The organism is Prochlorococcus marinus subsp. marinus str. CCMP1375 (genome assembly GCF_000007925.1).
In the GTDB taxonomy this organism is placed as follows: Bacteria; Cyanobacteriota; Cyanobacteriia; order PCC-6307; family Cyanobiaceae; genus Prochlorococcus_E; species Prochlorococcus_E marinus.
Window position 1 is genome coordinate 1,133,928 of record NC_005042.1, and the last position, 115,343, is coordinate 1,249,270.

At 35.1% G+C, this 115,343-nt stretch carries 112 protein-coding genes and 3 tRNA genes (1 of these 115 only partly in view); 70 read left to right on the plus strand and 45 right to left on the minus strand.

All coding sequences use genetic code 11. The annotated features are described in order from the left end of the window. On the plus strand, nt 1-34 hold the 3' portion of the coding sequence (locus tag PRO_RS06045) for a hypothetical protein (protein ID WP_011125383.1). 584 nt of this gene lie to the left of the window's left edge; the window shows 34 of its 618 coding nt (coding positions 585-618); its start codon lies beyond the left edge, outside the window; the stop codon is at nt 32-34. Nucleotides 35-84: 50 nt separating this feature from the next. Here PRO_RS06045 and ychF read toward each other — a convergent pair whose 3' ends face one another. Further along, nucleotides 85-1,176 (minus strand): redox-regulated ATPase YchF, encoded by a 1,092-nt coding sequence (gene ychF, locus PRO_RS06050; protein WP_011125384.1) that lies wholly within the window; start codon nt 1,174-1,176, stop codon nt 85-87. A gap of 122 nt (nt 1,177-1,298) precedes the next feature. Here ychF and PRO_RS06055 point away from each other — a divergent pair, with 122 nt between their 5' ends. The 5 genes from PRO_RS06055 (at nt 1,299) to PRO_RS06075 (ending at nt 8,588) form a co-directional block, all read left to right on the plus strand. Beyond that, a complete protein-coding gene (locus PRO_RS06055; RefSeq protein WP_011125385.1) occupies nt 1,299-2,360 on the plus strand; it encodes an efflux RND transporter periplasmic adaptor subunit in 1,062 nt (353 codons plus the stop codon). A 32-nt stretch (nt 2,361-2,392) separates the two neighbouring features. Continuing rightward, complete coding sequence (gene polA, locus PRO_RS06060) at nt 2,393-5,350, plus strand: DNA polymerase I (protein WP_011125386.1); 2,958 nt, start codon at nt 2,393-2,395, stop codon at nt 5,348-5,350. Between the two features lie 43 nt (nt 5,351-5,393). Continuing rightward, nucleotides 5,394-6,893 (plus strand): cysteine--tRNA ligase, encoded by a 1,500-nt coding sequence (gene cysS / locus PRO_RS06065; protein ID WP_011125387.1) that lies wholly within the window; start codon nt 5,394-5,396, stop codon nt 6,891-6,893. 103 nt (nt 6,894-6,996) lie between these two features. Then, nucleotides 6,997-8,235: a 1-deoxy-D-xylulose-5-phosphate reductoisomerase gene (locus PRO_RS06070; protein WP_011125388.1), complete on the plus strand. Its 1,239-nt coding sequence runs from the start codon at nt 6,997-6,999 to the stop codon at nt 8,233-8,235. Next, on the plus strand, nt 8,232-8,588 hold the full coding sequence (locus tag PRO_RS06075; protein ID WP_011125389.1) for a (2Fe-2S) ferredoxin domain-containing protein: 357 nt from the start codon (nt 8,232-8,234) through the stop codon (nt 8,586-8,588). Before PRO_RS06070 ends, PRO_RS06075 begins: the two co-directional genes overlap by 4 nt. Here PRO_RS06075 and PRO_RS06080 read toward each other — a convergent pair. From PRO_RS06080 to PRO_RS06095, 4 genes are read right to left on the minus strand one after another with little or no spacing between them, the layout of a single operon-like run. Next, entirely contained in the window at nt 8,568-9,680 is a 1,113-nt protein-coding gene (locus PRO_RS06080) for an alpha/beta fold hydrolase (protein ID WP_011125390.1), read from the minus strand. The genes PRO_RS06075 and PRO_RS06080 overlap by 21 nt on opposite strands. Then, the gene (locus PRO_RS06085; RefSeq protein WP_011125391.1) at nt 9,667-11,106 is read right to left on the minus strand and encodes an NAD(P)(+) transhydrogenase (Re/Si-specific) subunit beta; all 1,440 of its coding nucleotides are present in this window, start codon (nt 11,104-11,106) and stop codon (nt 9,667-9,669) included. The genes PRO_RS06080 and PRO_RS06085 overlap by 14 nt, the downstream gene beginning before the upstream one ends. A 12-nt stretch (nt 11,107-11,118) precedes the next feature. Beyond that, nucleotides 11,119-11,412, minus strand: a complete 294-nt coding sequence (locus PRO_RS06090) for an NAD(P) transhydrogenase subunit alpha (RefSeq protein WP_011125392.1) — start codon at nt 11,410-11,412, stop codon at nt 11,119-11,121. Then, nucleotides 11,412-12,554, minus strand: coding sequence for a Re/Si-specific NAD(P)(+) transhydrogenase subunit alpha (locus tag PRO_RS06095; RefSeq protein WP_011125393.1), 1,143 nt, complete (start codon nt 12,552-12,554; stop codon nt 11,412-11,414). The genes PRO_RS06090 and PRO_RS06095 overlap by 1 nt, the downstream gene beginning before the upstream one ends. Before the next feature lie 133 nt (nt 12,555-12,687). On the opposite strand from PRO_RS06095, the gene PRO_RS06100 reads away from it, so the two are divergent. The 3 genes from PRO_RS06100 (at nt 12,688) to trxB (ending at nt 15,177) form a co-directional block, all read left to right on the plus strand. After that, on the plus strand, nt 12,688-13,269 hold the full coding sequence (locus tag PRO_RS06100; RefSeq protein WP_011125395.1) for a hypothetical protein: 582 nt from the start codon (nt 12,688-12,690) through the stop codon (nt 13,267-13,269). A 201-nt stretch (nt 13,270-13,470) separates the two neighbouring features. Beyond that, nucleotides 13,471-13,713 carry a hypothetical protein gene (locus PRO_RS06105; RefSeq protein WP_011125396.1) on the plus strand — a complete coding sequence of 81 codons (243 nt, stop codon included), beginning with the start codon at nt 13,471-13,473 and terminating at the stop codon, nt 13,711-13,713. A 105-nt stretch (nt 13,714-13,818) separates the two neighbouring features. Further along, the gene (gene trxB, locus PRO_RS06110) at nt 13,819-15,177 is read left to right on the plus strand and encodes a thioredoxin-disulfide reductase (protein WP_011125397.1); all 1,359 of its coding nucleotides are present in this window, start codon (nt 13,819-13,821) and stop codon (nt 15,175-15,177) included. 13 nt (nt 15,178-15,190) lie between these two features. Here trxB and infA read toward each other — a convergent pair whose 3' ends face one another. From infA to petM, 4 genes are all read right to left on the minus strand, one after another. Further along, nucleotides 15,191-15,472: a translation initiation factor IF-1 gene (infA, locus tag PRO_RS06115; RefSeq protein ID WP_011125398.1), complete on the minus strand. Its 282-nt coding sequence runs from the start codon at nt 15,470-15,472 to the stop codon at nt 15,191-15,193. A gap of 71 nt (nt 15,473-15,543) precedes the next feature. Beyond that, the gene (locus PRO_RS06120) at nt 15,544-15,759 is read right to left on the minus strand and encodes a hypothetical protein (protein ID WP_011125399.1); all 216 of its coding nucleotides are present in this window, start codon (nt 15,757-15,759) and stop codon (nt 15,544-15,546) included. A gap of 60 nt (nt 15,760-15,819) precedes the next feature. After that, a complete protein-coding gene (locus tag PRO_RS06125; RefSeq protein ID WP_011125400.1) occupies nt 15,820-16,782 on the minus strand; it encodes an NmrA family NAD(P)-binding protein in 963 nt (320 codons plus the stop codon). A gap of 59 nt (nt 16,783-16,841) precedes the next feature. Beyond that, nucleotides 16,842-16,940 (minus strand): cytochrome b6-f complex subunit PetM, encoded by a 99-nt coding sequence (gene petM / locus PRO_RS06130; RefSeq protein ID WP_011125401.1) that lies wholly within the window; start codon nt 16,938-16,940, stop codon nt 16,842-16,844. Between the two features lie 248 nt (nt 16,941-17,188). On the opposite strand from petM, the gene PRO_RS06135 reads away from it, so the two are divergent. After that, nucleotides 17,189-18,163, plus strand: a complete 975-nt coding sequence (locus PRO_RS06135; protein ID WP_011125402.1) for an alpha/beta fold hydrolase — start codon at nt 17,189-17,191, stop codon at nt 18,161-18,163. After that, entirely contained in the window at nt 18,160-18,666 is a 507-nt protein-coding gene (gene ilvN / locus PRO_RS06140) for an acetolactate synthase small subunit (protein ID WP_011125403.1), read from the plus strand. Before PRO_RS06135 ends, ilvN begins: the two co-directional genes overlap by 4 nt. A 54-nt stretch (nt 18,667-18,720) precedes the next feature. Here ilvN and PRO_RS06145 read toward each other — a convergent pair whose 3' ends face one another. Both PRO_RS06145 and PRO_RS06150 read right to left on the minus strand, forming a co-directional pair. Beyond that, nucleotides 18,721-19,422 carry a peptidylprolyl isomerase gene (locus tag PRO_RS06145; RefSeq protein ID WP_011125404.1) on the minus strand — a complete coding sequence of 234 codons (702 nt, stop codon included), beginning with the start codon at nt 19,420-19,422 and terminating at the stop codon, nt 18,721-18,723. Next, complete coding sequence (locus PRO_RS06150; protein ID WP_011125405.1) at nt 19,422-20,003, minus strand: photosystem I assembly protein Ycf4; 582 nt, start codon at nt 20,001-20,003, stop codon at nt 19,422-19,424. The genes PRO_RS06145 and PRO_RS06150 overlap by 1 nt, the downstream gene beginning before the upstream one ends. A 177-nt stretch (nt 20,004-20,180) precedes the next feature. On the opposite strand from PRO_RS06150, the gene psbD reads away from it, so the two are divergent. Then, complete coding sequence (psbD, locus tag PRO_RS06155; RefSeq protein ID WP_011125406.1) at nt 20,181-21,257, plus strand: photosystem II D2 protein (photosystem q(a) protein); 1,077 nt, start codon at nt 20,181-20,183, stop codon at nt 21,255-21,257. Beyond that, nucleotides 21,241-22,623 (plus strand): photosystem II reaction center protein CP43, encoded by a 1,383-nt coding sequence (gene psbC / locus PRO_RS06160; RefSeq protein WP_011125407.1) that lies wholly within the window; start codon nt 21,241-21,243, stop codon nt 22,621-22,623. Before psbD ends, psbC begins: the two co-directional genes overlap by 17 nt. Nucleotides 22,624-22,718: 95 nt before the next feature. Here the strand turns inward: psbC and PRO_RS06165 are convergent, their stop codons facing one another. Continuing rightward, a complete protein-coding gene (locus PRO_RS06165) occupies nt 22,719-23,345 on the minus strand; it encodes a nucleoside triphosphate pyrophosphatase (RefSeq protein WP_011125408.1) in 627 nt (208 codons plus the stop codon). An 8-nt stretch (nt 23,346-23,353) separates the two neighbouring features. Between PRO_RS06165 and PRO_RS06170 the strand changes: the two genes are divergently transcribed. The 3 genes from PRO_RS06170 to PRO_RS06180 are packed head-to-tail and all read left to right on the plus strand — an operon-like array spanning nt 23,354 to nt 25,490. Next, nucleotides 23,354-23,728, plus strand: coding sequence for an Npun_F0494 family protein (locus PRO_RS06170; RefSeq protein WP_036891865.1), 375 nt, complete (start codon nt 23,354-23,356; stop codon nt 23,726-23,728). Further along, nucleotides 23,725-25,248, plus strand: a complete 1,524-nt coding sequence (locus tag PRO_RS06175) for a cobyric acid synthase (protein WP_011125410.1) — start codon at nt 23,725-23,727, stop codon at nt 25,246-25,248. The genes PRO_RS06170 and PRO_RS06175 overlap by 4 nt, the downstream gene beginning before the upstream one ends. Then, a complete protein-coding gene (locus PRO_RS06180; RefSeq protein WP_011125411.1) occupies nt 25,245-25,490 on the plus strand; it encodes a 2Fe-2S iron-sulfur cluster-binding protein in 246 nt (81 codons plus the stop codon). The genes PRO_RS06175 and PRO_RS06180 overlap by 4 nt, the downstream gene beginning before the upstream one ends. Before the next feature lie 89 nt (nt 25,491-25,579). Here the strand turns inward: PRO_RS06180 and PRO_RS06185 are convergent, their stop codons facing one another. The 3 genes from PRO_RS06185 to PRO_RS06195 all read right to left on the minus strand — a co-directional run bounded on the left by PRO_RS06185 (nt 25,580) and on the right by PRO_RS06195 (nt 29,793). After that, the gene (locus tag PRO_RS06185; protein ID WP_011125412.1) at nt 25,580-26,998 is read right to left on the minus strand and encodes an MBL fold metallo-hydrolase; all 1,419 of its coding nucleotides are present in this window, start codon (nt 26,996-26,998) and stop codon (nt 25,580-25,582) included. 37 nt (nt 26,999-27,035) lie between these two features. Then, on the minus strand, nt 27,036-29,126 hold the full coding sequence (locus PRO_RS06190; protein WP_011125413.1) for an acyltransferase family protein: 2,091 nt from the start codon (nt 29,124-29,126) through the stop codon (nt 27,036-27,038). Nucleotides 29,127-29,430: 304 nt separating this feature from the next. Then, entirely contained in the window at nt 29,431-29,793 is a 363-nt protein-coding gene (locus PRO_RS06195) for a DUF7326 family protein (RefSeq protein ID WP_011125414.1), read from the minus strand. 151 nt (nt 29,794-29,944) lie between these two features. Here PRO_RS06195 and PRO_RS06200 point away from each other — a divergent pair, with 151 nt between their 5' ends. The 6 genes from PRO_RS06200 (at nt 29,945) to PRO_RS06225 (ending at nt 37,525) form a co-directional block, all read left to right on the plus strand. Further along, nucleotides 29,945-30,646, plus strand: a complete 702-nt coding sequence (locus PRO_RS06200) for a DUF4956 domain-containing protein (protein WP_011125415.1) — start codon at nt 29,945-29,947, stop codon at nt 30,644-30,646. 12 nt (nt 30,647-30,658) lie between these two features. Beyond that, complete coding sequence (locus PRO_RS06205) at nt 30,659-33,271, plus strand: CotH kinase family protein (RefSeq protein ID WP_036891868.1); 2,613 nt, start codon at nt 30,659-30,661, stop codon at nt 33,269-33,271. Beyond that, on the plus strand, nt 33,272-33,958 hold the full coding sequence (locus PRO_RS06210; protein WP_011125417.1) for a polyphosphate polymerase domain-containing protein: 687 nt from the start codon (nt 33,272-33,274) through the stop codon (nt 33,956-33,958). Nucleotides 33,959-34,197: 239 nt separating this feature from the next. Next, on the plus strand, nt 34,198-34,929 hold the full coding sequence (locus tag PRO_RS06215; protein WP_036891870.1) for a metallophosphoesterase family protein: 732 nt from the start codon (nt 34,198-34,200) through the stop codon (nt 34,927-34,929). Nucleotides 34,930-34,969: 40 nt separating this feature from the next. Then, the gene (glyQ, locus tag PRO_RS06220; RefSeq protein WP_011125419.1) at nt 34,970-35,860 is read left to right on the plus strand and encodes a glycine--tRNA ligase subunit alpha; all 891 of its coding nucleotides are present in this window, start codon (nt 34,970-34,972) and stop codon (nt 35,858-35,860) included. Nucleotides 35,861-35,971: 111 nt separating this feature from the next. After that, nucleotides 35,972-37,525: an iron uptake porin gene (locus PRO_RS06225; protein ID WP_011125420.1), complete on the plus strand. Its 1,554-nt coding sequence runs from the start codon at nt 35,972-35,974 to the stop codon at nt 37,523-37,525. 167 nt (nt 37,526-37,692) lie between these two features. On the opposite strand, the gene PRO_RS06230 is transcribed toward PRO_RS06225, so the two are convergent. Together PRO_RS06230 and PRO_RS06235 are read right to left on the minus strand one after the other, a co-directional pair. Beyond that, nucleotides 37,693-37,935 carry a hypothetical protein gene (locus PRO_RS06230; RefSeq protein WP_011125421.1) on the minus strand — a complete coding sequence of 81 codons (243 nt, stop codon included), beginning with the start codon at nt 37,933-37,935 and terminating at the stop codon, nt 37,693-37,695. Nucleotides 37,936-38,030: 95 nt separating this feature from the next. Then, nucleotides 38,031-38,696, minus strand: coding sequence for a Fe2+-dependent dioxygenase (locus PRO_RS06235; protein WP_011125422.1), 666 nt, complete (start codon nt 38,694-38,696; stop codon nt 38,031-38,033). A 146-nt stretch (nt 38,697-38,842) separates the two neighbouring features. Between PRO_RS06235 and PRO_RS06240 the strand changes: the two genes are divergently transcribed. Together PRO_RS06240 and PRO_RS06245 are read left to right on the plus strand one after the other, a co-directional pair. Beyond that, nucleotides 38,843-39,871 (plus strand): extracellular solute-binding protein, encoded by a 1,029-nt coding sequence (locus PRO_RS06240; RefSeq protein WP_011125423.1) that lies wholly within the window; start codon nt 38,843-38,845, stop codon nt 39,869-39,871. A 100-nt stretch (nt 39,872-39,971) separates the two neighbouring features. Then, nucleotides 39,972-40,058, plus strand: a tRNA-Ser gene (locus PRO_RS06245). Between the two features lie 282 nt (nt 40,059-40,340). On the opposite strand, the gene PRO_RS06250 is transcribed toward PRO_RS06245, so the two are convergent. After that, nucleotides 40,341-40,901 (minus strand): hypothetical protein, encoded by a 561-nt coding sequence (locus PRO_RS06250; protein ID WP_011125424.1) that lies wholly within the window; start codon nt 40,899-40,901, stop codon nt 40,341-40,343. A gap of 52 nt (nt 40,902-40,953) precedes the next feature. Between PRO_RS06250 and PRO_RS06255 the strand changes: the two genes are divergently transcribed. Continuing rightward, a complete protein-coding gene (locus PRO_RS06255; RefSeq protein ID WP_052039693.1) occupies nt 40,954-42,873 on the plus strand; it encodes a Z1 domain-containing protein in 1,920 nt (639 codons plus the stop codon). Between the two features lie 264 nt (nt 42,874-43,137). Here the strand turns inward: PRO_RS06255 and PRO_RS06260 are convergent, their stop codons facing one another. Beyond that, nucleotides 43,138-43,311: a hypothetical protein gene (locus PRO_RS06260; RefSeq protein ID WP_011125426.1), complete on the minus strand. Its 174-nt coding sequence runs from the start codon at nt 43,309-43,311 to the stop codon at nt 43,138-43,140. A 436-nt stretch (nt 43,312-43,747) separates the two neighbouring features. On the opposite strand from PRO_RS06260, the gene PRO_RS06265 reads away from it, so the two are divergent. The 13 genes from PRO_RS06265 to PRO_RS06325 all read left to right on the plus strand — a co-directional run bounded on the left by PRO_RS06265 (nt 43,748) and on the right by PRO_RS06325 (nt 55,699). After that, complete coding sequence (locus PRO_RS06265) at nt 43,748-44,299, plus strand: hypothetical protein (RefSeq protein ID WP_011125427.1); 552 nt, start codon at nt 43,748-43,750, stop codon at nt 44,297-44,299. A gap of 215 nt (nt 44,300-44,514) precedes the next feature. After that, a complete protein-coding gene (locus PRO_RS06270) occupies nt 44,515-45,396 on the plus strand; it encodes an FkbM family methyltransferase (protein WP_011125428.1) in 882 nt (293 codons plus the stop codon). Between the two features lie 329 nt (nt 45,397-45,725). Beyond that, on the plus strand, nt 45,726-46,385 hold the full coding sequence (locus PRO_RS06275) for an HAD family hydrolase (RefSeq protein ID WP_011125429.1): 660 nt from the start codon (nt 45,726-45,728) through the stop codon (nt 46,383-46,385). After that, nucleotides 46,372-47,319 carry a phosphotransferase family protein gene (locus tag PRO_RS06280; RefSeq protein ID WP_036891873.1) on the plus strand — a complete coding sequence of 316 codons (948 nt, stop codon included), beginning with the start codon at nt 46,372-46,374 and terminating at the stop codon, nt 47,317-47,319. The genes PRO_RS06275 and PRO_RS06280 overlap by 14 nt, the downstream gene beginning before the upstream one ends. Then, nucleotides 47,258-48,064: a transketolase gene (locus tag PRO_RS06285; RefSeq protein WP_011125431.1), complete on the plus strand. Its 807-nt coding sequence runs from the start codon at nt 47,258-47,260 to the stop codon at nt 48,062-48,064. Before PRO_RS06280 ends, PRO_RS06285 begins: the two co-directional genes overlap by 62 nt. Nucleotides 48,065-48,073: 9 nt before the next feature. Further along, entirely contained in the window at nt 48,074-49,000 is a 927-nt protein-coding gene (locus PRO_RS06290; RefSeq protein ID WP_011125432.1) for a transketolase family protein, read from the plus strand. After that, nucleotides 48,997-49,863 carry an NAD-dependent epimerase/dehydratase family protein gene (locus PRO_RS06295; protein WP_011125433.1) on the plus strand — a complete coding sequence of 289 codons (867 nt, stop codon included), beginning with the start codon at nt 48,997-48,999 and terminating at the stop codon, nt 49,861-49,863. The genes PRO_RS06290 and PRO_RS06295 overlap by 4 nt, the downstream gene beginning before the upstream one ends. 111 nt (nt 49,864-49,974) lie before the next feature. Continuing rightward, complete coding sequence (locus PRO_RS06300; RefSeq protein ID WP_011125434.1) at nt 49,975-50,751, plus strand: sporadic carbohydrate cluster 2OG-Fe(II) oxygenase; 777 nt, start codon at nt 49,975-49,977, stop codon at nt 50,749-50,751. Continuing rightward, nucleotides 50,748-51,164, plus strand: coding sequence for an LIC12192 family sporadic carbohydrate cluster protein (locus PRO_RS06305; protein ID WP_011125435.1), 417 nt, complete (start codon nt 50,748-50,750; stop codon nt 51,162-51,164). Before PRO_RS06300 ends, PRO_RS06305 begins: the two co-directional genes overlap by 4 nt. 21 nt (nt 51,165-51,185) lie before the next feature. After that, on the plus strand, nt 51,186-51,827 hold the full coding sequence (locus PRO_RS06310; protein WP_036891957.1) for a class I SAM-dependent methyltransferase: 642 nt from the start codon (nt 51,186-51,188) through the stop codon (nt 51,825-51,827). Between the two features lie 51 nt (nt 51,828-51,878). Continuing rightward, nucleotides 51,879-52,991, plus strand: coding sequence for a UDP-galactopyranose mutase (locus PRO_RS06315; protein ID WP_011125437.1), 1,113 nt, complete (start codon nt 51,879-51,881; stop codon nt 52,989-52,991). Between the two features lie 39 nt (nt 52,992-53,030). Beyond that, the gene (locus PRO_RS06320) at nt 53,031-54,332 is read left to right on the plus strand and encodes a TIGR04372 family glycosyltransferase (protein ID WP_011125438.1); all 1,302 of its coding nucleotides are present in this window, start codon (nt 53,031-53,033) and stop codon (nt 54,330-54,332) included. A 302-nt stretch (nt 54,333-54,634) separates the two neighbouring features. Further along, on the plus strand, nt 54,635-55,699 hold the full coding sequence (locus PRO_RS06325) for a chlorophyll a/b binding light-harvesting protein (RefSeq protein ID WP_011125439.1): 1,065 nt from the start codon (nt 54,635-54,637) through the stop codon (nt 55,697-55,699). A 325-nt stretch (nt 55,700-56,024) separates the two neighbouring features. Here the strand turns inward: PRO_RS06325 and PRO_RS06330 are convergent, their stop codons facing one another. From PRO_RS06330 to PRO_RS06360, 7 genes are all read right to left on the minus strand, one after another. Continuing rightward, the gene (locus PRO_RS06330) at nt 56,025-56,876 is read right to left on the minus strand and encodes a hypothetical protein (RefSeq protein ID WP_011125440.1); all 852 of its coding nucleotides are present in this window, start codon (nt 56,874-56,876) and stop codon (nt 56,025-56,027) included. A 57-nt stretch (nt 56,877-56,933) separates the two neighbouring features. Further along, nucleotides 56,934-57,740 (minus strand): hypothetical protein, encoded by an 807-nt coding sequence (locus PRO_RS06335; protein WP_164923235.1) that lies wholly within the window; start codon nt 57,738-57,740, stop codon nt 56,934-56,936. A gap of 97 nt (nt 57,741-57,837) precedes the next feature. Further along, complete coding sequence (locus PRO_RS06340) at nt 57,838-59,070, minus strand: inverse autotransporter beta domain-containing protein (RefSeq protein WP_011125442.1); 1,233 nt, start codon at nt 59,068-59,070, stop codon at nt 57,838-57,840. A gap of 102 nt (nt 59,071-59,172) precedes the next feature. Continuing rightward, nucleotides 59,173-59,352 carry a Nif11 family protein gene (locus PRO_RS06345; RefSeq protein WP_011125443.1) on the minus strand — a complete coding sequence of 60 codons (180 nt, stop codon included), beginning with the start codon at nt 59,350-59,352 and terminating at the stop codon, nt 59,173-59,175. A gap of 427 nt (nt 59,353-59,779) precedes the next feature. Further along, on the minus strand, nt 59,780-61,600 hold the full coding sequence (locus tag PRO_RS06350) for an ArnT family glycosyltransferase (protein ID WP_011125444.1): 1,821 nt from the start codon (nt 61,598-61,600) through the stop codon (nt 59,780-59,782). Nucleotides 61,601-61,635: 35 nt separating this feature from the next. Then, nucleotides 61,636-62,724: a glycosyltransferase family 4 protein gene (locus PRO_RS06355; protein ID WP_011125445.1), complete on the minus strand. Its 1,089-nt coding sequence runs from the start codon at nt 62,722-62,724 to the stop codon at nt 61,636-61,638. Continuing rightward, a complete protein-coding gene (locus PRO_RS06360) occupies nt 62,721-63,683 on the minus strand; it encodes a DMT family transporter (protein ID WP_011125446.1) in 963 nt (320 codons plus the stop codon). The genes PRO_RS06355 and PRO_RS06360 overlap by 4 nt, the downstream gene beginning before the upstream one ends. A 53-nt stretch (nt 63,684-63,736) precedes the next feature. Here PRO_RS06360 and sppA point away from each other — a divergent pair, with 53 nt between their 5' ends. The 12 genes from sppA to PRO_RS06420 all read left to right on the plus strand — a co-directional run bounded on the left by sppA (nt 63,737) and on the right by PRO_RS06420 (nt 74,528). Beyond that, nucleotides 63,737-64,546, plus strand: a complete 810-nt coding sequence (sppA, locus tag PRO_RS06365) for a signal peptide peptidase SppA (protein WP_011125447.1) — start codon at nt 63,737-63,739, stop codon at nt 64,544-64,546. A gap of 24 nt (nt 64,547-64,570) precedes the next feature. Further along, the gene (gene aroH / locus PRO_RS06370; protein ID WP_011125448.1) at nt 64,571-64,933 is read left to right on the plus strand and encodes a chorismate mutase; all 363 of its coding nucleotides are present in this window, start codon (nt 64,571-64,573) and stop codon (nt 64,931-64,933) included. Between the two features lie 81 nt (nt 64,934-65,014). Then, nucleotides 65,015-65,599: a DUF2808 domain-containing protein gene (locus PRO_RS06375; protein ID WP_011125449.1), complete on the plus strand. Its 585-nt coding sequence runs from the start codon at nt 65,015-65,017 to the stop codon at nt 65,597-65,599. 56 nt (nt 65,600-65,655) lie between these two features. Further along, on the plus strand, nt 65,656-65,793 hold the full coding sequence (gene rpmH, locus PRO_RS06380) for a 50S ribosomal protein L34 (RefSeq protein ID WP_011125450.1): 138 nt from the start codon (nt 65,656-65,658) through the stop codon (nt 65,791-65,793). 58 nt (nt 65,794-65,851) lie between these two features. Further along, entirely contained in the window at nt 65,852-66,235 is a 384-nt protein-coding gene (locus PRO_RS06385; protein ID WP_011125451.1) for a ribonuclease P protein component, read from the plus strand. Further along, nucleotides 66,235-66,636 (plus strand): PH domain-containing protein, encoded by a 402-nt coding sequence (locus PRO_RS06390; RefSeq protein WP_011125452.1) that lies wholly within the window; start codon nt 66,235-66,237, stop codon nt 66,634-66,636. Before PRO_RS06385 ends, PRO_RS06390 begins: the two co-directional genes overlap by 1 nt. A 90-nt stretch (nt 66,637-66,726) precedes the next feature. After that, the gene (gene yidC, locus PRO_RS06395; protein ID WP_011125453.1) at nt 66,727-67,875 is read left to right on the plus strand and encodes a membrane protein insertase YidC; all 1,149 of its coding nucleotides are present in this window, start codon (nt 66,727-66,729) and stop codon (nt 67,873-67,875) included. Between the two features lie 82 nt (nt 67,876-67,957). Then, the gene (locus tag PRO_RS06400) at nt 67,958-69,436 is read left to right on the plus strand and encodes an AAA family ATPase (RefSeq protein ID WP_011125454.1); all 1,479 of its coding nucleotides are present in this window, start codon (nt 67,958-67,960) and stop codon (nt 69,434-69,436) included. An 8-nt stretch (nt 69,437-69,444) separates the two neighbouring features. After that, entirely contained in the window at nt 69,445-70,722 is a 1,278-nt protein-coding gene (gene serS / locus PRO_RS06405) for a serine--tRNA ligase (protein ID WP_011125455.1), read from the plus strand. A 4-nt stretch (nt 70,723-70,726) separates the two neighbouring features. Next, a complete protein-coding gene (locus PRO_RS06410) occupies nt 70,727-71,809 on the plus strand; it encodes a M50 family metallopeptidase (protein ID WP_011125456.1) in 1,083 nt (360 codons plus the stop codon). Between the two features lie 58 nt (nt 71,810-71,867). Further along, nucleotides 71,868-72,167, plus strand: coding sequence for a 30S ribosomal protein S14 (gene rpsN, locus PRO_RS06415; protein ID WP_011125457.1), 300 nt, complete (start codon nt 71,868-71,870; stop codon nt 72,165-72,167). 192 nt (nt 72,168-72,359) lie between these two features. After that, entirely contained in the window at nt 72,360-74,528 is a 2,169-nt protein-coding gene (locus PRO_RS06420) for a polyribonucleotide nucleotidyltransferase (RefSeq protein WP_011125458.1), read from the plus strand. Nucleotides 74,529-74,543: 15 nt separating this feature from the next. Here PRO_RS06420 and PRO_RS06425 read toward each other — a convergent pair whose 3' ends face one another. Beyond that, complete coding sequence (locus PRO_RS06425; RefSeq protein WP_413315685.1) at nt 74,544-75,461, minus strand: 3'(2'),5'-bisphosphate nucleotidase CysQ family protein; 918 nt, start codon at nt 75,459-75,461, stop codon at nt 74,544-74,546. On the opposite strand from PRO_RS06425, the gene rsmI reads away from it, so the two are divergent. Further along, nucleotides 75,460-76,377, plus strand: coding sequence for a 16S rRNA (cytidine(1402)-2'-O)-methyltransferase (rsmI, locus tag PRO_RS06430; protein ID WP_011125460.1), 918 nt, complete (start codon nt 75,460-75,462; stop codon nt 76,375-76,377). The genes PRO_RS06425 and rsmI overlap by 2 nt on opposite strands. Nucleotides 76,378-76,397: 20 nt before the next feature. Then, complete coding sequence (locus PRO_RS06435; RefSeq protein ID WP_011125461.1) at nt 76,398-76,634, plus strand: hypothetical protein; 237 nt, start codon at nt 76,398-76,400, stop codon at nt 76,632-76,634. 12 nt (nt 76,635-76,646) lie between these two features. On the opposite strand, the gene PRO_RS06440 is transcribed toward PRO_RS06435, so the two are convergent. Then, nucleotides 76,647-77,372 (minus strand): hypothetical protein, encoded by a 726-nt coding sequence (locus tag PRO_RS06440; RefSeq protein ID WP_011125462.1) that lies wholly within the window; start codon nt 77,370-77,372, stop codon nt 76,647-76,649. A 778-nt stretch (nt 77,373-78,150) separates the two neighbouring features. Here PRO_RS06440 and PRO_RS06445 point away from each other — a divergent pair. After that, a tRNA-Arg gene (locus PRO_RS06445) sits at nt 78,151-78,224 on the plus strand. Between the two features lie 15 nt (nt 78,225-78,239). Here the strand turns inward: PRO_RS06445 and PRO_RS06450 are convergent. The 4 genes from PRO_RS06450 to PRO_RS06465 all read right to left on the minus strand — a co-directional run bounded on the left by PRO_RS06450 (nt 78,240) and on the right by PRO_RS06465 (nt 82,964). Then, the gene (locus PRO_RS06450) at nt 78,240-79,655 is read right to left on the minus strand and encodes a nucleotide sugar dehydrogenase (RefSeq protein ID WP_011125463.1); all 1,416 of its coding nucleotides are present in this window, start codon (nt 79,653-79,655) and stop codon (nt 78,240-78,242) included. Nucleotides 79,656-79,658: 3 nt separating this feature from the next. Then, nucleotides 79,659-80,582, minus strand: coding sequence for a UDP-glucuronic acid decarboxylase family protein (locus tag PRO_RS06455; protein WP_011125464.1), 924 nt, complete (start codon nt 80,580-80,582; stop codon nt 79,659-79,661). Between the two features lie 121 nt (nt 80,583-80,703). Continuing rightward, the gene (gene galE, locus PRO_RS06460; protein WP_011125465.1) at nt 80,704-81,747 is read right to left on the minus strand and encodes a UDP-glucose 4-epimerase GalE; all 1,044 of its coding nucleotides are present in this window, start codon (nt 81,745-81,747) and stop codon (nt 80,704-80,706) included. 191 nt (nt 81,748-81,938) lie between these two features. Further along, complete coding sequence (locus tag PRO_RS06465; RefSeq protein WP_011125466.1) at nt 81,939-82,964, minus strand: NAD-dependent epimerase; 1,026 nt, start codon at nt 82,962-82,964, stop codon at nt 81,939-81,941. Between the two features lie 188 nt (nt 82,965-83,152). On the opposite strand from PRO_RS06465, the gene PRO_RS06470 reads away from it, so the two are divergent. Next, on the plus strand, nt 83,153-84,409 hold the full coding sequence (locus tag PRO_RS06470) for a polysaccharide biosynthesis/export family protein (RefSeq protein ID WP_036891884.1): 1,257 nt from the start codon (nt 83,153-83,155) through the stop codon (nt 84,407-84,409). A gap of 14 nt (nt 84,410-84,423) precedes the next feature. Here PRO_RS06470 and PRO_RS06475 read toward each other — a convergent pair whose 3' ends face one another. After that, nucleotides 84,424-84,996: a hypothetical protein gene (locus tag PRO_RS06475; RefSeq protein ID WP_225866377.1), complete on the minus strand. Its 573-nt coding sequence runs from the start codon at nt 84,994-84,996 to the stop codon at nt 84,424-84,426. A gap of 542 nt (nt 84,997-85,538) precedes the next feature. Here PRO_RS06475 and PRO_RS06480 point away from each other — a divergent pair. The 14 genes from PRO_RS06480 (at nt 85,539) to PRO_RS06545 (ending at nt 100,432) form a co-directional block, all read left to right on the plus strand. Continuing rightward, a complete protein-coding gene (locus PRO_RS06480) occupies nt 85,539-86,198 on the plus strand; it encodes an HAD family hydrolase (protein ID WP_011125469.1) in 660 nt (219 codons plus the stop codon). Then, entirely contained in the window at nt 86,191-87,426 is a 1,236-nt protein-coding gene (locus PRO_RS06485) for an NAD(P)/FAD-dependent oxidoreductase (protein ID WP_225866378.1), read from the plus strand. The genes PRO_RS06480 and PRO_RS06485 overlap by 8 nt, the downstream gene beginning before the upstream one ends. Before the next feature lie 4 nt (nt 87,427-87,430). Continuing rightward, nucleotides 87,431-88,159, plus strand: coding sequence for a nucleotidyltransferase family protein (locus tag PRO_RS06490; RefSeq protein ID WP_011125471.1), 729 nt, complete (start codon nt 87,431-87,433; stop codon nt 88,157-88,159). Between the two features lie 2 nt (nt 88,160-88,161). Next, nucleotides 88,162-88,752 carry an SIS domain-containing protein gene (locus PRO_RS06495; protein WP_011125472.1) on the plus strand — a complete coding sequence of 197 codons (591 nt, stop codon included), beginning with the start codon at nt 88,162-88,164 and terminating at the stop codon, nt 88,750-88,752. A gap of 13 nt (nt 88,753-88,765) precedes the next feature. Beyond that, complete coding sequence (locus PRO_RS06500) at nt 88,766-90,280, plus strand: PfkB family carbohydrate kinase (RefSeq protein WP_011125473.1); 1,515 nt, start codon at nt 88,766-88,768, stop codon at nt 90,278-90,280. An 88-nt stretch (nt 90,281-90,368) separates the two neighbouring features. Continuing rightward, nucleotides 90,369-91,316 (plus strand): NAD-dependent epimerase/dehydratase family protein, encoded by a 948-nt coding sequence (locus PRO_RS06505; protein ID WP_011125474.1) that lies wholly within the window; start codon nt 90,369-90,371, stop codon nt 91,314-91,316. A 58-nt stretch (nt 91,317-91,374) separates the two neighbouring features. After that, complete coding sequence (locus PRO_RS06510) at nt 91,375-92,091, plus strand: methyltransferase domain-containing protein (RefSeq protein WP_011125475.1); 717 nt, start codon at nt 91,375-91,377, stop codon at nt 92,089-92,091. Between the two features lie 21 nt (nt 92,092-92,112). After that, a complete protein-coding gene (locus tag PRO_RS06515; RefSeq protein WP_011125476.1) occupies nt 92,113-92,997 on the plus strand; it encodes a glycosyltransferase family 2 protein in 885 nt (294 codons plus the stop codon). 3 nt (nt 92,998-93,000) lie between these two features. Continuing rightward, entirely contained in the window at nt 93,001-93,960 is a 960-nt protein-coding gene (locus tag PRO_RS06520; RefSeq protein WP_011125477.1) for a glycosyltransferase family 2 protein, read from the plus strand. A gap of 90 nt (nt 93,961-94,050) precedes the next feature. Continuing rightward, nucleotides 94,051-95,100: a glycosyltransferase family 4 protein gene (locus tag PRO_RS06525; RefSeq protein WP_225866379.1), complete on the plus strand. Its 1,050-nt coding sequence runs from the start codon at nt 94,051-94,053 to the stop codon at nt 95,098-95,100. Between the two features lie 7 nt (nt 95,101-95,107). Next, nucleotides 95,108-96,091 carry a glycosyltransferase family 2 protein gene (locus PRO_RS06530; RefSeq protein ID WP_011125479.1) on the plus strand — a complete coding sequence of 328 codons (984 nt, stop codon included), beginning with the start codon at nt 95,108-95,110 and terminating at the stop codon, nt 96,089-96,091. A gap of 32 nt (nt 96,092-96,123) precedes the next feature. Next, entirely contained in the window at nt 96,124-97,290 is a 1,167-nt protein-coding gene (locus PRO_RS06535) for a glycosyltransferase family 4 protein (protein WP_011125480.1), read from the plus strand. A gap of 90 nt (nt 97,291-97,380) precedes the next feature. Next, nucleotides 97,381-99,138, plus strand: coding sequence for a Wzz/FepE/Etk N-terminal domain-containing protein (locus PRO_RS06540; RefSeq protein WP_011125481.1), 1,758 nt, complete (start codon nt 97,381-97,383; stop codon nt 99,136-99,138). Nucleotides 99,139-99,256: 118 nt separating this feature from the next. Continuing rightward, complete coding sequence (locus PRO_RS06545; protein ID WP_164923236.1) at nt 99,257-100,432, plus strand: hypothetical protein; 1,176 nt, start codon at nt 99,257-99,259, stop codon at nt 100,430-100,432. Between the two features lie 4 nt (nt 100,433-100,436). On the opposite strand, the gene PRO_RS06550 is transcribed toward PRO_RS06545, so the two are convergent. From PRO_RS06550 to PRO_RS06560, 3 genes are all read right to left on the minus strand, one after another. Continuing rightward, a complete protein-coding gene (locus PRO_RS06550; protein WP_052039695.1) occupies nt 100,437-102,212 on the minus strand; it encodes an ABC transporter ATP-binding protein in 1,776 nt (591 codons plus the stop codon). Nucleotides 102,213-102,371: 159 nt separating this feature from the next. Beyond that, nucleotides 102,372-103,172 carry an FkbM family methyltransferase gene (locus PRO_RS06555; protein ID WP_036891892.1) on the minus strand — a complete coding sequence of 267 codons (801 nt, stop codon included), beginning with the start codon at nt 103,170-103,172 and terminating at the stop codon, nt 102,372-102,374. Between the two features lie 113 nt (nt 103,173-103,285). Continuing rightward, nucleotides 103,286-103,358: transfer RNA gene (locus tag PRO_RS06560), tRNA-Ala, on the minus strand. A gap of 177 nt (nt 103,359-103,535) precedes the next feature. Here PRO_RS06560 and PRO_RS06565 point away from each other — a divergent pair. Then, nucleotides 103,536-104,495, plus strand: coding sequence for a beta-1,4-N-acetylglucosaminyltransferase (locus PRO_RS06565; protein ID WP_011125485.1), 960 nt, complete (start codon nt 103,536-103,538; stop codon nt 104,493-104,495). A gap of 25 nt (nt 104,496-104,520) precedes the next feature. Here the strand turns inward: PRO_RS06565 and PRO_RS06570 are convergent, their stop codons facing one another. The 7 genes from PRO_RS06570 to PRO_RS06600 all read right to left on the minus strand — a co-directional run bounded on the left by PRO_RS06570 (nt 104,521) and on the right by PRO_RS06600 (nt 111,946). Beyond that, nucleotides 104,521-106,404: a hypothetical protein gene (locus PRO_RS06570; RefSeq protein ID WP_036891894.1), complete on the minus strand. Its 1,884-nt coding sequence runs from the start codon at nt 106,402-106,404 to the stop codon at nt 104,521-104,523. A gap of 7 nt (nt 106,405-106,411) precedes the next feature. Next, nucleotides 106,412-107,020 (minus strand): transcriptional repressor LexA, encoded by a 609-nt coding sequence (gene lexA, locus PRO_RS06575; RefSeq protein WP_011125487.1) that lies wholly within the window; start codon nt 107,018-107,020, stop codon nt 106,412-106,414. 66 nt (nt 107,021-107,086) lie between these two features. Then, a complete protein-coding gene (gene argF, locus PRO_RS06580) occupies nt 107,087-108,043 on the minus strand; it encodes an ornithine carbamoyltransferase (RefSeq protein WP_011125488.1) in 957 nt (318 codons plus the stop codon). Nucleotides 108,044-108,102: 59 nt separating this feature from the next. Continuing rightward, nucleotides 108,103-109,968 carry an ATP-dependent zinc metalloprotease FtsH gene (gene ftsH, locus PRO_RS06585; RefSeq protein WP_011125489.1) on the minus strand — a complete coding sequence of 622 codons (1,866 nt, stop codon included), beginning with the start codon at nt 109,966-109,968 and terminating at the stop codon, nt 108,103-108,105. A gap of 95 nt (nt 109,969-110,063) precedes the next feature. Then, a complete protein-coding gene (ribD, locus tag PRO_RS06590; protein ID WP_011125490.1) occupies nt 110,064-111,167 on the minus strand; it encodes a bifunctional diaminohydroxyphosphoribosylaminopyrimidine deaminase/5-amino-6-(5-phosphoribosylamino)uracil reductase RibD in 1,104 nt (367 codons plus the stop codon). Then, the gene (locus tag PRO_RS06595) at nt 111,157-111,687 is read right to left on the minus strand and encodes a DUF3122 domain-containing protein (protein WP_011125491.1); all 531 of its coding nucleotides are present in this window, start codon (nt 111,685-111,687) and stop codon (nt 111,157-111,159) included. The genes ribD and PRO_RS06595 overlap by 11 nt, the downstream gene beginning before the upstream one ends. After that, entirely contained in the window at nt 111,680-111,946 is a 267-nt protein-coding gene (locus PRO_RS06600) for a hypothetical protein (RefSeq protein WP_011125492.1), read from the minus strand. The genes PRO_RS06595 and PRO_RS06600 overlap by 8 nt, the downstream gene beginning before the upstream one ends. A 60-nt stretch (nt 111,947-112,006) precedes the next feature. On the opposite strand from PRO_RS06600, the gene PRO_RS06605 reads away from it, so the two are divergent. Continuing rightward, nucleotides 112,007-113,311 carry a bifunctional cobalt-precorrin-7 (C(5))-methyltransferase/cobalt-precorrin-6B (C(15))-methyltransferase gene (locus PRO_RS06605; protein ID WP_011125493.1) on the plus strand — a complete coding sequence of 435 codons (1,305 nt, stop codon included), beginning with the start codon at nt 112,007-112,009 and terminating at the stop codon, nt 113,309-113,311. 17 nt (nt 113,312-113,328) lie between these two features. Here the strand turns inward: PRO_RS06605 and PRO_RS06610 are convergent, their stop codons facing one another. Both PRO_RS06610 and pheS read right to left on the minus strand, forming a co-directional pair. Next, a complete protein-coding gene (locus PRO_RS06610; protein WP_011125494.1) occupies nt 113,329-114,237 on the minus strand; it encodes an NAD(+) kinase in 909 nt (302 codons plus the stop codon). Nucleotides 114,238-114,275: 38 nt separating this feature from the next. Further along, nucleotides 114,276-115,283: a phenylalanine--tRNA ligase subunit alpha gene (gene pheS, locus PRO_RS06615; protein ID WP_011125495.1), complete on the minus strand. Its 1,008-nt coding sequence runs from the start codon at nt 115,281-115,283 to the stop codon at nt 114,276-114,278. Nucleotides 115,284-115,343: the final 60 nt, after the last annotated feature.

Below are 115,343 nucleotides of genomic sequence, written 5' to 3' on the forward strand. Positions count from 1 at the left end.
AATCGATTCTAAAGGTGAGAGTCAATCACATTAATCTAGTTTTATTTCAATATGGTCTAAGCAAATTCATTTCCAAATATTTAACTAAACATTAAATAAGAACTCCATAACATCTCCCTCCTGAACAATATATTCTTTGCCTTCGCTACGAATCCAACCTTTATTTTTAGCCTCAAGCAATGACCCAGCTGTAAGTAATTTTTCATAATTAATGGTTTGGGCACGAATAAAGCCTCTTTCAAAATCTGTATGTATTACTCCAGCTGCTTGTGGAGCAGTCATTCCTGAATTAATTGTCCAAGCTTTGGTTTCCTTTTCTCCGGTAGTGAAATAAGTTCTAAGGCCAAGTAAATTATATGAAGCCTTAATCAAACTCTGAAGGCCGCCTTCTTGAACGCCTAATCCAGCCAGATAATCCTGCCTTTCAAATTCTCCTAATTCAATTAATTCAGCCTCTACCTGAGCAGAGATTCTTACGTTCTCACTACTTTCATTCTCAGCAAGCTCTTTAACATTTTTTGAGAATACATTCCCTAAAGAAAGTTCATCTTCGGTTAAATTCGATGCATAAATTATGGGTTTAGCTGTTAGCAATCCCAATGGCTTTATCAATTGTCTTTCTTCATCAAGCAAGGTCACGCTTCTTGCAACTCCTCCTTGTTCAATTTCTAAATGTATCTTTTCTAAAATTTGATCTTCAACTTGGCTTTCCTTATTATTGCGAATTTGCTTTTTCAAACGTTCTCTTCGTTTTTCTATTTGACTGAGGTCAGAAAGCCCAAGTTCCAAATTTATAATTTCTATATCTCTTACTGGATCTACTGAACCAGACACATGAATTACATTTTCATCTTCAAAACAACGCACAACATGAACTATCGCATCAACTTCACGAATATTCGATAAAAACTTGTTCCCTAGACCTTCTCCTTGGCTAGCTCCTTTAACTAGGCCCGCAATATCAACAAATTCAATTCGAGTAGGGACCAATTCTTTGCTATCACTTAAGGCTCCAAGCAACTTAAGTCGATCATCAGGAACTGAAACTGTTCCCACATTTGGCTCAATCGTACAGAATGGGAAATTAGCTGCCTGAGCTTGTGCATTTGCAACCAGAGCATTAAACAAAGTGGATTTCCCAACGTTTGGGAGACCAACTATTCCAACTTTGAGCATCAGAAAAATTCTAAAAGCAACATTCGAGGGGTTATTCTGACCAAACTAATCGCTCTAGAGCTTTTAAACCAACTAAAAGAAAAAAAACTAAACCGGCTCAACAAAAAGTTCCATTAAAACCAATGATAGGCCTAAATCAAAAAAAACTTGTTAGCCTCGCTGCTTTTCTATTAATCATAATTGGTGGCAATGTTCTTTGGAAAACAAGCTCTGCTGATAAAAAAAGAGATATAATGAGCTATACGATCAAAGCTGAAGAAGGGAAATTACCATCTCTAATTAATGCGAGTGGAAAATTACAGGCCCAAAGGAGCCTAGATGTTAATCCTCATCGTCAAGGGATAATCGAAGAGGTTTATGTTAAAGAAGGAGATGAAGTGGTTAAGAATCAATTACTTGCAAAGATAGAAGGCCGTGATTTCAAATATCGTTTCAATGCACTGAGCGCCGAATTTGAAAACGCGAAAGCTGCTTTTGAACGACGTGAGCAATTGTTTTTAGAAGGGGGTATAAGCAAAGAAAAGTATGAAGAATTTCAAAAAAGCTTTTTAATAAAAAAAGCCAATCTTGAGCAAATTCAAGTTGAAGGAGAAGAGCTATTTATAAAATCTCCTTTAGAAGGAGTTATTACAGCAAGATATGCAGAACCTGGTATGTTTGTTTCTCCAAATTCACCTAAATCAAATAATGAAACCTCTATAAAAAGTTCTGTTGTCGAAATATCTCAAGGAATAGAAGTAATATCAAAAGTACCTGAAAGTGACATTGGTCGTATCCAAACGGGTCAAATGGGAAGCGTCCGTGTTGAAGCTTTCCCAGATGAACGTTTCAATTCGTTTGTCAGTGAAATAGCTCCTAGAGCAACTAGAAACAACAACGTCACTTCATTCGAGGTGAAACTATCCCTAGTCAAACCTCCTAAGAAATTGAGAATTGGGATGACAGCTGATATAGAGTTCCAGACTGGTGAGTCTGGAACTAGAACAATTGTTCCTACTGTTGCAATAGTGACTGAAGATGGAAATCCTGGATTGTTAATTGTTGGAAAAAAGGAAGAGCCCTTATTCCAAAAAGTGGAACTTGGTTCAAGTAGTGGTAACAAAACTGCAATCATTAAAGGAATAAATCCTGGAGAGAGAGTTTTTATTGACATTCCTCCATGGTCAAAAAGAAAACGCAATTAAATTAAGTCACCAAACATCACATCAATGAACTTATGCCTGAAGACAAAGGAAAACCTATTTTACTACTTGTTGATGGACATTCCCTTGCTTTCCGAAGCTTCTATGCTTTTAGCAAAGGAGGAGAAGGAGGTCTACAAACAAAAGAAGGTACACCTACCAGCGTGACATATGGCTTTCTAAAAAGTCTTCTTGATAACTGCAAGCTACTTAGCCCTGAAGGGGTAACAATTGCTTTTGATACTGCTGAGCCGACATTTAGGCATAAAGCAGACCCAAATTACAAAGCCAATAGAGATGTCGCCCCAGATATTTTCTTTCAAGATCTAGCACAGCTTCAAAAGATTCTTGAAGAAAGTCTCAATCTTCCTATCTTTACAGCACCGGGCTATGAAGCAGATGACGTCTTAGGAACATTAGCGAACAAAGCTTCCGACAATGGTTGGCAAGTGCGCATACTTACTGGTGATAGAGACCTGTTTCAACTTGTTGACGACGATAGGAATATAGCCGTTTTATATATGGGGGGGGGACCCTATGCAAAAAGCGGTAGTCCAGCATTTATTAATGAGGCTGGCGTAAAAACTAAGCTTGGTGTTATCCCCACAAAAGTCATTGATTTAAAAGCATTAACAGGGGACAGCTCTGACAATATACCTGGCATCAGAGGGGTCGGTCCTAAAACGGCTATTAACTTACTTAAAGAGAATGGTGATTTAGATGGCATATTTAAAATATTAGATTACCTGGAAACAAAAGGAGAAAAAGCAACTCAAGGAGTAATCAAAGGTGCGTTAAAAGAAAAATTAAAAACCGGGAAAGAGAATGCTTATCTTTCACGCCAATTAGCCGAAATTATGATTAACGTCCCAATTAAAGAACTCAGTAATTTAGAACTAACTAAAATAAATCAAGAATCTTTAAAAAATTCTCTTGAGGGGCTAGAACTTTTTAGCCTCATTAATCAGTTGCCAAATTTTACAGCTAGTTTCTCTAAAGGAGGATTCAATACAAATCAGAGAAGCATTTCTTCTACTGATAAAAAATCAAACAATAAAAAAAATACACCTGACGAAAAGATCGAGGACTCAGGTACTCAGCCTCCTGCTATTAAGCCACAAATCATTGAAACCGAATCTCAACTTAAATCTCTTGTAAATAAACTAAGCAGATGTAATGAACCACTACAGCCAGTTGCTATTGATACCGAAACAACTAGTTTAAATCCATTTAAAGCCGAACTAGTTGGGCTTGGCTTTTGCTGGGGTGAAAATCTTGATGATATAGCCTACATCCCTTTAGGCCATAATTCTCAAGGAGAGTTAAAGGATCAATCAATAAGACAACAGCTCCCTATACAGAATGTTATTCAATCACTTACTCCTTGGCTAAGCAGTTCATACCATCCTAAAGTACTCCAAAATGCTAAGTATGATCGTCTGATTTTTTTACACAATGGGATTCCATTGGAGGGTGTAGTAATGGACACACTCCTTGCCGACTATCTTTCTAATTCGACAAACAAACATAGCCTAGATGAAATAGCTAAAAGAGAGTATGGGTTTACACCAATTAACTTCAAGGAACTTGTAGGAAAAGGAGAAACTTTTAAAGATGTTGATATTGATACAGCAAGTATTTATTGTGGAATGGACGTATATCTCACCAGAAAACTTTCTTTTCGAATTAGATCTCAACTTCAAACTAAGGGATCAGAACTAATTCAACTTTTAGAGAAAGTAGAGCAACCACTTGAACCAATTCTAGCGGAAATGGAAGCAAGAGGTATATGCATAGACATTCCTTACTTAAAAGAATTGTCAAAAGAATTAAACCAAACGCTAAAAGGACTTGAAGAACAAGCCTATAAAAGTGCTGGGTTTGAATTTAATCTCAATTCTCCAAAACAACTTGGCGAAATACTTTTTGATAAATTAGCTCTTGATAAGAAGAAATCTCGCAAAACAAAAACTGGTTGGAGCACTGATGCTAATGTTCTTGAAAGACTTGAAGCAGACCACCCATTAGTTCCTTTATTAGTAGAGCACAGAACACTTAGCAAACTTGTAAGTACTTATGTGGATGCACTCCCTCAACTAGTTGAAGCAGAAACAGGCAGAGTCCATACCGACTTCAACCAAGCTGTAACAGCAACAGGCCGTTTAAGTAGTAGCAATCCAAACCTACAAAACATCCCTATTCGTACTGAATTTAGCCGACGTATAAGGAAGGCTTTCCTTCCCCAGGAAAACTGGAAGCTAATAAGCGCAGACTACTCTCAAATAGAGCTGCGTATTCTAGCTCACCTTTCAGGTGAAGAAATTCTACAAGAAGCCTATAAGAATGGTGATGATGTTCACACTCTAACTGCAAAAATTCTATTAGAAAAAGAGTCAATTAATTCTAATGAAAGGCGACTAGGCAAAACAATAAATTTCGGAGTCATTTATGGTATGGGAGCCCAACGTTTTGCAAGATCTACAGGCCTAAATCAATCAGAAGCAAAAGACTTCTTGAATCGTTTTAAAGAAAGATATCCTAAAGTTTTTTCATTCTTAGAACTACAAGAAAGACTTGCCTTAAGTAAAGGCTACGTTCAAACATTATTAGGGAGACGTCGCTACTTTAATTTTGACAAGAATGGATTAGGTCGACTTTTAGGTAGTGATCCTATGAATATAGACCTAAAGCGTGCTCGAAGAGCTGGTATGGAAGCCCAACAATTAAGAGCTGCTGCAAATGCACCCATACAAGGTTCTAGCGCAGATATTATTAAAATTGCCATGGTACAACTAGCTACGAAACTTAAAGTAAGTGGTGTAGCAGCAAATCTTTTATTACAAGTTCATGATGAATTGGTTTTAGAAGTAGAGCCATCAGTAATAGAAGAAGTTAAAAACATAGTTGTTAGTACAATGGAAAATGCTGTACACCTTGCTGTTCCTTTAGTTGTACACGCATCTATTGGAGACAATTGGATGGATGCCAAGTAAACAGCTAATTCAATGCTTCTTATTAAACTCTCTAAATAAAAAAGTGCCTTTAAAGCTAACAAACACACTAACCAGGAGAACAGAAACTTTTAGTTCGCTAAAGCCAGGAGAAGTAAGCATTTATTGTTGTGGTGTCACTGTTTATGATCTTTGCCACTTAGGCCATGCACGTAGTTACATAGTTTGGGATGTTTTAAGGAGATACTTCATTGCGCAAGGATATAAGGTTAAATTTGTTCAGAACTTTACTGATATTGACGACAAAATTTTAGCAAGAGCTTCTAAAGAAAACTGCACGATGAATGAAGTTAGCGAAAGAAATATTGAAGAATTTCATCGAGATATGGACGCTTTAGGCATCTTACGACCAGATCGAATGCCTCGAGCAACAAGGTGCCTCGAAGAGATTAAATCAATGATTGAAGAATTAGAAAAGAAAGGAGCTGCTTATTCAGCAGAAGGAGATGTCTATTTTGCTGTAATGAAGCATGCCAATTATGGGAAATTAAGTAAGCGTGATTTATCTGAACAACAACTTAATGCTGATGGGAGAGTTACAGATAAGGAAGAAGCCCGTAAACAAAACCCATTTGACTTTGCACTTTGGAAAGCAGCCAAGGAAGGAGAACAAAGTTTTCCTTCCCCATGGGGAGCAGGCAGACCTGGTTGGCATATTGAATGCTCAGCAATGGTTCTTCAGGAACTAGGTGAAACTATCGATATTCATCTAGGTGGTGCTGACTTGATATTTCCACATCACGAAAATGAGATTGCTCAATCTGAAGTAGCAAATGGCAAAAAACTTGCAAAATATTGGCTTCACAATGGAATGGTGAATGTTGGTGGCCAAAAAATGAGCAAATCGCTTGGCAACTTCACCACAATAAGGGCCCTTCTTAAGGAAGGAATTTCTGCAATGACACTAAGACTTTTCATACTACAAGCTCACTATCGAAAACCACTTGATTTCACAAAAGAATCTCTTGATGCTGCTTCAACAGGATGGAAAAGGTTAAATGTAATTCTTTGTTTAGGTCTAATGAAACATCAAACTCTTAATTGGCCTAAACCAAACATTCAAGAATCAAAGATCACTTCTCTAAGTAAGCACTCCTTAAATGAGACGTTAAACCTATCTCGCCAACAATTTATAGATGCATTAAATAACGATATAAATACGTCTGTAGCTATATCGATTCTATTTGAACTTGCTCGTCCATTAAGGTCATTAAGCAATCAAATTGAAAATGGCAGCTCCGAATTAATCTCTGAGTCTGACAAACACACTTCATACTCCAGATGGTTACTCCTTACTGAATTAGCAAATGTTCTAGGATTACAAGCCGAGCTACCAAAAACAAGAACTTCTAAACAAAGTCAAAATCTCGATGAAGTTCTGATAAGAGAAGCAATCCAAGAACGTAAGGATGCAAAATTATCGGGTGACTTTGCTAAAGCAGATAAAATCCGGGAAGAACTGAACCTCAAAGGGGTTCAGTTGATTGATAAAAAAGATGGAGTAACAGAATGGATTCAAAGTTAAAGTATTTCTCCATTCCTTCCCAGATCATTAACTTTTTGTACTTAATGCAGCCTTCAAATGAGAGACTAGTAATAACTGCTTGAACATTGTGAAAGCCATCAGCGTGCTGGGCTCCACTGGTTCGATTGGCACCCAAACTCTCGAAATAGCCAAAGAGTGTCCTGAGCAGTTCAAAGTAGTTGCTTTAACTGCCGGTAGGAACTTGGATTTGCTTATCAAGCAAATCCAAGAGCATCAACCAGAGGTTGTCGCGTTGGCTAGGAAAGATATTTTGCCAGAACTTCAGGAGCGTCTAAATAGTTTAACTGGAAAAGAAAGACCTAACGCCCTCCCACACTTAGTTGCTGGAAATGATGGCTTAAACATTGCAGCTTCATGGCACAGTGCAGATCTTGTTGTTACAGGGATTGTTGGTTGTGCAGGTCTGCTACCTACTCTGGCTGCAATAAAGGCTGGTAAAGATATTGCACTAGCAAACAAAGAAACTTTAATTGCAGCTGGCCCGGTTGTAATTCCAGAATTAAAACGCAGTGGCAGCAGATTGCTACCTGCAGATTCAGAACATTCAGCCATTTTTCAATGCTTACAAGGGACTCCTTGGCCAGAAAATGCTCGGCTTTCTACTGGAATCCCAACTCCAGGACTAAGGAACATTCAGCTAACAGCATCTGGGGGAGCCTTTCGTGACTGGGCCACAGAAGACTTGAAACATGCCTCTATTAAAGATGCAACTAGTCATCCGAATTGGAGTATGGGAAAAAAAATAACGGTTGATTCGGCAACTCTTATGAATAAGGGACTTGAAGTGATAGAAGCCCATTATTTATTTGGTCTTGATTACGACCATATAGAAATAGTTATTCACCCTCAAAGCATTATTCATTCAATGATTGAATTGAATGATTCTTCCGTTTTAGCTCAGATGGGTTGGCCTGATATGAAGCTTCCAATTCTATATGCTATGAGTTGGCCGAATAGGATTAACACTTCTTGGAGAAGACTTAATCTTTCAGAAATAGGTAAATTAACTTTTCATGAACCAGATACATCAAAATATCCATGCATGGAGCTTGCCTATGCGGCAGGGAAAGCAGCAGGCACTATGCCAGCTGTTCTTAATGCTGCAAATGAAGAAGCTGTGGCCCTTTTTCTAGAAGAAAAAATTCATTTCCTAAATATTCCAAAGGTTATTGAGGCGGCCTGTGAAAACCATAAGAAAGATCTAAAATTTGACCCTCAACTTCAAGATGTAATCGAAGTAGATTATTGGGCTCGTAGAGAAGTGAGATCTCAAGTTCAAAAAGATTCGAATCAAATAACCATGGCCACATACAAAAAATGAGTGCTCAAATAAGTCACCATTTATTGCTATGTGGAACTTCTAAGAAGTCATTATGTTGCGAAGCTGATGAAGGTCTCAAAAGCTGGAAAAAACTTAAACTTGTTTTACAAGAATTAAATCTTGAAGACCCTAACCGTCCAGAAGGAATTGTTTTGCGTAGCAAAGTAGACTGTTTGAGGATTTGCAGCGCAGGTCCAATACTTTTGATTTGGCCTGAAGGCATTTGGTATCACAACGTTTCTGCTGATCGCATAGAACCAATCGTCAAAGGCCATGTGGTAGAAGGAACCCCAATAAAAGAATGGGTCTTCAAAGAGACTCCTCTAAATAATTCAACTAACAAGCTTCATTAACCAACTTTTAACAACTTCATCGCCCCAGCAACCATTTAAACCATGAAAGCCATTGTGGCCTCCTTTTTTCGTTAATAAAATTTCTAATTTAGAAGACAAGTTTCTAATTTGAATATTTTCAAATAAATTTTTAGCAGATTCAGCAGGGACCCAAGGATCATCAAGAGAATGAATTAGAAGAGTCTTCGGCATCTTTTCAAGGGTATTGAAAAGCAATCTATTCAATGGTGATGCTGTCCTGTAATAGTCATCAACACTTTTAAAGCCCCATCTAGGAGCTGTAATAGCTGCATCAAACGCCTTAATAGAAGAAGCGACTGGAATATTCCAAAAATTTCTTTGAACTAAAAACTCTCTTTCTATTTCAGTAACTCCAAATGGATCTTCAAGAGTCTGCTGAACTAATCTATTAAGAAGCCACGTCTGATAAAGACTATTACGAGGTCGCTCAATAGATGCACTGCATTCAGACAAGTCTAATGGAGTACTAATACAAGCCAACGCATCTAAAGCCATACTTCCTGTTAGAGATGCAAAGTCCAAGCAAGCGTTCAATAAGATTGTCCCCCCAAGCGAAATACCTACTCCAAAGACTGGTAGGGCCTGATTTGTTGTATTGCCACTACTCCCAAGTAAGCAAGAAATTTCTCTAGCTTTCTCAATTGCCGGAAATATATCGCTATTACAATTAGCTGCATATGTTCCTGCTGCAAATTGTCTACCAGGGGAGGCACCTCGAAGGTTTAATCTCAAAACAGCAAAGCCTGAATCCAATAAAGCAGCAGTCATACGTCTAAGACCTCTTCTGCGACTTGAACCACCTAATCCATGAAGTAGCAAAATCAAGCCTTTTACTTTTAAAGTTTTCAATGGAAGATTAAGAAAGGCTATTAAATGTTCTTTCTTTGGATTTTTAGACCATTTAGAAGGAATCTCTATTTGCACAAGCTCATTATCATAAAGATATAAATTTTCATCAATGAAAGTATCTCTAAGAGTCTGAAGATCTCCACCAAACCAAGGGAAACGCTGCTTAAACGGTTCTATTTCAAGTTCATCAAGAAGCTTTTGATGAAATTCAGCCTTTACCACTAATACCTAATTCCTTTAATTCCAATAACAAATCACCTAAAACTTTCTTTGCATCACCAAAAACCATTGAAGTATTGGCTAAATCAAACAGATCGTTTTTTATTCCTGAATATCCAGCACTCATACCTCTTTTAATTACAAAAACTGTTCGAGCTTCTTGAACATCAAGAACTGGCATTCCATATAAAGGAGAGCTTGAATCATTTTTGGCTTGAGGGTTTACAACATCATTAGCTCCTAGCACTAAAACAACATCCGTTGCAGGGAATTCAGGGTTGATGACATCCATTTCTTTGAGTTGTTCATAAGGAACATCAGCTTCTGCAAGAAGAACATTCATATGACCAGGCATTCGACCAGCGACTGGATGTATTGCATAAGTAACTTGAATCCCACTCCCTTCTAGAGCCCTAGTAACTTCTCTAAGTGTATGTTGAGCTTGCGCTACAGCCAATCCATAGCCAGGAACAATCACAACTTTTTCTGCAGCCTCAAGAGTTAACGCACACTCCTCAACACTACAGCTAGTGATATTTACATATTCACCAGAACCACTAGATCCTGAAGAGGGAGTCCCTCCAATCGCTCCACCAAAGAGGACAGAAACTAAAGATCTATTCATACCATTGCACATGACTTGAGTAAGTATTAATCCAGCCGCTCCAACCATTGCTCCGGCAACTATTAATAATTGACTTCCTACAACAAATCCAGCAGCTGCAGCTGCTACACCTGAGTAGCTATTCAATAATGATATGACTACAGGCATATCAGCTCCACCAATAGGCATAGTGACACCTATCCCTAAAAGTCCGGAGCCAACAACTAATAACCAAAGGCCACTATTCCCTCCCATTAGCAAAGAAACCATTGATACCAATGCAAGAACTGCAAACCCAATGTTGACAGCATGTCGAATCTTACTTTGCATCCATCCAGGAGTAGAAAGCCAACCTTGCAACTTGGCCATAGCAACTATTGACCCAGTAAAAGTTATAGACCCTACAAAAACTGAAATAACTATTGAAATGATCTCCACAAACCCATTACTTAATTCACCAGTAGATTCCGTTGAAGGGAAAAGAGCTACAGCCAAAGCAACAAGTAATGAGGACATACCTCCACATCCATTAAATAAAGCAACTGTTTCGGGCATTGCCGTCATAGCAACTTTTTTAGCTGTGAAGATTCCCAATAAACCACCTACTGCTGATCCAAGAATTATCCAAATCCATGCGTCTATTGATATTCCTAAATTCCCATAAGAATCAACCAAGACTCCAATTGTCGCAAGGATCATTGCAACAGCAGCTAGCCTATTTGCCTCACGTGCGGAACGAACTTTAGAGAGCCCTTTAATACCTAAAGCTAAAAGCAGAACAGCTAAAAGATCAATAGAAAATTTCAATACATCTGAGAGATTCATTAAAGTAATTCCTTATTTACGTGAGGGTTTACGACTAAACATTGCAAGCATCCTGTCAGTTACAAGGAAGCCTCCAACCACATTGAACAATGCAAATCCTAGAGAAATAGAGCCCATTACCAATAGAGGAATATTGCTTCCTGCCTTAATTATCAAAGTAAGCGCAGCCAACATAGTGATACCTGATATTGCATTTGCTCCACTCATTAAAGGCGTATGCAAAGTGGGAGGAACTTTCCCAATCAGCTCGAGACCAAGGAGACTTCCTAATAAGAGAACCCAAAAAGCCTCACTCAAAAAAGACATTACTTAGATCCTCCTAAATTCATTAATTGAGCATGACGAATAACACCATCTTTGCTTATCAAAGATCCATCAATTAATTCGTCGTCAGTATTCAGTATAAGTTCCCCTTGCTTAATCAAGGGCGTAATAAGAGACAACAAATTTCTTGCATATAAAGCACTTGCATGATTAGGCACTGTACAAGGCAAATCAGACGCACCTATAAGCTTGACTCCATTCCTGAATATTATTTCTCCTGGTTTAGTTCCAGCACAATTCCCTCCCTGAGAAACAGCTAAATCAACAACTACTGAACCTGGTCTCATTCCATCAAGCATCTCTTCGTCAATTAAACGAGGGGCTTTTTTTCCAGGCACTTGCGCTGTACATATAGCCACATCTGCCTCAGACAATTGTTCTAAAAGTTGCTTCTTCTGAGCTTCGAGGAAAGCTTCTGAAACCTGTCTTGCATATCCACCCGCCTCTGTACGCTCCTCAGCAATTTCTGGTGGTTCAATAAATCTTGCCCCCAAAGATTCAACCTGTTCCTTTACCTCCTGACGAATATCACTTACATAAACCACAGCTCCTAATCTTTTGGCCGTTGCAATAGCTTGCAAACCTGCTACTCCTGCTCCTAATACAACCACTTTCGCTGGTTGAACAGTTCCAGCAGCTGTCATTAGCATAGGGAAATATCTATCTAAAGCGCTTGCGCCTAAGAGGACAGATTTGTAGCCAGCAATATTAGCTTGAGAAGAGAGTACATCTGCAGACTGGGCTCTGCTTATTCTTGGTAAAAGCTCAAGAGATAAAGCCGAAAGGCCAGCTGATTCCAAACAAGTCGCTAGAGAGTTGTTTCCATATGGTGCCAATAATCCAATGACCAATGCACTAGGCTTGAGTTTTTTTAGAAATTCAACCTCAGGACAATTTACACATAGAACAACATCAATCTCTTTAAGAGAATCTCCATCTTCTTCAGAAAAGATTCCTGCACCAACATTCAAATAACTTTCATCTAAAAAGCCTGCAGAACTTCCTGCGCCCTTTTCTATAGATACTACAAATCCAATGGATCGTAACTTTTTAACAGTTTCAGGTGTTGCTGCAACTCGAGTTTCACCTGAAGCAACTTCAATTGGGATTAAAATTCTAGGCAAGATAAGATAGCTTCTTCATTTAAAGATTAAAGCTGAAAAGGTTCGAAGACCATCATTTTTGTTGAAAAAAGCTTTTCCTTAAGAAGGATTTTGGCTATGAAGAAAAAGGAATCTAAATATTCACAGAAAGAATATGGGCCTAAAAGCAATCGAATGTCCAGACGGCGTTTGTCATAGCCATCACGGTGGGCATGCTGTGCCTCGTACTGCAATGCAACAAAACCTCCAAACTCACGGTAGAGAATGGTGCGAGCGTCTTGCGGAAAGAATCTATGAAATGTCAGTAGACACGTATTCTCAGACAGTAATGCCTAGTTTGCATGGATCAGGCTGGCAAAGACGTCATCTAGATTGGGAATTCAAGCTAGCTGACAATAACTCTGAACCAGACGAAACACTTGTAGAAGGGATTATTAATGCCACTGAGAGTTTTCTTAGAAGCAGCGAAGTTCATCGTTTATTTATTCAAGAATTAGTACAGGGAACTTTTGAAGAAGCTACTGAAGATCACCTAAGGTCAAAGGCAGTAAGGTCCCTAATAGAAGATGAAGTCATGGCAATGCTTGAAGAACGAAAAGAAGAACTACTTGATCGATTAGCAGAGAAGCTTTTAAATAACGGTTCAACTGGAGACTTTAATGTTGCAAGGAAAGCCTCTCAAGAAGGAATAACTGAGGTTAGAAAATTACTTTTAAATCACACAGAGTCAATCTAAATATGATCAAACTGCAAAAATAATGTTGGAAAACCTAAACATTATTTTTGCTTAAGATTCTTAGAACCCCAGTAAACAGGTTCTAGTTATAAAGAATTCATTAAGACAATAATTCTATTTGTAGAGAAAACAAGTTTTTGTACAAATAACACAGCTCAATGTGTGATCGCCATGCAAAGGTAGCGGCGTTGGAGAGGTCAAATGAACAAATCTCTTGAAAGACGAATAAGCATTGCCAAAAGCTGGGCGTCTAGCAGAGTAGCTCTTCTAGATAGTATTGAGCGTTATGAAGATAGCTATGCAATAACACAAGAATTTTGTGAATGGATAATTTGCAGAGAAAATAAATCCTCTCAACTCTTTTCCTCTGTCTTAAAAGTTCCAAGTTCATTAGTTTCATTAAACAAAGAGACTAGTGAAACAGATGAACTTCTTGAATTATAAAAAAACAATTTTGCCTTTTAAATTCAAATCTTAAAAAGTTGAATAAATAGGATAAAGACACTCAAGCATTTAATATATTCATGCATTAACTCAATAGAAAATATTTTGTCTATAGAAAACCTTGTAATAATTGGATCAGGTCCTGCAGGATACACGGCAGCAATTTATGCAGCTAGAGCAAATCTTCAACCTTTATTAATTACCGGTTTTGAACGAGGAGGAATTCCTGGTGGTCAATTAATGACTACAACTTTTGTAGAGAATTTCCCAGGATTTCCTGATGGAATTATGGGTCCAGATTTAATGGATCTACTGAAAGCACAAGCAATTAGATGGGGAACCAAGCTTTTAGAATTAGATGCTGAAGCAATCGATCTAAAACAAAATCCATTTCGAGTTAAAACAGCTAATCAATCTATTGCTGCACAAGCATTGATAATTGCAACAGGAGCACGAGCAAATAAATTAGGTATCCCTAATGAGAATAAATTTTGGACTCGTGGTATTAGCGCATGTGCAATATGTGATGGGGCAACTCCTCAATTTCGCAATGAAGAATTAGCTGTAGTAGGCGGAGGTGATTCAGCATGTGAAGAAGCTGTTTATTTAACGAAGTATGGAAGTCACGTTCACCTACTGATTCGCTCAAATCAACTTAAAGCGAGCAAAGCCATGTCAGATAGAGTTATGGCAAACTCTCAAATAACAGTTCATTGGGAAACTGAATTAATTGACGTAGAAGGGAAAGAATGGATAGAAACCCTTAAAGTCAAACGTAGAGGAACAAAGCAAGAAGAAACAATAAAAGCAAAAGGTCTGTTCTATGCAATTGGTCATACTCCAAATGCTGATCTATTAGAAGGACAGCTCTTGATAAACCAAAATGGCTATATAAGCACTAAATCAGGCAGGCCAGAAACTTCTATAGAAGGAGTTTTTGCAGCAGGAGATGTTGCCGATGCAGAATGGAGACAAGGCATAACTGCTGCAGGAAGTGGATGCAAGGCAGCATTAGCCGCTGAGAGATGGCTTAGCAGAAACAATCTTTCAACGTTGATAAAAAGAGACTCAATAGAACCTGCAAAAACAGACAAAGAGACTGAGATAGCAATATCTACAGAACAAAATTTTGATGCAACCAAAACATGGCAGAAGGGAAGTTATGCCTTAAGAAAGCTTTATCATGAAAGCTCTAAACCAATTCTAGTAGTTTATACATCACCAAATTGCGGTCCATGCCACGTACTTAAACCTCAACTAAAAAGAGTTATTCAAGAACTAAAAGGAACTGTCCAAGGAATTGAAATAGATATAGATATTGAACAGGAAATTGCCAAACAAGCTGGCGTAAATGGAACTCCTACAGTTCAATTATTTCATCAAAAAGAACTGAAGACTCAATGGAGAGGAGTTAAACAAAGAAGTGAATTCAAAGAAGCTATAACAAAAGTTTTAAGCAAATAAATTAAAAATCAATTTATCTTCTTCGAGGTCCCCCAGGCTTATTGCCTCCTGGCCTATTACCTGATCTCCCGCCTCCTGCTCCTGCATTCCTTTCTCTATAAGTTATCCTTCCTCTTGTAAGATCATATGGGCTAATCTCAACGAGGACCTTGTCTCCTGCTAGAAGTTTAATACGAAATTTAGTAAGTTTTCCTGCTGCTCTGCACAAGCATTGATGGCCCTCTGGCTGTTCAAGCGTGACTAAGTAGAAGCCATTACCTTGTTCTTTTTCAATAACTCCTGAGGTTTCGATCATTCGTGTAGTACTTCTATGAAAAACATAACCTTAATTCTATTCATAAAACTAACTTTAAGAATTCATCGTTACTAGCTCAAAACCTCTTGTAGCTCTCTAACAGTTTGCAATTGACCATAATAATAATTTGCTATTGCTCTCCTATCAATATCTTTCAACCCATCTAAAGCCTCAAACCCAAAGTTTTTCCAAAGTTGATTACCACATACTTTGTCCAATTCCTTAGTTGCTTCAGATGCCAGATTCTCCAACCTTCTATTTAAATTTTTTACTTGAGATACAGACATAAAAAGAAAGCAATATCACTAATAGTACAAACAAACTACCTTTTTTCAAGCGCCTGGACTTCAGAAGGGAAGTTTCTTCCTTTGCTCCCTATTAAGATCTGCCTCCATCTCTCGTAATCGCTTCAATATGACCTCGTAATACTCTTTTATGTATGAATCCAAAGATGTCGTCAAAGAAATATCTAAGCCGAAGTCTTTATAGGTTTTTTCCATTGGTGCATTTAACTCTATACCGCTTCCACTAACATCTGCGAATTCAAGTCGTTCAGCTACATTTGTCGTAGCCTGAAAAAAACTAACCAAAGTTTTGGCGATTCTTATAAGAGCTGGAGAAACTCTTAAAACCTTTGCTTTCTTATCACTAAAGCCTTCGCATATTTTTATAACTTCTTCACTCTTCCAAGATCTGGGTCCTACAACTAGATAAACACCTCTAATTGTTTGAGATCTACTTAAAGCCGCAATAGCGAAAGACGCCATATCTTCCGTATTCATATAAGCAATATTGCTTGAATTACCACTTATCCATACTGGCTGGCTATCAAGAATAGGAATAGCAAATTGACCGATAACGCCTTGCATAAAAGCCGCGCCTTGCAATATTGTGAAATCCAAAGAAGAATCTAAAAGATATCTCTCAGTACAAAACTTGATGTCCATCAAGGGTACATTCCTAAATTTCTCTGCAGCCAATAAAGAAAGAAAAACAACTCTCTTAACTCCAATAGATTCGCATGCTCTGTAGAGGTTTAATTTACCTTCCCAATCTGTTTCATAAACACTCCTAGGATCATCAGGCCTACTTGTAGCTGCATCTATCAGAGCATCAACTCCATTTAAAGAATATTCAAGATCTTTTTGGCGTAGCAAATCACCTTGAGTTAATTCGCACCCCCACTCTTGAAGATAAGAAGCTTTACGAGGTCTTCTGACCATGCATCTAACTTGAAAGCCAGCATCTATAGCCTTTTTGGCTATCTGCCTTCCAAGTGTGCCTGTTCCGCCGACAATTAAAACCTTCATCCCTGCTGTCATTTCCTGTCAAAAAACCGATGGTAAGAAGTCATTAATCTGAAAATAGTTTACTCCCCTTGAAGTTTAAGGAGTAGCGCCCCACCCAAAAGGCCGGCAGGAATAAGTACCCAGAAAATTGCAGCTGTGCCAAAAATCTCTGAAGCCATTTAAACATTTTAAATCATCTACTATTTAAACCCCTAATGATATAAATACCCAAGTAATTTGCTCCAATAGCAATAAATTCCACGAAAACTTAAAAATCTCTTAGCTTTTAATGATAAAGCGTAGAAATTATTTCAAATCAAAAATTTGATGCATAAATTCAGGAATAGTCTCAAAAACTTCAATTTTTCTTAGCCTAACTTCTAATGAAAAGTGATTTCCTTTCGCTTGTAATGTCATTCAGCCTGAAATGAATCCAAATGTATCTTCTAACAACAATCCAAACTGGGGCAAAGAATATCTTTGGAAATGGAAAAATTTTTCTTGCCATTGGAGAGTATTAGGCAAGCAAAATAAAAAACCTCTGATTTTGCTTCATGGCTTTGGCGCCAGTAGTGCTCATTGGAGAAATAACGCTCAACCTTTAGCGCAAAATGGTTTTAAAGTATATGGTTTAGATCTCATTGGATTTGGCAAATCCGAACAGCCCGGCCCTGAAAAAATAAAGAAATTAGATAATAGATTTTGGTCCAGGCAAGTGGCAGCATTCCTTCATGAAGTAGTTAATACCGAAAATAATGGCAAAGCAATTCTTATAGGGAATTCTCTTGGAGGTCTTGTAGCAGTAACAACTGCAGCATTTTATCCAGAGCTTGTTGAAGCAGTAATAGCAGCGCCTTTGCCAGATCCAGCTTTAATGAATCAGCAGAGCAAGTCATTAAATCCAAGATGGGTCCTAAAAGTCAAAAACTTTCTGGTGCAAGCTTTTTTTAAATTATTTCCTTTAGAACTATTAATTACTTTAATAATAAAAACACGCCTTATTAATATTGCTCTTCAAGCTGCATATGTTCGTTCAATAAAGAAAGATTCGGATTTAAAAAGAATTGTTATTGAACCGACTCAAAGGAAGTCTGCAGCAGTTGCTCTCCGTGCAATGTGCATTGGAATGGCAACAAGGGAAGAACTTATTACTGCACCATTTTTGTTAAACCGCATAAATTCAAATACCAATTATCCACCCGTTCTCTTGGCTTGGGGGAGACAAGACAAGTTCATCCCTCTTTTAGTTGGAAAAAGATTAGTCTATAAATATCCTTGGCTAGAATTAATTATTATTGAGAACACTGGTCACTGTCCTCATGACGAATCTCCCAGCGACTTTAACCAATACGTTTTAGATTGGTTGAGAAATAATTCAGGAGATCATATACAACAAACATGAAGCACACTCTTTCAGTACTAGTAGAGGATCAATCAGGTGCTCTTAGTCGAATATCAGGCCTATTTGCTCGCAGAGGATTCAACATCAACAGCCTTGCTGTTGGGCCTGCTGAGGCTGAAGGCATTTCTCGCTTAACAATGGTGGTTGAAGGAGATCATCAAACACTCCAACAGATGACAAAGCAGCTTGATAAATTAATCAATGTATTGAAAGTAGTTGATCTAACAACATTTCCTGCCGTAGAGAGAGAATTAATGCTTTTAAAGGTATCTGCAACGAATGAAAAAAGGACAAGCATTCTTGATTTAGTTCAAGTTTTTAGAGCAAAAGTTGTAGATGTATCAGACGATGCTCTTACATTAGAAGTTGTAGGAGATCCAGGGAAACTGGTAGCCCTAGAAAAGCTTTTGAAGCCTTATGGCATTCTTGAGATAGCAAGAACTGGAAAAGTTGCACTTGAAAGGGCCTCAGGTGTTAATACAGAGATGTTGAAATCTTCGTAGTAATTTATAAAACTCATCTTTTTTTAAAGCAAACTTTATAAAAATATCAATCAACTAATTACTAAGCTTGTTTAAGTTTAAAATAACATCACCTTCTTTTAAAGAATCAATCACTTCCATACCTTCTAAAACTTTTCCAAAAACAGAATATCTTCCATCAAGCTCAGGCAAATTCTTTAATGCTATATAAAATTGAATTTTTGCAGATTCTAACTCTTGAGTTCTTGCCATAGCCAATGAACCTCTTTGATGAATTAACTTAATTCGCTTAAAATCATCATTTTTCATTACAATCTGATTATACCTTGGTAATTCTTCGCCTTTGACTTTTATCTCAAGTGGAATTGATTTTATATTAATACTCTTAGTATTAATATAACTATCATTTTTTATCTTATTAGTTTCATTCAATTCATCAAAGTAAGGCTTATGTCCTAATTGAACGATAAAAGGATAAGGCTTTTTGATAACTCTATTAACAGATGTCCCATTATAAAATCCTTTACTTGCCAACGTAATAAAGTTGCCTGCTGTTAAAGGTGCCGATTTTCCATAAATCTCTAAAATAACCATCCCTCTATTAGTAAGCATTTTAATTTTAAAATTTTCCCTAATACACTTAACTTCTGATCTAGTACAAAAATCAAGGTTTTTTTTAACTTCTGGCTTATAGCAACCAAAAAGGCATAATAAAAACAGTGCCGACAAGGAATTTCTAAGAAAGAAAAACCTTATTTCTTTGAAATTAGCAATCACTAATTTGACAAACCTTCTAAGTTAACTTTAAGAAACCGAGCTATTTCAGCACCTTCTTGTTCTAAAGATAAAAGGGGCTGCGGTCCACCAACTTCACTAATAGGTAAATCCCTTCTCCCTTGAAGCCTCAAAGTAATTCTTCTTCTAGGATTAAAACCTTCACGAACTTCAAGTTTTACCGCCTGAATATCATCTATAGGGATTTCAACTAAAATCTCTTTTAGAAGTCCTTTTCTAGAAACTGACAAAACACCTTTGTTCTTATCAAATCGATTTAAGCCTGAACCATAATCAACTTTTATCAAAGCCCACAAATAAACAGATATAAAGGTTGCAGCTATGCCATAAAAACCCATAAACAATCCTTGAGGCACAAATATCAAGGTCGATGGGTTACCCAAAGGAAGTAGGTCAATACCAAAATAACTTGATAATGAAGCAAGAGAAAAGCCAATTCCTCCAACTGCCAACATTGAAGCAACTATGTAATTTGAGGTTTTTCTGGAACCTTTAACAATCTGTTCCAAAAGGGTTTCTGAAGAATCAGTAGGACTTGATGCTTCCTTAAAATCAGCTGACATAACAGTTCACAACTGAAATGTATTGTGTATTAAAGGGGGCAAAAAAACATGAAAAGGTATTTCTTTGTTTGATTAGCAATACAACAACGGATTTCATCTGATAAAAAATTTCCCCGACTTGGTTCTTGAATTGTTAAAGTCTCAGGCGTATCCCAAAAGCTCAGCAACGTTGCTCTCATGACGATAGCTGTTGGTAGCGCCCAAGATAGAGGATGGTTTGACGTCCTTGATGACTGGCTTAAGCGCGACCGATTCGTATTTGTTGGTTGGTCTGGTCTCCTTCTGTTCCCTACTGCCTATCTGGCTATCGGTGGATGGTTTTTAGGCACAACCTTCGTAACCTCCTGGTACACCCATGGTGTAGCCAGTTCTTACCTAGAAGGATGTAATTTCCTTACTGCCGCTGTTAGTACCCCTGGCGACGCTATGGGGCACAGTCTTTTATTCCTATGGGGACCAGAGGCACAAGGCAGTCTTGTTCGTTGGCTTCAACTAGGCGGACTATGGAATTTTGTAGTCCTTCATGGTGCTTTCAGCCTGATTGGCTTCATGCTGCGTCAGTTTGAAATCGCAAGACTTGTTGGTATCAGGCCTTACAACGCACTTGCTTTTTCTGCAGTTATAGCTGTTTTCACAGCATGTTTCCTTATCTATCCGTTAGGGCAACACAGCTGGTTTTTTGCTCCTTCTTTTGGGGTTGCAGCTATTTTCAGATTCATACTATTTATTCAAGGTTTCCACAACATCACATTGAATCCTTTTCACATGATGGGTGTTGCAGGAATTCTTGGTGGTGCTCTTCTATGTGCTATTCACGGTGCAACCGTCCAAAATACACTTTATGAAGACACCAGTGTTTATTCAGGTGGTAAAGCTCAAAGTACAACTTTCAGAGCTTTTGATCCTACCCAGGAAGAAGAGACGTACTCAATGATTACGGCTAATAGATTCTGGAGTCAGATCTTTGGAATAGCTTTTTCTAACAAGCGCTTCCTTCACTTCTTAATGCTCTTTGTACCTGTAATGGGTATGTGGTGCGCCGCAATTGGCATTGTTGGTCTTGCTCTTAATCTAAGAGCATATGACTTCGTTAGCCAAGAGATTAGAGCTGCTGAAGACCCAGAGTTTGAAACGTTCTATACAAAAAACATACTTTTGAATGAAGGTATGAGAGCCTGGATGTCTTCTGTGGATCAACCACACGAAAACTTTGTATTCCCAGAGGAGGTACTCCCACGTGGAAACGCCCTTTAATAATCTTTTAAAAGCTCCTAACCAAAGTATTGAAGAAACTGGTTATGCCTGGTATGTAGGCAATGCTCGTTTAATTAATCTTTCTGGAAAACTACTTGGAGCCCACATTGCACATACAGGACTAATGGTGTTCTGGGCTGGAGCAATGATGCTTTATGAAGTGAGTCATTTCACTTTTGATAAGCCAATGTGGGAGCAGGGCTTAATACTTCTTCCCCATGTAGCCATGTTTGGCTATGGCATAGGCCCAGGTGGAGAAGTTATTGACGTAATGCCATATTTTCAGGCTGGAGTTATTCACCTAATTGCTTCAGCAGTTCTTGGATTTGGAGGAATTTATCATTCTCTTGCAGGTCCAGAGAAATTAGAAGAAGAATTTCCTTTCTTCTCAACTGATTGGCGAGATAAGGACCAAATGACAACCATCCTTGGTCGTCATTTATGTGTTCTTGGGCTAGGTGCAGTAGCTTTTGCTGTCAACTGGCAATTCCTTGGCGGTCTTTATGACACATGGGCTCCAGGCGGTGGTGAAGTTCGCTTGATTACACCAACTACAGATCCAGGAATTATTTTTGGATACCTTTTCCAAACCCCATGGGGTGGAGGAGGAAATATGGTAGGTGTTAACTCAGTTGAAGACATTGTAGGCGGGCACTATTACCTAGGAATTATTGAACTCATAGGTGGACATTTCCATATGCAAACCAAGCCATTTGGCTGGGCTCGCAGGGCTTTTATTTGGAATGGAGAAGCTTTGCTCTCTTATGCCCTTGGTGGTTTATGTGTAGCAAGCTTTTACGCCTCAGTATTCGTTTGGTTCAATAACACTGCTTACCCATCAGAGTTCTACGGACCAACTAATGCAGAAGCATCTCAGGCACAAAGTTTTACTTTCCTTGTAAGAGACCAAAGAATAGGTGCAAATGTCGGGACTACCATGGGACCAACTGGTTTAGGTAAATACCTAATGAGATCACCAACAGGAGAAATCATCTTTGGTGGTGAAACAATGCGTTTCTGGGACTTCCGTGGACCTTGGCTAGAACCTCTAAGAGGAGAGAATGGATTAAGTCTGGATAAAATCCAAAACGATATTCAGCCTTGGCAAGTTCGCCGCGCTGCTGAATATATGACTCATGCTCCAAATGCTTCTATCAACTCTGTTGGTGGAATCATTACTGAGCCTAATGCTGTCAATTTCGTTAACCTTCGTCAGTGGCTTGCATCAGCTCATTTCTTCTTAGGATGGTTTACATTTGTAGGTCATCTTTGGCATGCTGGTCGTGCTAGAGCTGCAGCCGGTGGTTTTGAGAAAGGAATTGATCGCAGAACTGAGCCTGCTCTTTCCATGTCTGATCTAGACTAAGACTAAGTTAATATTTAGTTTTTTCTTAAAAGAAAAGCCCTCAATGAAAATTGAGGGCTTTTCTTTTTGATTTGTATTAATAAAATCAGCCTAATTTATTTCCATAAAGACATTCCAGCTTTGTTTAAAGCATATCTCAGCCAAGGGAGGCTAAGGCCTATTACATTGCTATAACAACCTTCTATACTCTTAATAAAAACAGCACCTTTTCCATCTATAGCAAATCCACCAGCACAATTAATAGGTTCACCTGTTTCCACATATTTAGTTATTTCGACATTACTCAATTCAGAAAAATTGATTCTAGTGCTTACAACATCGCAAATAATTCCATCAAAGCTTTTACCAATTACTTTATTATTTAAGTTCTGTCTATACATTAAACAGTGCCCAGTGTGAAGAATTCCGCTTTTAGAAGAAAACTTTTCTAAGCGGCAAATAGCCTCAGATTTATTTCTAGGCTTTCCCAATATTTCACCATCAAACTCAAACAAAGAATCACATCCCAATATTGCCAAAGCTTTATTTTCTTTTCTACAATTGAATATATATTCTGATACAACAGATTCAGTCTTAGCAAAAGAAAGAGCCTGAACCAACTCCTTTACATTTTGGGAATTATACTTTCCCTCATCAATATGGCTTACCATTACAGCATATTTAATGCTTAACTGTTCAAGTAAATTCCGACGAGCCTGTGAAGCTGAAGCAAGTATCAACAAAGCATCAAATGAACTTAATTGACAAGAATATTATCAAGCGAAGCGCTAGAGCAATAAAGTGCTTAACTTTTAATTCTAATTTCTATAATCAGATTCAATTATCGGGTTTATCTGCTGAAAAAGTTTTTGAAATGAGAGAACTATATTTGACTAATTCTTTAATTAATATACAAAATTCAAAAGTAATAGAAGATAACTTTCTATGGTTAATAAAAATTGGTGTTCTAAGAAGAGAAGTTGACGGTCAGGGACTAACTTCAAAAGTCAGACTTACTCCTCTTGGGAGAAAAGTACTTCAGGGAAATCCTAACTTGGCAAACCAAAGAGCTTCTTTCATTGAGTCATTTAACAATTGGTTTTTTAGAAAATTATTATTAATATGAAAAATATATCCGCCGGTCACAATGCCTTAATGGTACTTGGAACTTCTAGTGGAGCAGGGAAGTCAATAATCACCACTGCCATTTGCAGATCATTGCTTAGGAAAGGGGAGGTTCCTATACCTTTTAAAGGTCAAAACATGAGTAACAACGCGTGGGTTGATATTAATAATGGAGAAATGGCCTATTCACAAGCTGTACAAGCATGGGCAGCAGGGATAGAACCAATTTGCGCAATGAATCCAGTGCTATTAAAACCACAAGGAGATTGTACGAGCGAAGTGATACATCTAGGGAAAAGCGTTGGTGTTGTGCAGGCAGCCAATTACTACGAAGACTGGTTTTCTTCGGGGTGGGAAGCCATTCAAAAAGGGTTAAACGATATAGCTACCTCTTACAAAAAACACAGGTTAATTCTTGAAGGTGCTGGAAGCCCTGTAGAAATTAATTTGCAGCATAGAGATTTAACCAATTTAAAATTGGCAAAACATTTAAACGCAAAGTGTGTATTAGTGGCTGATATTGAAAGAGGTGGAGTATTTGCTCAAATAATAGGGACACTCGCACTTCTCAAACCAGATGAAAAAGCGCTTATTCAAGGCATTATTATTAATAGATTTCGAGGGGATATATCTTTATTTGAGAAAGGGCGGCAATGGATTGAAGAAGAATCCAAAATACCGGTTTTAGGAATAATGCCTTGGTTAAATGAAATATTCCCCCCAGAAGACTCCCTAGATTTACTTGAAAGGAAACACAAGAAAACAAAGGCAGAAATCCAAATAGCAGTGATAAAGCTACCTTCTCTTAGCAATTTTGCTGACCTAGATCCATTAGAAGCTGAACCTACAATTCAATTAAACTGGATTCAACCAGGGGATTACCTAGGCAATCCAAATGCAGTAATAATACCTGGAAGCAAGCAAACACTTAAAGACTTGCAAAGTCTTCAATCAAGTGGATTAGGGAATCAAATAAAAGAATTTGCAAGCTCTGGGGGAACTGTTTTTGGAATCTGTGGAGGGCTGCAGATACTTGGTGAAAAACTCGAAGACCCCTTAGGAATAGAACAATCTTTCTTAGAAACATCTATTAGCGAACTTGAAGGTCTAAGTCTTATTCCCATAAAAACAATTTTCCATTCAAAGAAATCACTTACAAAAAAAGATGTCATTTCAAAATGGCCAGATGAATCAAGAATTATGGGTTTTGAATTACATCACGGGGAAAGCACTCCAACAAATTCTCAGAAAGTAAAAGTTAAGGACTTGTGTAATGAAACTTCCCTAGGATGGGTAAATGAAGAATGCAATCCTATAAAAGCTGCTGGGACTTACTTGCATGGGATTTTTGACAACGGTACTTGGAGAAGATTATGGATCAACCAAATACGTAAAAAAGCAAATCTATATGAACTACCTCTTTTAGAAGAAAATCACGATGCTAAAAGAGAAAAAGTTATAAATCGGCTAACAGATGTATTTGAGGAAAATATAAATTTGGAGTATCTTCTAAAAACATGAAATCAGATACTATTAAAGTAAATTGGCCTAATGGAATCCAATCAAAAGCAAAGCAAGGGAATACTTGGCTAGAGGAAGCAAGAAAAGCTGGCGTCTCAATTCCTACTGGGTGTATGAGCGGTAGCTGTGGTGCTTGTGAAATCGAAGTTAATGGAAAAGTAATAAGGTCATGTACAAGCATAGTTAAATGTAGAGATGAAGAATACGTAAAAGTAGATTATTTCCAAGATCCCTATTGGTAGTAATATAAGTAAATTACGAAATCTATTAATTAAAATAAAACACAATAGCTATATCAATAAATAACTCTATATTTATTAGACATAATACACTATTTATATAAATCCTGAATTTTCCCTCTTTTTAGTTTTAAAATATATATTAGGAACAAGGCATCTAAAAGCTCCCTCCATCTACTTATCATAATCTTAAAATTCCTCAAACTTATTATCTTAGTTAGGGGCAAACAATCATTTTCATAGAAGTCAACTAAGTTAAGAAAAGTAGAAAAATTAGATTCTGCCTTCTGACTTATTGGAATTATTTCTAATAATTTTGATGCTGCAAATGTATTGTACATTTTTTTTGTATTACAATCATTAAAAACATATATAGGTAAGCAAATTACAAATGCTAGATTATACTGATAAATTTCATCTTCACTTCCAATTTCCTTTATATAAGTAGAATTATTTCTAGGGTCGACTATGCAAAGCAACAGCTTCTCATCTAACTTCTGCTCAATAAGAAATGCAAACGTAAATTTAATTAGAAACGGTATAGTAATTGAATATAAAAACTTCTCAAAATAAGCATGAAAAGCCTTCCTATTAAGTCTCAATTTAGATTCTTTCGCATTCTGCTTAGTGAATTTATGCTGATGAATTTGCAAGTATTCAATTACGTGCTGATCAATTAATGAATAATCATGTTTCACTATGTCAAAGCCTTTTGCATTCGACCATGTACTCCCAGAAGGCATTATTACGCAGGTTTGGGTTGATATTTTTTTTGAGTCGTAGACCTTCTTAACTAAATCAGGATTGCTATAAAATTGATTGAATTTCCTAGTCCTGCTATGCAGATGAAAATGTGAACTTGCAAAAGGTATCGCATACTTAGCCTTGCTTGATTTTGCAAAATAAGTGAACTCATTTGCATAATCAACTGGTGCTCGTGTACTTTTATCTGGATCAGATCCTCTCATACAATGAGGCAAAGGGCTTGCGGAAGAATGGCTTCTGAAAACAAAATCAAAGGATGGGTGATTAGATATTATTTGCTTAAGGCTAAGACCAAAAACTTTACTATCATTTGCATTTAGAAGCGAAGTATTATCTGCCTCGATGACCAAGGAAGAATCTATAAAGTATGGGTTAAATTGATAGCTAGCAATTCTAAAGTCCTTCCCTATTTCTATCTTCTTAGCATGATCTATTTCTAATATATCATCGAAGCTAAAGCTTCGTCTGCAATCATCCAACATTCGAGTATTAAAATGCCTAGGTAATAAGATTTTTGGCTTAAATTTTTGAAAACGTCTTAGGCTTGGTCCATGATAATGATCCCAATGTAAATGAGTAATGTATATATGAGTAGGTTCAATAGAGTCTATTAATTCCTGGCTCGGCTCTGGATAATTCCACCAACTTTTCCAATAGCAAGACCCTATTAGCCAAGGGTCTATTAAGAGTCTGGTATTTAAATACTCAACATACAAGCAGGCATGGCTAATTACTGTGAATTTCACAAATCAGAAGAGTGCAAGAGCATAATCATCTGAATACCTAATTATTATCTTTTTTTATGATATCATTTCTTATTAAAAACTCAATAAAATGATCGTTTAAACCATATGCTACATCATGAGAGATGTGATTAGTATCTGTATAGATTAACTTATCACCGACTCTATTTACGCAATCTTCATTTGGACAAAGCTGATCAAATATATTGTAAATATGTAAATTTTTATGCTTATTAGATAATTTTTGAAGGTTTGTATCTATAGCATTTGTTCTACTCTTTAGAAACTTTTTATTCTCTTTATATACATTACACTTGTTATATTTAAATGGGCGATACCATTCCTTAACACATACAAAGTGGGGTGGGGCATTATCAACCCCTGTAAATATTGGTATAGGTGCTAATACAATAAGATTTAATTTTAATTTCTCCAATCTAGTCGCTGTAGTAGATAGTTTTGCAGTCCATTCTTCTAAAGACTCTCCTACAGTAACAGGCATAAAGTCGTCTGAATAATGGTTGATTTTAGGTGATACCTTATCAAGTATTGGTTCTACAAAATGAAAATCTAGTCTTGATACAAGGAAAACTATATCATTCTTTTTAAGCAAATCCAACTGAGAGTTGAATTTTGAGTTTATGCCTTTGGTTAATTTGCTAGATACTTGTAATGTATGGCCATACTCATGCGTTATATTTTTTGTCGGATAGATACCCGTTGCGGAAACATTAATACCAAAACCATAATCATTATGAATAGCTCCTAACAAAGGGACCATATGACCAGCATGACTATCTCCAAATAATAAAATTGTTTGGAGATTCTTATTTTTTGCCGGAGTAGCGCAAGTGGATAAAAATTCTTGCTTAACACATTCCATATAAGTAGCTTTAATAAATTCAGAACTAGGATTAAATCCTATAAAATCCATTTCATTACTACCTAAGTAAAAACGTTTATTTAAAGGCTCAATTTTATCTAGTACAGTTAAATGGGGAGACCGTATAAAGGCATAAGTTAAGCCAAATGAAGAACTTATAATAGTAGATATGCCTAAAAGAATATTTAGATGGCTTTTACCTAAAAGTTTTGAGAATCTAATTGGCTGTTCAATATATTTGTAGGAAAAATCTGCAAGTAAGTATATTAACAAGAGTTGTAGAGGTATTAGCCATAGAGAATCCCCTAAAGTCCACCTGCTAATTACCAAAACGCCCCAGTGCCATAAATACAAAGAATATGAGATCAGACCTATATATAAGACTCTCTTATTTGTAAGAAAGTTAAATACTATATTATTTGACTTTAATGATATTATCAATCCAATAGTTAACAAGACTACTGAAATAGTTGAAATAACAATTAGGTTTTTTGGGATAAAAAATATAATTAATATAGGGATTAACAACCTAATAGGGTCTAGGTTATTTATCTTGCTATAAAGAGCCGAATATTTTACTTCAAGTATAAAAGCAAGACTTCCAGCTGCTAATTCCCAGAATCTAAATGGGCTTAAATAATAAGCGGCATTTTGATTAATGAAATTATAGTGAATAAATCCAAGCAGTGATATAGCAGAACAAAACGCTAGAAGTAAGAATAAGTTTCTAGGACCATTTTTTGACTTCTTAGCGAATCCAGTAAACCAAACAAGCAGAGGGAACAGAAGGTAAAATTGTTCCTCGACGCCTAAAGACCATGTCTGAGCAAAAGGGTTAACCTGTGTTGCGCCAGAGAAATAGTTATTAGAAATAATAAATAGATAATTATTAGACAATCCAAATAAGGATGATATTGCAGTCCTATAATGGATAGAGGGATCAGGATTAAATAATGATATTAGTAAAATAAATACCACTACATAAAAAATCAAAGGCGGGATTATTCGCTTAACACGTCTTTCGTAAAAGCCTAATATGTATTCCTTAAAGCCTTTATATTGTCTATTTGCTAAAGAAGAGGTGATTACATAGCCTGAGATTACAAAAAATATATCTACTCCCAAGAAGCCACTAGGAAGAAAGCGATCATTAAAATGATAAAGAATGACTGCTGCAACAGCAATTGCTCTTAAACCATCAATTTCTGGTCTATAGCTTCCTTTATTACTTTTAATAGAACTGTTCATTCGTCTATTTAAGCAAACCTACTAGCCAAGTGATCGAAAAAAGATAGAGGTGTTATTGAATAGCATCATTTAAAAAAAGCAGATGGTAATTTTTTGTATATTTTCCCTATAATTAATTTGTAGATGGGCATTAATCTGAGATAAGCAAAATCTATAAAACGTATTTAGTAAAGTGATTTTTCTTACATAAATATTCTATAAATAAAATAACTTATTTTCTGCCATGTAATTTAAAATGTTGTAATCAACTTTTAAATTTAGGAGTAATATTTACTGGTGATTAAGATTTAGAAAAAGGGCTTCATCACCACATGTCTTCTTGCTTCTGATCACTTTCCATTTTTCGCTTTTCTAACAATTCTTTTCTTTTTTCTAATTCTTGTTCTTCTGGACTTTTGAGAACCTCACTATTTGCAGTATTAGATTTTTTCAATCCATTTACTATTGGATCAAAATCTTCATTTAAAAATTCCTTCATTTCTTTCCAGGCCTCTCTTTCTTCTTCATTACCAACTGTTCCTTTGATTTGATCCTCTATGACTGTCTTAGTAAATGTTGTGAGATCCTCGACTGACATCTCCTTAAGCCGTCTAGAGACATAGATGTCTTTGAGCTTATCTAATTCGGAATGGTTTAGATCCTTAAAGCTGATTTCTTCGTTAGCCACCTACTGTGTAAAAAAGCATCAATTCTATTTGTAGCAGAAGATCGTAAGAGAAGAGAGGTATGGCTCGAAAATTAGATAATAACAAGGTTCGAGTCGCTCCCTCTCTGAGCAGACTAATCAAGTATGATTTGAAAAAGAGAAGAAATTAACTATGCACCAATCACTTTTTAATCTTTTTGCCAACACTGTACCTAATATTTCATTTGAAAATAATATATCTGTTTTAGGCTTCATAACTAACTTAATAATTACTCTTACATTATCATTATTCTTATCTTACATATACACTAAATTCGGAAGAAGTCTATCAAATAGAAGAGAATTTTCATTAAACTTCTCTCCAATGAGCATGACTACCATGGTAATAATTACTATAGTAAAATCATCTCTTGCTTTGTCCTTAGGCCTTGTAGGAGCTCTCTCTATTGTTAGATTTAGAACAGCTATAAAGGAACCAGAAGAGTTAGTATACTTATTTTTGTCTATTGCGATAGGATTGGGGTTAGGTGCAAATCAAACTATAATAACAATTATAGGCTTCATTGTTATAGTCTCATACTTAATAGTTAGAAGTAGATACATGAAGAGATCAGAGGTTAGCTATATGAACTTAGTAATAACATATCCAGCCCCTAACCAGGAGGATTTCGAAAATATCATTGAAATTCTGTCAAGTTATTGTTCTAAACTTAATTTAAAACGTCTATCAGATAACACTGGCCAACTTGAGGCTCAATTAAGGTTAGAGGTAACTAATTTCAAAAGAATGATTGAAATTCGTAATAAATTAAATTCAAGATACCCTAATATAAACTTAAATTTTGTAGATACATCAGAAATTGCTACATACTAATTAAGTAAAACAATGTTAATCAAAGCTAAAAAAAGAGTATTTTCTTCTAAGCAGAAAAATTTGGTTGGCTATTTACCTAAGTTAATAAAAAACTCATCACTATTAATTCTCTACACCGCTTTTGTTTCGATAATTTCATCTTCTTCTATAAGAAAAGGAATAAAAGAGATGATTCCATTAGGAGTTAAAAATGAACTTAGCCATCTGAGAATATTGAGCAATCCTTTTAGCTGGGTGAGAGGAAAGTTAACACCGACAGATCAGTTATTCCTAGATATAAACTTTAAGAACTACAAAAAGCTGGAACAAAAAAAAGATGAGGCTCTAAAAATAGGCGTTTTAATTGCAGAAGAAAGTGACTATGTAAAAGGCAACATTAGTAATAGGAAGAATTCAGTCGCAGGAAAAATTAGACTTAAAGGAGATCAAGTAGATCACTTTGGACAAAGAAAAAAATGGTCATTTCGAGTAAAGGTAAATGACGGAAAGACAATTAATGGTATGAACAAATTTTCTCTTCATACTCCACAAACTCGAAATAATATTTGGGAATGGATTTATTTTGAATTTTTAAGGTATGAAGGTCTACCTAGCCTTAAATATTTTTTCGCTGATGTGACATTAAATGGAAATTACCTTGGGCTTTATGCAATAGAAGAGCATTTCGATAAAATTCTTCTAGAATCTAATAAATTTAAAGAAGGTCCGATAATCAGTCTAACTGAAGATTCTTATTGGTACTACATTGCCCAGGCTAATAAGAGTAAAACTAGACCTTTAAATACAGGTAATGATAGTTTCTATAACACGGAACCTAAAGTCTTTAAAGAAGCAAAAACTCTCGCTAGTCCTATTCTGAAGAATCAATTTCAAAAAGCATCGCAACTTTTAGAAGGATTCTATACAGGTAAATTAACAACGTCAGAAGTCTTTCCTCTAGAAACATTAGCTAAATACTACGTTATAACTGATTTAAGTAACAGTTACCATGCTACAAGATGGCATAATCAAAGATTCTACTATGAACCAACATCATCATTACTTATACCATTAGGATTTGATGGTATGGGGGGTCCAGGCAATGCTTTTCATTTCCATGATTTAAGTATCGACAGGCACATAAATGGTGTAAATAAGGAACTAAGTTACTTTGATGATCCTAATTTCGTAAAGTTATACATAGAAAACCTTGAGAGAGTATCTAAACCTGAATACTTGGACAAATTCTTTCTAAAGATTAATAAAGAATTAAATTACAATGTCAATGTCCTAAGAAGAGACAACCCTAGGATCTCAAAAAATGATATTAAAGAAAAGTTATATAAAAATCAATTATTAATAAAATCATACCTAACTCCACCACCAAATAGTCTGAACATATACCTGCAAGAAATAGATGATAAGTCAATAAAATTATCAATAGGAAATAAACAAGTTATGCCGATTAAATTGCTAGGTATATATTACAAGAATAATTTAATATCAAATTTAGAGGACCAAGAATACATAAAATCAAAACATAAGGATAATTTTATTAACTATAATGAGTATAAAAGTAAGCTTAATTATCCAATAGAAGATATAAATAATCTATCAATAGCATACAGCATATTAGGTTCTTCGAAAATTAAGCAGCAAAACATTCGTCCTTATTCTAGACTTAATTCTATTGATGCTAAAAAGGACCTAATTCGCAGTAATTCTAATTTAGATAAGTTTCCTTTTATAATTCATAATGAAGTCGATAAAATATTAACATTTAAATCTGGCAATTGGGTACTGAGGAAACCATTAATCATTCCAAAGCTCTATAAGGTTAAAAATGAATTAGGCTTTAACATTACTATGAAAGATGATGGACTTATTTACTCAAAGAGTTCAGTAAACTTAATAGGTTCAACTTATAATCCAGTTAAAATAAATGGAGAGGGCTCTACAAATGGTCTAGTAGTTATAAATGCAAATGATAAATCCATTCTAAATAATGTTGAATTCAATGGTCTTTCTACACCAAGCAAAGGCTTATGGAGTGTTCCTGGATCAGTGACATTCTACCAATCTCCTGTAGAAATCCTTAATTGTTATTTTAATTCTAATAATTCTGAAGATTCACTTAATATAGTGAGATCCGATTTTAAGTTAATTGACAGTAAATTTAATTTGACCAGATCTGATGCTATTGATATAGATTTTTCTGATGGACATATTAATAATATACAAATAACTAACGCTGGGAATGATGGGCTGGATGTATCAGGTAGTAATATAAAAGTTAATAATATAAAAGTTAATTATGCTGCTGATAAAGCTATAAGTGTAGGAGAGGCCTCAAATATTGTAGCGAAAGATATAATGATAACTAATTCTGGGATTGCAATAGCTAGCAAGGATGGTTCTTTAATGAAAGCAAGCAATGTCGTACTAAATTCATCAAAAATTGGCTTCGCTGCTTTTCAAAAAAAAGCTGAGTACTCTCCAGCTAGCATAAAATTAAAAAATACTAGTTATAATGGTATTGACAATTTATTTCTATTATCTGAGGGCTCAAAGCTAATTCTCAATGGTACAAGTTATAACCCAAATTCAACTAACGAGGTAATAAATAGAATGGTATACAAAAAATAAATGGCAAATTCCTATACTAAAAAGTTTAGATATGAAAGAAAGCTAATAGTACCTTCAAGCTTAGATTATTACCTGGATTTCTTGATTAAAAGTCATCCTGCAAGGTTTAAGCAGTCCTACAAAGATAGATCTATTAACAATGTTTATTTTGATACTCTTAATTACGAATATTATAATCAAAATATAAGTGGCCTTCCTAAAAGAGATAAATTTCGAGTTAGGTGGTACGGTGAATTGTATGGACTTATCAGTCCAATAGTTGAAATAAAAAGCAAACGAGGCTCAGTTGGAACAAAATCCTTATACAAAGTAGATAAGTTTAGCTTTATAAAATCTACTTCTGCATATTCATTTAGGAACCAACTCTTAAATGCAGTTAGTTTAAATGAGATTAAACTTGAGATAATGAACTGCTATCCAACATTGCTAAATACATATAAGAGAAAGTATTTTGAGTCATATGATGGTAAGTTTAGAATTACAATCGATACAGATATTAAGAGTCATAATATAAGACTCAATACTCCTTTCCATAGTTTCTTCAATGTCGTAAATTCTTATAATATACTTGAGCTTAAATATGATAAAGAAGATGAAAGTATGGCGAATTTAATCTCTTCTAACTTGCCATTTAGATTAACTAAATACTCTAAATATGTTAATGGAATGCAAAGTGTTGTCCTATAGATTAAAATGACTCTACAATCAAAGATTATTTCATATTAAAATTATATCTAAATTAATTTTTCTTAAATCAATGTTAATCATTAATTAAAATGTTTTATTCACATCTTAAAAGAAAGATAATATACTTGCTTCTTTTTTTTATATCCATCTCTCTAATTAACAAATATAGCAACTTTAAGTTCAAAGCATTACTAATTTCAAAATACACACAAATAAAGCCTTATATTGTTACATATAAAATGCAATCATGTAATATAAAAAAGACAACGAGAGTTCCAAAAGGTTCAACAGTTGTAATCGGTCATGCTTATGGCAATCAATCTTCAAGCAATCATTATATAAGCAAGAAGCTAGAATCATTCCTAGATAAGAATATTGATAATATAAATCAAATAATCCTAACTGGAGATGTATTTTCTATCCCCACTAAAAGAAAATGGGCAAAGCTTTATCAAAATTATAATATTAAGGCAGATTTAATTATTTCTCCAGGCAATCATGATGTTGGTTTTAACAATAAATATCTCAGAGATATTTTCTATAATGCAAGCATACTAAATAGAAAAATACCTTATAGAATTAATTCTTCAGGGTTCGATTTAATCGTTGAAGATAGTACAATCAGCAATTGGATTATTAATAAAAGCACCATAGATTTAATTAATAGCAGTTCGAAAAATAATTCGACTATATTATTAAGACACCATATACCTATACAGGAACTTGTTATACTTGCAAATAGTATGGAAGGATATAAAGGCGACCTGCCTACAGCAACTCAACTATCTAAATCTATAAAAGTACCAATTACTATAATATCTGGAGATGGCGGTGCCTTTTTCAATCAACCACGTCTTATGTGTAAGAAATATAATAATATAACTTTTATTGTTAATGGAATTGGCAATTTCGATAATGATAAGATAATTATACTTTATAAAAATAGAATATATAAGTATAATCTTAAGTAAGAGAAATTATCATTACATCAAACAAAGTGGGGTCTATCTATTGAACTTTCAGGACATAATCTCTAGCCTTAATAGTTTCTGGAGCAATCAAGGTTGTGTTTTACTGCAACCATATGACACTGAAAAGGGCGCAGGGACTATGAGTCCTCATACGATTCTGAGGGCGATTGGACCTGAGCCTTGGTCGGTTGCATATGTGGAACCATGTCGAAGACCAACAGATGGTAGGTATGGTGAGAATCCAAATCGAGCTCAACATTATTATCAGTACCAAGTAATTATTAAGCCTTCGCCTGACGAAATTCAAGAGAAATACCTTTCTTCGCTAGAGGCTTTAGGAATTAAACAAGAACAACATGATATACGTTTTGTAGAAGATAATTGGGAATCGCCAACTCTTGGCGCATGGGGTGTTGGATGGGAAGTTTGGCTAGATGGAATGGAGGTCACTCAGTTTACTTATTTTCAACAATGTGGGGGATTAGATTGTCGTCCAGTCTCCATAGAAATTACTTATGGATTAGAAAGAATAGCTATGTATCTTCAAGATGTAAAAAGCATTTGGGATTTAAGATGGAATGATTCATATAGCTATGGTGATATTTGGCTTCCCTATGAGAAATCAAATTGCAAGTTTAATTTTGAAGGTTCAAATCCAGAACGATTATTTAAACTTTTTGATTTGTATGAAGAAGAAGCTAAATCCTTATTAAATAAAAGATTGTCTTCACCCGCTTTAGATTTTGTATTGAAATGTAGCCATACTTTTAACCTACTAGAAGCTCGAGGAGTTATATCGGTAACTGAAAGAACAGCGACAATTGCTCGTATCCGTAATTTGGCAAGAAAAGTTGCAGAGCTATGGCTTGAAGAAAGAAAGAATATAGGTTTTCCTCTTCTTAAAAACTCACAAACGAGCAAAAACTCTTAGAAAGTTGTATAAATAGACACTTGGAGTTGTGTCTTTGGTTGCAATGACTGCTTATCTACATATATAGAATAGGCTTACCCAATTAATGGGTATTTTGTGAGGAATCCTAAAATGAAGCTTTTCCAGCAATTGCTGCTGGCTCCAGCTGCATTAGGTCTGTTAGCACCTCTAGCTGCAAATGCAGCTGAGATCAACATCAAAGATGTTGCAGAGTATGCCAACAGCCCTAAGCAAGCTCAAGCCATTAAAACGACTCAATTCTCCGATGTTGTTCCAGGAGATTGGGCTTATACAGCTCTACAAAACTTAAGTGAGAGCTATGGCTGTGTAGACAATGCCTACACTCAAAACCTTAAAAGTGGTCAGGCTCTAACTCGTTATGAGGCTGCTGCACTTGTTAATGCTTGCCTAGATGGCGGCATTGCTTCTGCAGAAGTAACTCCTGATGCTGCTCGTCTTGCTAATGAGTTTGGCACTGAAATGGCCATTCTTAAAGGACGTGTTGATGGACTTGAGTACAAAGTTAAAGAACTTAGTGCTGGTCAATTCTCAACAAGCACAAAGCTTAACGGTAAGGTTGTTTTCGCAACAGGTTACGTAAAGCCTGAGAAAGGATCTGCTGCTGCTTATAGCGATAAGTTAACCAGTACTTATGTAGCTCAATACAACCTAAATACCAGTTTCACTGGTAATGACAGACTATATACTCGCATCAAGGCGGGTAACATGGACAGCACTCCATGGGAAAACACCACATACGGCACACATTTAGCTGCTGCACATAAAGGCGGAAGCGCTCTTTCTGTTGACAAGCTTTGGTACGAATTCCCAGTTCTGGATGAATTCAAGGTTTGGTTTGGTCCAAAGATTGAGAACTACTACATGTTGGCAAGTTCTCCATCTATCTATAAGCCAGTTACCAAGCAGTTTGCACTAGGTGGTAATGCTGCAACTTACGGTTCAAGTACCGATGGTGGTTTTGGTGTTGCTTGGACACAATCTGTGGATGACAGATCAGAGCCTAGATTCGCAGTTTCAACAAACTACGTATCTAAAGGAGCTTCTAAATCCACTGAAGGTCTTCTTACAGATGGCGCTGACTCCAAATGGTTATCCAAGGTTGAGTATGGCTCACCTAAGTGGCAAGTTTCTATGGCTATGGCCAAGAACGAATGTTCAGGATCTTGCAAAAACTGGCAGGAGTACTACACAACATCCTCTGGTTCTACCCACACTGGCGATTCAACAGCTTATGCTCTAAGAGGCTACTGGAGACCTGATACTGACAGTGCTATCGTGCCTGACTTACAAGTTGGATACGACTGGGTAAATGTTGATGATGATGGTGCTACTGGCTCTGTAGAAAAAGCTAGTTCATGGATGGTCGGCATGATGTGGGCAGATGCCTTTATCGATGGCAACCGTTTAGGAGCTGCCTTTGGTCAACCTCAAAAAGCTACCGAAATAGTTGGTGGCGGTGATGCTGACGGAACTGAAGATGGTGCTTTTGCCTGGGAACTTTATTATGACTATAAAGTTACCGATGGAATCACAATTACCCCATCGATCTTTGGTTCTACCGATCGTTATAAAGGACATCAAAACATGGGCCTAACTCGTGACGATCAATTTGGTGGTCTAGTTCAGACAACCTTTAAGTTCTAAATTAATTACTCTTAATTTATTTAGAACATTATTAAAAAGCGTCCATGAAAATGGGCGCTTTTTTTTATTTAGTAACTGATTTTCAATTTTAAATATAATAAAAGCCAGCAACTTTAGTAGTGCTGGCTTTTATTTGCTATAAGTAGAAAGTTAAAATGTATTTAACCCTACCAACAGTTTTCACCTTCTCCCACAGGTATGCAAATATCATCTTTTTCAGCTTCTTTCTTAGCTTTTTCTGCTGCTTCGTCAAGAGTGCTTTCTGCATCAATCTCTTGATCAGTAGTCCATTCCTTTAATCCACCCAAATCGCGTTCACCTGCATATCCAATGTTTTGGACAGTGACGGTGCTTGCTGCCATTAAAGCTGAAGCAGCAAGGAAAATTCCTACAGGGGATCTTTTACTCATCAATCAACTAAATCTTTCACATCTTATTGTGGACGCTACACAATGCTACTGATGAGACATATGATACAACTTGACGGATCAAATGTGTCCATTGTTTATCCTCCAAGTCTCCGCAATAGGTTGTTATAAGATTGAAAGACAAGGTCAAGCTCGTGAGATTGTCCATGAGCAGCCAGCAAACCTTTAGCTCCAGCGTCTAAGCTGAACAATATTTTTCTATCTTCATTGTTAGGAATATAGCTTTGAATCCAGCCTACACAAACAATCCTTGTCCCAGAAGTCACCTCTTCAACGCTATGAAGAGTTGTACTTGGATAAATAATAATATGACCTTGAGGCAACTTAATTTTTCTCGTCTCTTGTATTGTCTCTATTGCTAGCTCTCCTCCCTCATACTCGCCTGGATCACTAAGGAATAAAGTAAAAGATAAGTCACTTCTGCCTGTGCTCATATAAGCATTATCTAGATGCATTCCATAACTATTCCCCTTAGAAGACTTGGAAAACATAACGCCATGGACCTTTCTTGGAATAGTAAAGCTTTTTACAAGAAGGTCTGAAATAATAGCCTTTATTATTAAATTACTATTGTCTATAGAAACCTTTGATTTTTTATCTAACTGCAAATTATTTTTAACTTTAGAAGCATATAATCCAGCAGTTGATTTGCCATCTTTCCATAAGGATTGATCTCTTTGAATGCTTTGTATGCAACTCTTCGCCCTAGTTGGATCTAAAAGCTTGTGTGTTAAATAATCCATTCAATCCAATTTAATTTATTAGAGAAGAAATTCCAACACCAAAGAGATGAAACATATGATACTTTTGCTCGTATCATATACAAGAGCTTCGTTTGTTTATTGACTTTTGTCTAAAATATTATGATGCATTGCTTTCAAAGTAATTAATGAAAAAACCTGGACTTCTTATTTCATCTATAGTTACAAGTTCAATCCTAATGGGGACTGGGCTTTCAATAAGTGCAAATGCTTTAGCTCGCGAAGTACGAGTTTATTCAGGACGTCATTACAATACTGATCGACAAGTATTTAAGAAATTTACAGAGTTAACAGGAATCAAGGTGAGACTTTTTGAGGTAACAGGTATTTCTTTAATAGAAAGATTAAAAAGAGAAGGGAAAAAGTCAAAAGCAGATTTAATTCTGTTAGTTGATGCAGCAAGAATAAGCAATGCGGCAAAACAAGGACTTCTTAAATCTTATCGATCAGCAAAATTAGATAAAGATGTTCCAATTGAATATAGGGATTCAAATGCAAGATGGTATGCACTAACAAGAAGGGTAAGGGTAATGGTTGCAAACCCTAGAAAAGTTGATATCAGCAAAATTCGTACCTATGCAGATCTGGCAGATCCATCTCTTAAAGGTCTAGTTTGCTTACGTAAACGGAATAGTCCTTACAATCAATCTTTGGTTGCCAACCAATTAGTCCTTCGAGGTGAGCGCGCTACAAAGAATTGGTTAGACGATATGTTGTCTAATGTGTCTCAGCCTTACTTCCCAGGCGATATTGGAATAACAAGGGCTGTCGCTCAAGGTAAGTGTGGAGTGGGAATAGTAAATCATTACTATGTGGCTAGAATGCTAGCAGGTATTAATGGAAACAATGATAGGAACCTCGCTAGTAAAGTTAAAGTAATCACACCCAATCCTGCACATGTAAATGTTAGTGCTGGCGGTCTAGCTAAATACGCAAGTAACACATCTGAAGCAATAGAGCTTTTAGAATTTCTAGCTTCCCCTAAAGGAAGTACTGGTCTTGCAGGACCAACTTTTGAGCATCCCTTAGTAGATTTCAATGAAAGCAAAGAGGTGAAATTATTCGGAAAATTTAATCCAGACAAAGTGACTATTAATCAATTAGGTGAAAACAATGCAAAAGCGATCAAAATGATGACGAAGGCTGGTTGGCAATGATTCATCTTCTGAAAATGAATTTTTCAAGACAACAGAATTAATTATGTTGTCTATTATCGGCTAAATTTATCCTTATAACTTCAGGTATTGTCTTTTTATAGGAGAGGTGGCTGAGTGGTCGAAAGCGAACGACTCGAAATCGTTTGACGGGTAAAACCGTCCGTGGGTTCGAATCCCACCCTCTCCGTTTTAACAACAAATCAGGATTGGTCAGGACTGTTCAGAATGCACAGTCTTTTTTCTATGACTGAGGTTTTAGAGGAATTGATTTAACCAGAAGAAATCAGGATAGTTTATCTTTGGTGATTGTGTGTTCTGGTTATGCTCTGGTTAGGAATTGTGTTTGTTCTGGTCTGATCTATGTACTGAGTAAGTCTTGAACATTCCTGATTCGTAATTGATCCGTTTGTTTTTTGATGGACGTAATCAATATCCAATTGATATTTCTTAATTATACTATTGATTAATTTTAGTCTGAGTCGAGTAAATATTTAAAATATTTTAGAAGAATTTTCCTCTTGGATATGTTTTGTTCCATATGTTCATTTACTACATCTGCTATTGCTTTAGGGAAAGTATTCTTAGGTAATGCTTTATTTAATTTGCCATTGCTACCATTAATTCTATAATTTTCACGGAGTTTCCTGGAGACTGAAATTGATTCAGAATCATCAAAATGATCATCTAGAAGAAGTTTAAGTAATTGATAGTCAATTACAGCAACGCCTTCTTGATCAGTTATTAATAAAACAAATAGATAGTCATTTTCTTTGACTAAAGTTTCTATTTCTTCTTGATTTTTCTTTCTAAAAGTAAATCTCCAAGGTGAAATTCGTTTTCTTGAGTGTTTTAAAAAGAGTCCAATTTTTAATGAATTTTTTGTTGTTGGACTTGAAAAGATAATTTGATATGCTGCTTTAGTTCCATTAAAATTAATCTTATAGTAAATATCTTTTTGAAGTTTTTCAATTTCTTGAAGAAGAGAGGTTATTGTCGCCCCATGTAGCAATTCTTCATTTGATAAGGACATTACTAAATTTTGTCTAAAGTTACTTTAGGATTATTTTTTGAAAGTTCAGTCCATGATTACACCAGATGAAATAATCTCTGAATTAGATCAGAAAAAATTAAATAATCGATATACAAGTCGAATCAAAGCATTAAATTTAAAGGGGTTAAATACAGAAATAATTGAAAATGGCGTTAAAGAAGCAGTAGATGTAATAACTAAAAAAAATGGTAAATCCTTTGTCGTTTATGGGGAACCTCAATCTGGCAAAACGGAATTCATGATTGCGTTAACTTGTAAATTATTAGATCAGGGATTTAAAACTATATTTATTGTTGTAAATGACAACACTGAGTTAGAGGTGCAAAACTTTGATCGTTTTATGAATGCTAGTCAATTAAATCCTGCGCCTCTAAGGGATTCTCAGTTACATGATTGCCTACCTGCGCAACTAAAACAGGATATAAAACGTGTTATTTTCTGTCGAAAGAATTCTAAAAGATTGGATAAATTGATTATCAATTCCAGAAATTTTAAAGATAGAATAATTATTGATGATGAAGCGGATTTTGCTACACCAGATACAAATATAAACAAAGCGAATAAAGAAGCGACAAAAATAAATAATTTATTAGAAAAATTGCTTCAAGCAGATAAGGGAGGAATATATATTGGTGTTACTGCAACGCCTGGAAGATTAGACCTTAACAATACATTTTTAAATAGATCTGATCATTGGGTATTTTTAGACAGTCATGAATCATATAAAGGAAGGGCGTTCTTTTTTCAAGATGATTTAAATAATAATCAAAGATATATTTTAAATACATTGCCACCTGTTTATGATGATCCAAGATTTTTAAGAAAGGCGGCAATTAGATTCATTCTTAGAACATCATATCTCAATTATAAGCAGGCAGATTTAACAGCATATTCAATGTTAATTCATACAGCAGGTAGAATTAGGGACCATGAGGATGATAAAAAAGTCATAGATAATCTGCTTTATAAATTATCAAATAAGGACGAGAAGAGAATTAATGAGATGATAGAATTAGCAAAGGAAATATTCCCTGATTTTCCTGATGAGGATATAAAAGATATCATATCCTTCGCATTAAATTATATTGGTAAAAATCAGGTTCTAATTATTAATAGTGGTAATGATAGCGGTAATGTCATGAGAGCATGCCAACCTCAGGCGTTATTCACATTTGCAATAGGTGGCAACATTGTTTCTAGAGGACTTACTTTTAGCAATCTTTTATCATTTTTCTTCTCAAGAGGCGTTAAAGGAAAAATGCAGCAAAACACTTATATCCAAAGAGCGAGGATGTTCGGTTCAAGACCTTATGCTAAATATTTTGAATTATGTGTCCCCGCGGAAATCTTTGAACAGTGGGCAGATGTATTTCAAGATCACGAATTGTCATTACGATTCGCAAAATGTGGCGACCTTGCTCATGTGCAGGGGGAAGGAAATCGAGCAGCAGACTCAAGATCAATAGATAAATCGAATGTACAAGTAGAACTCCGAGAAAGACCAATAGGAGAAATTTTCTCCTTGACTAAGTCTTTAGAGGATTTTCTTGTAAACGAATTTAATTCTGAGTTAAAACTTTCGTCGACTGATATTATTCGGCAATTAAAATCTAAACAGGTTATAAAAGATATTCACTTCCCAAATACGGTTCTAAGTTATATCGATGAATTGTCAATATCTGGGAGAAAGGATCAAATTATCCTTCTCTCTGATGGAGGATCATCTATATATAGTGGTAAAAATATTAGTCAGTGGAATGATGACCTGCTTTTTAGAGAAAGAGGAGGATTGATTCAGGCATTTATTAATAAGAGAAAGGACTTTTTAGGTAAAAAGCATTATATATTTCCTGTTAAAAGTATAGATGGAACAAGGTGTAGATTCTTGTATAGAGCAGAATTAGGACATACTATTCTGAAAAACTTTAAGAATAAAAAGAAACTTTATTGACCTTTCTAACTTTGTCTGATCTTTTCGAGATGGTATCAACTCTAATTCGCTTAAGTGGAAACGTACAAGGTTGTTTAATTTGTATAAATTGTTCTGGTTTATGTTCTGGTTTTATTCAAGAAATCTGAAAAATACTTTTCATAGACGTTCAGGACTGGTCATACTGAACTTGTTCTAAGGACACCCTCTCCGCTTTTTTGAGGTAAAAGGGGTGCCAACAAGTGCCATGCAATGACATCTCATTAGATTTTGATGCTATGGAAATTACTTAATTAATTTCACACGAATAGCGTGCCCGGAAAAGTTTTTATTGTTAAAGGACGGTTCTATTTGCATAACTCCTGATGCTTTTGCAATGAATGGCAAAGTGGCAATGCTCATTGCTAATGCAAAAGTTGCTATAGGTTGAGCAAGTCTGAGAAGAGTTTCTTTTTCCATGGGTTTTTAGAAGTCTTTCTTAGATATAGCCGTCTTTAAATATGCGAGAAGATACTCTTAAAGAGGTTATTGGAGAGCCATTTGTGCGGGAGGATTTTTGGACTGATTTCAGAAATTGTTCTCCTATGTTCTCTGACCTACTCAGGTGAACCCAAAGCGAAGGTGAACCTATCAGTTTCCAGTTGATCCCTAGGCTTCATCCCTCTTCCTAGATTCCTTTATTTCCAGTTAGTTTCACGGAAAATCTTCATAAGTATCCCAGTCATCATTCCTACGTTTAATAATTGTGCTGGCGGATGTATTGAAAAGGATGTCCAGAATGCTAGATGAATTGCTACAAAAACCTGAATTATAAAAAATCATCCAAGTATCAAAAATTACAAGAAAAGCTATATATACTAGATCTGCTAGATAAATATTGTAGGTATCCCTGGTATTGTCTTTACATCAAAATGCTAGATCAGGTAAGCCCAACTCCGCTTGGTGGCAGGCGAATGTCTTTAAAATCGCTCCGCTGATATTGTTGTACTCATTATTGGTGTCATGCGATTTGCGAAGAGAGGATAAAGAAGTTACTAAGGAAATTCCTCCTGACAAAATAATTCCTATAGCATCCTTATCATTTGAAATTGCTCCACTATTCAAACCAAATTTTCTTGAAGAAATATCTAGTTCATGCAAGAGGAAAAAAGAAATAGGTCTTACAAATTACGGAAGATGGGAAAATTACTACGAGTGTTCAAAACTTATCCTCAGTGAATTTCCTAGCATTAATAGCTTTCGTATTCATAGAAACAAATCCAACCAAATAAATGCTTTCTCATTTATATCACTTAATGATGAAGTTATGAGCTTTTTTGACTCTAAATATAGTCTAGGAATGAATTTCGAAGAACATTTCTGTTCAAAGTATGGAGATGGAATACCCAGAAGATTTTTCGTTACCAAAAAAGAATTATGTAATGAACTCGCTTATGGAAATCTGTAAAAGAAAATAAAGGTAATTGAGTAGCATGAAGAATTTTGAATTTGTTAATTCGCTAAATTAATATTTATATTTAGAGCTATTATTTCATAAGTATAGTATATATTTATTTATTGTATATGCCTACTCTCAATTTAAAATAGAAAATAATTAACCCGATGATCTTTTCATAAAATCTAGACGTGCTAGAATTATTAATATAGTTTGTCTAGGAAGGAATGAAATTAGTAAGAGAAGCGATAATAGAAATAAAAATGGGGATCGACAAGTTTTTCTGCGGGGATTATATACCCATACCAAAGGATTTATATACTAAATACTTTAATTTTAGATCTAAATTAAAAACTAATAAAGAATTGTCAATTGCAATTAATGATTCATGCATAGAAATTACGCAACGAGTTAGCAGTTATAATTTTGTTACGTGGTATTACCCTTATCAACTTAGATATAGATGCCTAATTCGTTATTTTCAAGGCCTAGAATGGATTGGTAAAATGCTTGCTAGGAATTATAAAATAGATAAAATCTCTCTTAATGCAGGCGATATAGTTATTGATTGTGGCGCAAATGTAGGGGATCTAATGCTGTACTTAGATGGATTAAATCTAAATCTTAACTATTTTGGATTTGAACCTGGTAAATTAGAATTTAAAGCATTGAAAAAAAATGTATCTAATAATAAATTTAATTTAATACCTAAGGTTATTAATAAAGCTCTAGGCAAAAATAATGAAATCAAGACATTCTATTATTGCCCAGAAGAAGCTGACTCTTCCCTAGAAAAACCTGTGAATTACTCTTCCTCATATGAAGTAGAAGTAGTCAAGCTTGATACATTTTATAATGAGACCTTGCAAGGCAAAAAAATAAAACTACTTAAGCTGGAAGCAGAGGGCTTCGAGCCTGAAGTTTTATTAGGTGGTAGAACCCTACTAAAGAATACTGAATATATAGCAGCAGACCTAGGTCCGGAAAGGGGGCTTACAAATGAATGCACTGTAGCTGAAGTGACAAAGATACTCCAAGATGAAGGATTCTCGATGCTACACTTTAATCATACTTATACAGCTATATTTAAAAATATGTTGTTGGTTTAGGGTGGAGATAAATGCATATATAGATTAACTAAATTAGATTTAGAAAACTATCTTATATAAGATAGCTATAAATATTAATTTCAGTAAGGAATCAGGTTGAGAAGCTGAATTTTTCATTCAAGTCTGGAGTCATTCTGTTCAATTTACATAGCTACAAAGAGTTTATTCCTAAGTGTACAAGAATTTACATCCAGAATCACCTACTGCTTTTAAGAAATTGAGTAATATCTAGACTAAAAGCTAATGTAATTATGAGAGTTAACTTGCTAATAGGTTATTATAGAAAAAATTGAGTTTATTATAAGCTCGAAATCAAATTACTAAATCAAGTGAGAATAGCCATTGATATAGATAATACTTTGGTAGATTATCGTAGAATAGTCATAGAGACTATAATGAATATAAGACCAGATTCTAGGGATTTGGTAAGTAAGATGAAGCGCAAAGATATTGTTGACATAAAGAAACTAATAAAAATTAAGTATTCAGACGAAATTTGGCAAGAAGTCCAAGGCCATATTTACTCTCACCGGGGAGACCCCATTACATTCTACCCCTATGCATCTCAAGCTATTAAGAGACTTGCCGAGAAAGGCTTAGAGATATATATCGTTAGTCATAGAAGTAAATATGGTCTTAAATCAGCCGAAAAGATAAATATTTTAAGAGTGTCCCAAGAAAGAATTTTTAATTGGATTAAAGATTCAAACTGTTCTGAAAGTATTAAATCAGTTATCTTCTGTGATACTTACCAAGAAAAGATAAAAACTTTATCATTTATATCTCCTAGTACAATAGTTGATGACCTTTACCAAGTTCATAATGATCACTTACAAAACAATGCTGAGCAAAAGAATAGAACATTTAATATATTATTTGGTAACTCGCTACCGAGTGTGCACAAGAGTAATAAGTATATGGAGTTAATATCCTGCAATGACTGGAAAATCATCCTAGAATTACTTATTGATTATTATGGTCTCAGGTAACAGTCAAACGTATCTCTCAATTGAAAATGGTGAAGGCGTTTACAAGAAAATATTTGAACCAAATAGAACCTATTCATATTTACATGAATATTTTACATATAAATATTTAGAAAAGATTCCAAATGTAGTACCGAAAATCATAAAAGCTAATAAAGCAAAGCTTACTTTATATTTAGAATATTTTGCTAACAAGCCTTCTGAAAACAAAGAGTATGGAGAAAAGTATCTTTTTTTAATAGAGGAGATTCACAATTATATGAAAAAAAGGAATATTGTTTTTACTCTATACGCTAAAGAGCCTTTGCAAAACAATCTAATATTATGTGAAACGATAAAAGAAAGAATAAATCTGCACGCTCTTCAATCGAATAGTTGGGATCAAGAGTATAAATTAGCAATAAATAGCCTTACTAAGATATTCTCTGAAATTGAACCAAAGCTATGTGAATTAAAGATAGCTTCTCCAATGGTCTTCAATCATGCTGACTCTGGTTTACATAATACTGTTGCAGATAAAGAAGGAAATCTAAGGTTAATTGATTTAGAATATGCAGGAATGGACTCTCCAATTAAGCAGCACATAGATTATTTATTGCATCCTAAAAATGTTAATTACAGTACAGATTCAAGACTATGGAGTGATTACTTTAAAGAAGACTTAATCGCAAAAAATGACCATTGTAATTTAAACATATATAATTGCTCTTTTGCTCTTAAGTGGGCATTAATAACCTTAAATGAATTTCTAGATATACATTGGGAAAGAAGAGTATACGCTCATCCTATTAGAGTCCATAAACGTGCTACAATACTTAAAGACCAGCTAAAAAAAGCAAGGATCTATTTAAAAACTGCTCGCCAACTTCTAGACAGTGTTGAACCTCGATTACTTTTTACAAAAGACGAAAAGGTTCTCCTATCTAAGTCGTATTGACATAGTAAATACAATTTATAAAGCAAAAGGAGGTCACGTAGGAGGATCTTTAAGTGTCATAGATATACTATCTTCGGTATATGCTTTGAAAGAAAAGTATGACTTTGAATTCGTTCTAAGTAAAGGTCATTGCTTACTAGCTTGGCTAGTTACTCTTATCCGAATAGGAGAACTTGACAAAAGTATTTTGGAATCATTTTATTTAGATAATTCGTCATTTGGTGGTCATCCAAAGAAAGGTAGTTCGTCTTCCATTACTTGGTCTACTGGCTCATTAGGTCATGGTCTCTCAATAACATTAGGGAAAGCATTTGCTTCACCTAATAAGAATTTCATCTGTGTACTGGGAGATGGTGAAACTAATGAAGGTTCAGTTTGGGAAGCATTAATGTTCATGTCTCAGCACAAGTTAACTAATGTACTTGTTATAATAGATAATAATAAGCAGGAGTCTTTAACATTTACTGATGATATATTGTCCATAGAAAATCTAAATGATAGGTTAAAAGGCTTTGGGTTAAAAGCGTTGCGTATAGATGGTCATGATCATGAGCAAATATTAGATAATTTGCTAAGTTATTTCACAGATCGTGATGTGGACAATGTCCCAAAAGTAATAATAGCGGATACCATTAAAGGGAAAGGGATATCATTTATGGAAAAAGTACCTAAATGGCATCACCGTAAACTTACACCTGAAGAGCATACACTTGCTATAGAAGAACTAACTAATTGCAAGGTATAGCTATTATTTATGCGAAATTCATTTGCCACTACTCTAACTGAAATTGCTAGGAATGATCCAAAAGTAATACTTCTCGCTGGCGATATTGGTTTTAGAATATTTGATAAATTTATAGAAGAGTTTCCAGATAGATTTATAAACTGTGGAATAGCAGAACAGAATATGGTTAGCGTTGCTGCAGGTATGGCATCTGCGGGGAGAAGGCCAATTGTTTATACAATCATCCCTTTTCTTATAATGAGGTCTTTTGAACAAATAAGAGTTGACATAGGTATCAATCAACAAGGTGTTGTTCTTGTAGGCGTTGGAGGAGGATTGGCATATGACAAATTAGGTTCAACACACCATGCTTATGAGGATATAGCCTTAATGAGAACCATTCCTTCCATGAAAATATTTACTCCCATTGATCCAGAAGATGTCTCTAATTGTTTTATTCAAAGTTACAATTTAGCAAAAAGCGATATACCTTCTTATATCCGACTTTCTAAAGGTGGTGAACCTAACATAACAAGGATAAAAGAAGTATCTAGCAACATTAAATTTCTTAAGTCTAGCAATATAACATCAAACCTCTTCATAACTCATGGTTCTATATCTTCACTTGTAGTTGATGCTTTAGAAGATAATAAATACAGTAATGTATCCGTTATATCAATTTCAGAGCTTTCCAAAGATAGTCTTCTGAAGCTTACAAATCTTTTGATTGAAAACTTACAACTTCTAAAGCAAGTTTCAATTGTTGAAGAAACATTTCCTACAGGAGGACTTCACGAAGCTCTTTCCTCAATTCTTATGAAAGAGAATGTTCCCCTTGGCATAAAACACATATGCTTGGATCATCGCTATATTTTTGATATAAATAATAGAGTCTCGTTGTTGTCAAAGTATGGAATTGAGAAATCTATTATTCAAGAAATTGCTTTAAAGAAATGAAAATATTAATTACAGGAGCAAGTGGACTTGTTGGAAGGGCATGCCAACGAATTGCATTCTCAGAAAACCACTCACTTTCTATAGTTAGTTCAAAGAGTCCAATAAATATAGAAACTAACTATTATGCAAGAATAGAACAGATAGATAAATCAGAAGTCTTTGATCTATTAATTCATAGTGCCTCAGCAACACCTAACAATTCGAAATTTGATGAAATAAAGTCAATCAATAGAATAATTGATCAAGACTTATGCGATTTAATTAAAAGAGCTTCTGTAAAACACGTGATCTACATTTCATCAATGGCAATTTACGGCAATATTGATAGTAGCAAAATTGATGAAACTCATTTACCTAATTCGCCAAATAAATATGGGGAATCAAAGTTCTATGGGGAAACTATTACTGCAAATACTTGTAGAGAAAGAGGTACCAAATGCTCTGTACTTAGGCTCCCTGGTGTTATATCTCAAGGAATGCCTAGTGTATTCTTTAAAAGAGCTGTAGCTAATATTGCTTGTGGAGACGCTACAACAATAAGGTCAAACGATTCACTATTTAATAACTGTGTATATGTTGATGATATATACGACACTTGCATATCACTCTATAAAAATCAAAATGAAAGCAGTTTGGTTTTAAATCAGCATTCTAAGGACATTGTTAGGCTATATGATTTACTGAACTATATAGGGAAATCACTTAATAAATCTCCCTATATAATTGAATCTACAATGTGTAACCCTTCCTTTTTAATAGAGAATAAGAGCTATGATGAATTACTTAAGACTAGAACCGTTTATGATGCTATTGATTCCTTCTTTTCCAATTATGAGATTAGAGCAAGTGGCTCTAACCTCTAATACATTCTTCCTAAGCATTAGATTTACTAATACTTAATTATGAAAACTTATTCATCGCTACTGCATCTTCAAGCAAAACATCTAATTAAATAGTTTATAAAGAGAAATACAATGACAATTATAGAAAATCACTCTTCACTATCATTAGACATTGCGTCTAAAGGTTATTGCATTTTTGATATAGAGAATACCGATAATTACAATGCTTTAAATGATGTTTTAAAGGATTCTCTTCAACAAGATAATCTTCAGGAATTACATAGTTGTATTAATACACAGGATGTCAATGCAAGCAGGCTTAAGGCATATAGATCCCTTAATATTTTAAGTAATTGGGAGGAATTATATTTTTCATTAGCCAAAAATAAGATTGAACACTTCCTTGGTCCAGACTTGGCAATACAATCAAAACTTAATTTATCTATTCAGATGCCTAAAGATTCAACTTCTGTCTTGCAACTGCATACTGATGCACTCTCAGGTCAATCTATATTTGAATTAGTTTTATGGGTTCCTTTTACTCCTGCATTTGATTCTAATGCCATGTATATATTTAGGCCTGAGATCTCTAAGATCATGTTATCTGATATGCCAAAACTAGAAAAAGAGGGAATGAGTAGTCTTTTTAATAAATATGAGAAAGAAGCAACTTTTATAAAGATAGATCCTGGCAAGGCCCTTCTTTTTTCTCCAACAATGTTTCATGGGAACATATTAAATATTACTAAATCAACAAGAGTAAGTATAAATTGCCGATTTAAAAATATTTTTACTCACGAAGCTTCTTCAGGCGAACGTAGACTAGGCTCATTTTACAAAGTTCTTAAAATGTCAGAAGTGACAAAATTAGGACTATCATATAGAGATGATTTAGTAAGTTTTTTATGAATGTATTTGGTTACGTAACTTCTAGACAATTTAGTAATTTTGTCCTACCTGTACCTGCTCAAAATGCTTGCCTAAGGGAATATGCAAGATCTATTGATGCCACATATACCCTGCCGCCTTTAGAACATTATTTTGATAATTGCTATATGCAATTATTTACAGTAATTAATAGTCTTTCAGAAGCTGACATCCTTGCGATCTATTCTGTTTCAATGTTACCTGAAGATAACACAAAGTTAGAAAATATTGTTGACTTAGTTTTTAATAAAAAAGCTTCTTTCTATTTTATTCTAGAAGCTAAAAAAGTCAGTTTCTGGAGTGAATTATCACCAGTTTTATTTTCTTACAGGTTGCGTAATATTCTTGACGAAATGGAACAGCCTACTTTAAAGTTTTTAAGAGATATAAGATAGATTTTGCCTCAAGCTAATCTAATGGCTAGATATCCTAAGCCTAATCGATCAAATTTACTTAAAGTACGTTCAGAAGTTACTTCAGAAGACTGTGAAATAGCAAAGCAATTTGATTATGAATATTTTGATGGCCCTCGCCGTTTGGGTCTTGGAGGTTATAAATATATAGAGGGTTATTGGTCAGATGTTGTTACTGACTTTATTGATTTTTATAAGTTGGATTCACATTCATCAGTACTAGATGTTGGATCTGGGAAAGGTTTTATGCTTTTTGATTTCTGCAGATCTATTCCAAATCTTCGAATAAGAGGTCTTGAGTATTCAAATTATTGTATAAATAATACATTACCTATTATAAGGCCTCATATAGATAGTGGCTGTTGTTCTTCTCTACCCTATGAGAGTAATAGTTTTGATTTAGCAATAAGTATAGCTACTATTCATAATCTAGATATAAATGGAGTAAAACGCTCATTGCGTGAACTGATTAGGGTTAGCAAAAATAGTTTTATAAAGGTGAATGGATTTAGAACTAAAGAAGAGGCAGCCAAATTAAATGAATGGAATCTTGTTGCTAAGACTATTCTTCATGTTGATCAATGGCATGAGCTTTTTGACGAAGTTGGATACGATAGGGAATGGGATTTTTTTGTTCCTTGCTAAAAGGAACATATCCTCTCCGACTAAAATGACCATTATGCTTAAATCTATTCAATGAAAAAAGTACTTATAATTGGTGGTGGATTTGCAGGATGTGCAGCGTCTCACCTCATAAATAGAGACCTAAAAAACTATGAAGTCACCCTAGTAGAGAAATCTGTTTACTTAGGGGCAGGGAACAAAACCCAGTACTATGGAGGGCATCCTTATACATTTGGTCCAAGGCATTTTCTTACTCAGGATAGAGAAGTTTATGAGTATCTGAATGCATTAGTGCCAATAAGGCTTTGTCCTGAGCATGAATTTATTACTTATGTTTCATCAGATAGTAATTTTTATAATTTTCCAATTAACGAAGATGATATACCAAGCATGCCTGACAAGGAAAATATATATAAAGAGCTTAAGAGCTTAAACGATGTTTCCAGTGCACTGAACTTTGAGGAATATTGGATTGCCTCAGTAGGAAAAACTCTTTATGGCAAATTCGTTAATGATTACAATAAAAAAATGTGGTTGATAGATTGTAATAGTGAATTCGATACTTTTAAATGGTCCCCTAAAGGGATTGCATTGAAGAAGGGACCAAGAGCTGCATGGGATGTTGCGATTTCTGGATACCCCTATGACAAAAGGGGTTATGATCCCTATTTCGAAATTGCAACAGAAAATACAAAGGTTCTTTTAAATACGGATATTGAGGTTTTTGATATTCCTTCGAAAAGGGTATTTTTTGATGGTGACTGGCACTCTTTTGATCTAATAATCAACACTATTTCTCCAAGTGTGATTTTCGAAAATGTCTTTGGAGAGCTGCCTTTCATAGGGCGAGATTTACTTAAATTTGTCTTACCATCTGAATTTGTATTTCCAAAGAATGTTTATTTTATCTATTTTGCAGGGCAAGAGCCCTTTACAAGACTTGTCGAATACAAAAAATTTACTCACCACAAATCACAGCATTCATTGATAGGGATGGAAATTCCTTCACTAAATGGAAGCCATTATCCACTACCAATGAAAAAATGGCAGGCTGTCGCGGACAAATACCACAAATTACAACCAGATGGCGTTTTCTCTATTGGAAGAGCAGGATCTTATAGATATGAAGTCGATATTGATGACTGTATTAGACAAGCAATGGATCTTGTAAAAGCAATATCTTAATAAATAAAAAGCACAAAGCTACATTAATTTTATCAAGAAATGTTTATAAAGCTAAAACAATTATATAAAAAAGTTGATCATGCCTTAGTACCTCCACATGAATTTGTAAGTGAATCTTCATTTAGTCGTTTTATAAATAAATACATTCCTGATTTATTTATAAAACACCAAATAGGGAATATTGTACCGATATTCTGGTATCTCTCCACATTACTCTTTTCTCCACTTTCATATTTAATATATAAATTAATTAGTCAATTTTATAAATTCAAAATACTCAAGATAGACTTATCTCAAATCGGCTCGATACTTTGGCTTGCAACAATAGCTGCTGACTTAAAAAAGCATAAGTATAAAGGTGATATATTAGTTGCTATTCCATATTTTTATAGAAACCAAAACCAACATATAATAAGCTATGTAGAATCATCTAAATTAGCAAATTATATTTTTATAAGAAATATTTTCATGAGGTTTATTATAGCCTCAGCCTCATGGTTTAAGGACTCATCTATAGATACTAGGCATTATGAATGTTATAAAAATAATATATATTCAGAGTATTCAGATAATTTAAGTAACTCATTAAAATTTAATATTAATAATAATATAAATGATCCTGAGCTTGAAGAAGCCAGGTTGAACTTTATAGAGTATGCAGGTAAAAAAGGTGTTGTCACATTAAATTTAAGGACTTCTGAATTTTACAAAGAAAAGCGTATTTCTATTAGAAATGTCGAGCCATTAGATTACTTTGATGTATGTAGTTATTTAAATTCACAAGGGTATTCAATAGCCTTTAGCAACTCCCCTGGAACAGAATTAACAAATCTTTTAGATGAAAGCTATATATCATACAGAATATATGATAAGCGTGATAAAATTGGTCAGTTTGAAAACCTACTATCTTTAGTAGCTTGTAAGTACTTCATAGGTACATCTACTGGGGCTTCAGTTATACCTTTAATGTTTAATATACCTGTTTATTGGACCAACATGTACCTACCTATATGGGTCCCTTTGAAGTCAAATGACGTTATCATATGGAAAGATTATTTTGACTCAAATAAAATTAAGATTTCCTTTAAAGAGTTCATAGAGCTTGGTCTAGACTCACCAGAAATGATGAACTTTAATGCATTAAATAGAATTCATATTACTGTTAATTCCAACTCTAAGAAAAAACTTCTATCAGGGTTAAAGTTATTTCTAGATTTGCAAAAGGGTAATTCCAACTTCGATTCTTTGTGTTTAAATTATGATGCAGATCTTATTAAAAATTCAACTTTTCATGCTAAAGTTCGATGGTCCAGTGGATCTAAATCTTTTTATATAAATTAGACAACTTAATTACTAAAAATTTTTCATTATAGATATTAAAAGTTATTATAATGGTAATGATAATTTCTCAGAATCTTCAGCTCTGAGCAAGCCTTTAAGCAACTGCTGAAGTCTCTACGCAATCCTCTATTTCTTTGACGCTTATGAAATGAATAGTCGCGTAATAAGAAAATTGGTTTTGCAAATTTTTAAACCACTACATAATTTCCAAGCAATTTAATAAAAACCTTTAACAAATACGGGCATAAAAATGTTATCGATGTAGTGTTTAGTCATGTTTATATCTAGGAACATCTAAATTTATGCAGACCTACGGAAACCCAGACGTTACTTATGACTACTGGGCTGGTAATGCTTCAGTTACCAATCGCTCTGGTCGATTTATTGCCTCGCATGCTGCGCATACAGGGATGATCGCTTTTGGGGCAGGTTCAAACACACTTTTTGAACTTTCTCGCTTTGACTCCTCTTTACCAATGGGTGATCAAGGATTTGTATTCCTTCCTCATTTGGCCTCAGTAGGTATTGGCTTTGATGAAGCTGGGGTATGGACTGGTGCAGGTGTTGTGACTCTTGCGATACTTCACTTAATCCTTTCGATGGTTTATGGAGCAGGAGGCTTACTGCATGCTATTTATTTCCCTGATGACATGCAAAAAAGTAATGTTCCACAAGCAAGAAAGTTCAAATTGGAATGGGACAACCCAGACAATCAAACTTTTATCCTTGGACACCATTTAATATTATTCGGTCTTGCTTGTGCTTGGTTCGTTGAATGGGCACGAATTCACGGAATATATGATCCTGCTATTGGAGCAGTTAGGCAAGTTAATTACAATCTCGATTTATCAATGATTTGGGAACGACAAGTTAACTTCCTGAATATTGACAGTCTTGAAGATGTTATGGGCGGTCATGCTTTCTTAGCCTTTGCTGAGATTACAGGTGGATGTTTCCATGCAATCGCTGGTTCCACAAAATGGGAGGACAAACGATTGGGAGAATATGACAGGTTAAAAGGAGCTGGACTACTTTCAGCAGAAGCAATTCTTTCCTTCAGCCTTGCTGGTATTGGCTGGATGGCAATTGTTGCTGCTTTCTGGTGTTCACAAAACACAACTGTTTATCCTATAGAGTTTTATGGAGAGCCATTAAATCGCGCTTTTGTTATTGCACCAGCTTTTGTTGATTCTATTGATTACAGCAATGGAATTGCACCACTAGGTCATTCTGGACGTTGCTATACAGCTAATTTCCACTACATTGCTGGATTCTTTGCTTTCCAAGGACATCTTTGGCATGCCCTTCGTGCTATGGGTTATAACTTTAAAGACTTAAGGGCCAAGTTAAATCCAAGTGCAGCTTGATTTTCTATTAATTACTTGACCACTTCAGGCCCCTTATTTATAAGGGGCCCTTTTTATTTTATTTTTTATAATTAATGATTTTTTTCATTAGTATTAATAAGGTTTTCTGTAAGTTAAACTAAGAATAAATTCTTATACAAGAGAAAGTTCCCTATAAGGCAATGGTAAAGATTACTAAAGATAAAGAAGCTTCTCCAAAATTGCAAAAATTGGTGTTATTAATATTTGGATTAGGGCCCATATTCATAATGGGTTGGTTCTTAACTTCTCAGGGTTTCTTCAGTACGCCTGGCACTTAAAAGCAATCTGATTATTTATAATATTTTTAATATGTAGTAAAACTAGGTCTAAAAGGTCCAGAACTGAAAGTACATATTTTTACGCTACAGGTATTACCATCTGAATCTTCCTCTCCATCAACACTTAGGCCTGCATTTATAACTTTAAATTTTGCCTCCAATCCGGCAATACTATCAGTTATCACAATGTCTGAAGATGGGTCAAATGAAACAAGGATCTGAGTTGCATTACTTGAGTTCCCTGAACAAGTTGCACGAGTTGAATCAGAACTTAGGAGCATAGCTCTCATATTTCCAGTACCTACATCTCCTGCTGCACTCCTTGAACAACTTTCAGAGTCAAAAGAAGTCAGGGTGTCAGTAAAATTTTTCGCCCCTCCGGCTTGATCTTTTACAGCGCTACCATCTGTATTTGAATAAAAAGTTTGAGAATCAATCGTATGGCTGCCTCTCAGCCCAAAAGTATTGTTCAACTTAATATATGCGTGAGTATATGTATCATTAGCTGGCTTCGTGCCTCCTTGATTTCCAAGATTTACAAAGCCACTTGACAAATCAACTGTAACTGGAGAAGAAGGTTTCATTGTTATATGACAATTAGCAAGCGAATATGCACTGAAAATTTGATCTTCTAAAGAATCGCTTGGGTTATCGATCGTAAAAGGTTCGGCTGTACATAAGCCCATCTCGCTAATCTTTATCTCATACTTGTCAGGAGTCTTAGAACAGAATTTATCCTCAGGATCATCCCAAGTGGTTCCACAAACAGTAAATGCATCTGCCTTAGCCTCTATAGGATTAAGAAAGAGTCCTAAACATGAAAAAATTAATACCGCAGATGAAAAGTAAAATGATTTTTGTTTGAATAACTTTTTCATATTTTTAATAAATTTAAATAAGTTAATAAATTAGATCAAATATAAAAGTTCCTAATTCTAGAAAGTGACAAATGCAGGTATAAAGTCACCAGTCCATCCCCAACGCGGCTGATAAGATTCAGAGCTATTAGACTCAATTCCCATGCCACTATCAGTAATAGTAAATTTTACTTCAAGACCATTAGTAGCTTCGGTAATAACTAAATCAGTGTCTGGATTAAATACACCAACAATACGGGTATTACCAGTACAACTAGAAACTGTTTTCTCATCATCATCTGCCACAACTGCTCTCACAACTCCTACCCCAGAGACAGTTCGTTGATAGTTGTAAGTACAAGTTCTAAAATTAAATCCATTAGTGGCCATAGAATGAGTAAAGTCTTGGGCTCCTCCAGCTAGATCTTTAACAAATTTTGCGGCATCTCCAGGCTCTTGTTGAGAATGGTATGTTCCATTAGTAGTGGTATAACTTCCTTTAAGTTTGAAACTATTACCCATAACAATCATCATATGAGTATATGTAGCAGGATCAGGCCTAATTGAAGCCTGGGGAAGAGATATAGCCTGATTTAAGCTACCTAAATCCACTAAAACGCCACTGCTATCATCCAATGTAAGAGTGCAGCTAGAGGTATCTAAATGACTTCCTGATAATGGATCACTAGTGCAAATACCTATTTTATATAGAGTTATTTCGTACTTACTAGGTGTTACATAACAAGCAACATAACCACCTCCAAGAGCAGTGGCAGATGAAAAGTCAGCCGGTGTCCCTCCTCCTTCTATAGCTGTTTTACAATCTGAAATTCCGAAGGTTTCACTCCAACTTATTTCTGCTTTGGCAGCTTTAGGGCTAAGCAAACCGCTTAGTAAGCTTAAGCTTAAAAACAGGGTTCTAAACTTTTTAGATTTGAAAAAATTTTTCATAGTTGAGTTGATTAAGAAGAAAACAGTTTTTTTATATTCCACGAGCACGATTTTGGAATCCTCCAGTACTCCTTTCAAGTAGGACTTCATAACGTCGTCTTACAGGTTGAGTCATTTGAGTGACCAAGTTCTGCTTGAGGTTCTTCTTCGCAAACTTCACTGGACGCGCAGTCCACCTAAACCTTAAGCCGAAAAATGTTTCATCAGTTTTAGGCAAATCGCTATTTTTAACTGTTTTGGCACCTGAAATCTCATTAGAGACCCAAGCTTCCCAGTTAACATGAGGCGTTGCTTGCCAATTGAAGGAACCTTCTATACCACTGTTGTCTTGAGTATTTTTATAATCCCAGTTAAACCCTTTGACAAACACTGCCATCTCTGGATGATTAGGGAACCTGTAACCAGCTTCTACATCCCATCCAGGGACAACTCTTTCGGTATAAACAGTGCCGTTAACAGTAACGTTCTTTTGCTCAGTCATGGACATATACCAATTATTCCTAAGCTCCCATCCATTCTTTAAATACTCTCCACCTAGACCCAATCTGCTATGAGAATCGCTGTAGTCGGTCATGCGGTAATCCAAGAAGGCATTAGCACCCATCATTGACTCATTATTAGGACGATGCCTGATCCCCAAACCTAAGTTCGCAGTTGTTCCATCACTATTACTGGTTTTTGACAACTTGGCTTGTGAGAACAAAAGTGTTTTGATGTCTCCCTCATCATCAGTCGCCATCTCTCTAAGCTTCATCAAACTATCGAGAGAGAAGCTGGTTTCAGAATTACTTGTACCATTAATGGAAACAGTGGTTTGAGCAAAGAAAGGAATCTTCTGAATTTGCTGATTGCTATAACTATTCACCAAGCCATATCCAGCATCAGAAATCAGGCTTTTACCGTCATTAACAATTAAATCTGTATAAGCACTGCCATGCGCATTATTATTTAAAAGAGGCACGAAGCGTCCAGCATAATCTGCTCCTTTTAAAACAATCCGATCAAGTCGATCTTTTGGCTGATAAACCGTATCATTAGGTCCTATACAAGCGATTGAACGTGGATCCTCAAAAATATTGCAATCTGCAGGATGATTTACATTTGCTGGCTTTTTTATATGTATCTCTTGAAAATCTGAATTTGCATTTGAAGGTAGTGCTGAAACCTTGTGTTTAAGAGTTGGATCGCCCTGCGCAGAAGGGAAAGCTGTAAAAGCTACTAATGTCCCTAAAGCTAAAGTTGATCTTTTGCTAAATTTTTTCAATTAGAAAGTTTATGTATTATTCGTAAATTATATATATGACTTGAAAAAACAACAATTATAAAATGGCTCACAAAATTAAATTTTTCACACTTAACAATTTCTTTATTCACCCCAACGTCGTCCTATCTCAAAGCCCCAAGATTTAGCAAGCTCTACAACTTGCTCATGTCTTTCGCAAGAAGCTAACCTCTCTCTGCGACCAGGAACTTCGTCTAACGATCCCACCAATTGATTAAGATTATCTATTTTCTCTAAGAATTGGCTTAAGTCTTTTTTAGACATGGTTTGAACTTCAGTAACTTTCTATATAGCAAAAATTAGTTAAGAATTTTTCAAAAGACCTTTTACGCAATAATCTCCTGATATCAAACACTGTCTCAAGGAAATCCCAAGATTTAATCATAGGAAGCAGCGCTACTGCCATGTTAAGCTTTGATTTAAGGTTTTCTTAAGATTTTGCCGCTTATGTCTGTAAGCAAGCCTATATTGGAAAGATCAAATATTATATGTGTCAAAAAAGACAGGTTAAGGCTTGCCCATGCCCTAGTAAGCGCTATCAAGGAAATATCAATGCGAAAACAAGCCTAGTACTATTTAATTAGTAAAAGCTTTAAAGATTTAAGGCTGTTAATACAGCTAATCTATGATATGGCTCTTATTTTACAATTTGAGAGATAATTGGTTACGCAATAAAGTTGATTATGCATAATTAGAACCTTTCATCCTTATGTTCTTGCCAATCAGGAAGAACGCCTTTTAGCTTAAGACTAATTGCTCTGTCTTCTAGATCTTTTGTTTTCAATCGCCAAATATTATATATACCAAAATTACCAATAATTTCTGGTTTTAGTTCTTGCCAATGCTCATAAGAACTTGTTTTATTATCTATGATGAGTAGCAATGTATCTGACTCAGAAGGCAAATTTGTTTTAGAATCTAACCATTTTTCTCTAACTTCTAAGCGCAATCTATCTGACAAATTAACCAAAGCAACTACATCATTTGACTCATACAATATTATTTTATTTGTATAGAAATGAATCGATGGTTTTCTAATACCAACCATAGCAATAGGTTCATTATTATTTTGCTGAACCAAAAGCTCTTGTGATACTTTTCGCAAGGGTTCCTGTCTCAGGGTATCACTTAATTTCCAAAGAGGTAGCATAACAAAGAATTGAAACAAGATTAAAGGTACTTGAATAAAGAAAAGACTTCTAACCTTAGGCTTAAATATAAAATAGAGAGTAATAAAGGCCGTAATATAAAAACAAATAGCGGCTCTTAAATATAAACCACTTTCTAATAGCTCATAAGAAAGATTTGGCATCTCAGGGTCTTCAATTAAAAAAATCCATAAACCAGGTAAAGAAAGAATAACTGCCAATGACAGCATTGAAAGAAACAAGAAGATGTAGGAAGCTGACTTATATTTATTATTCCTAGTATCATTTGCAGCTAAAGCAATCATAATTGCAGCAGCTGGAGTTGCTGGCATCCAATAACTAGGAAGCTTTGTAGCAGCAAAAGTAAATAATAAAAAGACAGAAAGCATCCAGCTTCCTGAAAAAGTCAATAATGATTGGCTAGGTCTAATTAAATAAGAAGAATTAAAGTTAAAAGCAGTATAGAAAAATTGGCCTATAGAAGTAATTAGAAATGGTGTAAAAGGTAATGATGCTATTAAAAGCATCATCACAAAAAACCACCATGGCTGAGAATGACTGTTGACAACGGAAGTTAGTCTCTGAAAATTGTGATATCCAAAAAAGCTATCCCAAAAAGGTTTCCCTTCTGTAAAAAGCTCTGCTATGTACCAAGGAATGCTAACAATTAAAGTTATAAAGACTCCTTTCAACGGTCTAATTCTCTTAAATAAAGTTATACAATCTCTCTGAATACACCCAAAAATAATATAAGTCATTGCTGCTAATACTAATGCTACAGGTCCTTTCACTAATACAGCCAAGCCTAGGATTATCCAAGAAAGCCACCAAGTCTTATTTTTATTATTGGCATAAGATCTCCATCCAAGTATTAAACTAATTCCTAAAGTTGAACAAAGTAATGCATCACTAACTGCAATGCGACTCCAAATAATTACTAATGGGGAGATAGCAAATGCAATAGCTCCTACAACTGCAGTCCTTCTTGGAAAAACAATAAATTGACTAGGCCACTTCATTAGAGTGTCGCCAAGTACAAGCATTACTGCAACAGTCGAAAGAGCTGAAGGTAGACGAGCGGACCAAGTCCCCAATGGATCCCAAAGATTATTCTTTGGCAATGAATAAAAAATACCCATAAGCCAATAAATCAATGGAGGCTTATCAAATCGATTCAATCCATTGACTCTTGGAGTGAGCCAATTTCCCGTCTCGCTCATTGCTCGACTTGCAGCCGCAAATAGTGGAGGGGTTTCATCTACAAGGCCAGTGCTACCAAGATCCCAAATACATATAAGAATCCCAAGAAAAAGAATTAAATAAATTCCTTTTTTATATTGATTTTTAGAAAGAGATGTTTTCACTTAATTTCAAGGAATAGCATATTGAAATACTTCATTTATCGAATTCCTAAACCTGATTGAATCCAAGAGTTAATTCGTTTTGCAAACATCTGATAAGAAGCAGATTCATTAGCCCAGTCCCTACAATTTTGTCTTTTTATTTTATCTATATTTAATACACCTTTTTTTAAGCCCTCTATGTCATCAGAGGGAACCAACCAACCTGTCACCCCTGACTGGACCAATTCCCCAGGGCCTCCTCGCCTATAGGCAACTACAGGCACTCCACAAGCCATGGCCTCTGCAACTACATTTCCATAAGCTTCATTCCATTTAGGTGTATTAATAAGTGCTCTACAACTGCCAAGCTGGCTCTGAAACTCCTGCGTATTAAGAAAACCTTTCCATTCAATTGTTCCTTCTGGGACCAAGGACTCTATTTTAGATGCATATGCTTTGTCTTCTATCAAACCCCAAACAAATAATTTGTCTCCTAAATCAGCTGCAACTTTAGCTGCATCCTCCAATCCTTTTTCTGGCGCAACTCTCCCAGCCCATCCTAAGGGGCCTTGACCTTTTAATTGAAAATGATAATTTTTCAAATCAAATCCATTCCCTAAAACAATTGGTTGATCTATTAATTCATAATCTGATGCTTGACTAAAAGTATGAAAAGCCAATCTAGAGTGATGGGTCTTAGATAGATCTCGAACTGTTGCTTCCATCAGTTTTGAGACTCCTGCCATACTAATTAAATGAAATATTTTTGGTTCTACGAAAGGTGTTAGCCATAAAGGCAACCAGTCATAGCATAAATTTAATATTGCATCTGAATTTTTAGAAACTTTAAGAGCAACCTCCACAAGTTTTGGAAGCATTCCATTAAAAGGGATTGTAATTGGAGCATCAGGGACTTGATGCTGCCAACTTGATTGGTCAATGCCCTTAACAGTAATAATTTCAGCACCTTCGCATCCTGAGGGAAGAAAGGATCCATAAGGCGCAACTAAGACAATATGATGGCCCATTTCCAAAAGCCCCTTAATAATGGCAACCAATGTCAACTCAACACCACCACCTTTTCCACTCCCTATAAATCCAATAGGAGTGCTAATAAGAATTAACCTAAGAGGGCTAGAAGTCATCCAGAAATACCTTTAAACAAATTATTCCGACTATCTGATATTGGTTCCCATAACCTCGCTCTCTGACTAACTAAAAATACAGAAAACAATACAAATGAAACACCAATCCATTGCACCCAATCAAGTCTCTCACCTAACCAAACGCCTCCAGTAATAAGAGCAAAAACTGGAGTTAAGAATGCAAGAGTACTAAAACTTGTTAGTTCTGTTTGACTGGCAAACCAAAAAAACAATCCATATGCAAGTGCGCTTCCTAAAAAAGCAGCATAGGACATCAATCCCCAATCAAAAGCTGACCATTGGGGAAATAAAGGCCAACTTTTGTCAAAAAAATGCCAAACAGCTAAAGGGATACTTCCAAAAACCATATGCCATCCAGTTACTGCAACTGGATCACTAGCTTTGCAAGTAAAGCGAATTAATACTGTTCCTAAGGCCATTGCCAAAGCAGCTCCTAGCATCCAAAACTGCCCATTAGCCAATACATCGGATTCAGATACCCCCTTATTCATTAAGAACCAATGACTTAATAATTCCGGGGGTGTTCCTATGCAAATTATGCCTCCCAATCCAAGTACTAATCCAATCCAACCAATGGGGTTTATAGGATCACCAAAAAGGGTTCTTGCTAAAAGAGCGACTATTAATGGCTGAGAATCAATAAAAACAGATCCAAGCCCTGCTCCACTATTAACTAATCCCCTAGTTAGAAAAAATTGAAATAAGCTTCCATCTATCAAAGTGAAAACTAAAAACCAACCCAAATCAATCCTTGCAATATTTAAAGGTCTTTTCAAAATAATTACAGCAATAAGTATTGCTATCCCTGAAGGGAAAAGCCTTAAAATCGCAACAAATTCTGGTCCTGATGATTGAACTAAAGGTGCCATGGCGGCCATAGCAGATCCCCATAGAGCAAAAGGCAAAACCATTAACAACCAATTCATCTTTTCAAACATGGCGACAGGTTGGCCTGTTATTTTTAAACTTCATATGAACAAGAACTAAAGACATGATCTGGCCTTGGCGACGCAAATCAAAAAAACGAATGGCAAGAATCATTATTGATGGCCCAATTAATGGTTCTACTAGGAAGCTTGTACTTAAAGCTCTTAGACAAGTTGAAGACAGAGAGTTTCCTGCTCTATTACTTCGCATTGATAGTCCAGGGGGAACTGTCGGCGATAGCCAAGAAATTCATGCTGCTCTCCTAAGGCTGCGTGAGAAGGGCTGCCATATTGTTGCCAGCTTTGGCAATATATCAGCTTCAGGCGGCGTTTATGTAGGCGTAGCCGCAGAGAAAATTATTGCAAACCCAGGAACTATTACAGGTTCAATAGGAGTAATTCTCCGTGGCAATAACCTTTCAAAATTGCTGGAGAAGATTGGCATAAAATTTGAAACCATCAAAAGTGGTTTGTATAAGGATATTCTTTCACCCGATAGAGCCTTATCTCCTGAAGAACGTTCTCTTCTGCAATCACTTATCGATAGCAGTTACGAACAATTCGTAACTGCTGTTGCTGAAGGAAGGAAACTTAATAAAGAAGATGTAAAAAGTTTTGCAGACGGCAGGGTTTTCACAGGAACACAGGCCAAGCAATTAGGTTTAATCGATGACACTGGCGATGAAAACGATGCAAGACTGCTAGCAGCAGAACTTGCAGATCTAGATCAAAAGGTCCGACCAATTACTCTTGGTCGTCCTAAAAAGAAACTAATAGGGCTGCTGCCTGGAGGGAAAATGTTTTCTAAGCTTTTAGAGACAATAAGTATGGAACTTTCAACCAGCGGCCAAATACTTTGGCTATTTAGACAATAAGTTAAGCATTCAAGCTGCAAGAAAATGAACATTAGAGCTATACGAGGTGCTACCACATGCTTGAGCAACACATCTGATGCTATTGAGTCAGCTGTTCAAGAACTAGTCTCTGAGCTAGTCAACCAAAATAAACTTAAAGCGAAGCAAATTATTTCTGTAACTTTTTCAGTTACAAATGATCTAAATGCTTGTTTTCCTGCAGCCATGGCCAGAAAGCAACATGGCTGGGAGGAAGTAGCTCTCCTTGACTGTCAGCAAATGTATGTAAAAGGTGATCTTGCAAATTGCATTAGAATCCTTGCAATTGTAAATCTGCCTGAAGATCAAATGCCAAGACATACTTATTTAGGCGAAGCAAGTATGCTTCGTCCAGACAGGTCTGTTTAGCTACAGCATCTAGGGTGAAATTTAAATCAAAAAACAATTACTAAAAAGATCACAACTTCTTTCACAATCAAACCCTCCAAAATGTCCCAGCCTCAACGTAAATTTAATCTAAAAATTTTACGGGATAAAGTATTAACACCAGGTTTATTATTTGGTGCATTTTTAGGTGCAAGTTGTATTACAAATGCGCCTAGCATAGCCAATACTGGATTGGATTTCATGTGGGATGCAGACCCAAATTATATTAAGCTTAAGTACATACAAAGCTCTAGGCAAAGGAAGGATAGATCAACATACTTCTTTTTCCTAAGATCTAGAGATCGTAAAACTGGAATATTAAAGTTAACAATTAAAGTCCCAGACTATTTTGATGCAAATATTAAATTAAATAAGCTTAAATTCTGTCGAGCTCAGATAGGTGGATATAGAACAAGATCCAAATGTGTAGAGGACGTGCCCTCTGTTATTGAAATAAGCAAAGACCAAACTTCAATTGATATCTACCCAGACCAACCAATTCCAGTAGATAAAAATACTTACGCTTTGAGGATGAAAATATTTAATCCAAGAAGAGCAGGAATGTTCCAATTTCATGCTTATGCCCAATCTCCAGGGGCAATGCCAATATCTGGTTATGTTGGCTCTTGGAATATGGATGTCGAGTGAACTGATAAATTAGAGAATCAATAAATATTCATTCCCAATAGAAACAAGGAAGACAAATGACTAAAAGAACATTTGGAGGAACAAGTAGAAAAAGAAAACGTGTATCTGGCTTTAGAGTCAGAATGAGAACCCACACAGGCAGGAGTGTTATTAGAAGTAGAAGGAAGAAAGGAAGATCTCGGATTGCTGTCTAGGGTTAGCAAATAAAAAGATCAACCAATTCGCCGCTTAATGAGGAATTAAATAAATCAAATGGTGCTGCCTAAAGGCATGAGATTAAAAGGATATAAATCCTTTGATTACATTCACAAATCAGCAAAACGCTATAAGAGTGATTCCATGATGCTCAGAGTAACCAAAGCAAATGAGCGATTGATCAAGTCAACAATTAAAAATTCAAAATCAAACTCTTGCAGATGTGCTATTTCAATAAGTAATAAAGTCAGCAAGAAAGCTGTCATAAGAAACCGTTTAAGACGTTTGCTTCATAATCACTTGAAGAAAAGGTTGTTCCAAAAAGACGCATTTTCTAATAACTGGCTTTTACTAAGCTTGAGTCCTAAATGCTTGGACAAAAATACTGAAAATCTGCTAGAAGAATGCGACAAGCTACTTATTGAGGCAGGTTTCTGCTAATGATTAATTCTTCAGAGAAGATCTTTTTCGAAGGAGCCCCTGCTAAAGAAGACCTAATTTTGAACCTTATCGCAGGAATTACATTAATTGGGCTTCCTTTCACTTTTGGAGCTTTAGTAAGAGCCCTATGGCTCCGTTTCAAAATAACGAACAAAAGGATTTCCGTTACTGGTGGATGGCTAGGAAAAGATAAATCACAAATATCCTATAGCCAAATCAAAGAGGTTCGGGCAATCCCCAGAGGATTTGGTTCCTATGGCGATATGGTTTTAGTTTTAAAAGATGATGCAAGACTGGAGATGCGTTCCATCCCCAATTTTAGAAAGGTGGAAGATTTCATAAATGAAAAAATTAATGAAACATCTTCACGAAATTCATCCTCAGAGGTGGCCGGGTTCTGAACTTCAATTAAATTCAACAAATACTTAAGCAACTTATTATCTTTAATTACATAGTGGCATGAGCCTTCTGTCCTTTCTTATTGAACTATCGTGATCGGTTTCCTTTCTGACAATCTTCTTATACCGATTCTAGATTTCTTCTATGGCTTATTTCATAGCTATGGAATAGCAATAGTTGCGCTAACCATTGTCATTCGAATAGCTCTATTCCCTTTAAGTGCTGGATCTATAAGAAGTGCTCGACGCATGAAAATAGCTCAGCCTGTAATGCAAAAACGTCAGGCTGAGATTAAAAGTCGATATGCTAATGACCCCAAAAAGCAACAAGATGAACTAGGGAAGCTTATGGGTGAATTTGGCAGCCCATTGGCAGGATGCCTACCACTTCTAGTTCAAATGCCAATATTATTTGCATTATTTGCCACATTACGAGGATCACCTTTTGCTGATGTACCTTATCTAGTAAACCTAAAAATACTACCTCCTGAACAGATAGCAGCTGTAGAGCCAAAACCTTTCAAAAGTCCTAGGCACTCCATTTTTATTTCTGACAAAGATCACTTCCCTGTAATTGCATCACTACCTGGGGGTACAAAGATAGCTGCAGGAGACTCGGTTAATATTAAATTAGAAACATTATCAGGCGAAAAATATTCCAATGTACTTGGAAAATTTGAGAATGGTTCAAAATTCTCACCAACTTGGAAACTCACAAAAGGGGCAGATTTAGCAAGTGTTTCCGCTGATGGTACTGTTACAGCAAAGTACCCTGGAGATGCAACAGTTGAAGGCAAAATTCCAGGCCTAGCTGCTAAAAGTGGTTTCTTATTTATAAAAGCTCTGGGACAAGTAGGTTTCTATGTTGACGGAGCAATAAACTGGGACATTGCAATTCTTGTAGCAGGTTTTGGTTTAACACTGGTTATTTCACAAGTCCTTTCAGGTCAAGGGATGCCACCTAACCCTCAACAAGCAACGGCACAAAAAATCACTCCGATAATGATCACAGGGATGTTCCTATTTTTTCCTCTTCCCGCTGGAGTACTTTTATATATGGTTATTGCAAATATGTTCCAAGCCTTTCAAACATTTCTATTAAATAAAGAAGCTCTCCCCGAAAACCTACAAAAGATCCTCGATGACCAAATTAAAAATCAAGGTAAGAAGGAATTAGCTACTTCTCCAGCAATAGATTCAGAAAGACTTCCTTTTGAACCAAAAAGTAACAAACAAAACTAATTTGTACTAAAAAGTGATTCAAATTATTATTTAAATATTTATTTTCTTGATTCACTTTTAATTCAATTTATTTGATCAAGTTATGCAAAAGTGGAATGATCAGTTTGATCTGCTAATTAAATCTCGGACTCCTCTAATTCTTATTCGGAGTCGAGAAGAAGAAAGGCTGGAATCTTTAATAAAAGAGGCAACAAAAAGGCTTGCTCCACTACGTCTTGCAACATGGGATTATGTAGAAGGATTAAAAGGTATTCTCAATTCAGAAGGTCTAGGGGCAAGACAACCAATGGCTATTTTGCAATGGCTTCAGAAACTACAATCGACCTCTCCAACAATACTTCTTGCTAAAGACTTCCACCGTTTTTCTGAAGATCCAGGAATTGCAAGAATGCTTAAAAATTTATCTACTGAATTAAGGAAAACCTCTCACTCAATTATACTTTGTTCTTGGGATTGGTCTCCACCTAGCGACCTGGATGATTCACTAACTATTCTTGACCTGCCATTACCTAAAGAAGAAGAATTAAAAACTCTACTTAGTAATATTGCTAATGCGAGTGGAGCCAGCTTAGATCAAGAGTCTCTAGAAGAATTAACCCATGCATGCAGTGGACTTAGTGAAATAAGAGTAAGGCAAGTTGCAGCAAGGGCTCTTGCTCAGCGTGGGAAATTGAGCAAAGAAGACCTAACAGAAGTACTTGAAGAAAAGCGCCAAGCAGTCGCTCGCAGTGAAGTACTTGAATATTTCGAGACTCAGGCATCTCCTTCTGACATAGGTGGCTTAGATGCTCTTAAAGCATGGTTAGATCAAAGGCATTCTGCTTTTTCAGATGAAGCTCGCAAGTTTGGATTACCTTTGCCAAGGGGTGTCTTACTTATAGGGCCCCAAGGAACAGGCAAATCTTTAACCGCTAAAGCAATTGCTCATAGCTGGTCAATGCCTCTTTTACGGCTTGACGTTGGCCGACTTTTTGCTGGTTTAGTAGGAGCTAGTGAGGCTAAAACAAGAGAAACTATTAGGTATGCAGAGTCAATGTCTCCATGTGTCCTATGGATAGATGAAATCGACAAAGGGTTTGGTGGAGACGCCAGAAGCGATGGGGGTACTAGTCAAAGGGTATTGGCAAATTTATTAACTTGGATGGCCGAAAAGAAAAGTGCTGTATTTGTTGTTGCTACTGCGAATGGAATTGAAAGAATGCCTGGAGAACTTCTAAGGAAAGGACGCTTTGATGAGATTTTCTTGCTTGATCTTCCTAGTCCGCAAGAACGTTTTAAAATCTTAGAACTTCATATAAAGCAAAGACGTCCTAATCTTAATATTCCAATTGAAATAGTAGTTGATAGGACTCAAGGCTTTTCTGGAGCAGAATTGGAGCAAACAGTTATTGAAGCAATGCATTACGCTTTCTCCGAAAGAAGAGATCTTTTAGAAACAGATTTAATCCTTGCAGCAACTCAACTAATTCCTCTTTCGAAAACCGCTAAAGAACAACTTGATTTCCTAAAAGACTGGGCATCTTCAGGTAGAGCAAGACCAGCATCGCTTATGCTCAATTAGAAAAACAAGTGCTTGATCAGAGAAAGATTAGAGAAAACCCAACTCTTATAGAAAAAGGCTTAGCTCGTCGTGGCTTAAAAGTTAATTTGGCCCCTTTAACAGAAGCTAGTGAAAGACTTAAAGGACTGGAGCAGCATCGCAATTCTTTACAAGCAAAAGGGAATTTAATAGGTAAAGAAGTTGGCCAGAAAATTAAATCTGGCATTAGTCCTAATTCAGAAGAAGTTGTTTCATTACGCAGCAAAGGCAATGAATTGAAAAGAGAAATAAATGTACTTGAAGAAGAAGAAAAAGCTCTAGCCAAGTCAATTAGAAAAAGAATTCTCAATTATCCAAATATCCCTTATTCAGAATGTCCTGATGGGAAGGATGAAAATGACAACCTTCAAATACGTAATTGGGGGAATCCTCTAAAAGGTGAAGGATATAAAGAACATTGGGAAATAGCTGAAGAGCTTGGTCTACTTGATACAGAAAAATCAGTTCGAATTGCAAAAAGCCGCTTTGTAACTCTTTTCAACCATGGAGCAAGGTTAGAAAGATCACTAATTAACTTTATGCTGGATATTCATACTTCTAAGGGATATTCAGAAGTACTTCCTCCTGTTCTTGTTAACACAGCAAGTCTTGAAGGCTCTGGACAACTTCCAAAATTTGCAGAAGAAAGCTTTAAATGTTCAGAAGATGATCTTTGGCTGACTCCAACAGCAGAAGTACCTTTAACTTCTTTACATAGAAATGAAGTTATACCTTTTGAAAAACTACCAATTAAATATGTAGCGTATAGCCCTTGTTTTCGAAGAGAAGCTGGAAGCTATGGTCGAGATACTAGAGGTCTAATAAGACTACATCAGTTCAATAAAGTTGAACTTTATTGGTTCGTTGAGCCTAAAAAATCTAAAGAAGCACACCAAATCATTACTGCAGACGCAGAAGCCATTCTTCAGAAACTAGAATTACCCTATAGAGTTGTAGAGCTTTGTTCAGGAGATTTAGGATTCTCAGCTTCATGCACATATGACTTAGAAGTTTGGCTCCCTGGAGCAAATTCCTACAGAGAGATTTCTAGTTGCAGCAATTGTGATGATTTTCAAGCCAGGCGATCTTTTATTAGGACTAAGAAAGGCAATCAAACTCAACTTGTTCATACTCTCAACGCTAGCGGTTTAGCAATTGGCAGAACAATGGCAGCAATACTAGAGAATGGACAGCAATCTGATGGAACTGTCAAACTGCCAAAAGCACTAGTCCCATATTTTGGAGAGAACCAATTGACCCCTCAATAAAGATATGAATTTAATTGCCTCTATTTCTGTCTTGGCATTATTAATTTTCTTTCACGAATCAGGACACTTTCTTGCTGCAACTCTTCAAGGTATTCGGGTTAGTGGATTTTCAATAGGATTTGGCCCGGCTCTAATAAAAAAGGAATTTCAAGGAGTTACTTACTCAATTAGGGCACTCCCTTTAGGAGGCTTTGTATCATTCCCTGATGATGAACAAGAAAGTACCATATCGAAAGAAGACCCAGACCTTCTTTCTAATAGGCCGATATTTCAAAGATTATTAGTGATTTCTGCGGGTGTAATCGCAAATTTGCTGATTGCATGGCTTGCCTTATGTGGACAAGCTACTTTTATTGGGATACCCAATCAACCAGATCCAGGGGTATTAATAATAGATGTTCAAAATCAGCAATCAGCTGCACTCTCAGGACTAAAGGCTGGGGATCAGATTATAAGTATTGATGGGATCAACCTTGGTTCAGGACAAGAAGCAGTTGAAAGTATGGTCGACAAAATTAAAAATTCCCCAGGTCAAACAATCTCTATAGAAAAAGATACTAATGGTACAAAAGGGATAATAAAACTTACTCCTATAGAACATTTAGGAGTTGGCAAGATCGGAGCGCAATTACAAGTAAATATAAATGGAAGCATTAGACCTGCAAATGGTTTGACAGACATTTTTTATTACACTAATTCAAAGTTTTTTAATTTGTTATCTAAAACCATTCAAGGCTATAAAAGTCTTTTTACAGATTTTAATTCAACATCAAAACAATTAAGTGGTCCCGTCAAGATAGTTGAGCTTGGCGCTCAATTATCAGGGCAAGGCGCTTCTGGTTTAATTCTTTTTGCAGCTTTGATATCGATTAATCTCGCAGTACTTAATTCTCTACCATTCCCTTTGCTCGATGGAGGGCAATTCACTTTAATCCTTATTGAAGCATTAAGAGGCAAGCCCATTCCAGAAAAAATTCAACTTTGGTTTATGCAATCTGGATTTATAATTCTAATAGGGATAAGCATATTGCTTATCATTCGAGACACCAGTCAATTAGAAATATTTCAGCAAGTGGCCAATAAATAAGGCGTTCAGTGAGGGTAAAGGAGTAAAATCTTTTTACTACATTAAAGAGAAGGCTTACATGGCCAAAAAATCGATGATTGCGCGAGATGTTAAGCGTAAAAAACTAGTAGAGAGATATGCCTCAAAGCGTAAAAAGTTGTTAGATCAGTTTCACTCTGCAAAAGATCCTATGGAACGTTTAGAGATTCATAGAAAGATTCAGGCTCTTCCAAGAAATAGTGCGCCCTCAAGAATGAGAAACCGTTGCTGGGCAACAGGAAAACCTAGAGGGGTTTATCGTGACTTTGGGCTTTGTCGCAATCAACTGAGAGAAAGAGCTCATAAAGGTGAGCTCCCAGGTGTTGTTAAATCAAGTTAGTAAATAGGGAAATCAAAAATTACCTCTCTAATTATTTATCACATAACTTTAGTCAAAACTTAGTAGCTCCAATGAATTAGCGCTTAAAAAGGCCTTCTGGCAAACTTTTAAAATAAAAGTAATTGCATATTTAATAATCAATAAGCACCTTCAGGTGCAACAATGTCCTTAGATAAAAAGACATAAGCAAACGTGCAAGGTCAGACAACGTCGGTCTCTTTCGATGGTCGAGAAATACGGCTCACAACAGGGAGATATGCACCACAGGCTGGTGGTTCAGTATTGATTGAATGTGGTGACACAGCAGTCTTAGTAACAGCAACCCAAGGGCAAGGGAGAGAAGGAGCTGATTTCCTTCCTCTTAGTTGCGACTACGAAGAGAGGCTTTATGCGGCTGGTCGAATTCCTGGAAGTTTCATGAGGCGAGAAGGAAGACCTCCTGAAAGAGCAACTTTAATCTCAAGATTGATAGATCGTCCTCTCAGACCTCTTTTTCCCAATTGGATGAGAGATGATATCCAAGTTGTTGCTACTTGTCTTTCACTAGATGAAAGAGTGCCTGCCGATATTTTAGCTGTAACAGGCTCATCAATGGCAACACTCCTTGCTGGAATTCCATTTTATGGACCTATGGCCGCTGTTAGAGTTGGTTTATTAGGGGATGACTTTGTCTTAAATCCAAGCTTCAGAGAAATCGAGCGAGGAGACTTAGATTTAGTAGTTGCTGGAACTCCTGATGGAGTTGTAATGGTTGAAGCAGGATCTAATCAACTAACTGAACAAGATGTAATTGAGGCAATTGACTTTGGCTATGAAGCAGTTAATGAATTGATTAAAGCTCAGGAATCTATTCTGAAAGACTCAGGTCTAACTCAAATCAAACCTGAAAAGCCAGACTTGGATGAAACAGTACCTTCCTATTTAGAAAAAAACTGTACAAAACCAATTAGTGCATTATTAAAAGAATTCGATCTTTCCAAAGAAGACAGAGATTTAAAGCTTGATGAAATCAAAACTAATTGTGCAGAAAAAATTGATTCTCTTAAAGATGACAATGCAGTCAAGAAATCAATAACAACTAATACAAAACTATTAGGAATAAGCTTCAAAGCTCTTACTAAAAAACTAATGAGAGAGCAAATTATCAAAGATGGAAAAAGAGTAGATGGAAGAGCACTTGATGAAGTAAGAGAGATATCCGCCGAAGCTGGTATTCTTCCAAAACGTGTTCATGGATCTGGTCTGTTTCAAAGAGGGTTAACCCAGGTACTTTCCACAGCAACACTAGGAACACCTAGTGATGCTCAAGAAATGGATGATCTAAACCCAAGTCCCGATAAAACATATATACATCACTATAATTTCCCTCCTTACTCAGTAGGCGAAACAAGACCTATGCGTACCCCAGGACGCCGCGAAGTTGGTCATGGCGCTTTAGCGGAACGAGCAATTATCCCAGTTTTGCCTCCTAAAGAGTCCTTCCCTTATGTCTTACGAGTAGTAAGTGAGGTTTTAAGCTCAAATGGCTCTACCTCAATGGGATCTGTTTGTGGTAGCACAATTGCACTCCTTGATGCAGGAGTCCCACTTAAAGCACCTGTAAGCGGAGCTGCTATGGGCCTTATTAAGGAAGGAGAAGAAGTAAGAATACTCACTGACATTCAAGGAATTGAAGACTTTTTGGGAGATATGGATTTCAAAGTCGCAGGTACAGAAAAAGGTATTACTGCTCTTCAAATGGATATGAAAATGACAGGCCTACCTATAAAAATAATTGGAGAAGCAATAAATCAAGCGAAGCCTGCAAGAACTCATATTCTAGAAAAAATGGTTCAAGCTATTGACAAACCAAGAGAGACTCTTTCTCCTCATGCACCACGGCTTCTAAGCTTCAGAATAGACCCTGAACTTATTGGAACAGTTATTGGACCTGGTGGAAGAACTATCAAAGGTATAACTGAAAGAACAAATACAAAAATAGATATAGAAGATGGCGGAATTGTAACCATTGCATCACATGATGGAGTTGCAGCAGAAGAAGCTCAGAAGATAATTGAAGGTCTAACCAGGAAAGTTCATGAGGGAGAAGTATTTACAGGCTCAATTACAAGGATTATCCCTATTGGTGCATTTGTTGAAATCCTTCCAGGCAAAGAAGGAATGATACATATTTCTCAATTATCAGAAGCCAGAGTAGAGAAAGTTGAAGATGTTGTCAAAGTAGGTGATGAAGTAACTGTAAGGGTTAGAGAAATAGATAATCGAGGCAGAATCAATCTAACTCTAAGGGGTATTCCACAAAATGGAGACATGCAATATTATCCACAGCCAACCCCCACTCCAGTAGCACCTTTGATGTAAAGAGTAGAAACTTATTCATACTGAAAAAGAAGGGTCAATAGATAACAATTCATTTTGAATAACACTACATAACAAGTCATGATTTCTACCATGGCTTGCTATCAAACACCCCCATTGATTTATTTCTCCAGTGTTGTATTTCAAAGGTTTGTTATTTGCGTGGGTGAAACTACCTCCAGCAGCTTTTAAAACAGCTTCAGGAGCAGCCATATCCCAATCTTTAGGAGCTGTTTTAGCTGATAAAGATATATAGAAATCCGCTTCCCCTTTAAGAATTTTGGCAACTTTACAACCGACACTTCCTACTATTTGCTTCTGAGCAAAAGGAAGTGAGTTAATCAACTTCTCTAGCTTTTCGTCTCTGTGACTTCTGCTTGCTACAAGAGTCATTTCACTAATTTCTTTTCGACTACTAAAAACAGCAGGTTTTTTATTCCCAAAACGGTCCTCGCACCATGATCCTGAGCCTACCAATCCAATCCAAAGTTCTTCTAATTCAGGTATCAAAACCACTCCTAAAACAGGATTATTACCATTAACTAAAGCCAAATGCACTGCATATTCTCCGGTGCCTTGTAGGAAATCTTTGGTTCCATCTAAAGGATCTAATATCCACACCCATTGATTGTTCAAAGGCTCCCCTATCACAAGCTGTTCCTTAGCCGTTTCCTCACTAATTAACGCCCATTTTACAGATGCGAAACTTGCCTTCAAGCCTTCAATTAGCCAGCTATTAACTGCAAGGTCTGCAGCAGATACAGGTCCATCTCCTCCTTCTTGAACACTCAAAACTTCAGGGAAATCATAAGGAGGCTTTTCTCCTCTTGCATATGCCTTCAGAATATCTGCAGCGCCCCAACTCAACTCTCTAAGTTTCTCCAACAAATTATTCAAATTAACTCCATTAGGAAGTTCAACCTCTTTTTTCATGATGGATCTAGACAAAGAAGACATTTCAAAAAAAACTTTTGAGCCAAATTCTGGCGTCTTATATGTAATAGGGACACCAATAGGAAACCTTGGAGATCTTTCACCAAGAGCAAAGCATCTTCTATCAAACGTATCAGTTATCGCATGCGAAGACACTCGACATAGCGGACAACTTCTCAAAAAATTTAAAATTAAAGGAAAGCTTGTAAGTTTTCATAAGCACAATACCAAGTTAAGAATTCCAAAACTCATTAAAGAATTGGATGCTGGAGAAAGTCTTGGATTAATAAGTGATGCAGGGCTCCCAGGGATTAGCGATCCTGGAGAAGAGCTTGTTTTAGCAACAAGGCAAGCTGGACATGACGTCATTTGCATCCCAGGTCCATGTGCAGCGATTACAGCACTAGTAAGCAGCGGGCTACCTTCTCAGAGATTTTGTTTTGAAGGCTTTCTGCCATACAAACAAAAAGACAGGTCATTAATTCTTCAGAGTATTGCCAAAGAAAAAAGGACCACAATAATTTATGAATCCCCTCACAGACTATTAAAACTCTTAAAGGAATTATATGATCTCTGCGGAACAAACAGGCCATTGCAAGTTGCTCGAGAGCTTACAAAAAAGTATGAAGAGCAAATTGGGCCAACACTTGGGAATGCCCTAGAACATTTCACCAATAACCAACCTAAAGGAGAATTTACTCTTGTTTTAGGAGGAAAGCCAAATAGCGAGGAGCTGAAAAAGAAAAACAATGTCGAATTACAAGAAGAAATGAAAAGACTTTTAGACAAAGGGTTAAGCTTAAAAAATGCTTCTCGGGAATTGGCAAAGAAAACTGGCTACTCAAAAAATTTCCTTTATTCATTAATTCCTCAAAAAATAAAAAAAAATGATGATTCTCAAACCCGAACAGCAAAATGATTTTTCTTAAATATTAAAAAATGATGGCAAGAAAAATAATCCTATTAGGAGCAAGTCTTTCAAATAGCCTCTTATTAGTTTTAATGATTTGCCTAGGTTCTCAAAACTTAAGCGATAGACATAATATAAATTTAGGATTCTCTTCTACAGAAAGTTATCCTACAGGTTTTTTAGTGGGTATTTCTATTGCACTTGGGTCACTAAGTGGTGGTTTAACTGCAAGCTTAATAACGACTTCTAGAAATAAAGAATATTGATAAAAATCTATTCTATTTATCTATAGATAACAAACAATCATCTATTAATATTCTGCTAATACCTTTAGAAAGCAAATAAGAAGAAGAAAGCATAAAAACTCTAGAGTCAGGAACTTTTAGTACCTTTTGATTTCTTGAACAAAGACGTTTAGCATCACGCTGATTACTAAAAAGAGGAAGAGCAAGTCTATTTTGATCATCTTCTGACAGAAAACTCCAATCAGAGAAATCCTTAAGAGGTTTTGCCTCAAGTTCTACTTTCCTATCTATTAGCATATATACAATTTGAGGGAAAGAATATTCTTCTAGAGGTATACAAGCAACCTCTTTTTGTTCATCCCAAGAGTGTTCTTCAGTTAACGGTGCAATTTCTGTAAATACATCAACATCATGCTTTGGTGTATCAACCAGATTCTTTTGTTCGGATTTAAGCATTTCAGAAGATGACTCGTCAAAAGATTCGCAATCCTTTAGGTCCATTTCTTTTGCAATGGTCTCAGAACTTTCAATGGGCGCAGCAAAATCAGTATCTATTGAAGAAGAAAGATCCAAAGGTTTGACCTTTCGTCTTTTCCCTTTTAATTCTGAATATTCTTCTTCAGTCAATACAGTTTTCACTGTTCTAGTAACGGTACTTGGAGTACACCCATACTCCCTCGCAAGAACCGTTAAAGACTTACCAGAGAGGAAGCCTTCTAATATCTGCTTTTTTACAATTTCCGTGATTTTTCGGGCCAAAAATTTTTTAGAGAGCTAACCATACAAACCTACTTTGCCAACTCTCCTGAATGTGCAAAATGTGAAGAATGAATGCTACAGATAAAAAACCATCTCGATCAACAATTAAAAAGTTCCTACCACAAAAAGCATTCAGATGAAAAGTTACTATATAGTAACAACCTAAAGATAAACCATATCAGTTAAAATCACCTTCATAAGTCTAAGGTCTTAGAAAGTTTGAACAAAACTGCGGATAAAAAATAAAGAATTTATCCTATAGATCCAACATGGTTATATAAAAGTGATACTTAGAATTCATTTCTAGAAAAGACTTGAATGAAGTTTAGGCTTGCAAAAAATGACCAATAAACAGCAATTATATGAAAACAAGTAAATAATTAGCAATTTATAAACAGCAAGTATATAAGGTCTAAAATTTATTTAATGCCAGTTTAAAACTAAACAAATATTTTTTCTAAACTATTTTTCTTATCAAATGCAAGTCAATATTAATGAGAACAAATATTCTAAATAGATTCTGATGGAATAGAACCTCATTATAGAAAGTCTACTTTCTTTCAAGAGCAACGATGTAATTTTTGGATACTTATAATCTCTTTAGCTAATAAAATGGTATCTTTCTGCCATTTATAAATGAAATTATCTTCAGGCTTAAATTTTAATGGATTACATGACCGATAAGTCAGTAAAGTAAAAATAGTTGAAGGGATGTTGGGATTACTCTCGCTCTTAACAACTCAAGGGGCTTATAGAAAAACCCAACGCAAATCATCGAGCTCCGTTAGCTCAGCTGGATAGAGCAACTGCCTTCTAAGCAGTGGGTCTCAGGTTCGAATCCTGAACGGAGCGTTTAAAACAGAGATCTCAATTTAGAGCTCCATCGCCAAGTCTCCAGATATTAATCCCGAACGATTTAGCCTCAATTGCATTAGAAATAGACCTTGTATCAAACAGCCAGGATGGAGACCGCATTATTTTTGAAAGTTTCTCCCAGTCAAGAGTTTTAAACTCTTCCCAATCAGTTAGAACTAAAATCGCATCTGCGCCGTTTGCTGCCAATTCAACCGATTTAGAAAATTCCCATTTACCCTCAAATAAAAGATTTTGTGAATCAATTATTTGTGAGTGACCTAAATCCATTTTTATCTGATCTTGACTTACCCTAGGATCATAAATATGCAAATTGCTTCCTTCTTCTAGTAAATCTCTACAGATATTAATCGCAGGAGATTCTCTAGTATCATTAGTATTTGCTTTAAAGGCAAAGCCAAGCACAGCTATCTTTTTACCAGAAATAGTTCCAAATAGTTTCTCTACAATTATTTTTGAGATTCTTTTTTGTTGCCAGTCATTTAAATTAATAACTGTTTGCCAGTATTTTGCTGCTTGGTAAAGGCCATAATGATTACAAATATATACCAAGTTTAATATATCTTTCTTAAAGCAACTTCCCCCAAATCCTGGGCCTGGTCTGAGAAATTCCAATCCAATTCTTTTATCCATGCCAATAGCAAGAGCTACATCATTAACATCTGCCCCTGTAGACTCACACAATGCAGAAATAGAATTAATAGAACTAATTCGTTGAGCAAGAAATGCATTCGCAGTTAATTTAGAAAGCTCAGAACTCCACAAATCAGTTGTAAGTATTTTTTCTTTATCGACCCAATTTAAATACACATCTATAAGTAAGTTGATTGCATCCTGATCTTCTCCTCCTATCAATACTCTATCTGGATTCTCTAAATCATTTATTGCAGTTCCTTCTGCTAGAAATTCTGGATTAGATAAAATTGAGAATTTCTTATCATTAGATGTGTTAAGGACATGTGCTTCTAAAATATTCTTAATTGTCTGTGCAGTTTTGACAGGCAATGTACTTTTCTCTACTACAATTGTTTTACCAACTGCATATTTTGATATTTGTCTAGCTGATGCTTCAATCCATTTTAAATCGCTTGCCTGGCCTGCTCCTATACCTTTTTTCTTAACAGGTGTATTTACTGATATAAATATCATATCTGCCAATGCAATATTTTCTTCAATTACAGTAGAAAAGTGAAGATTACGACCTCTACAGTTTTTAACGATTTCCGCTAATCCAGGCTCATATATAGGCAAGTTGGAGAAATCAGAATCATTCCAATTGTTAATCCTAGCCTGATTAATATCAACAACATTAACTTGAATTTCTGGACACTTGTCAGCAATAACTGCCATAGTAGGTCCTCCTACATATCCAGCCCCAATACAACAAATATTGTTGATTTTTTCCAACATAATTTATAATTCTCCTTTAAAATAATCAATTGTTAGATTAAGTCCTTGATCAAGATTAATTAGTGGTTCCCAATCAAGCTCCCTCTTTGCAAGGTTTATATCTGGCTTTCGTCTCATGGGGTCGTCCTTAGGGAGAGAAAAGGTAATAAAATCATAAGTGGCGTTTATCTTTTTGCTAATAATTCTGGACAATTCTAAGATTGTGCATTCTTGAGGATTACCAAGGTTAATAGGACCAGAACAGTTGGATAACATTAGTCTAATCAGAGCATCTACTAAATCATCCACATAACAAAAGGATCTTGTTTGTAATCCGTCGCCATAAATTGTGTGAGGCCTCTTTGCTATAGCCTGAGAAATAAAATTACTTATAACTCTTCCATCATTAGGAAGCATTCTCGGACCATAAGTATTGAAAATCCTAGCAACTCGAATTTCTAATTTGTGCTCTCGTAAATAGTCAAAACATAGGGATTCAGCTATGCGTTTACCTTCTGTATAACAACTTCGAATTTGAGTAGGATTTACAGAACCATTATAAGTCTCAGGCTGGGGGTGAATTTCAGGGTCACCATATACCTCACTAGTACTTGCAAAAAGCAATCGAGCTTTTGTCCTTCGAGCCATTCCTAACATGTTATAAGTACCTAAAAAGCTTGTTTTAGCTGTTTTAATAGGATTCTCTTGATAATGTAATGGTGAAGCAGGGCAAGCTAAATGCCATATCCTATCGACGTTAAGCTCAATCGGATTAATTACATCATGATTGATTAGTTGAAAATTAGGGTTATCTATCCAAGTTTTTATATTTTCTAAACTTCCTGTACAGAGATTATCCAAGCAAATTACTTTCTCACCACAATTCATTAGTCTATCGACTACATGCGAACCAATGAAACCAGCTCCTCCAGTAACAAGATTCTTCAAAAAGAATTATGTAGCTCTAATAAACAGAATTGTATCACTAAGATTAATTTTATTAGCATAAATGAATACAAATAATCAATTTATAAAGAGAGGTAAAAATATATTTTCTTCTAAATATATTCTACTTGCTTCTATAACCTATTGGATTATTAAGTTTCCATCTCCACGTGTCACGACACATATCTTCTATAGACCTCTTAGGATACCAATTAAGGCGTGCCTTTGACAAAGCAATATCAGCATAGGAAATAGCAATATCTCCTGGTCTCCTTGCAGCAAAAACATAAGGAACTTCACAGTTATTGACTCTCGAGAATGTATTAATGATTTCCAACACGCTAAGTCCAAAACCATTCCCCAAATTAAGAATAAGTAATTGCGCAGGTTCAGCAAATAAGCATTCTAATGCAGACTTGTGGGCTTCTGCCAAGTCTAAAACATGCACATAATCTCTAACTCCAGTGCCATCTTGTGTAGGCCAATCATTTCCAAAAACCTCTACTTGCTTGATTTGTCCTCCAGCTACGTTTGTTATATAAGGGAACAAGTTATTGGGAATACCTAAAGGGTCTTCTCCTATCCGACCTGAGGGGTGCGCCCCAACAGGATTAAAATATCTAAGACAAGCTATTCTCCAATCAAAAGGAGCACTTAACGAAAGGTCTGAAAGTATCTTTTCTACAGTTGCTTTTGATTCACCATAAGGGTTAATTGGAGAAATTAAAGAGTCCTCTTTTATCGGAACTTTATCTGTATTACCATAGATGGTTGCACTGCTACTAAATACAATTGTATAACATTTGTACTTACGCATAATCGAAAATAATGCAATAGAGCCCACGACATTTACATCCCAATATGTAAGAGGTATTTTTGTAGATTCAGATACTGACTTTAATCCAGCAAAGTGAATTACAGCGTCTATAGGCTTTCCTTCTTGAATTGCGTTACTAAAAATACTGTCTAAAAATTCTAAATTTCTTATATCTCCTTTTAAATAATTAATATTTTTATTATCAGACATTTCTTTCACACGCTTTAATGATACTTCTGAGCTATTTATAAAAGAATCAATAATCAACAAATCATAGCCAGATTCTAGCAAAGTAATGCATGTATGACTTCCTATAAAACCTGCACCACCAGTAACTAATATTCGGTTCATCTTTGATTATTGACAAATACGATTTTAAATAAATGCATCATATAACAAGTAAACACTTTTTGCAAAAAAACTAAATTAATTATTAATAGCTTAGAAAAATCATAATAAAATCCTGAATTAGAGATAAATGAATCTCTTAAGTTTGATAATGAGATAATGTTGACTATTAAATTATTTTATAGATTATAAAACTAGCTTTGGTAAAAAGAAAGATACCATTCTGCAAAACATTGAATACCATCCTCAAGAGATGTGCTAGGAGAGAAGCCTGTCCAATCTTTTAATTTCTGAGTGTCAGCAGCTGTAGCCACAACATCCCCTGGTTGCATGGGAAGCAAATCCCTTATAGCTTTAGTAGATAAAGATTTCTCTAGTAAATTAATAAAAATATCTAACTCTGTAGGTTGACTATTGCCAACATTAAAAATTCTATGCGGAGCGAAAGAAGTGCAAGGATCAGGGTTTGACTTATCAAAATTATTATTAACAGTAGCTTGCAAATAACAACATCTAAAAATACTTTCTACAACATCATCAATATAAGTGAAGTCTCTTTTCATACGGCCAAAATTAAATACTTGAATAGGGTCTCCTTCAAGTATGGCCTTAGCAAACTTCATAGGGGCCATGTCAGGCCTGCCCCAAGGTCCATATACGGTAAAAAAGCGTAACCCAGTAGCAGGTAAGTCATATAGATGACTATAGGTATGTGCCATTAATTCATTAGATTTTTTAGTGGCTGCATAAAAACTTACAGGATGATTTACTGCCTGAGTTTCATTAAAAGGAAGATTAGTATTACCTCCGTAAACAGAGCTACTTGAAGCATATATCAAGTTTTCAACTTCATAATGCCTACACATCTCTAATAAATTACAAAAGCCAACGAGATTACTCTGAACATAGGCATGAGGATTATCTAAAGAATATCTAACACCAGCCTGTGCTGCTAAATTAACTACTATACGAGGCGATTCTTTAGTAAAAATCTCTTTTATTTCATCAATATTCTCAATACCTAATTTATGAAAAACCCAATTTTTTAGGTATTCTTGAGAGCTACTCTCTATATATTGTAAGCGGGCGTATTTTAAAGAAGTATCATAATATTCATTAATATTATCTATACCAATAACCCTTTCACCCTCGCTCAATAGTTTTTTTACTAGTGCTGCTCCAATAAAACCAGCTGCACCAGTAATAAGGACAGGTCGCATGTTAAGAGAAGAAGATAATCAGGGTTTTCGGTTAGCGAATAGGCTTTAGTCTTTTCAAGATTCCTAAATAACTCTCAAAAATCTGATCATTATTAGCTTAACGCATCATAAAAGAAAAAAGAAATTTTTAAGGCAAGTATAAATATTGTATAGTAGAAATTAAAAGCAATTAGTCCAGAAACGTTGAAATGCCCTTTTCTTCAAAAGCAATAACAAGCTTCGGCAAGGACATGCTACTAAAAAAGCTAAGCAAGAACATAGCTATTATTCTTGTATTTACTCATAGCATTTGTTCATCAGTTTATAGTATAGAATCAAAAAAAAATGAAGAGGTTATAAACAATCAACCTAGCATTGATTACTTAGACAAAATACCAAAAGGAGAATATCTATTAGGGCCAGGAGATAGTATTACGATAATATTTAATAGTGCTAGCAAACTATCGACACGACAGACTGTTGATGGGGATGGGACAATCTTTACATCACGACTAAAACGTATATATGTTGAAGGCCTTAGTATAAACGAATTAACAAAGCTTCTCGAAAGAAAGTATAGCGAATTCCTAATAGAGCCAAATATATCTATTTTAGTTACTACATATAGGCCTATTAATATCTATGTCCAAGGTGAAGTTCAAAATCCAGGTGTCTATTTAATTAAAGGAGGTGAAATAAATTTAAGTCTAGGGAATGTAAATGATCCTTTTGGAGATGATTTTTTAAATCCATCAGATCTTACAGAGGATCAGAGAACACTTATTGAGAAATTTCCTGATGAGTATGATGAAAGATTTCAAAAGAAAAAAACTGTTTATGATGGTCCTGTCGCCCCTAAGCTGTTCGATGCAATTAAGAGAGCAGGAGGTATTACTCTATATTCTGATCTAAGGAGTGTGGAAGTTGTAAGGAAGCAAAGTATAAGTAATGGTGGTGGAAGAATAAGGGCTAGGCTTGACTTTCTCAGTGTTTTAGAGAATGGAGAAGGTGCTGAAAATATACGCTTACGTGATGGTGATATTATTAGGATTAATAAGAGTGAGTTAGCATTAAATGAGCAATTAAAAATAGCTACTAGAACTAATCTTCATAGCAAGTTCAACAAAGTATTTATTTCAGGCAGAGTTTACTATCCAGGGGCAAAAGTAATCAATAAATCAGCTACTTTGAATGATCTAATTGTACTAAGTGGTGGGATGAAACCACTTAAAGGTAAAGTAACATTTGTTAGGTTTCTGAGCGATGGTACATTGGAAAGAAGAAGTATAAGGTACAGAAAAAATGCGAAAGACAACACTTATCATAATCCTGTCCTAAGAAGCGGTGATATCGTTAATGTAGAAGATAGTCTAATAGCCAAAACAAGTGTTGGAATATCAGAAATTACTAATCCTTTTCTTGGTTTATATTCAACCTATAAAGTAATCGAGTCTATAACCAATTAATATTATTTGATTATTTACTTAAGGGCATCAACAATTAAGCTAGTATTTGAATCTATAAAATCCCATCCAAGCTTTTCTGTTTTATAATTAATTGAATCCCTTGTTCTCATAATTAAGCCATAGTTCCTTGATATGTTACTTCTTATCAATTGGCCTTCACTCGTATAGCCTTCTTTTAATTCACAAGTAAACCCTACATCTTCAAGCTCTTTTTTTAAAAATTCATAGGATATGAATTGTTTGTGATCAGAGGCATCTGCTCCTATTCCATTAATACCAGTATGCTTACGATATGTCTCATCAGGATGATTACCATCAGGAACTGCTATCCGCAAACTTCCCCCATTGCATAGGTGCTGGTATATAAGTCTCAATGCTTTTCTCATTTCGCTGACCGAAAGATGCTCAAAAACATGTTCTGCAACGGCATGGCTTACACGAGGTCTACCTGAAAATATTCTTTGCCAATGCTCTGTTTTAGAAATATCTAGCCAGTTTTCATTGGTTGAGTACCAACCTTCTTGAGAAGTTAGTGCCGCTCCAAGAATTAAATTGACGTTACTTTTATTAAGTAAAACAAAACGCAATTTAAGATACCTTAGTGCATACAAGAAAGTCTTATAGAAATCCCTAAAAGCTGTTCTAAGCTGGATAGGTAGAAAAAGTCTATACAGATAGCGAAAATAAGATAACAATGAATTCATTTTTTGAATACTAATCCAACTACTAGATATTAGTTTATATGGTAACAGTGCTTATGATACCTAATTGATATAAGAGCACATCTGATGATACATCTTCAAAACAACTTAGGATTAGAAGATAATCTCTGGTCTCAGCTAAGCTGGTAAATAATAATAGTAAAATTATTATTATTTATTAGATGTAAATGAGATTACTATAATATTGGGTGATAAATTATTTCAGAATAATTACACCTAATTGCCAAACTATTGCAATTATTTATTCAATAGATATCTATTAATAATAAGAAATTAACTAAACCAGTAAAAGGTAGGACAAAAGACTTACAAAATGTTAAATTGAAGCTTCAATAGCAATAAAGAAACATCATTTACATTAAGTTGCAATGGTATTGATTAATTCAGCACTATATTTCTAGGAATATATGAATAAAGATTATTCTAATTTCATTAGCTTATTTTACGATAATCCATTATATCTACCTGAATCAATGGGGCTTAGGCCAGCATTATTTCTAGATAGAGATGGTGTGATAATTAAGGATTGCCACTTCGTTTCTAATCAAGATGACGTGATTTTAGAGAAAGGTTGTAAAGATTTTTTCAAGGAAGCTAAGTCTCTAAACATACCAATAATAATTATCACAAATCAATCAGGTATATCTAGGGGTTATTTTGGGTGGGATAATTATATTGAGGTTACGAACAAAATGATCGAGTTAATAGGAGAAGAAAACTCTATAATTGGCATATATGCAAATGGCCAAGGACCAGAATCTCCTTTGCATAGCTGGAGGAAACCAAGTCCTAATATGATATTAAATTCAGCAATAACACTATCAGTTGACTTGAGTAAATCATTAATGATAGGAGATAGAATAAGTGATCTTCAATCAGCTGCAAGAGCTGGAATAAAGAGCCTAATTCATATTAAAACTGGTCATGGAAAAGATGAGAGAAGTGATATCTTGAGCCAAACAGATGGACAGCATAGATTTATCGACAAAAATAATAGGTCAGACTTAATATTAATAGATAATCTAGAATCCTTCCCTTTTTACAAACTATCTTCTTTTAATGAATGAAATGATAAATAGTGAAACTAAAGACATAATAATTATAGGAGGTGGAATGGTTGGCCTATCTTTAGCTTATCAATTAATAGAAAGGAGAATAACAAAAAGCATTACAATACTAGATAAAGAAAAAGCGCTTGGTCTTCATACATCTGGACGCAATAGTGGAGTACTACATGCAGGTATATACTATAAGCCTGGATCACTAAAAGCAAAAGTTAGTGTAGAAGGTGCAAGACGGCTTTGTGAATGGATTGAAGAAAGAAATCTTGCCATTAATAAATGCGGTAAAGTAGTAATCCCAACCAAAGCCAACCTCGATTGTCAGTTAGATCTATTAAAAGAAAGGGGAGAATTGAATGGAGCAAAAGTTGAATTATGGGACGAGAACCAATTAAAAGCTTTTATCCCACAAGCTGTGTCCAAAAGTGGGCGGGCACTATGGAGCCCTAACACAGCAGTTGTAAAGCCTCTTGAAATTATTAAATGTTTAGAAAGAGAGTTAACCTCTAAAGGAGTAACAATAAAAAAAGGTATAAAAATCATTAATGTTAATACAAAAGAAAAATTAATAACTACTTTTAATAAAGAAAATCTTTCTTATAGTTATGTATTCAATTGTGCAGGACTTGGTGCGGACAGAATCAGCAAATTATTTGACGTTGGGAATGACTATACAATCATTCCATTTAAAGGTATTTATTGGAAATTAAAGCACGAATCCTCAATAAAAATCCCATCAAATCTTTATCCAGTTCCAGACTTATCAGTACCTTTTTTAGGAGTTCACTTTACTCCAGATACTGAAAGAGTTCCATCAATATATATTGGCCCAACCGCTACACCTGCATGGGGGAGAGAAAACTATGACGGCATTAAAGGGTTAGAACCTTCGGTCGCTATTTCAAGTATTGATTTGCTTTCTAGACAGTACATCAATAATAAAGGTGGCTTTAGAGGATATGTTCACCAACAAGCTTTACAATCATTTCAACCTTTTTTTCTTAAAGCAGCTCAGGAATTGATTCCTTCAATAAGATTCAAAGATATTGAGCCTTGCTCTAAGAGGGGGATAAGATCACAACTATTCAACAAAAGAAGTATGAAATTAGAAGATGACTTTTTATGCATTAACTCTGATAACAGCTCTCATATTCTTAATGCTGTTTCCCCTGCATTTACAGCAAGTTTTGCTTTGGCTGATTTAATTATAGATAGCTCAATTTTACTAAATTAAACTAATGAAATTACCTATAAGAGCACTACTTCTAGCTGCAGGTTTTGGGACACGCCTAAGGCCACTTACTCTTAACACACCTAAATGTCTAGTAAGTATATCTAATAAGCCGCTATTACATATTTGGTTGGATAAACTAGTGAATCTAGGCTGTAAATCCACGTTAATAAATACACATTATCTATCCGATCAAGTTAATTCCTCTATAAGAGAATATGATAATAGTAAGATAAATATTTATACAACATATGAAAAGACTTTGCTTGGGACAGCAGGTACTTTAATGGTAAATAGAGATTTTTTTAGAGGTTCATTAGGGTTGATTATTCATGCAGATAATATTACAAATGATAATCTTGAGGAACTAATCGATACTCACGTCAACAAGTCAAAAGATTCTCTTCTAACAATGCTTACTTTTAAAACAGATAATCCCTCTCAATGCGGAATAGTAGAAACTAATGAAAAAGGCGTCGTCACTGCTTTCCACGAGAAAACTAAGAATCCTCCAGGATTTATTGCCAATGGTGCCATTTATGCATTTGACCAATCATTTCTAGATTTTCTAGATCAAACTCATTTCTCTGGGCAAGACATCAGTAAGGATTTACTCCCAAAGCTTTTGGGAAGGATTCAAACCTGCTACAGTCAAACTACTTTTTTAGATATTGGTTCCCCCACAACCCTTAGCAGAGCTCAAGAGCTGTGGAAAAAGGAATCTCTCAATGAGTAATAATGCCAATATCATTCAATGATTTTACAAATCAATATCTAGATGAACTTAGAAGTGTTTTTACTGAGGGAATAATTCTCTCAATAAAAGAACTCGCAAATGACCTAGAGCATGCTTGGAATAGTGGTAAAAGAGCTTATATATGTGGGAATGGCGGAAGTGCAGGAAATGCAATGCATATTGCCAATGACTTTCACTATGGTTTAGGTAGCTATAGCAAACCTTCCAGGCCTGGGATGAGGTTAATAGCTTTGCCTTCAAATCCAAGTATTGTCACATGTTTAGCAAACGATATAGGTTATGAAAATATTTACTGCCATCAATTAAAAGTACTAGCTGAGAAAGATGATCTTTTAATAGTTTTATCTGGAAGTGGAAATTCCCAAAATGTAGTTAAAGCACTTGAATATAGCAAAGAGATAAATATGAAAAGCCATGCAGTAATTGCATTCTCAGGAGGAAAGTGTAAAGATATTGCTGACAAGGTCATCCATTTACAAACAAATGATATGCAAATAGCTGAAGACTCTCAAGTCATTATCTTTCATATGTGTATGCAATGGATTGTTCAAAAAAGCTTGGCTTCTAAGTAATCGCTATAATCATATGAATACTAATCAAAGCAGTATTTGCCCTGTAATTGAATTAGATCATGCCGAAGAATACATAGGCTCTGTTGTTGGTTATGGACACTTCAACTCTGTACATACTGGACATATAAGGTATTTAAAGCATGCAAAAGAACTTGGTCAAAAATTTGTCGTTGCAATACAAAAACACTTAAGTGGTGACCCCAGAACACATTTCAGCCAACTTGAAAGAGCTGAAGGTGTAGCTCAATTAGCCATAGCAGATGCAGTAATACTTTTACCAGATAATAATCTAAAAAAATGTCTTCAAAAATTAAATCCAAAGTATCTTGTCTTAGGTAAAGAATATGAAAACTCTAATATCAATTATATAAAGGATTCTATAGAGTACTTAAAAGATGAAGGCAAAGAGGTTAAATATCACGCTGGAGATATTAATTATGCTTCATCAGACCTTTTGATTAGTTCAGAGTCTGAAATTAAATTCAAGAGGGAAGAGCAATTTATGGATGCTTTAAAAAGACAAAAAATTACTAAGAATGACATAATTACTACTGGTGAATCAATAAAGAATTCTCGCTTAATTGTCATTGGAGATTCAATAGTAGACCAATACACTGCATGTGAGCCTTTAGGAATGAGTGCTGAGGCTCCTGTAATTGTAGTTAAAGAAATGGAACAAAAAAATTTTATTGGAGGTGCAGCAATAGTTGCTTCTCATATTGCTTCACTAGGTGCTAAATGTGATTTTTTATCAGTAATTGGGAAAGATGATTCAGGGCAATGGCTGCAGAAAAAACTAGAGGAACAATCTGTAAATACTTATTTAATCGAAGACTCAACTAGACCAACTACCTTTAAGAAAAGATATGTAGTTGAAAACCAGAAGCTTTTTAGAGTAAGTAGATTAGATGATCATCATATCAACCGTAATTGCACTGATAAAATAATCAAAAAGTTATGGGCATTAGCTCCTAAAGCTAATGGAATAGTTGTTTCTGACTTTGTATATGGCGTCATTACTCCTCAAATACTAAAAGAAATCCACAAGGTGGCTAAAGCCCATGATTTGAAACTATTCGGAGATCTGCAATGTAGTAGTCAAGTAGGTGATATATCAAAAATGAAAAATTTCACGCTTTTGTGCCCTAATGAACGAGAGGCAAGAGTTTCTCTCCAAGATAAACAAAGTGGATTAGATGCTGTATGCCAAAAGCTTATGTCCGAAACGAGAAGTAAAAATATGATCATGAAACTTGGTGCCGATGGTTTCATTGCATATTCCAAAAATAAGAATGGGTCTCTTAGGATTCAAGCATTTCCTGCTCTATCAGTTAATCCAGTCGATGTAACAGGTGCCGGCGATTCTCTTTTAGCAATTATGGCAGCAGGAATGTGCAGCGATAGACCTCTTATGGAAGTAGCTGCTCTAAGCTGCTGTGGTGCTTCCTTAGTAGTTGAAAGCATGGGCAATCAACCAGTCACATTAGAATGCATAACACAAAAAGTGATAAAAATTAATCCATTTTAAAAAGGCTTACAGAAGGCTGATTCTCATTTATTAGATTTTACAAATGAACTCAATAAGTGCTATATGTTTATCTTCCTAGAAATGATTAATGAATATTTTAGTAACAGGAGGAAATGGTTACAAGGGTTCTGTACTTGTACCAAAGCTAATTGAGCTTGGTCATCGAATAATATCGATTGACTTAAACTGGTTTGGTGAATATTTAAAACCTCATCCAAATTTGAAAATTATTAAAGAAGATATAAGGAATATAGAAGACCATCATTTGAAGAATATAGATGCCGTAATTCACTTGGCTAATATTGCAAATGACCCAGCTGTTGAATTAGATCCAAGGTTAAGTTGGGAAGTAAATGTACTTGCTAGTCAACAACTTGCTGCTAAAGCTAAAAAGGCCGGAGTGAAGATATTCTTATATGCTAGCTCAGGTAGTGTCTATGGAGTTAGTGATAAGGAAAGAGTGACAGAAGACAATGATTTATTACCAATATCTGAATATAACAAGACAAAAATGGTCGCAGAAAGGATATTCCTAAGCTATAAGGATGACATGAAAGTATATTGTATAAGACCTGCAACTGTATGCGGCGTATCGCCTAGAATGAGATTAGATGTTTCTGTAAATATTTTAACTTACTCTGCTCTAAAAAATGGAGTAATAACAGTTTTTGGCGGTAAGCAGATAAGACCAAATATACATATAGATGATATATGTAATGTATATATATTTTTCCTGAAAAACTTTTCAAGAATTGAATCTGGCACATTTAATGCAGGCTTCGAAAATATCTCAATACTAGATATAGCAAATATGGTGAAAGAACAGATACCTCAATGTGAAATAAAGGTGACTCCTTCAAACGACCCGCGTTCGTATAGGCAATGTTCAGATAAATTATTAAGCATTGGTTTTAAGCCAAGCAAAGATGTAAAGACAGCTATATCAGATATAATTTCCGCTTATAAAGTGTCTAAGTTAAACACCGATTCAACTTGCTTTTCTGTAAAAAGACTCAAAGAGTTGGATATCAAGTAACTATAATCAAATAAATAGAAATGAGATTCAAGTATTCTTATTAGCAACCTAAATAATCATGACATTATTCTTAAATAATAAAAAAGATTATAAAAAGTTTTCTAAAAGCGAGATAGATATTTTTAACTATTCTTCGTTTGTAAGAACAATTAAAGATGTATATACAATATCTATCCAAAGATCATTGATGAATCAACTTCTCGAGGGAATAGAATTCAAAGGTAATATTCTTGATATTGGCGGAGGAAATCGAGCTTCATACAAAAAAACACTAGGGAATGAAGAATATACATCTGTAAATATAGATACTGAAATAGAACCTGATATCAAGATAAATGTTGGTGAAAAAATTCCTATAAAGGATAAATTATTTGCACATTGTCTAATGTTTAATTTACTAGAACATGTATATAACTGGGATGATTTATTTATTGATGCCCATAGATTATTAATTAAGGGTGGCAAGTTACATATAATAATGCCTTTTATGTACCCTATACATGGAGCTCCTCAGGATTTCAAAAGAGTTACAGAAACATATTTCGAAGAGTACTTAAAAAAAATGAACTTTGAAAACATAAAAATATATCCATTAAGCTATGGGCCATTTACAAATTCACAACTTGTTGGACTAACACATAGATATTTCAATGGGCCTCATGCTCAATTATGTGTTATTTTAGATAGGATTCTTCAATTGTATTCTAAACGTATATACTATAAATATAATAGAAGATGCCCGTTATTTTACTATGTTGAGTCTTCAAAAAAGTAATAGCATTGCAATGCCTTGATTATGACTAAGCCAATTTATTCAATATGTATATGCAATTATAATATGGCCGATACTTTGGCTGTTTCGCTTGCAAGTATTTTAAATCAAATAGATAATAAATACGAAGTAGTGGTGGTTGATGATGGTTCAAAAGATTCCTCTCTAGAAATATTACTTGATCTAAGTAAGAAAGATGAAAGACTAAGAGTAATTCCGCTTATTCGTGACTCTAGAAGAAAGCTAGGAGAAACTAGAAATGTATCTATCCGAGCAGCTAGAGGGAAATATGTAGTTCTTCATATAGATGCAGATGATATATGGGAGCCATATATTGATTCGTACATTCGTATTTATCATGAAATAGAGAAAAGATTAGATATTGAAGACTTCATGCTAAGTGGACGGCAAATTCAAATGGTAACTAAGAAATTAATGATTGAAAACCCCTACCACAATATTTATTATGGAGAAGACAGACTGCTATGGTCACGTCTTGCCGTTTTAGGCAAGCTTGTTTCTTTAGAGCACAAAGTCTTCAGAGAAAGAATAGCTTTGAAGTCTGTAAATAAAAAATTAAAAAAAATGATAACCTCTCAATGCTCTGCTCTAAATGTATCATTTACCTACTCACCTGCTCCACTAATAACACTTAAACAATATGTTTACAGAATATTTTCAAATTCAGATTGGGGGTTTAAACTATCATTTATAAATCTAATATTCTTAATTCCTTGTTTTATAAATGGAACATTCCTACAAAGCAGAAGGTTTACAAATCTATCTATTTGGGATTATAGAAAGTTGACTATGATTGACCTTTTAGAGTTAGAAGAGAAAACAAAGCTTCAATTTGGTGTTTTAAATCTAAATAATGATGAAAGGAATATATACATCAGGAGAAAATAATAAATGCAAAACATAAGTGACGAGAAATTCCTTGTTACTATTGGAATATTAAATTATAATGCTAAAGAAACTATTTATAATGCTATTAATAGTGCAATAGAACAGACATGGGGAAATAAAGAAATTATCGTTATAGATGATTGCTCTAATGACGGTAGCTATGAATTGTTATTAACAATGTCCAAAGAGTTTGGATTTAAATTGATTAGGAATAATAAAAACTATGGTCCCGCATATTCAAGAAATAGAATTATTTCACTAGCGAATGGAGAAATAATATGCTTTATGGATGATGATGATATTTCTCATTATAATAGAATAGAGTTGCAAGTTAAATCAATAGTTAATTGTGGATATCCAAAGAATAAAACTATAGTTTCAATATGCAGTATGAAAAGATCATATAAATCTGGCTATTGTAAAGAAATGAGGTGCTTAGGTACAAACAAAAGATCACCCAAAGGGATTGAACTTGCAGACTATTTATTATTTTATGAAAGAAATAAAGAAGTAGATTATGGATTTGGAGCGCCAACATGCGCTATGATGTCTACAACAGAATGTTTTAATGTAGTTGGTGGATTTGATGAAAGCTTAAGGAGAGTAGAAGATATGGATATTGCAATAAGGTTTTCTTTAAATAATTTTACTTTTACTGGGGTAGATAGCTTTCTAGTTTGTCAGAACTCAACAATTGGGAGCGACAAAACCCCTAAAATGAATTTAGATTCAGAAGTTGTCGTAATTAAAAAAAACAAGAGCTACCTTAAATCAAAGGGCATGTATCTATACAGTAGAATTTGGCCAAAGCTTAGGTATTGTCATTTCGTTGGAAATTATTATTTATTTTTTCTAAATTTTATTCTTCTTGCTTGTTTATATCCCAAAAGAACCCTAGAGCATATCGTAAGTACAGGGTTCAAAAGACTTATTCATGAAAAAAGAATAAAAAGTGGATTATAATAAACAGATTAAATGAATCCAAACTTTAAATAGATGATATATGAAAGTAATTGCAAGAAAATAGGTCTAATCTGCACGAGCCTAGATAACATGGCAGGTGGTCTTGAAAGACAAATAATTAGGACATGTCAAAGCATTGAGTCTCTTGGTTATACTGTCGTCTTATTTAGTTATGACAATGAAGATGCTCAATCATTCTACCCAATTCCTTCAACTATTAAATGGGAGAAATGTGGCTGCGGTCTTAAGCCTCACTCCTCAGCAAGTAAGTTAAAGAGGTTTAAACAGCTTAGATATTTACGTGAGAGAGTCAAAAAGAATTCAATTTCGCACTTAATAACATTTCATCATGGCCTATTCCCAAGAACATTTGTTGCTTGTCTTTTCCTAGGAGTTAAGCTAATAGTTTCTGAAAGAAATGCTCTCTCAAATTATAACTATATTAGTCTTCCTAAATTTAATTCTGGTTATCTCTCATTATTTTTAAGTCATAAAATCACAGTACAATTAAAAACATATATATCGGACTATCCAAAACAACTAAGAAATAAAATAGTAGTAATTCCCAATTTTATAAAAGATCCATTACCAGAATATATAGCTCCTAATATAGAGTCTAAGAATATTGCAATGATGGGAAGACTATGTGCTCAGAAGAATTTCAGGCCACTTCTTGATCAACTGAGTGAAAGAGAAAATGAATTTGAAGGCTTAAAAGTATACATTGCGGGTGAAGGATCAGAACGAGAAGAATTTGAAGATAAATACTCTAAACTTATTCATAACTCAAAACTAGTCCTTTTAGGGAATATAGCTAATATCGATCAATTTCTAATGCAATCAGCAATATTCTGTTTTCCATCCTTGTGGGAAGGATATCCAAATTCACTTGTAGAAGCTATAAGATTAGGTCTACCTATTCTTACAAGTAAAAGGATGTCTAGACTAAATGAATTTGTAGAGAATGGAGTAAATGGTCTTATTGTAGATGATAGAGACTTGCTAGATTCAACAATCTACTTGCTCAAAAATCCTGATTTACTTCGCAAAATGAGTTTTGAAAGCTATAAGAAATACCAAGTTTTATGCCTTCAAGCGCCCCAAGGTAAATGGGCCGAAGTATTAAAGTCAAGACAATAGAATTACTTTGAATAAAAGTCTTGCTACATGTGCATTTACGACCTTTAATGCTCAAAACACTATTGAGAGAGCTATTCATTCGGCTTTAAAACAAACCTACAAAAATATTGAAATTCTAGTAGTAGATGATTGCTCTAATGATAATACTTTGGAAAAGGTATATGAGATTCTTTCCAAGACTAAAGTACCAAATAGAGTTATAGCTCACAATACTAATAAAGGTGTAGGTGCTTCTAGAAATACATTATTAGTAAATTCAAGGGGAGAGTTTATAGTTTTCTTTGATGATGATGACTACAGTTATCCTAAAAGAGTGGAAGATCAAATAAAGGAAATTAAAGAGTACGAAACAATCTCCCATTATTCAACTAATTCAGACAAGACAACATTGTGTTATACAAATAGGCGTATAATATATACAGAGGGAAGTTATTCAATTTGTAAGTCTATTAAGACTGACCAAAAAAATAAAAGCACTTTAGATTATGCCTTGGCTTTGCTTTCAGCAAAAGCATTCCCAGCAAAAGGCAGGCCTGGAAGTACAGCTACATGTACGCTATGTGCTAGAAAAGATACACTTGAAAATATTGGAGGATTCAATGAAGCTCTTAGGAGGTACGAAGATCTGGACATAGCAATTAAAGCCCTAAGGTTTAATATACATTTGTCAAGCACAAACAGCTTACTAGTCGATCAGTATTACACAAATACAATTGATAAAAAGAAACAAGAGAAGTACGAATTAATTCTAATAGAGTCATACAAAAATTGGCTTGAAGAAAAATCATTATATTATTTTGCCAAAAATTACTCAAAATTTAAGCATTGCATATTATCTCTAAAACCATTTTTATCATCATTTTATCTATCAATATTAATCATTAATTACCCATGCAATTCATTGTATAAGTTCTCATCAGCAATAAGATCAATTTCATTTACTATTATTAATAAACTAAAAACCTTTAAAGCAACAATTATGGTAAAGTGATTAGATCAAGTCAAGTTATCGATAGGAAGAGAATGGCTAAAAAAATAATTGCAATGGATTTAAGGTATGCAGAAGTTCCAAATACAGGTCTAACTAGATTTGCTTGTAATTTATTCTATAAGGTAATAAATTCAGAAAGATTAAATAACCAAGATTTTTTATTATTACTCCCTCCTAAAAAATTATCATATCATCTTAATAGTATCATTAATGCTATAGACAAGTCTAAAGTCAAAATCATCTACTGGAACAAATCAAGAAAAATACTATGGAAAATTCCATTCTTATTATTTGATCCTTATTTGTTTAGATTGCTAAAACAAAATAAGGTTCAATTATTTGTCTGTCCTTTCATAGATCCTCCAATTCTACCAGGTATAAAAGTAGTTAGTACAATCCATGATTTAACCTTTATAAAGGTTAAGAATTTCTTTCCTAAGTATTCTTTTATAAAAAAAATAATATCTGAGATAAGGATACTTATAACAATATTTACCTCCAATTATATTTTAACAGTTTCATTAGCTACAAAAAGACAGCTAATTTCTAAATATAAAGCTCTTAATATTTTTATTGGTAAAAAGCTTTCAAACATTACAATTATACCTAATGCAATTTCCCACATAGTATCAAGTAAGGAGTCAAATTCCATTAATATTGGCAACGCTATTCTTGATTTAGAATTTATATTGTATGTAGGAGATAGAAGGCCACATAAGAATATTAAATATTTAATAGAGCTTGTTAAAAGCCTCCATTATTTAGGGCACTCTAAAATATTTCTTGTAATAGCTGGTTCAACAGAGTATGAAAATATATCTCTTTCAAAAATGATCAAAGAAAATTCTGATTTTGTCATCGAAGTAATCAGTCCTAATGATTCTGAGTTGAATTGCTTATACACCAAATGTAAATGCTTCTGTCTACTTTCTTTATCAGAGGGGTTTGGAATACCAGTTTTAGAAGCAGCCGCTCATGGAGCCAAGGTAGTAGTTAGCAATATCGCGTCACTTGTGGAAATAGCTCCTATAAATAGCCTTATTCTAGATTTGAACACAAAAGATTTAAACCCTAAGCTATTTAAGGAATACCTTATGAATGAAAAGAGGCCTAATGCTGAATCCGTGATTGATTATTGGACTTGGGATAGGTCTGCTGATATTATGTGTGAGTTTATAACAAATCTAAAGGACGAATGAATAGTTATTTGTTTCATAATTGTTTATCCTTACAGGATAGTACTAAAAATATAGATATTGCTATAATACTTAAAGAGTACAGAGGTTAATATGACAAGTGATAGCAAGGATAGCAACGAATCATCAAATCAAAGTTCTTCTGAAGTTTATAGAGAGCTTGTAGATATAAAGGAATTATTTAAATCAATATTCAGACAAAAAATTGTATGTATTTCTGTTTTTGGAGTGGTTACTTTATATAGTTTCTTTTCAGCAATTACGCGAAAACCCACTTGGGAAGGAGAGTTTCAAGTAGTTCTGGTTGACAGCTCTGGGACTGAATTGGCAGGACCTACTAGATTTGGTGGATTAGGAGGAGGTGTTCTTTCTGGTAAAAGAACTATCTTCACAGAGATGAAGATTCTTGAAAGCCCAATGGTACTTCTACCTGTATTTAATTTTTATAAAGATCAAAAATCACTATTATCTGTTAATAAAGAACAAGATCTTTCAGGCATAAAGTATAGGAAATGGATTAAAAAGATTCGAATAAAGAAAGAAGATGATACATCTGTTTTGACAGTTACATATAGAGATGTCGAAAAAGGCTTAGTTCTTCCAGTTATAAAAAAACTTGCTGGTACTTACCAGGCATATTCAGGGAGAGATAAAAAAAGAGGCTTCGCAAAGACTTTAAAATACTTAGACGAACAAATAGATATATACAAGGCTAAAAGTGAAGCTTCTCTTTCAGCATCACAGATTTTCGGGATGGAAAATGATTTAAGCCCTCTGATGCCCAATGAAGCCCCTGGAGATCGTGATATTAGAGAATATAAATTTCAAGGTCGCACAGACAGTTCTTTTGCTGAATTAAATCCTGAATATCAAAGGCTAAAAGCAGCTTGGGATGTTAAAAGAATAGAAAAGCAACTCAAGATACTAGACGCATCAAAAGATATTAATGAAACTTCCTTATACTTTATAGGTCAAGCAAGGGGACTAACTGAATTCGGTAATTTTTCTAGTAGATTAAGTAAATTAGATGTAATGCTTGCTTCTTACAGCTCTAGGTTTAAACCTAACGACATTGCTATAAGAAATGTTCAAAGAGAGAGAAATATTTTAATAACTGAATTTATAACCTCCATGCGACAATACTTAGAGGCCAAGCTATTTGATGCAAAATCCAGACTTGCTTCTGCAGAAAGACCTAAAGGGGTATTAATAAAACATAGAGCTTTAACAAGAGAAGCAAATAGAGATGTGACAATTCTCGCAAGTTTAGAATCAGACAGACAAAGATTGCTTTTAGATCAGGCCAAAGAATCGGCTCCATGGGAACTGATTTCTATACCTACAATGAAAGATTGGCAAGTAGGTCCAAGTAAGCGTTCAACTGTATATACAGGAGTAATTGCAGGGTTCGTAGCAGGTTGTGCATCTGCACTTGCAGCAGATAGATTAAAAGGGATTCTTTATAGTTTAAATGAAATTAATTCACTGATAAGTCCTAAATTGCTCGCCAAGCTTAGCGCTAATGCGACAAGAGATTGGGATGAAGATATTAACTTGCTAGCTAAATACTATGAAGGCAGTAATAAAAATGTAGACTCAATTTCTGTAATCCCTGTAGGGAATATAAGTAAAAAACAAATAGAACTTTTTTCAAAGAAATTTTCAGTTTCACTGAAAAATACTAAGCTTATAGTTTCAGAAGATTTTACCAATGCAGTAAATTCTAAAAAACAACTACTACTCATAGGCAATGGATTCGTAACTCGCTCTGAAATAAAAGCATTAAACCAAAAGTTGTCTCTAGTTCAAAATCCAATAACAGAATGGGTGGCAATAGAATCTGATGTTTAGATACATATAAAATTTAAAATTATTTAATTACTAATAAACTTAATATATAGAAACTGATATGGCACAAGAGTTATTCCTAATTTATCCATTCATAATGATGTCGAGTGCTGTTCTTTTTATGTCGATAAGGCTAAATAGATTTCAAGCAAACTGGGCTCTTATTCTCCAAGCTCTTTTTGCTATATTTATGAGTGATATAACAACATATTTAGTACATCCAGGCGATTATATAAACTATTTGAGTCATTTAGAAAATTGTTATTCACTTGAGGCATGCTTTGTATTCTCGCCGTATGAAGTAGGTTTTACGTTTATTTCTGGAGTATTAGGAACTATCCTAGATACATTTGGAGTAGAAAAAATTGTTCGAACTATGGGTAGAGATGTATATACATCTCATTATCTTTGGGTTGCTTTAAATAGTATAAATGTCGCTTTAATGACCATAATGTGTTATTTAGCGGGAAGAATATTTAAGAATCAAAGTATCTCTCCTGCTATTCAGGCACTGATCTTTATGTATACATTCACATCATTTCTTACTGTATCCCTTCGCTCTGGACTTGCCTTACTCATAGCGACAATAGGCCTCCTAAGTTGGATAGAAAAAGAAGATAATTTAAAGCGAACAAAACTTGGAGTGTATATATCCATTGCTTTAGCATTATCTATGCACTTCCAAGTTATACCATTTGTAGTTTTTATACTGTTTACTATTAATGGAGGGAATTACACTAATTTGGTATCAGGAATAGATTTGTTTTACTGGGGGACTAAAGGATATTTCTCTAAAGGAGTAGTAATATCGACAATTGCATTGATTATTATATTTGGTTTTACGTTTGTTTTCTTTGAACCAATAGTTAATCTTTTAGGTAAAGGGTATTACAAGTTAGACGAAAAAGCATTAGGGAAAGGAATGGGGCTAAGAACTATAGTTGATCAGGTGATAATACTGCTAGTAATTGTTCCAAGTTTTTATAAGAATAAAGTTATCGAAACTAATAAGAAATTAAAGCTTTTCATAGAATATTTTATAATCTTCAATTTTGTGACTGTAATACTTAGTTATCTCTGCACAATAATCTTAGGAATTGATGGTTTTGCTAGGCAAACTCAATACAACTTTATTGCATTTACAGTTATATTTTATGCCACCTTATATAGGTCCAAGTTAAAGAATTATAGGATTTTTGTACCCGGTGGATATGCCCTTTTTGCTTCTTATTATACTTTATTTAATGATACTTCTTTTTGGTTTTGGAATTACAAATATATATTCAACCCAGTATAAGTAGTTACAATATTTCATTAGGACATCCATCCGATATCATTTTACCTCCATCAAATTTAATTACTCTTTCACATAAATCTATTGTTGCTAGTCTATGAGCAATCATTATTATAGTCATATTTTTATTTAATCTTGCCAAAGAATTGATTACTCTTCTCTCAGTTGCATTGTCTAAAGCACTGGTTGCCTCGTCTAAGATTAAAACAGTTGCTTGCTTATATAATGCTCGTGCTAATGCGATTCTTTGACGTTGTCCTCCACTAAGTTTAACACCTCTTTCACCAACTTTTGTATTATATTTTTCTGGCAAAGTATCTACAAAATCTGATAACATTGCTATTTCAGAGACTTTCTTTATTCGATCAAAATCAATCTCATCAATATTTTTACCTAAAGCTATATTTTCCATTATTGAATCCTCTGTCAAGAAAGTAGTTTGCGGTACATGTCCAATATTGGCTCTCCATGAGCGCAATATTGCCTCGTCTTTTAAATGTGAGCCATCTATCAAAATCTTACCCTTAGAAGGCAATAACAAACCCATTAAAAGGTCTATTGTGGTAGTTTTCCCTGATCCAGTTATACCTACTAAAGCAACTCTCTGACCAAGCGGTATTGAAAGATTTAAGGACTTAATTACATCCTTCTCAGTTCCAGGGTATCGATAGCTGACATTTTTAAACTCTATTAATTCATGTAATTTCAAAGGTATTGGGTCACTATGATATTTAACCTTAGGCTGTGAAAGGACATCAACAATATCAGAAGCTGAAACTGTAGAAGCATTAAAACCTATCCAACTGCTAAAAATAATCTGTAAAAGAGGGAGAAAACGTTGGGCTGCTAACCCTAATGTACCTAAAGCTGCAATAGAAGATGTATTAGAAGTTTCAGATGATCTAAGAATAAGGGCTATAAATGCTATGAGTGTTAATCCTACTGCCTCCATTAAATACTTAGGCGAAGCTGTTAAATAAGTTGCTGAGGCACTAATTCGCCTCATTGGGAAATCATTGGTCTCATAATTATCCTTATATTTTAGATGTGCACTGTCTAATATAATATCTTTGATGGATGAAAGAGATTCCTGAGTAATTCTTATCTGATGTTTTCTAAGTTGCATTTCCCTTGCCATCAAGGATCTAACCTTATCTTTAGTATTGATACTAATTAAGTAATAAAATATAAAGATAACTACAAAGCTAACAAAGAAGATTAATGAGTCAATGTAGAGCAAAGTAAATAATATAGATATAGCTAAGATTGAGGAAGTAACTAATTGAAGAAAGTTTTTTACAAACCCACCATAGTTAGAAATATGATTAGTTAATAGGTTAAGATGTTGAGACGAAGATTGGTTAATATGCCTTTCGTAGTTCTGAGAGATAGTTTTCAGAAAAGTTTTAGTACTTAATTCACTCTCTAGAGATGCAGAAAAGAAATTGTTAGCATATAGCTGCAAAAGTCTCAATAAATTAGATAAAATCGCAAAAAAAGTAAATATAATTGTTACTGTGGTTAAGGAGTTAAGGCCTAAAATATTAGCAATAGGCTGCGTTATTGCATTTAACGACTCTGGCTGACTAAGGTTATCTGTAGTAAGACCATTAAGGAAAGGGCCAATGGCCAGAAGAGAAAATGATTCTGCTACACTAGTAATTGGAGCTATTATGAAAAGAGCTAAAAGTTCTAGTTTTCTTCTATTACTAAGAGTTTTAAAAGTAAAGTAAAGGAGATATCTCTTTGAATAATTAGAATACTTGTAGCTTAGTTCATTCATTTTCAATGATAATTTCTTGCAATCTCTTAATTGTAATATTAGCTAGAATCTAGATATTGTAAAGTACTCCTTAAGAAGGAATAAGCCTCTATGAATAGCTTTTACATTCAAACTTTTATAACTTAAATATTGCTTATTCATTGAAATATCAACTAATGCTTAGCAATTAATTATTTCATTAGGAATGCATATTAGGTTAGGGTACATTCTATACCTCTTAATCAAATAATCTACTTTTATTATCTTAGGGCCTTTAGAATTTAAAATTATTCGCAATAGTGGATTTCTTCCTGAATAATTTCTCTGAACATTATAAAAAGAGTAACCTAATTTTTTAAGGTAATCAAATGTAGCAGAGGTTCCATTTTCTATTTCTCTTTTATTAATCTCTAAAATAAATATTGGCCTTAATAAATCTACAACCCTTTTTGCTCCTATTAAAGCATTCAATTCTTCTCCTTCTATATCCATCTTTATTATAATCGATTTTGATGATATATCTGAAAGTATATCGTCCAACGTAGTTACATCTACGTTGATTTTATTCCTAGCTAAATTAGCTCCATAATCATTTTCTACTAAGGTTGCACCGGCATAGCCAGCATCATGAAAATACATCTCGCGATTAGATTTTAAGTTGCTTACCGCTTTATTTATAAGCTCTACATTTTTTATATCCGATGTGTTCAGTTGAAGAACTGCAAATGTTTTTGGATTTGCTTCTATAGCAATTACATTTGAAAACAATGTATTTACACTTAATGTAGTTGTTCCGATATTTGCACCGACATCTACAAACAAGTGAAAGTTAACATTTTTATTACGTAAGAACTCCAATGCTGTCAATATATTCTCCCTTTCATATTCACCATCAATAAGCACACTCCAAGTGATTTCATCATATAAATAGCCTATTAAATCAGGTTTATAACTTGAGATATTAAGTGCATATTTGTACAAGAATCTTATAGTAAAACCTCTATAAATCCTAAAGAACAATGCAGAAATGAATTTAGATCGCATAGTAGTTACGAATCTATAAAATAATTTTGAATAAAGTTAGTTTTATCAGATGGAGCCAAGCGGATTCGAACCGCTGACCCCCTGCATGCCATGCAGGTGCTCTACCAACTGAGCTATGGCCCCAAGTGCTTGTTATCCCTTGATATCAAGCTAGTAAAAATTTCTTTATCAAACTTGATATGTCTTTATAGTGAGTGAATAAGTGAAAATTTGCAATAAAATGCTTCATAGTGAATTATTACTAAAATGGAGATCGAGCAGAAAAGTTATTGGATCTGCACTCTAGGCTAAATCTAGAACATGAAAATTTTTGATTGTTTTTTATTTTGTGGAGAAATTGATATTCTTAGAGCACGGCTTGAGCTCTATAAAAATATAGTTTATAAATTTGTAATTGTAGAGGGGTCTGTTGATTTTCGAGGCAATCCAAAAAAGGCTATTTTAGATAATGATTTTTTATCTAAACACTCAAATATAAGGTATTTCAGGCTAAATTCTGAAGACTTTAAAGTCGATAATGCCTGGCAAAGGGAATTTACATCAAGAAATTGCTTTAAGAAAGGTCTATCGGATGCCCTTGATAATGATTTGATAATTATTTCAGATGTAGATGAAATAATTTCTCCTACGAAATTAGTCAAAGAAGCAAAAGGTATACGCGTTTATGAAATGTCTTATCATAGATTCACTCCAAACTATCAATGTATAACGGCGAATTGGAAGCATGCATGCTCATTCCCAGCAAAATATTTAAAGAATTATTCTCCTCAGGAGATGCGATTAGTATATAGAGGAATACGCTTAGGAGAAATAAAAGTTACTGACTCTTTTAAACTAATTAGGCAAGCAGGTGCACATTTAAGTTATTTTCCAATCTCAAAAGAAATTTCAATTTACCAAACAATAAAAGATAAAATTCCGAAGCATCCTGAAGATCATGTCTTAACTAAACATAGATCTTTTAAAGTGACACCAAAATACTTCTACTGCCTAACATTTCTAGGAATTGATATTTTGGGGGCAAGATTACTATGGGGCATCTCATGTCATCCTTTTATCCATTTCTCTAAAGATGAAAGATTAATACTCGATAAACATTTAAAAAATAATAAGATGAGGGCTTTGATCTCATGCAAAAGTTCTTATAATATTCTCAGCTTTGCTACATCAATAGAGAAAATAACTTGGAGACTTGTAACTATATTAGTAGCTATTTATGGATCCTCATTAAGGATATTAATCAAACTTTTCTATAATTAACCATTAATATTTATCAATCAAAATTTTAGTATTGCAAACTAAGCTTTACTCCCTGCCTTAAATTCTTAACAGCAGTCATTTGTCCTATATCTTGAAATCCTGCTGATGTACTAACATAAAAATCAATGTCCAAATGATCATTAATTATTCTTCTTAAGGCTAAAGTATAATTAGTATCTGCTAATTTAGATAGCTTTAGATTAAACTCAGGAATTAATTGCCATCTATTAGATAATTGTATATTTGCTGATGTTCCAAAAGAACTTAAGCTGCCAATTCCACTCCAGACAATCTTGGGGTTAAAGTTAATTGCAAAAGCTTCATCTATTTCCCATGTGTTAATCAACTCATAAAAACCGTACCCCTGCTTATTGTCCTGATTTCGCCCAAAGGTTATTCTTGAACCTAACCAATACGAACCATTTCTTAGGGGACTAACAAAAACAAACTTACCCCCTATCCTAGTATTATAATTATTTTTGTTCATATATAAATCAACGAATTGATTAGATTTATTTTTACCAACATCTTCAAACGAGCCAAAGCTAACTACTTCTAATTGAAAAGCATTAGAAAGTGATTGACCTAAAGAGGTAAATAAATTACCTTTATTGTCTATATTTGCCCAGATTTGCATTTTTCCTCTAGGTGGAATTAAAGCTGTGTTTACTGTCAAACCTCCTGAAGATAAATATCTTTGTCTAGAAGTAAAACGTTTTTGGGGGGAATCTATAGAGCCAGGTTTATATTTAATTGAGGTAAAATAAAGAGGTTTATTATTTGAAGGAATAGTTAACAAGGCAGTTGATGGAGTTAAACCAAAGCCATTAGTAACTTGGGTTTTTATACCTATAATTGGATTTATATGCCAATCCAGACCTAAATTATAAATAGGTACTCTAGAAAAAGTAAGCTCTGAGTCAAAGGAATTATAACCTGGTCCTAAGGTATTTAAAATTGAAGCTGTAGAGTAAAGATCTCTTCTTATTTTCCATGAAAGCCCTGAACCAAAGTAAATATTATTGCCATAAAAATTATCTTTGGATGTACCCATACTTTTTGGTAAGAATGCACTACCTAGAATTAAATTAAGATCTAAATTATTGTTTATTTGCCGAGTTATTGGCATAGAAAAAGAACCAATTAGATTCTTCTCTGATATCTCTTTCTGATCATTATTAAATATATTTCCATTAACTGCATTTCCATTTCGCACATTCCATGCTTCTAATGATCCAGCAAGAGATACATCCCACTTTTGTATTTCTAAAAGCCTGCTCTTAAAAGAAGCTCCATAAACTTCCCAATAGTTTGGGATAAGTTTAGTCTTATTAATTAAAGAATATAATGGGTCATCCGCTACAGAATAAAAAGCAGAAATCTGAACATCTTGAAAAATTCCATAATCAATTCTATATGCATAGTTTTGATTTCCTGAACCTCTATTTTCACCTTCTCCACCTGAGAATGATGAAACTGTATAAATTGAATGAGACCAATATCCTTCGTCTAACTGATGATTTGTTGGGAAAGAGTAATTAAAATACGATGGTGCTGAAAAGTCATATTCTTGAGGCTCCATAGTTAAGAGAAATTCCTGAGCCTCTTTAATGTTTTGAGGCATTATTCTAGGTTGATTGTCAAAAACAAGATATTCTTTTTTAAAATACTCTTCATCTACAGGCTCCCAAACAATTTCCTCTTCATGTGTTGGAAAGTTTTCTTTATATGAAACTTTCTCCCATATAATCGAAGAAGATCTTGGCTTAAGCTTATCAGCTTTATAATTCTCTTCTAACAATAAAAAAAGGCCTAGAAAAATAAACGCAGAAGTAACATATTTTCTATTTGCAAATAATCTCATATATCTGAGAATCCTACGAAATTTATCTCTATAGTCTTCCTGCATTGGCTATTTAAGCTTTTCTCCAAACTGCTAAAAGTTTCCCCTGTATCTTTACCATTTCTGCATCAATCTCAATAGGTTCATAAGCAGGATTAGCAGCTTCAAGTATTACCAAAGATCCTTTGCGGTAAAAATGTTTTAATGTTGTTCCTGATCCTGGAACCATAGCACTTACAACTGTCCCATTTCTTATCAGTGAAGGCTCTTGAACTGGTTCCATCAAAACAACGTCCCCATTTGCAATATAGGAATCGACCATAGAATCTCCATTAACAGTTAAAGCAAATAGCCCTCGAGTTTTAAGAACAGAACTCATATCAAGCGTTTCTTGAACATCATCAAATGTTTCAACCAATCCGCCAGCAGCAACTGCTCCAAGGACAGGAACCCCAGACAAAGCATTATCTAGAAGCTGCAATGTTCTTGCTTGCCCTTCCTTCCACGTGATCCATCCTTTTTCTTGCAAATGCCTTAAACGACTCTGTATAGGGGCAGGGGAGCGAAGCCCCATCCCATCCATCATCTGCCTAATTGAAGGACTATGTTGATGCGAAGCGATGTAATCGGATAACCAATCAAAAAGTTCCTGCTGAGCAGGCGTAAGAGTTTCTCCTCCCATTTAGCTCCTTAGCAATGCATATGTTCTACAATACATATGTACCTAAAGCAAGGCTTTTTGTAAATTTCAAAGCCCCCCAAGCAAAGCAGCAAGTAGAGCTTGTTGAACATGCAATCTATTCTCAGCTTGATCAAATATTCGACTTGCTGAGCTTTCGAGCACATCATCAGTAATTTCCTCTCCTCTATGCGCTGGCAAACAATGAAGAATTATTGATTCTTTTTCTGCTTTATCTACTAAATCTTTGTTTACAGTATATCCCTCAAAGATTTCTTTTCTTTGTGCTTGTTCACTCTCTTGTCCCATAGAAGCCCAAACGTCTGTATAAATAACATGTGCCCCACTGACAGCGTCAATAGGGTTATTTGAAACACATATTTTTAACGTAGGGTGCGCCAAAGTTTTAGCTCTTTCAACAATTGAAGGCAAAGGTTCAAAGCCTTTAGGAGAAGCTATTTGTATATTGACCCCTAGTAGAGTTCCGCAGATCATTAAAGAATTTAATACATTATTCCCATCTCCTATATACGCAAGTGTAATTCCATCCAAGCTCCCAAAGGCCTCCTTAATAGTCAAGAAATCAGCAAGAGCCTGACATGGATGCTCCAAATCTGTAAGAGCATTTATCACAGGTATTGAAGACCATTTTGCATATTCAATCAATTCATCATTGCCAAAAGTTCTTAGTGCCAATGCATCACAATATCGACTTAAAACTCTTGCAGTGTCTTTAAGAGGTTCTCCTCTAGCCAATTGAGTGGCCTGATTACTTAGATCAATTGTTTGCCCCCCCAATCTAGCCATTGCCACTTGAAAACTAACTCTTGTCCTAGTAGAAGCTTTGCTAAAGATAAGACCTAATACACGATTCCCTAAATCTATTCTCCGATCTCCGTTTTTTAATTGACTAGATAGTTGGAGAAGAGCTTTCACTTGATCTGATGTGAAGTCAGAACAAGAAATAAAGTCCTTACCTGCCAAATCAGCAAGGACTCTTGATACAGATAGGGAGTTCATGTTCATATAAACAATCTAAAATCACATTAAGAAGTGATCAAGTACATATTTGAGCAATTAAAAAACTATTTTTTTGGATTAACAGTCTCAGCAAGGAGTCCTTTTAAATCATCACCTTCAATAACTTCTTTCGCAAGAATCTTTTGAGCAATATTTTCTAACAAAGGCAAATTATGACGAAGAATACTAAGTGCACTTTCATGAGCTTCATCAACAAGACTTCTTACTTCCTTATCAATAGCTTGTGCCGTTGCATCACTTACTACTCTTCTTGGATTGTTGTTACCTCCAAGGAACTGCCCTCCTCCTTGTTTGTCATACGCTAAAGGGCCCAAGATGTCACTCATGCCATAAGTTCCAACCATCTGTTCTGCAATGTCAGTTGCTCTTTGCAAATCATTTGAAGCTCCTGTCGTAACTTTGCCAAAAACAATTTCTTCAGCAGACCTTCCTCCTAGCAATGTGGCAATTTGTCCCTTCAATTCATCTTTTGAATTCAAAAATCTTTCTTCGGTTGGGACTTGCAAGGTATATCCGAGAGCACTCATTCCCCTTGGAACAATAGAAATTTTTGAGACTTTACTACCGCCAGGCATAAGGTGCCCAACAATTGCATGGCCAACTTCGTGATAAGCGACCACTTTCTTCTCATCATCTTGAAGAACTCTACTCTTCTTCTCTAATCCAGCTACAACCCTTTCAATAGCCTCATTTAAATCTTTTTGCTCAACTGAAGTACGTTTAGCCCTTGCAGCTAATAAAGCTGCTTCGTTAACCATATTTGCCAAATCTGCTCCGGCAAAACCACTAGTGGCTTGGGCTATTGAATCTAAATCTATTTTCTCTGCAAGTTTTACTTTTTTGGTATAGATATCAAGTATTGTTTTTCTTCCTGAAAGATCTGGCCTATCAACTAATACTTGTCTATCAAATCGTCCTGGTCTTAATAATGCTGCATCCAATACCTCAGGTTGATTAGTCGCTGCTAAAACAATAACTGGTTTATCTGCAGATGAAAAACCATCCATTTCCGTAAGCAACTGATTGAGGGTTTGTTCCCTTTCATCATTACCACCCACAACTCCCATAGAGCCTGATCTACTTTTACCAATTGCATCTAATTCATCAATGAAAATAATGCATGGTGCTTTTTTCTTTGCTTGTTCAAATAAATCTCTAACTCTTGCAGCACCAGCTCCAACAAAAAGTTCAACAAACTCTGAGCCAGAAATAATGAAAAATGGAACTTCCGCTTCTCCAGCAACAGCTTTAGAAAGTAAGGTCTTGCCTGTTCCAGGAGGTCCAACTAACAAGACTCCTTTAGGAATACGGGCACCAATATCAGAATAACGTTGAGGCCTCTTTAAGAAATCAACTATTTCTGTTAATTCATCCTTAGCTTCATCAACACCTGCTACATCGTCAAAAGTAACTCTTGATTCTTCATCAGGAACATATACTTTTGCTTTGCTTTTGGTAAAGCTCAACGCACCTTGAGCTCCGCCTCCACCCATACTCCTTCGTGCAAAGAATTGAAGTACTAAAATAAAAATTAAAGGCGGTACTACCCAACTAAGAATAGTTGTAAAAATATTGGGCTTCTTAGGAGGAGCTGCAGCAAATTCGACACCTTTATTTTCTAGACGTTGAGGTAGGTCCATATCAAAAATTGGCGTAGTTGCCAATACAGATGGAGCACCTTCAGTGGGAGCAGATAATTCGTATCTGATTTGTTCCTGTGTTATATAGGCCCTCTTGACTTCTCCATCATTGACTTGATTAATAAATAAGGAATAAGGAACTCTTGGTACTTGAATATTTTGGTTAGGGAAAAAACTACTAAGAAGCAGAAGGGCTCCAAAACCAATTAAAACTAGATTTATTATGCCGAATCGCCTATTTGGCTGATTCTCATCTTGGCGAATCGGCATGGGTACAAAATTCAAAGGAATATAAAACTAACAAAGATGCGTAAATCAGAGAAAGAAAATTAGGTGTAAGAACCGAACGAGAGAAGAAAAAAAATCTACCCATAATTATCAAAAAGCATATTTAATACAAAGTCTTCCCCTGATTTATTTGAAGAGACCTCTTTCAATTTGAAAACTTGTTCCATTGAACTAAACCCAAAATCGGCCAATGGTGTCATTGCAGAAACTCCTCCTAACAATTTTGGTGATAAAAATAAGCTCAACTCTTGAACACAATTCTGCTGTATTGCTTTTGTTGCAAGTGAACTACCACATTCCCATAAGACTTGATTGCATCCTCTTTGAGCAAGAGCCTCCATAACCTTTATAGGGGTGTTTTCCTCGAGACAAAGTCTCTCTGGTCCCGATGGCAAGTTTTCTAAACACCTGGCATCACTTTCAGGCCCATAAAAAATCAAGGTTTTTGCAAGCTCGGTATTCCACAATTGAGCTTCTTTTGGAAGATCAAGGGTTGAGCTGCAGACAACTCTTAAAGGTTCTATATCAGCAATCCCTCGAGTAGTTAAAAGTGGATTATCAGATCGGACTGTTCCACCTCCAACAATTACAGCATCATTCTTGGCACGAAGAGAATGAACCCTTTTCCTGGATTTTTCTCCACTTATCCATTTACTTTTTCCATTTGACAGACCAATTCTCCCATCAAAGCTCATTGCCCATTTAAGTGTTCCCCAAGGTCTTCCAGTTCGATTACGAAAAATGAACGCCCTATTCAAAAAAGCAGCTTCCTTCTCCAGTATCCCTGTAACAACTTCAATCCCAGATTCCTTTAAAAAGGCTATTCCTTTGCCGGAGACCCTTTGATCAGGATCTTGGATTGCAACAACAACTCTTTTGATACCGGATCGAAGTATTGCATCAGTGCAAGGAGGCGTTTTACCCCTATGGCAGCATGGCTCAAGATTAACCAAAAGTGTCCCGCCTTTTGCTAATGATCCAGCTTGTTCTATAGCGCCAATTTCAGCATGAGGCTCTCCAGAGCGTAAATGAAACCCTTCACCTACAAGTCTATTCTTTTCATCTAATATCACAGCACCAACTAAAGGATTAGGACTAGTTTGACCTTCAGCCAAAGAAGCTAAATTTATTGCACGGAACATCCATGGTTCCCATATATGCGAATTTAAATTAGTTGCCATTTTCTAAATGAATTTTCTTCATTGATCGCCACTCATTAACAAGATAAGGAGGTACAGGCAATTCATTAAAACCGTCTCTCAAGGACAACCTTAATGGACGATCATTTTTGAGATCCATTAGTAAAGGTCCAAGTTCAAATTCAGCCGCAGCATCGCGATTATCTTCAAACAATTGAGGGTTCTCTAAAGTTATATCTGAAAGGTTCCAAGACTTAATACCAGATTTTACCTGTAATTTTTCGGGATGATCTAACCTTAGACTTCCTGTAAATCCTATAATCCTAAGAACCAATTCATCTTGATTTTCTGCTTTAGGATAAACAACTAATTGCCAAGTTTGATAGTCAAGATCTCTTAAACTTTCCAAGCTTCTTTGCATTTCATAATCATTTTCATTTTGAAAAAATTCTAACTTTGCTTCCGAGGGGGAAGCTACTAGTAAGAGTAATGCACAAGAAATTAATACGAGTCCAAAGTCAATAATTGACTTAATATGCTTTTGATTGGAAAGATTAATCACATTGAATACCCTCCGAATCAAGCAAGGCATCCAAAGTTATAGAAGAATTAACCAATGATTGGTATTTGGCCAAAACTCGTCGATTACGGTCTAACCATTTGGCAGGGTCAGCTGCATTGCCACCTTTAGCATCAAACCTTGGTCCTTCTGCATCCATTAATTCCAAATCATCTTGTTGTTGAATAAGCGCTATCAAAAGCTCATGTTGACGCTGCCGCCTAATAAGATCTTTATTTGTCGAATGGTTTGACTTTTCCAATGAGCCTTAAAAGAAGCAAAAAGAATCTAATCAATTAATCTATTAAAAGAGCTTTTTCATATGCTAAGAAACAATATAAATTCTGACAAAGCTTTTCTTCCAATAAATGTTGTTGGGGTTACAGCCTCAGGAGTTTTCGGTCTTCCATTGGAACTCCAACAATTAATCCTCTCAGCAAAAAATATTTCTGCTCCTAAAAGAATATTAAATAATTTCGTTGAATGGTGGGAGCATCAAGCTGCAAATGCCCCCTCTCCAGAGCTTTTCCCAAGCGATAAACCCAATGAATTAATCGAATGGTTGAAGCAACGAAATCAAAAGACAGTTTTGCTAGCAAGTGGAGACCCTCTTTGGTTTGGAATAGGAAGAGTCCTACTTAATCATTTTCCATCAGAGCAACTAATCTTCCATCCTTCACCTACTTCATTGCAACTAGCTTTTGCGCAATTAAAGAGGCCTTGGCAAGATACAAGCTGGATAAGTTTGCATGGTAGAGATGCCAGCCCTCTCTTTAATCTTTTACAACAAAGGCCTAACGCGATTGGAATACTAATAGATCCAAATAAAGGAGGTGCAAACGAAGTTCGAGAGATACTTCATTCCTCTGAACTTGAAGACCAGTATGCTTTTTGGATATTTGAAAAGTTAGGACACAAAGAAGAACGTATTTTCAGAATATTTTCCAATGAAAAGCTATCAAAGTTAGATCCATTGCATCTAGTAGTTCTTATAAAAGAAAAAAAAATTATCAAGACCAAAAAAGAGCTCCCATTATTTGGAATAGAAGATGGTTTCTATCTGCAACATGCTGATCGACCTGGACTTATGACAAAGCGAGAAGTTCGTACTCAAGTATTAGCAGATCTTGAGCTTCCAGAAACTGGTGTTATTTGGGACATAGGTGCAGGAGTAGGAACTATTGGATTGGAAGCTTTAAGGTTAAGGCCAAACTTAAAATTATTGATGATTGAAAAGCGTATTGGGGGTAAAGAGTTAATCAATGAAAATGCTAAGCGCTTATCTGTTAAGCCAGAAATAGTAATTGAAGGAGAAGCTCTTAATTTTCTAGAAAAAGAATCAATTCCTATTCATATTTCAAAACCAAATAGAGTGATTTTAGGAGGAGGGAATAGTCGTAAAGATACTCTTCTAAAAATAATTCTTAGCTTCATTCAACCTCTAGGGATAATAGTTATCCCTTTAGCAACATTGGAGCATCTTGAAAAAACAATTCTAGTTTTAAAAGAAGCTGGCTGTGATGTGAAAATCAGTCAACATCAAAACTTTAGAGGTGTTCCCTTAATGCAAGGGACTCGTCTTCTTCCAATGAATCCAGTGTTTATTATTAAAGGAAAATTAAAATAAGAATATGATTTTTTAGTTCAATATTTTTCAGGTTTTGCAACATGAGGCAATCCCCATCCCAACTTTTTGCGAAGCACTTGGAAAAACTCATGATCAGTCAAGCGAATAAATCTTACTGGATGATTACTCTTTCGAATTAGAACCCTGTCTTCTGGCCAGACATAACAACCTGCTGTGCCATCCACTACCATCATCAATCTTTCAGGTGTCGCAGGGAAAACCGTAACGGGTTCTAAATCACTAAAGACAAGTGCTCTAGAGGCCAAAGAATGAGGAGCAATAGGAGTCAGCTGCAGCACTGGGCAATCAGGTGTAATAACAGGGCCACCTGCGCTAAGAGAATAAGCAGTGGAACCTGTAGGGGTTGAAAGGATGACTCCATCAGCTGAAATGTCAACAGGAGCATGTCTACCTATAGATATTTCAAAATGGCACATACTCGTCAAAGGTTCTCTATGCAATGCCATTTCATTAAGACAAAGAGCTTCCCATCGCCTTTGTTCTCCTCTCATTACACTAACAACAAGGCTAGTTCTCTCTTCAATTTCCCATTGACTTGCAAGTACTTGTTCTAAAGCTTTATCTATATCAGGGAGATATGCCTCGGAAAGGAACCCTAAATGGCCAGTATTAATTGTAAGTATTGGCACTCCAACTGGCGCTGTCTGTCGAGCTGCAGACAATACGGTGCCATCACCTCCCAAAACAATTGCTAATTTCATTGAAGGATCAAAACCTTCGGGGACACAAGCGTTGTAACCAAGGGTTCTCATATGTTGATCTGGATTGGCAAACCCAACCATCCCTCCAGAACTGCTTACTCGTACTACTTCATATCCAGATTTCTCCAGCTTAGACTCAATGCTGAGAGCAGCCTTTAAAGCGAGCTCCTTACCATCATTCAAAATCAGTCCTAGCCTAGGCACTGACAAAAACAAGCAAATAACTTATTCACTCTAACTAATTAAAACTGTTCTAAGAATCTCAGATCACTTGTATAAAGCCTTCTAATATCATCAATACCATGTCGAACCATACAAAAACGTTCAACTCCAAGTCCTGCCGCAAATCCAGACCACCTCTCAGGATCAATTCCTAACCCCTCTAAAACAGAAGGATCAACCATCCCACACCCCATAACCTCAAGCCATTTACCTCTCCATTGAACATCAACCTCTGCTGAAGGTTCAGTAAAAGGAAAATAACTTGCTCTAAACCGCACAGGCAAATCCCCAAAGAAAGCTTTTAGAAAAGCCATAACAGTTCCGCGAAGATGGCTAAAATCCAAACCCTCATCAATTGCTAAAACTTCTACTTGATGAAAAACAGGGGAATGAGTTGCATCTACAGCATCTCGTCTATAAACCCTTCCAGGGGCAACAATCCTAACTGGAGGGGCACTATTCTCTAAACATCTAATCTGGACAGGTGATGTATGAGTTCTTAAAAGTAAGTTATTACTCAAGTAAAAAGTATCTTGCATATCTCTAGCAGGATGATCTTCTGGAATGTTTAAGGCAGCAAAATTGTAAAAATCATTCTCTATTTCAGGACCCTCATGAACTTCATAACCAAGACCACAAAAGAGATCTACGATATGTTCTGTTGTTGTCAGCAAAGGGTGTCTGTGGCCGAAAGGGGTCCCAATTGGAGGAGCAGTTACATCAATCCTTTCACTTGCGATTAATTCATCTAGTTCCTTTTTCTTTAAAGTATTTAATCTATCTGTAATAAGTAGTTGAAGTTGATTTTTCAATAAATTTGCCCTTTGTCCTATTAATGGTCTTTCCGATCCTTTTAAAGTTGCCATAGAGCCAAGAATTTTTGATAAACGCCCTTTTTTCCCAAGCAACTGAATACGCAAATTTTCTAGAGATTCCTTATCGTTTGAAAGAGTAATATCATTTGCAGCCTCCTTCTCTAACCCTTCTAGGGAATCAGTTAGTTGTTTAAGAGATTCGTTTTGACTCACAAGAAAAAGGAATTGAATACAAACTTTAGACAGACATGGGGCCTAATTTTCCTAAAGAGC

What these genes read in the sequence shown, in the direction of transcription:
- ychF (WP_011125384.1), bottom strand. Translation starts at nt 1,176, where the DNA reads ATGCTCAAAGTTGGAATAGTTGGTCTCCCAAACGTTGGGAAATCCACT.
- PRO_RS06055 (WP_011125385.1), top strand. Translation starts at nt 1,299, where the DNA reads ATGATAGGCCTAAATCAAAAAAAACTTGTTAGCCTCGCTGCTTTTCTA.
- polA (WP_011125386.1), top strand. Translation starts at nt 2,393, where the DNA reads ATGCCTGAAGACAAAGGAAAACCTATTTTACTACTTGTTGATGGACAT.
- PRO_RS06075 (WP_011125389.1), top strand. Translation starts at nt 8,232, where the DNA reads ATGAGTGCTCAAATAAGTCACCATTTATTGCTATGTGGAACTTCTAAG.
- PRO_RS06085 (WP_011125391.1), bottom strand. Translation starts at nt 11,106, where the DNA reads ATGAATCTCTCAGATGTATTGAAATTTTCTATTGATCTTTTAGCTGTT.
- PRO_RS06090 (WP_011125392.1), bottom strand. Translation starts at nt 11,412, where the DNA reads ATGTCTTTTTTGAGTGAGGCTTTTTGGGTTCTCTTATTAGGAAGTCTC.
- PRO_RS06100 (WP_011125395.1), top strand. Translation starts at nt 12,688, where the DNA reads ATGGGCCTAAAAGCAATCGAATGTCCAGACGGCGTTTGTCATAGCCAT.
- PRO_RS06105 (WP_011125396.1), top strand. Translation starts at nt 13,471, where the DNA reads ATGAACAAATCTCTTGAAAGACGAATAAGCATTGCCAAAAGCTGGGCG.
- infA (WP_011125398.1), bottom strand. Translation starts at nt 15,472, where the DNA reads ATGATCGAAACCTCAGGAGTTATTGAAAAAGAACAAGGTAATGGCTTC.
- PRO_RS06120 (WP_011125399.1), bottom strand. Translation starts at nt 15,759, where the DNA reads ATGTCTGTATCTCAAGTAAAAAATTTAAATAGAAGGTTGGAGAATCTG.
- PRO_RS06125 (WP_011125400.1), bottom strand. Translation starts at nt 16,782, where the DNA reads ATGAAGGTTTTAATTGTCGGCGGAACAGGCACACTTGGAAGGCAGATA.
- petM (WP_011125401.1), bottom strand. Translation starts at nt 16,940, where the DNA reads ATGGCTTCAGAGATTTTTGGCACAGCTGCAATTTTCTGGGTACTTATT.
- PRO_RS06135 (WP_011125402.1), top strand. Translation starts at nt 17,189, where the DNA reads ATGAATCCAAATGTATCTTCTAACAACAATCCAAACTGGGGCAAAGAA.
- ilvN (WP_011125403.1), top strand. Translation starts at nt 18,160, where the DNA reads ATGAAGCACACTCTTTCAGTACTAGTAGAGGATCAATCAGGTGCTCTT.
- PRO_RS06150 (WP_011125405.1), bottom strand. Translation starts at nt 20,003, where the DNA reads ATGTCAGCTGATTTTAAGGAAGCATCAAGTCCTACTGATTCTTCAGAA.
- psbD (WP_011125406.1), top strand. Translation starts at nt 20,181, where the DNA reads ATGACGATAGCTGTTGGTAGCGCCCAAGATAGAGGATGGTTTGACGTC.
- PRO_RS06170 (WP_036891865.1), top strand. Translation starts at nt 23,354, where the DNA reads ATGAACTTAATTGACAAGAATATTATCAAGCGAAGCGCTAGAGCAATA.
- PRO_RS06175 (WP_011125410.1), top strand. Translation starts at nt 23,725, where the DNA reads ATGAAAAATATATCCGCCGGTCACAATGCCTTAATGGTACTTGGAACT.
- PRO_RS06180 (WP_011125411.1), top strand. Translation starts at nt 25,245, where the DNA reads ATGAAATCAGATACTATTAAAGTAAATTGGCCTAATGGAATCCAATCA.
- PRO_RS06190 (WP_011125413.1), bottom strand. Translation starts at nt 29,126, where the DNA reads ATGAACAGTTCTATTAAAAGTAATAAAGGAAGCTATAGACCAGAAATT.
- PRO_RS06200 (WP_011125415.1), top strand. Translation starts at nt 29,945, where the DNA reads ATGCACCAATCACTTTTTAATCTTTTTGCCAACACTGTACCTAATATT.
- PRO_RS06205 (WP_036891868.1), top strand. Translation starts at nt 30,659, where the DNA reads ATGTTAATCAAAGCTAAAAAAAGAGTATTTTCTTCTAAGCAGAAAAAT.
- PRO_RS06210 (WP_011125417.1), top strand. Translation starts at nt 33,272, where the DNA reads ATGGCAAATTCCTATACTAAAAAGTTTAGATATGAAAGAAAGCTAATA.
- PRO_RS06215 (WP_036891870.1), top strand. Translation starts at nt 34,198, where the DNA reads ATGCAATCATGTAATATAAAAAAGACAACGAGAGTTCCAAAAGGTTCA.
- PRO_RS06225 (WP_011125420.1), top strand. Translation starts at nt 35,972, where the DNA reads ATGAAGCTTTTCCAGCAATTGCTGCTGGCTCCAGCTGCATTAGGTCTG.
- PRO_RS06230 (WP_011125421.1), bottom strand. Translation starts at nt 37,935, where the DNA reads ATGAGTAAAAGATCCCCTGTAGGAATTTTCCTTGCTGCTTCAGCTTTA.
- PRO_RS06235 (WP_011125422.1), bottom strand. Translation starts at nt 38,696, where the DNA reads ATGGATTATTTAACACACAAGCTTTTAGATCCAACTAGGGCGAAGAGT.
- PRO_RS06240 (WP_011125423.1), top strand. Translation starts at nt 38,843, where the DNA reads ATGAAAAAACCTGGACTTCTTATTTCATCTATAGTTACAAGTTCAATC.
- PRO_RS06250 (WP_011125424.1), bottom strand. Translation starts at nt 40,901, where the DNA reads ATGTCCTTATCAAATGAAGAATTGCTACATGGGGCGACAATAACCTCT.
- PRO_RS06255 (WP_052039693.1), top strand. Translation starts at nt 40,954, where the DNA reads ATGATTACACCAGATGAAATAATCTCTGAATTAGATCAGAAAAAATTA.
- PRO_RS06260 (WP_011125426.1), bottom strand. Translation starts at nt 43,311, where the DNA reads ATGGAAAAAGAAACTCTTCTCAGACTTGCTCAACCTATAGCAACTTTT.
- PRO_RS06270 (WP_011125428.1), top strand. Translation starts at nt 44,515, where the DNA reads ATGAAATTAGTAAGAGAAGCGATAATAGAAATAAAAATGGGGATCGAC.
- PRO_RS06280 (WP_036891873.1), top strand. Translation starts at nt 46,372, where the DNA reads ATGGTCTCAGGTAACAGTCAAACGTATCTCTCAATTGAAAATGGTGAA.
- PRO_RS06290 (WP_011125432.1), top strand. Translation starts at nt 48,074, where the DNA reads ATGCGAAATTCATTTGCCACTACTCTAACTGAAATTGCTAGGAATGAT.
- PRO_RS06295 (WP_011125433.1), top strand. Translation starts at nt 48,997, where the DNA reads ATGAAAATATTAATTACAGGAGCAAGTGGACTTGTTGGAAGGGCATGC.
- PRO_RS06300 (WP_011125434.1), top strand. Translation starts at nt 49,975, where the DNA reads ATGACAATTATAGAAAATCACTCTTCACTATCATTAGACATTGCGTCT.
- PRO_RS06305 (WP_011125435.1), top strand. Translation starts at nt 50,748, where the DNA reads ATGAATGTATTTGGTTACGTAACTTCTAGACAATTTAGTAATTTTGTC.
- PRO_RS06310 (WP_036891957.1), top strand. Translation starts at nt 51,186, where the DNA reads ATGGCTAGATATCCTAAGCCTAATCGATCAAATTTACTTAAAGTACGT.
- PRO_RS06315 (WP_011125437.1), top strand. Translation starts at nt 51,879, where the DNA reads ATGAAAAAAGTACTTATAATTGGTGGTGGATTTGCAGGATGTGCAGCG.
- PRO_RS06320 (WP_011125438.1), top strand. Translation starts at nt 53,031, where the DNA reads ATGTTTATAAAGCTAAAACAATTATATAAAAAAGTTGATCATGCCTTA.
- PRO_RS06325 (WP_011125439.1), top strand. Translation starts at nt 54,635, where the DNA reads ATGCAGACCTACGGAAACCCAGACGTTACTTATGACTACTGGGCTGGT.
- PRO_RS06330 (WP_011125440.1), bottom strand. Translation starts at nt 56,876, where the DNA reads ATGAAAAAGTTATTCAAACAAAAATCATTTTACTTTTCATCTGCGGTA.
- PRO_RS06345 (WP_011125443.1), bottom strand. Translation starts at nt 59,352, where the DNA reads ATGTCTAAAAAAGACTTAAGCCAATTCTTAGAGAAAATAGATAATCTT.
- PRO_RS06355 (WP_011125445.1), bottom strand. Translation starts at nt 62,724, where the DNA reads ATGACTTCTAGCCCTCTTAGGTTAATTCTTATTAGCACTCCTATTGGA.
- PRO_RS06360 (WP_011125446.1), bottom strand. Translation starts at nt 63,683, where the DNA reads ATGTTTGAAAAGATGAATTGGTTGTTAATGGTTTTGCCTTTTGCTCTA.
- sppA (WP_011125447.1), top strand. Translation starts at nt 63,737, where the DNA reads ATGATCTGGCCTTGGCGACGCAAATCAAAAAAACGAATGGCAAGAATC.
- aroH (WP_011125448.1), top strand. Translation starts at nt 64,571, where the DNA reads ATGAACATTAGAGCTATACGAGGTGCTACCACATGCTTGAGCAACACA.
- PRO_RS06375 (WP_011125449.1), top strand. Translation starts at nt 65,015, where the DNA reads ATGTCCCAGCCTCAACGTAAATTTAATCTAAAAATTTTACGGGATAAA.
- rpmH (WP_011125450.1), top strand. Translation starts at nt 65,656, where the DNA reads ATGACTAAAAGAACATTTGGAGGAACAAGTAGAAAAAGAAAACGTGTA.
- PRO_RS06385 (WP_011125451.1), top strand. Translation starts at nt 65,852, where the DNA reads ATGGTGCTGCCTAAAGGCATGAGATTAAAAGGATATAAATCCTTTGAT.
- PRO_RS06390 (WP_011125452.1), top strand. Translation starts at nt 66,235, where the DNA reads ATGATTAATTCTTCAGAGAAGATCTTTTTCGAAGGAGCCCCTGCTAAA.
- PRO_RS06400 (WP_011125454.1), top strand. Translation starts at nt 67,958, where the DNA reads ATGCAAAAGTGGAATGATCAGTTTGATCTGCTAATTAAATCTCGGACT.
- PRO_RS06410 (WP_011125456.1), top strand. Translation starts at nt 70,727, where the DNA reads ATGAATTTAATTGCCTCTATTTCTGTCTTGGCATTATTAATTTTCTTT.
- rpsN (WP_011125457.1), top strand. Translation starts at nt 71,868, where the DNA reads ATGGCCAAAAAATCGATGATTGCGCGAGATGTTAAGCGTAAAAAACTA.
- rsmI (WP_011125460.1), top strand. Translation starts at nt 75,460, where the DNA reads ATGGATCTAGACAAAGAAGACATTTCAAAAAAAACTTTTGAGCCAAAT.
- PRO_RS06435 (WP_011125461.1), top strand. Translation starts at nt 76,398, where the DNA reads ATGATGGCAAGAAAAATAATCCTATTAGGAGCAAGTCTTTCAAATAGC.
- PRO_RS06450 (WP_011125463.1), bottom strand. Translation starts at nt 79,655, where the DNA reads ATGTTGGAAAAAATCAACAATATTTGTTGTATTGGGGCTGGATATGTA.
- galE (WP_011125465.1), bottom strand. Translation starts at nt 81,747, where the DNA reads ATGAACCGAATATTAGTTACTGGTGGTGCAGGTTTTATAGGAAGTCAT.
- PRO_RS06465 (WP_011125466.1), bottom strand. Translation starts at nt 82,964, where the DNA reads ATGCGACCTGTCCTTATTACTGGTGCAGCTGGTTTTATTGGAGCAGCA.
- PRO_RS06470 (WP_036891884.1), top strand. Translation starts at nt 83,153, where the DNA reads ATGCCCTTTTCTTCAAAAGCAATAACAAGCTTCGGCAAGGACATGCTA.
- PRO_RS06480 (WP_011125469.1), top strand. Translation starts at nt 85,539, where the DNA reads ATGAATAAAGATTATTCTAATTTCATTAGCTTATTTTACGATAATCCA.
- PRO_RS06485 (WP_225866378.1), top strand. Translation starts at nt 86,191, where the DNA reads ATGAATGAAATGATAAATAGTGAAACTAAAGACATAATAATTATAGGA.
- PRO_RS06490 (WP_011125471.1), top strand. Translation starts at nt 87,431, where the DNA reads ATGAAATTACCTATAAGAGCACTACTTCTAGCTGCAGGTTTTGGGACA.
- PRO_RS06495 (WP_011125472.1), top strand. Translation starts at nt 88,162, where the DNA reads ATGCCAATATCATTCAATGATTTTACAAATCAATATCTAGATGAACTT.
- PRO_RS06500 (WP_011125473.1), top strand. Translation starts at nt 88,766, where the DNA reads ATGAATACTAATCAAAGCAGTATTTGCCCTGTAATTGAATTAGATCAT.
- PRO_RS06505 (WP_011125474.1), top strand. Translation starts at nt 90,369, where the DNA reads ATGAATATTTTAGTAACAGGAGGAAATGGTTACAAGGGTTCTGTACTT.
- PRO_RS06510 (WP_011125475.1), top strand. Translation starts at nt 91,375, where the DNA reads ATGACATTATTCTTAAATAATAAAAAAGATTATAAAAAGTTTTCTAAA.
- PRO_RS06515 (WP_011125476.1), top strand. Translation starts at nt 92,113, where the DNA reads ATGACTAAGCCAATTTATTCAATATGTATATGCAATTATAATATGGCC.
- PRO_RS06520 (WP_011125477.1), top strand. Translation starts at nt 93,001, where the DNA reads ATGCAAAACATAAGTGACGAGAAATTCCTTGTTACTATTGGAATATTA.
- PRO_RS06525 (WP_225866379.1), top strand. Translation starts at nt 94,051, where the DNA reads ATGGCAGGTGGTCTTGAAAGACAAATAATTAGGACATGTCAAAGCATT.
- PRO_RS06535 (WP_011125480.1), top strand. Translation starts at nt 96,124, where the DNA reads ATGGCTAAAAAAATAATTGCAATGGATTTAAGGTATGCAGAAGTTCCA.
- PRO_RS06540 (WP_011125481.1), top strand. Translation starts at nt 97,381, where the DNA reads ATGACAAGTGATAGCAAGGATAGCAACGAATCATCAAATCAAAGTTCT.
- PRO_RS06545 (WP_164923236.1), top strand. Translation starts at nt 99,257, where the DNA reads ATGTCGATAAGGCTAAATAGATTTCAAGCAAACTGGGCTCTTATTCTC.
- PRO_RS06550 (WP_052039695.1), bottom strand. Translation starts at nt 102,212, where the DNA reads ATGAATGAACTAAGCTACAAGTATTCTAATTATTCAAAGAGATATCTC.
- PRO_RS06565 (WP_011125485.1), top strand. Translation starts at nt 103,536, where the DNA reads ATGAAAATTTTTGATTGTTTTTTATTTTGTGGAGAAATTGATATTCTT.
- PRO_RS06570 (WP_036891894.1), bottom strand. Translation starts at nt 106,404, where the DNA reads ATGCAGGAAGACTATAGAGATAAATTTCGTAGGATTCTCAGATATATG.
- lexA (WP_011125487.1), bottom strand. Translation starts at nt 107,020, where the DNA reads ATGGGAGGAGAAACTCTTACGCCTGCTCAGCAGGAACTTTTTGATTGG.
- argF (WP_011125488.1), bottom strand. Translation starts at nt 108,043, where the DNA reads ATGAACATGAACTCCCTATCTGTATCAAGAGTCCTTGCTGATTTGGCA.
- ftsH (WP_011125489.1), bottom strand. Translation starts at nt 109,968, where the DNA reads ATGCCGATTCGCCAAGATGAGAATCAGCCAAATAGGCGATTCGGCATA.
- ribD (WP_011125490.1), bottom strand. Translation starts at nt 111,167, where the DNA reads ATGGCAACTAATTTAAATTCGCATATATGGGAACCATGGATGTTCCGT.
- PRO_RS06605 (WP_011125493.1), top strand. Translation starts at nt 112,007, where the DNA reads ATGCTAAGAAACAATATAAATTCTGACAAAGCTTTTCTTCCAATAAAT.